The sequence below is a fragment of the Rhodopseudomonas palustris genome (assembly GCF_034479375.1).
In the GTDB taxonomy this organism is placed as follows: domain Bacteria; phylum Pseudomonadota; class Alphaproteobacteria; order Rhizobiales; family Xanthobacteraceae; genus Rhodopseudomonas; species Rhodopseudomonas palustris_M.
This window is the reverse complement of the sequence record NZ_CP140155.1, coordinates 5,094,610-5,209,952: the sequence shown is the minus strand read 5'-3', so window position 1 is coordinate 5,209,952 and position 115,343 is coordinate 5,094,610. Positions and strand designations below refer to the sequence as shown.

The window sequence follows — 115,343 nt, the reverse complement described above, 5'->3', positions numbered from 1 at the left end:
TCGCCTCCAGCGGCCGCCGCTTCATCAGCCCATGCAGATCAGGCAGCGTCGGGGCGCGGCCGAGCGCCGCCGAGACGCACAGCGCGCCCAGCATCGCCGGCGCGTAGACGCCGAGATAGAACAGCACCGCCTCAGCCGCGCGCGGCGCGCCCGAGGCCAAAATCAACGCGATATAGCCGGAATGCGCGATGGTCGAATAGCCGAGCATCCGCGGCAGTTGCGGCTGACGCAGCGCCAGCAGATTGCCGACCACCACCGAGGCGGCGCCGAGCGCGGCGAGGCCCGAACTCCACACCGGCTCCGGCAGATCCGCGGTGAGAAACAGCCGCAGCAGCACGATCGCCACCGCGGCTTTCGACACCACACCGGCCAGGGCAGCGGCGCTCGCGGGCGAGGCTTCGAACGCGTCCGGCGTCCACATGTGGAACGGCGTCAGCGAAAATTTGAACGCGAGGCCTGCGAGCAGCAGCGCGGTGCCCAGCGCGGCCAGGACTCCGTGCCCGGTCCAACCGGCGAAATCGAGCGCCCCGGTCTCGGCATAGATCAGGGCTGTGCCGAGCAGCAGCGCCGCCGAGGCGAGCCCGCTCATCACCAGAAATTTGTAGGCCGCCTCCAGCCCCTGCCGCGACAGCCGGAATGCGAACAGCGCGATCAGCGACAGGCTGACGATCTCGATGCCGAGAAACAGCGTCGCCGCATGCCCGGCCCCCGCCAGCGTCGCCGCGCCGAGCGCGACCAGCACCAGCAGCGACGGCGCTTCCTTCGCCGGGTGGCCGGTGCGCAGAAACACCAGCGCACCGAGCGAAGCGAGACAGGCATAGGCGATTCCGAACCGCGCCATGCCGTCGTCGGTGAACAACGCACCGAGCGGAGCTGCCGGTGCGCCGACGCGCAGCAGCACAAGTCCCACGGCGGCCAGCAGGCCCGCACCGGCCGCCGCCTGCGCAGCTTCGATGCGCGCCAGCGGCACCAGCATCATCGCCGCGATCGCGGCGAGTGCCAGCGCCACAAGCGGCGAGAGCGCGGCGAACTGGGCTGCGGTCATGGCTGCGGCAGCACCAGAGCGGCCTTGATCGCCGGCTCGAGCAGCGCCAGCAGGCTCTGCGGATACAGGCCGATCACCAGCGTGGCGATGCTCATCGCCAGCACCGGCGCATACTCGCGCCAGGTCAGGTCGGCGACCGGCGCGTCGAGGCGCGGCTGACCGAACACCAGCCCCTTCAACAGCCGCGTCGCGTAGATCACCGAGACCACCAGCGTCGACAGCGCCAGCAGCGCGAACACCCAATTGACCTGGAAGATGCCGACCACCACCAGCGCCTCGCCGACGAAATTCGCCGTGCCCGGCAGCGCCAGCAGCGCCGAGCAGAACAGCGCGAAGGCGGCGGCGAAGCGCGGCGCGATCTGCTGCAGGCCGCCGAGCTGGCGCAGGTCGCGGGTGTGGGTGCGCTCGTACAGCGCGCCGATCAGCAGGAACAGCGCGGAGGCGGAAAACGAATGCGCGATCATCTCGACCGCGGCGCCGGCGACCGCGTAATGCACGCCCGCGGCGATGCCCATCAGCACGATCGACATATGCGCGATCGAGGTGTAGGCGACCAGCCGCTTGGCGTCGTTCTGGCCGCAGGCGACCAACCCGCCATACAGCGCGCCGGCAGCGCCGAGCGCGATGCCGTAGGGCGCGACCGCTTCGAGCCCCTGCGGAAACAGCATCGGCGCGAACCGAAACAGGCCGTAGGCGCCGGTCTTCAGCAGCACGCCGGCGAGCAGAATCGAGCCCGCAGTCGGCGCCAGCGTGTGCGCCTCGGGCAGCCAGGCATGGAACGGCGGCACCGACAGCTTGACCAGGAAGGCGAGCGAGAAGCCGAGCAGCATCCAGACCTGCACCGGGGTGCCGAGCTTCATCTCCGCGAGTTCGAATGCGTTGAAGGTCATGTGATCGGCCATCGCCGCCAGCGCGAACGACGCCGCCAGCAGGCCGAAGCCCGCGACCGCGTTGAAGACCAGGAATTTCAGCGCCGCGCCTTCGCGATCGCCATGGCCCCACACCGCGATCAGCATGAACGCCGGCACCAGCATCGCTTCCCAGAAGAACGCGAAGATCAGCAGATCGAAGGACAGGAAGACGCCGATGGTCGCCGCCACGGTCCAGCACAAGCAGGCATGAAACAGCCCCGACTGGGTGCGGATCTCCGACCACGACGCCATCACCGAGATGATGCCGAGCCCGGCCGAGATCGCGATCAGCGCCGCCGACAATCCGTCCATCGCGAATTCGAGCGAGATGCCAAACGACGGCACCCACGGATACGAGACCTTCGCGTACCAGCGGCCTTCCGGCGCGCCGGCGACGATCGCAGTCAGCAGCACCAGCATCAGCGTGAAGGTCACGATCGTGACCCAGCGTTCGCGCTCGCCGCGTCCCGCGATGAAGAATGCGACGAAGCCGCCGATGGCCGGCAGCAGAATGAGCGCAATCAGCGCCATGACGTCCCCCAAGCATAAAGTAGAAGCGCCGCGCAGCCGAGCGCGATCCAGAGCGAGTGATCGCGGACGCGGCCGGTCTGCATCCGCCGCGCCTGCGCCCAGGCATGACCGAAGCCGCCTGCGAATCCCATCCACGCCCGATCGATCCGATCGGGACTGAACCGCGCGACGAAACTGCCGACGAACACGCGCGCGACGATGATCAAGACCCGGCCGACCGGATCTCCGGCGACGAGACGCACCACCGGCGTCTGCCCGTCGGTCGCACGCGATATGAAATCAGGCTGGGCCGCTTCTTTCCCGAATGTGCGGCCGAGCGGATCGTCCGCCATCAGTCCCGGCACGTCAACGCCTTCCCGGCGCAGCGCCGCCGCCTGCGCGACCGCTTCGGTGCCATCGGCGTTGCCGAGCACCGTGGCGAGATGCCGGAAACGCCGGACGAAGTAGTAATAATACAGGATCTCGATCCGGAAAGCGCGGACATGGCGCAGCCGGTGCGCGACGCGCTCCAGCTCGCGTGGATGCCGGACGAGTTGCCGCGCCAGCACCACGCCGAGCAGCGGAGCGGCGGCACCGAGCAGCGTCGGCAGCAGCGGGAGATGGTCCTCCGTGCCACCGGCGAAGCCGATCAGCGTGCCGACCGACAGACCGCCGATCACCGCGACCGCGGTCAGCACGACGAGCGGCACCATCACCGCGGCGCCGCCCCAGGGCGGCGCGGCGAGGTCGGCGGACTGACTGCCGGCGACGAAAACCACCCGGAAGGCGTAGGCGGCGGTCAGCATCGCGGCCGCGGCAGCCAGCAGCCACAGCGGCACACCCCACGGCCCGCTGCTCCACACCGCGGCGAGCACCGCTTCCTTGGAATACCAGCCGGCCGTGATGACCGGCAGGCCGGCGAGCGAGGCGGCGCCGATCGCAAAGCTCCAGAACGCCCAGGGCTGGCGATAGCGCGCGCCGCGCAGCGCCTCGATCGCCGTCGAACCGCCGGAGGCATGGCTCATCACGCCGGCGCTGAGGAACAGCAGCGACTTGAACGCGGCATGGATGGCGAAATGCGCCAGCGCCACCGCCGGCGCGCCGAGCCCGAGCGCCAGCACCATGAAGCCGATCTGACTCATGGTCGAGAACGCGAGCAGCTTCTTGATATCGGTCTGGATCACCGCGATCAGGGCTCCGCCCGCCGCGGTGAGGATGCCGAGCATCGCCACCATCGCGGAGATTTCGGGGGCTGCGGCGAACAGCGGCGCGAGCCGCGCCAGCAGGATCACGCCGGCCGCCACCATGGTGGCGGAATGCAGCAGCGCCGACACCGGCGTCGGGCCGGCCATCGCGCTCGGCAACCATGTGTGAAACGGAAATTGCGCCGATTTGCCGAGCGCGCCGAGCGCGATCAGGCCGGCGATCGGCGCCAGCCGCCACGGGTCCATCGCGGGCACCGCCGCCAGCATCCCGTCGAGCCGCGTGGTGCCGGCCGACAGGAACAGCATCATCAGGCCGGCGAGCAGCATGCTGTCGGCGATGCGCGTGGTGATCAGCGCCTTGCGCCCGGCCGACACCGCCTTCGGCAGTTTGGTGTAGAACGCGATCAGCATGAAGCTGCACAGGCCGATGGTTTCCCAGCCGAGAAACAGCAGGATCACATCGGCGGCGAACACCACCGCCAGCATGCCGGCGAGGAACAGGTTCATCACCGCAAAGAAACGGCGCAGATCCGGCAGCGGCTCCGAGGCCATGTAGGCGCCGGAATAGATCAGCACCAAGGCCGCGACCAAAGCGACGGTGCCGCCGGTGACCATGCTGAGCGGATCGAGCGACATCGCGATCTGGGCGACGAACACGCCGGCGTCGATCGACAGGATCGGCACCACCGCGCCGGCGACGCAGGCGCCGTCGAGGCACGACAGCGCGACCGGCGCGAACAGAATCGCCGGCAGCACCGCGGCGCCGACGCCGATCGCGATCACCACCGTACGCGACAGCGTCACCGGCAGCAGCGACAGCACCACGAAGCCGATCAGCGCCGGGACCGGGACGAAGGGAAGCAAGGACGCCATGCTCATCCCTTCATCCCGCTGATGATGTCGCTGTCATCGGTGCCGGAGGTGCGGCGGATGCGCAGGAACAGCGCGAGCCCGACCGCGACCTCCGCGGCCGCGAGCGTCAGCACCAGAATGAACATGCCTTGCCCCTGCGGATCGGCGTGATATGCGCCGGCGGCGACGAAGGCGAGCGCCGGGCCGCTCAAGGCGACTTCCAGCGCGACGAGCTGAAACAGGATGCCGCGCCGGGCCAGCACGCCGAACAGCCCGATCGCAAACAGGCCGGCGGCGAGGATCATCATCCCGATCAGATCGGAACCGGTCATGGGCGGCTCCTCGGCGTGCGGTCGCTGCGGCCGATATGGCGGACGCCGATCAGGCCAGCGAGCAGCAGCAGCGAGGCGAGTTCGATCGCCAGCGCCCACGGCCCGAACAGCAGCCGGCCGACCTGCTGGGCCGACACCGGGGCGGCGGCGCTGTTGCCGGCGATGCCGAACTCCCCGAACAGGAACGGCGCGAGGATCAGCACCGACAGCAGCAGCGGCAGCGGCCAGGCGCCGCGCAGGCTGGCCCGCTCGCGCGTGATCGATTCCGGCGAGATCGGTAGCGTCATCACCACGAACACGAACAGCACCACGATCGCGCCGGCATAGATCAGGATCAGCAGCACGGCCGCGAACGCGGCCCCGAGCGCGAAGAACGCCACCGCCAGCGCCAGCAGCATCACCACCAGATACAGCAGCGCATGCACGGCGTTCGGCCGCGTCACCGCGAGCGCCGCGGACACCAGCGCGAAAGCCCCGGCATAGATGGCGAGCAGCAGGCTCATGGCAGCAGCCCCTTCAGATCGACCGGCGGGGATTCGTTCTCGGCCTCGCCCTTGTCCTTGCCGTCGATCGCCTTGCCGGCGACCGACCAGTAGCGATAGCCGCGCACCTTGCCTTCGCCGGAAATCAGCAGATCGTGCTTCTCGTAGACCAGCGCATCGCGCCGCCATTCGCCGAGTTCGAAATCCGGCGTGAGCTGGATCGCCGAGGTCGGACACGCCTCCTCGCAGAAGCCGCAGAAGATGCAGCGCGCGAAATTGATGCGGAAATGCTCGGGATACCAGCGGCCGTCGTCGGCCACCGCCTTGGAAAGATCGATGCAGCCGACCGGGCACACCGCCGCGCACAGATTGCAGGCGACGCAGCGCTCCTGGCCATCCGGATCGCGCGTCAGCACGATGCGACCGCGACTGCGCGGAAACAGCTTCGGCGTCTCTTCCGGATAGAGCTGAGTCTCCGCCTTGACGAACAGTTTGCGGCCGACCCGCAACATCGCTTCCAGCCAGCCGATCATGACGCGCTCCTCGCGACCACGACGATGCCGGTCAGCAGCAGGTTGAGCAGCGACAGCGGCAGCGCGATCTTCCAGGCGAAGCCGAGCAACTGATCGTAGCGCGGCCGCGGCAGCGTCGCGCGCAGCCAGACGAACACGACGGCGATCACGGCGGTCTTGAGGCCGAACCAGACCGGCCCCGGCAGCCACGGCCCCTGCCAGCCGCCGAAGAACAGCGTCACCGCCAGCGCGGAGACCAGCAGCACCGCGAGATATTCGCCGAGGAAGAACAGCCCGAACGACATGCCGGTGTATTCGGTGATGAAGCCGGCGACGAGATCGTTTTCGGATTCCGGCAGATCGAACGGCAGCCGATGCGCGGCGGCGACGCCTGCGATGCAGAACAGCGCGGCGCCGAGCGGCTGCAGCACCACGAACCAGACGCCCTGCTGCGCCTCGACGATCGCATTCATCGACAGCGAGCCCGCGAGCATCACCACGCCCATCAGCGACAACCCGAGGAACACCTCATAGGCCAGCATCTGCGCCGCGGCGCGCATCCCGCCCATCAGCGAGAACCGGTTGTTCGAGGCCCAGGCGCCGAGCACGGTGGCGTAAGCGGTGAGCCCCATCATGCCGAGCAGAAACAGCACGCCGACATCGACCGGCGCCAGCGCCAGGCCGTCGCCGAAGGCGACGACGCCGAAACCGGCGAGCACCGGCGTCGCGGCGACCGCGGGCGCCAGGATGTAGGCGAGCTTGTCGGCGCCGGGCGGCGGCCGGTCTTCCTTGGTGAGAATCTTGACGGTGTCGGCGACCCATTGCAGCGAGCCGAACGGCCCGACCCGGTTCGGCCCCAGCCGCTCCTGCACGAAGCCGAGCAGCCGCCGCTCCACCCAGGTGAAAGTGCCGGCGACCACCAGCAGCACCATGATCATGACGACCGAGATCGTCGCGGTGATGATGAGGCCGATCATCGCACAGCCTCCACCCGCACCCGGCGCAGCGGCCCGCGCGGCGCGTCGACGCCGGCGCTGACCGCCACGATGCCACGCGGCAGCGAGGCGTCCAAGGAAACCGTCGCAGCGCAGGCCCGGCCGTCGATCAGCACCGCGGCGCCATGCGTGAGGCCATGCAGCGCGGCGTCGTCGGGATGCAGCAGGAGCCGCGGCGCCGGCGCGCGCGCGGCGAGCAACGCGCTGGCGCGGCTGAGTTCGAAGCCGGAAAATGCATCGTGGAGCGGCAGCAGCAGCAGCCCCTCGCCTACGATCGGCGCGCGCGGCGGCGCATCGATCAGCGCAGCCGCATTCGGCTTCAGCAGCATCGCGCCGGGATCGCCGCCGCGCAGCGGGCCGCCGATCTCTTCCATGAACCGCGTGACGTTGTTGGCGGAGTGTAGGCCGGCAGTCTTGTAGCTGGTGATCAGCGGCGGCGGCACGGCGGTGCCGCGCGCGCCCTTGATGCCGAAGGTCATCGGCCCGTCGGGATCGACCGGGATCACCGCGTCGGCGAATTGCCCGGCGCGGTCGTCGGCGGTGCGGGCGGAATACGGCCGCGGCGCGCGCGTGACCTGGCCGTCGGCCATCATGAAATCGGCGTTGGGCGCGGCATCGGCGACGCCGACCAGATCCGGCCACTCGACGATCAGATCGCCGATCAGCGCGTCGAGGCTGTGCCAATCGCCGGCGCCGAACGCATCGAGCCTGCGCCACGCCGACGGTGCGGCGTCCTGCGGCGGCACCGCTGCGAAGAAGCGTTGCGCGCGGCCCTCGTAATTGACGAAAGTGCCGGCGCAGCCGGTGAACGGCGCGACTGGCAGCGCGACCGACGCGCGCGCGGTGGTTTCTGAGGTCATCGAATCCAGCGCCACCACCGACTTCGCCGCAGCGAACAGCCGCTCGACGCTGCCGCGCGGCGCGCGTTCGAACAGATCGTTCTCGAGCACGATCGCGGTTTTCGCCGCACCGCGTTCCAGCAGCGCCGCCGCGCTGTCGAGGCCGTCGCCGCCGAGCAGCGCCAGGCCGACGCTGTTGGCCTCGGGCGGCAGCAGCACGATCCGGGCCTTGGAGCCGAGCGTGGAGGCGATCGCCGCGGCGGTCTCGATGATGTCAGCGACGCCGAGCGAGCAGCCCGCAATGATCAGCGGACGCTGCGCAACCGCGAGGATCTCGGCGACGCGCCGGGCTTCGGTATCGCTGCCCGTCTCGCCGCTGAGCGCTGCTGCCACTCCGGCGCCGAACGCCGCGATCGCCGGCGGATCGCGGCGTAGAGAAAGAGCTGCGATGTCGTCGAGCGGATCGGCGAGCGGCGTCGCCAGCACGATCGGCGAGCGGCGGCCTTCGCCGGCAGTCCGCACCGCCGGATCGAGCCAGCGCGGCACGCCCTTCTGTTCAGCAAGGTCGCGCTCGGCGCCGCGCGCGGTCTGCCGCAGCGCCAGCGCCAGCCGCGGCGACGAGTTGGTGAGATCCTCGCCGAGCACCAGCACGGCGTCCGCCTGCTCGACATCGGCCAGCGAGGCGACCTTCGCCGGGCCGGCGCGCAGGATCGCGACGATGCGACGGACCATCGCCGCTTCGGCATCGGAGACGCCGGCGAAGAACCGCTCCGGCCCCACCAGCCGCTGCAGCGCGTAGTTCGCCTCCAGCGACGCCCGCGGCGAGCCGATGCCGATGGCGCCTTCGGCGACGACGGCATGAGCGGCTGCGCAGGCGTCGTGCTCGCTGGCCGCCTCGCCATGGAGCAGCGGCGTCATCAGCCTCGCTTCCGAGACGACGTGCAGCGGGCCGTAGCGGCCACGATCGCAGATGAAATAGCCGTTCAGCGCGCCGTGATAGCGGTTCTGCACCCGCTTGACCCGGCCGTCGCGCTGATCGACCAGGATGTTGCAGCCGATCGAGCAATGCGGGCAGACCGAGGGCGTCGCCCGCATGTCCCATTTGCGCGCATAATCCTGCGACCAGCCCTTGTCGTTGAACACGCCGGTCGGACACACTTCGGCGAGATTGCCGGCGAACGGGCTCTCCAGCGGCCCGTCTTCGGCACGGCCGAAATACACGTCGTCATGCGCGCCGAACGCGTCGAGATCGCGGCCGCCGGCGTAGTCGCGATAGAACCGCGTGCAGCGATAGCAGGCGATGCAGCGGTTCATCTCGTGCGTCAGCAGCGGGCCGAGATCCTGATTGCGATGGGTGCGCTTGTCGAAGCGATAGCGGCGGATGGCGTGGCCGGTCGCGATCGTCATGTCCTGCAGATGGCAGGAGCCGGCCTCCTCGCACACCGGGCAATCGTGCGGATGATTGACCATCAGCCATTCGATCACCTGGGCGCGGAACGCCGTGGCCTCCGGATCGCTGACCGAGACGCGCTCGACGTCGGCCACCGGCGTCATGCACGACATCACGATCCGGCCTTCGGTATCGTCCGGGCCGGCATACACCTTGACGGCGCATTGCCGGCAGGCGCCGACCGAGCCGAGCGCGCCGTGCCAGCAGAAATACGGCACGTCGATGCCGTGGGTCAGGCACGCCGACAGCAGATCCTCGCCGTCGCGGGCCTCGATGATGCGGCCGTCGATCTCGATCTTCTTGGTCATGCGCGGCCCACCGGACAGGAGCCCTGCAGATGGGCAGCAAAGATATCGCCGAAGCGTTCGAGGCCGCTGCGCAGCGGCGTCAACGCGCCGGTGTTGAGGTCGCAATAGGAGCGGCCGGACGGGCCCGATAGCTGGACATGCGTATGCAGCAGATCGATGTCGGCGCGCGTGCCGTGGCCGGCCTCGATCGTGTCGAGCAGCTTCGCCACCCACGGCAGGCCGTCGCGACACGGCGTGCACAGCCCGCAGCTTTCGCGGGCATAGAACCGCATATGGCGCCCGATCGCCGCGACCGGACAGGCATGATCGTCGAGCACGATCACCGCGCCGGTGCCGAGCGAACTGCCGGCTTTCTTGGTGTGGGCGAAGTCGAGCGGAACGTCGAGATCGGCCGCCTCCAGAAACGCCGTCGCGCCGCCGCCGGGCTGAAATGCGAACAGCGCGCGCCCCTCGCGAATGCCGCCGCACAGTTCGAACAGCTCGCGCGCGGTGGTGCCCATCGGCGCCTCGATCAATTGCGGGCGTGCGACGCAACCGGACACGCCGTACAGCTTGGTGCCGCCTTCGTTAGTGTGCGACAAACCCTGATACCACTCGGCGCCGTGCTCGACGATCGACGGCACCGCCGACAGCGTCTCGACATTGTTGACGGTGGTGGGCCGGCCCCACAGCCCGCTGACCGCCGGATAAGGCGGGCGATGCCGCGGGATCGGGCGCTCGCCCTCGAGGGCTGCGATCAGCGCGGTCTCCTCGCCGACGATATAGCGGCCGGCCGAGGCGTGCACCCGCATCGTCAGATCGAAGCCCGAGCCGAGAATGTCGCGGCCGAGCAGACCAAGTTGTTCGGCCTCGACGATGGCGCGGGACAATGCGGCGGCGGCGGCGCGATATTCGTCGCGCACCAGAATGATCACCTCGGTCGCGCCCATCGCATAGGCGGCGATCGTGGCGCCCTCGATCAGCTGATGCGGCAGCGCCTCCATCAGCAGGCGGTCCTTGAACGAACCCGGCTCGGTCTCGTCGCCATTGACGCAGAGATAGCGGGGGCCCGGCCCAGCCCTCTCCGCACCGGCACGCATGAAGCGCCATTTGTTTGCGGTCGGAAATCCCGCGCCACCGCGGCCGCGCAGACCCGCGGCTTCGATCAGCGCGATGATCGCCTCGGGGCTGTGGCGTTTCAAGGCCAGCGCCAATCCAGCGCCGCCGCCGAGCCCGCGCCATGCGGCGAGGCTGTGCGGCTGGCGATCGGCACGGGCGCGACCGGTGAGCGGCTTGTCGCTCATGGCGTGCCTCCAACCGCCTTGCCGTCGATCAGGGCGTCGAGATCGTCGGGCGTCAGCGGGCCAACGAGCTTGCGCTCCGGCCCGACCAGCGCCACCGGCGCGCGATCGCAGCCGCCGACGCAGCAGATGTTGATCAGGGTGAATTTCCCATCGGCGGTGGTTTCGCCGAAGCCGATGCCGAGCTTGCTCATCACCGCGTCGCGCACGGCGTCGCCGCCGCACAGATAGCAGCTCAGCCCGTCGCACAGCAGGATCACGGTATCGCCGACCGGGCTGCGAAAGATCTGGCTGTAGAAGGTCGCGAGGCTGTCGATCTCGGCCGTCGTGACGCCGAGCGCCTCTGCTGCTTCCTTCAGATGCGCGTCCGAGACCCAGCCTTCGGCCTCCTGCACCAGTTTCAATGCTTCGAGCATCGCGGCCTTCGGCCCGCCGTGATTGGCGGCGGCCTGCGCGATCGCGGTCCTGATGGCAGGGCTGAGGCTCATCGGTCGACGTCCGACATCACGTAGTCGATGCTGCCGAGATAGGCGACGAGATCGGCCACCATCATGCCCGGCGCCACCGCCGAGATCATCTGCAGATGCGGGAACGACGGCGTGCGAATGCGGGTCCGATAGCTCGACGGCTCGCCGTCGGAGATCAGCGCGAATTGAGTCAACCCGCGCACGGTCTCGACCTGGCCGGTGGTTTCGCCGGCGGGCAGCACCGGCCCCCAGCTCGCGCCGACGAAGTGATGGATCATGGTTTCGATGTCGTGCAGCATGCGCTCGCGCGGCGGCGGCGTGGTCAGCGGATGATCGGCCTTGATCGGGCCGGACGGCATGTTGTCGACGCACTGCCGGATGATCTTCAGCGATTGGCGAATTTCCTCGACCCGCACCACGGTGCGGTCGTAGCAGTCGCCGTTGTGCCCGACCGGAATCTCGAAATCGAAATTCTCGAATCCCGAATACGGCCGCGCCTTGCGCACGTCCCAGGCGTAGCCTGTCGCACGCAGGCCCGGGCCGGTGACGCCCCAGTCGAGCGCCATCGCGGTGTCGTAGGCGGCGACCCCCTTGGTCCGCGCCTGGAAGATCTCGTTGCGCAGCACCATGCCCTCGTAGTCGGCCAGCCGCGCCGGCATCCAGTCGAGGAATTCGCGCACCAGCCTGTCCCAGCCCTGCGGCAAGTCCATCGACAGCCCGCCGATGCGGAAGTAACCGGGATGCATCCGCGCGCCGGTGATCGCCTCGATCACGCGGTAGCCGCGCTCGCGATCGACGAACATGTAGAACACCGGTGACATCGCGCCGGTGTCCTGCGCCATGGTGCCGTAGAACAAGAGGTGATTCATGATGCGGAACATTTCCGACAGCATCACCCGCACCGTCAGCGCGCGATCCGGCACGGTGATGCCGCAGGCTTTTTCCACCGCCTGCAGGTACGGCATCTCGCCCATCACGCCGCCCAGATAATCGACGCGGTCGGTGTAGGGCAGGAAGTTGTGCCAGGTCTGGCGTTCGGCCATTTTCTCGGCACCGCGGTGATGGAAGCCGATATCCGGCCGCGCCGCGACGATCTCCTCGCCGTCGAGCGCCAGCACGATGCGGAACACGCCGTGGGTCGCCATCGAGTGCGGCCCGTAGTTCAGGATCATCAGCTCGACGCCGTCGCGATGCGTCGGCAGGCCGAATTTCTCCGGATCGGCGGCGAGCGCGTGCTCCTTGGCGTCGAACAGCGCCGCGGTCATGTTGAACAGCGGCCGCTCGGTCGCGCGACCCGGCTGGGTCTTGCGCATCGGATGGCCTTCCCATCCGGGCGGCAGCAGGATGCGGAGCGAGTGCGGTTGCAGCTCGAATTCGACCCCGAACATGTCGTAGGCTTCGCGCTCGTACCACGCCGCGTTGGGGTACACGCTCGCGATCGATTTCGCACACGGATACTCGGCGTCGAGCGCAATCTTCAGCCGGATATCGGCGTTGCGCTCGTGCGACATCAGATGGCTGGCGATGGTGATGCCGGACGGCGGCTGCCCCTCGCGATGCTTGCGCGCGGTCTCGTCGATCGCCCATAGATCGACCAGCATCCTGAACGGGCGTTCGACCTCATGCTTGAGGAATCGATGCACGTCGATCGTGGAGTCCGGACGGATCCACACCGTCGGAAACCGCTCGCGCGTGGTCTGCTCCCCCAGCACCGCGTCTCCAAACCGCGCGCTGAGTTCGCTGACGAGGTCGGTTGCGCTCACAATCTCTCCGGCGGATCGAGAAGGGTCTGCGCCATGCGCGCGTCGTGGCGCTCGTCGCGCCGGCGCGGCGCGTCGAAGCCGAGGCCCGCGCTGTTGCCGACGGTGACGCCGAGAGGCCGGCGTTCGCTGCCGATCTGCTGCTGCAGCATGATCAGCGCGTCGAGCATCGCTTCCGGGCGCGGCGGGCAGCCGGGAATATATACGTCGACCGGAATAAAACGGTCGACGCCCTGCACCACCGAATAGATGTCGTACATGCCGCCCGAACAGGCGCAGGCGCCCATTGCAATCACCCAGCGCGGCGCCCGCATCTGCTCGTAGAGCCGCAGCAGCGGCGCGGCCATCTTGTGAAACACCGTGCCGGACACGACCAGCAGATCGGCCTGCCGCGGCGAAGCGCGGATCACTTCGGCGCCGAACCGCGCCTGATCATAAACCGGCGTCAACGCCGTGACCTGCTCGACGTAGCAGCACGACAGCCCGAAATTGAACGGCCACAGGCTGTGCTTGCGCGACCAGGCGGTCAGGTCCTCCAGCGTGGTGAACAGGCTCGACAGTGCCATGTGCTGTTCGACGGAGACCGGCTCGGCCGGCTGAAGCGCATTGGGCGGCAGGATCGTCATCGCTTGCGCTCCTTGTGCCAGTCGAGCGCGCCGTCGGCCCACAGATAGACCAGCGCCAGCAGCAGCACCCCGATGAAAACGGCCGCCTCGATCAACCCGAACCAGCCGGTGTCGCGCGCCGCCACCGCCCAGGCGAACAGGATCGCGGCCTCCATGTCGAAGATCACGAACAATGCGGCGATCAGGAAATACGGCGCGTTGACCGGCCCCTGCTGTGGCGCGGCCGGCAGCACGCCGCCCTCATAGGGGACGTCGGCGCGCGCGCCGGCGCGCTTCTCGCGCAGCCAGGCGGCAACGACGATGATCGCCGCGACGATGCCGGCGGACAGCGCGACATGGATGGCGAGTGCAGCATCCGGATTGATCGGGAAGATCGAATCACTCACCGACGAGGCTCCTGGCGAACGGCAAACAGCAACACGCACGATTCGAACCCGTCTGGAATCCGGATCGCCGGTGCATCATGGTGACCATGTCATCCGGGCCGTCAAGGACCGTTGACGCCGATCAAGGTCCACACCGCTGCAGAACCCGAATCCCGGTATGATATCCGCGACTTGGAACCGGGCGAGAGCGCGGAAAGCGCTCTCTCGCGGGCTTTCCCAACCGCAGCCGCATCATGACAGCGCCTGGCTCGAATGGCTGCCTTGCGCTGCGGCACGATGCCGCCCCGCTTTTTCATCACGTGTACTGATGGCCGTCAGTGACATCGTCACCGCTGCGATCGCTGCGCCATCCACCGGAGTCGGCGGCGCCCGCATTCCGCTGCTCCGCGAAATCATCTATCGATAGCGGGTTCCATCGCTCGGGGGCGACCGATGTCGCTGTTTCGTCTCTACACGCGCGTGCTCGAGCTGCTCGGCAAAGAGCGCCGGCTCGGCTGGACGCTGGCCTTCGCCAATCTGGCGCTCGCCACCGCCCAATTCGCCGAGCCCGTTCTGTTCGGACGGATCATCGACGTGATGTCCGGCAACCTCGCCACCGGCGCGCTGGTGCCGGAGGCGCGCTCGCCGTGGCCGCTGCTCGCCGCCTGGGTCGGCTTCGGCCTGTTCACGATCTTCTGCTCGGCGGCGGTCTCGCTGCACGCCGACCGGCTGGCGCATCGCCAGCGCCAGGCGGTGCTGACCAGCTATTTCGAGCACATCCTGCAACTGCCGACGACATTCCACACCGGCACGCATTCCGGGCGGCTGATCAAGGTGATGCTGCAGGGCACCGATGCGCTGTGGCGGGTGTGGCTCGGCTTCTTCCGCGAACACTTTGCCGCGCTGCTCTCGCTGCTCGTGCTGTTGCCACTGTCGCTGTACATCAACTGGCGGCTGGCGCTGCTGCTGTTCGGGCTGTGCGGGGTGTTCACGGTGCTGACCACGCTGGTGGTGCGCAAGACCTACGGCATGCAGAGCGAGGTTGAGGCGCAATACAGCGATCTGTCGGCCCGCGCCTCCGATGCGCTCGGCAACGTCGCGCTGGTGCAGAGCTATGTGCGGATCGACGCCGAAGTGCAGGGCCTGCGTTTTGTCGCCGACAAGCTGCTGGCGGCGCAGATGCCTGTGCTGTCGTGGTGGGCGCTGGTGACGGTAATCACCCGCGCCTCGACCACGATCACGGTGCTGGCGATCTTCGCGCTCGGCATCGTCCTCAATCAGCAGGGCCTCACCAGCGTCGGCGAGATCGTGATGTTCGTCTCGTTCGCGACTCTGCTGATTCAGCGGCTGGAACAGGTGGTGAGTTTCGTCAACAGCCTGATGATGGAAGCGCCGCGGCTGCAGGAGTTCGTCGACGTGCTCGACGCGGTGCCGGCGGTCCGCGACCGGCCCAATGCGATCGATCCTGGCCGGTTGTCCGGGCTGGTCGAATTCCAGGATGTGTCGTTCTCCTATGACGGCAAGCGGCCGGCGATCGAGGATTTGTCGTTCACCGCGCTGCCGGGGCAGACCATCGCGCTGGTCGGCGCCACCGGCGCCGGCAAGTCGACCGCGATCGCGCTGCTGCATCGCGCGTTCGATCCGCAGTCGGGCACGGTCAAGATCGACGGCATGGATATCCGCGGCCTGACGCTGTCGGGGCTCAGACGCAACATCGGCGTGGTGTTTCAGGAAGCACTGCTGTTCGACCGCTCGATCGCGGACAATCTGCGGGTCGGCAAGCCGGACGCCACCGACGCCGAATTGCGGCTGGCCGCCGAGCGCGCGCAGGCGCTGGATTTCATCGAGCGCAGCGGTCTCGGCTTCAATACCGCCGCAGGCGAGCGCGGCCGCATGTTGTCCGGCGGCGAACGGCAGCGGTTGTCGATCGCCCGCGCGCTGCTGAAGGATCCGCCGATCCTGATCCTCGACGAGGCGACCTCGGCGCTCGACGCCGTGACCGAAGCCAAGGTCAATCTCGCTCTCGATGAGGTGATGCGAGGTCGCACCACCTTCGTGATCGCGCACCGGCTCTCGACCATCCGCCACGCCACCCGCATCCTCGTGTTCGAGAGCGGACGCGTGATCGAAAGCGGAACATTCGACGAATTGGTGGCGCAGCGCGGACACTTCGCGGAACTCGCGCGGGCGCAGTTCATGGTCCAGGAGGACGCGCGGGCCACAGTTGCGGCTGGCGCGGATGACACCGTCAGGCTCTGAGCACGGTCGAATTTCGGCCCCTTTCCTCACCGAATACCCATGCGCGCTCTATTCGACGAGCCCAAGCCGGTATAGGGTCGGGTCTGCTGGGCCAACGCCTGAACCCGAACGTCAACCCGTAAAGACCTCGTCCGCACCGGACGGATCTCAAAGGACCGGAATCGGATCGTGCAATTTTTCACCGCGCAGCCTCGCAGCCCTTCGCTGTTCTGGATCACCCTCACCGCCCTGCTGATGCTGACGGCTCTGCCGCGGATCGCCTCGGCGGAAGCACTGCTGCTGGTCGAGGCCGATACCGGCAAGGTGCTGCAGGCGGAGAACGCCACCTATCCGTGGTATCCCGCTTCGGTCACCAAGATCATGACGGCCTACGTCACGCTGAAGGCAGTGAAGGAAGGCCGGCTGACGCTCGACTCGCTGCTGACCGTGTCGCCGGTCGCCGCAGCGCAGTCGCCGTCCAAGATGGGCTTCGCCCCCGGTACACAGATCACCGTCGACAATGCCCTAAAGATGATGATGGTGAAGTCGGCCAACGACATCGCCGTGGTGCTGGCCGAGGGCGTCGGCGGTTCGGTCGACGGCTTCTCGGAGATGATGAACGCGACCGCCCAACGGCTCGGCATGACGCAGACCCACTACGTCAATCCGAACGGACTTCCGGCCGAGGGCCAGGTCACCTCGGCGCGCGACCTGGCGATCCTGGCGCGCGCGATGTTGCGCGACCTGCCGGAATACGAGTACTTCGTACATATCCCGGCGATCCGATTCGGCAAGCGGGTGACCCACAATTTCAACAAGCTGATCGGCCGCTATCCCGGCGCCGACGGCTTCAAGACCGGCTTCATCTGCGCCTCGGGCTACAATCTGGTGGCCAGCGCCACCCGCAACGGGCGGCGCCTGATTGCGGTGGTGCTCGGCGCCAATTCCGGACAGGACCGCGCCGTCAAGGCGGCGCAACTGCTCGAGCGCGGCTTCTCGGCCAACACGCTGGCATGGCTGACGCCGTCGCTCGGCACCGTCGACAACCTCGCCCCGATCGACGCCACCCCGCCGAACCTTCGCGACGAGATGTGCGGCCCCAAGCGCAAGCGGCCGGCCAGTGACGAGGACGAACAGGTCGCCAGCGTCATCGCCAATGGCGACACGGTGCTGTCGATGTTTTCGCCGCCCGCGCTGCGCCCGGTCGACATGATCGCCGCCGCGCCCGCCCCGACCGAACCGGTCCAGGTTTACACCGGGCCGACCCGGACCGGCGCAGACCTGATCGCCGCCGCTGCCAGAGACGCCGAGCGCCAGGCAGCCGCCGGCAAGAAGACGACCGCCAGTAAGAAGAGCGCGAAGCGGAAAGACGCCCCCAAGGAAGCCGCCGCCGGGGAGAAGCAGAATGGCCGGACGACGGTAACGATCGATACCAGCAAGCCCAAGCCTGCTAACGCCAAGCCTGCTGCCGCCAATCCTGTTACCGCCAAGCCTGCTGCCGCCAAACCCGCCTCAGCCAAGCAGGCCACAACCAAGCCTGCCGGTAAGCCCGGAACGCCGGCCGCAACTGACAGGCCGGCCGCAACTGCGAAGCCCAAGGCGGCCGCCGCCAGCCCCGGGCCGAAAAGCGCGAGCGGCGAGGCCAAGCCCGGCACCTGACGGAGCCCGGTCCGTCGCGTCGACTACCCGTATTAACCCCGACCGTGCAACGGCTGCGTGCGGCGGCCCGTCAGCTTGCGTTCGGCCGCGGCTTCGCCCAATACTCGACCGGCAATCAACACGATTGAATTGCCGCACCTTTCGGCCAATTCGCCGAACCAGGGCGATGTGCGACAATCAATAACGCGGAGCGACGCGCTCCCGGCGATGTGAGGAAAAGACCATGGAGCGGATCTGGCTCAAGCACTACCCGCCGGGCGTGCCGGCGGACATCGACATGACGCAATACACGTCGCTGGTCCAGCTGCTCGAGGAGAGCTTCAGGGATTTCGGCGATCGCAAGGCGTTCATCTGCATGGACAAGGCGATCACCTATCGCGAGCTCGACGAGATGTCGGCCGCGCTCGGCGCCTATCTGCAGGGCAAGGGTCTGCAAAAGGGCGCCCGCGTCGCCCTGATGATGCCGAACGTGCTGCAATATCCGGTCGCGATCGCGGCGGTGCTGCGCGCCGGCTTCGCCGTCGTCAACGTCAACCCGCTGTACACGCCGCGCGAGCTCGAGCATCAGCTCAAGGACTCCGGCGCCGAAGCAATCATCGTGCTGGAGAACTTCGCCAGCACCGTCGAACAGGTACTCGCCCGGACCTCCGTCAAGCACGTCATCGTCGCCACCATGGGCGACATGCTCGGTTTCAAGGGCGTGATCGTCAATCTGGTGGTGCGCAAGATCAAGAAGATGGTGCCGGCCTTTTCGCTGCCCGGCGCGATCCCGTACAACGAGGCGGTCGCGGCGGGCCGTAGCCTGAAGCTCAGCAAACCGGCGCTCGGCCCCGACGATGTCGCCTTCCTGCAATACACCGGCGGCACCACCGGCGTTTCCAAGGGCGCGACGCTGCTCCATCGCAACGTCGTCGCCAACGTGCTGCAGAACGACGCCTGGCTGCAGCCGGCGCTGGCGAAGCCGCCGCATGTCGATCAGTTGTTCATCGTCTGCGCGCTGCCGCTGTACCACATCTTCGCGCTGACCGCCTGCTACCTGCTCGGCGTGCGCGCCGGCGGCGTCAATCTGCTGATTCCCAATCCGCGCGACATGCCGGGCTTCATCAAGGAACTGATGAAGTATCAGGTCAACAGCTTCCCGGCGGTCAACACGCTGTACAACGGCCTGCTGCATTCGCCCGGCTTCGACAAGGTCGACTTCTCCAAGCTGAAGATCTCCAACGGAGGCGGCATGGCGGTGCAGCGGCCCGTCGCCGAATCCTGGCTGAAGACGACCGGCTGCCCGATCGCCGAAGGCTACGGCCTGTCGGAGACCGCGCCGGTGCTGACCTGCAACCCCGCGACCGTCACCGAGTTCAACGGCACGATCGGCGTGCCGGTGCCGTCGACCTATCTGTCGATCCGCGACGACGAGGGCAAGGAAGTGCCGTTCGGCACCCCCGGCGAAATCTGCGCCATGGGACCGCAGGTGATGAGCGGCTACTGGAACCGGCCGGACGAAACCGCGCTGGTGATGACCGCCGACGGATATTTCCGCACCGGCGACGTCGGGGTGATGACCGAGGACGGTTTCACCAAGATCGTCGACCGCAAGAAGGACATGATCCTGGTGTCCGGCTTCAACGTCTACCCGAACGAAGTCGAGGAAGTGATCGCCAGCCATCCCGGCGTATTGGAATGCGCCGTGATCGGCGTGCCCGACAAACGCACCAGCGAGGCGGTCAAGGCGTTCATCGTCAAGAAGGACCCCGACCTCACCGCCGAGGACGTCATCAAGTTCTGTCACACCCAGCTCACCAACTACAAGGTGCCGCGGCAGATCGAATTCCGCACCACGCTGCCGAAGACCAATGTCGGCAAGATCCTCCGCCGCGAACTGCGCGACGAGAAGAAGAACCAGGCGGCGGCGTAAAGCCGAGCTGCTCTTCTCCGTTCACAGTCATTCCGGGGCGCGCGCAGCGCGAACCCGGAATCTCGAAGTGATTGGTGCCCATTTCAGATTCCGGGTTCGCTCGCTGCGCGAGCGCCCCGGAATGACGCGGGCACGTCTCTTCAATAACGCAGGCGTGAGGTGATCTGCGTCGGCCTTCGCCGCCGCGCCAGATTGTCAGTGCGCCGCCCGCAAGCTAGAACCGAACACCTTTTCAGGGAGAGACTGCAGATGACCATCAAGGTTGGCGACCGTTTGCCCGAGGCCACGTTCCGCGTCATGACCGCGGACGGCGTTCAGAGCAAAACCACCGACGACGTCTTCAAGGGCAAGAAGATCGCGCTGTTCGCCGTTCCCGGCGCTTACACCGGCACCTGCCACAAGATGCATCTGCCGAGCATCTTCCTCAACGCCTATGCGATCAAGGACAAGGGCGTCGACACCATCGCGATCGTCTCGGTCAACGACGCCTTCGTGATGAGCGCCTGGAAGCGCGACACCGACCAGCGCGACGAGGCGATCTTCCTCGCCGACGGCAACGCGGAATTCACCAAGGCGATCGGTATGGAAATGGACGGCTCCGGCTTCGGATTGGGCCTGCGCTCGCTGCGCTATTCGATGCTGATCGACGACGGCGTGGTGAAGACCCTCAACCTCGAGCCAAATCCCGGCAAGGTCGAAGTCTCGGGCGGCGATACGCTGCTGGGGCAGCTGTAACTCCGACTAGTCATCCTGAGGTGCGCGCGCTGTTGCGCGCGCCTCGAAGGATGGGCCGCTTGCACCCGTTTCCGCATCCTTCGAGGCTCACCCTTCGGGCTCGCACCTCAGGATGACGGCACCTTACTTCACTCGTGTCTTGAGCCTGTTCTCTGTCAGCCCGTCGCGCGCGAGTTGATCGGCGCGTTCGTTTTCGTCGTGGCCTGCGTGGCCTTTGACCCAGTGCCAGCGCACCTGATGGCTCTTCAGCGCGGCGTCGAGGCGCTGCCACAGGTCGACGTTCTTCACCGGCTTCTTGTCGGCGGTCTTCCAGCCGTTGCGCTTCCAGTTGTGAATCCAGCTGCCGATGCCGTTCTTCACGTACTGACTGTCGGTGTAGAGATCGACCGTGCACGGCCGCGTCAGCGCTTCCAGCGCCGAGATCGCCGCCAGCAGCTCCATCCGGTTGTTGGTGGTGTGGGCTTCGCCGCCTTTGAGTTCTTTTTCGGTGTCGCCGAATTTCAGGATCGCCCCCCACCCCCCGGGGCCGGGGTTGCCCGAACAGGCGCCGTCGGTGTGGATGATCACCGGCCTCGTCTCCGGCCCGCTCACGCCACCGCTCCCGCAGCTTCGACACCATAGTCGCGAATGCTGGCGACATTTTGCTGGAAGCGCAGCTTGCGGAAATATTCCAGCGGATCCTTCGGACGCACCAGCGCGCCTTCCGGCACGTCGAGGAAATCGACCAGCCGGGTCAGCAGGAAGCGCAGCGCCGCGCCGCGCGCCAGCAGCGGCAGCGCCGCCTGCTCGGCCTCGCTCAGCGGACGCGCGCGCTGATAGGCGGCGAGCAGCGCCCGCGCCTTGGTGACGTTGAAGGCGTGGTCCGGCTCGAAGCACCAGGCGTTCAGGCAGATCGCCACGTCGTAGGCGAGGATGTCGTTGCAGGAAAACGGGAAGTCGATCAGCCCCGACAATTGGTCGCCGATGAAGAAGACGTTGTCCGGAAACAGATCGGCGTGGATCACGCCGGTCGGCAGATGCCGCGGCCAGCGGCCCTCGAGGTGATCGAGCTCGGCGGCGATGAAATCGCGCAGGCCGGGCTGGATCTCGTCGGCGCGCGGCGCGGCGATCTCGAACAGCGGACGCCAGCCGCCGACCGACAGCGGATTGGCGCGGGTGTACGGAAAATCGAGGCCGGCGAGGTGCATTTTCGCCAGCGCCTCTCCGACGCCGGCGCAATGCACCGCGCTGGGACGGCGCGGCCAGACGCCTTCGAGGAAATTGATGATCACCGCCGGGCGGCCGGACAACGCGCCGCAGATCTCGCCGTCGCGGGTCTTCTCGGGCTGCGGGCAACTGACGCCGCGCGCGGCGAGATGCGCCATCAGCGCCAGGAAATACGGCAGATCCCCGGACGCGACGCGCTTCTCGTACAGCGTGAGAATGAAGCTGCCGCGCGTGGTGTGCAGCAGGAAGTTGGTATTCTCGACGCCTTCGGCGATGCCCTTGTAGGACAACAGATCGCCGATCTCGTAGGCTCTGAGGAAATCCGCGAGGTCGTCGGCGGCGACGTCGGTGTAGACCGCCATGGGGGGCGTCCCGGGTGGTGAGGAGTGATGGCGGCTTCCTAGACCAGCGCGCCCGGCAATGAAAGGGCGGCCCCCCGGGGCCGGCCCCTTCCCCACCGCTATTCGGCGGCGGCGTCCGGGCGCAGCACGCGCGGCAGCGGGAAGAACTCGTTCTCTTCCGCGGCCGAGACGGTCTCGACGCTGAGCTCGAAGCGCTCGGCGAAGGCGCCCATGATCTCCTCGACGATCACCTCCGGGGCGGAGGCCCCGGCGGTGAGGCCGAGGCTGGTGATGCCCTCGAACTGCGACCAGTCGATGTCGGCGGCGCGCTGCGCCAGCACCGACACCCGGCAGCCCTCGCGCTCGGCGACTTCGCGCAGCCGCTGCGAATTCGACGAATTCGGCGCGCCGACCACAATCATCGCGTCGACCACCGGCGCCACCTTCTTCACCGCCGCCTGGCGGTTGGTGGTGGCGTAGCAGATGTCTTCCTTGTGCGGCCCGGAGATGTTCGGGAAGCGCTGGCGCAGGATCGCCACGATGCCGGCGGTGTCGTCGATCGACAGCGTGGTCTGGGTGACGAACGCCAGATTGTCCGGATTCTTCGGGGTGAAGCTCGCGGCGTCGGCCGCGGTCTCGATCAGCGTCACCGCGCCGGCCGGGAGCTGGCCCAGCGTGCCGACCACCTCGGGATGGTGCGAATGGCCGATCAACAGGATCTCGCGGCCGCGCTTGAAATGGATCGCCGCCTCGCGGTGCACCTTGGTGACCAGCGGACAGGTGGCGTCGACCGAGAAGAAGTTCCGCGACAGCGCGTCCTCGGGTACCGATTTCGGCACGCCATGGGCGGAGAACACCACCGGGGCCCGCGTGTCGGGAATCTCACCGAGTTCCTCGACGAAAATCGCGCCCTTGGCGCGCAGGCTGTCGACGACGTATTTATTGTGGACGATCTCGTGCCGGACATAGACCGGGGCACCGTACAGCGCCAGCGCACGCTCGACGGTGTCGATCGCCCGCACCACGCCGGCGCAGAAGCCGCGCGGCGAGCAGAGGACGATCTTCAGGGGCGGTTTGGCCAGCATTTTTGAGCGATCCGGGAGGCTTGCCCGCACGCCGCGAACGGCGGCAATGGCCAACGCCCTGGGGCGTTGCGTGGGGTTCGTCTTGATCAAGGAATTGGGACGGCTTTGAGGCTCTGTCAAGGCGTCAAGCTGCTGCACTTTAGCAGGACCATTGCGCGGCAAGCCCCGAACGGCATATATATGCGGCAATTCCCCGTCATCGCCGATGACCCGCCTTGCCTCCGAAACCAGAGGGGCAAGGGACAAAGGAGATTTGCCATGAGCAACGCACCGCTGATGCCGAAGGCCACCGCCGTCTGGCTGCTCGACAACACGGCGTTGTCGTTCGACCAGGTCGCCGATTTCACCAAGATGCACCCGCTGGAGATCCAGGCGATCGCCGACGGCGACGCCGCCCAGGGCATCAAGGGGATGGACCCGATCTCGACCGGCCAGCTCACCCGCGACGAGATCGAGAAGGGCGAGAAGGACCCGGACCACCGCCTCAAGCTCGCCGAGAGCAAGGTCGTGCTGCCGCAGGCCAGCAAGAAGAAGGGCCCGCGCTACACCCCGGTGTCGCGCCGCCACGAGCGCCCGAGCGCGATCCTGTGGCTGGTGCGCAATCATCCGGAACTCAAGGACGCCCAGATCATGCGGCTGGTCGGCACCACCAAGACCACGATCGCCAGCGTGCGCGACCGCACCCATTGGAACGCCTCGACGCTGACGCCGATGGACCCGGTGACGCTCGGCCTGTGCTCGCAGATCGAGCTCGATTTCGAGGTGCAGCGCGCCGCCAAGGAGAAGCCGACCGACCAGGAATACGGCGGCGCCACGCTGCTGCCGGCCTCCGAGACCACCCGCAAGGACGCCGAATTCGAACCCGCCGGCTCCGGCCGCAGCGAAGACGACCTCAACCTCGACGCCGTGTTCGCCAAGCTCAAGACCATCGGCGGCAAGAAGGCCGAGGACGAAGACGAGGAATAAGGGACGCTCTCCTAACCTCTCCCCGCACTGCGGGGAGAGGTCGGAATTCGCGCACAGCGTGAATTCCGGGTGAGGGGCATGGCACGACGCGCGATCGCAACGCCACCCGCCGTCATCACCCGCGACACCACAACCGCCGACGCCCGCGACGCCTTCGACCGTCATCGCCCGCGAAGGCGGGCGACCCAGTATCCCAGAGCGCGCGTTGTTGAACGCGAAGCCTCTGGAATACTGGATCCTCCGCATGCGCGGAGGATGACGACTGAGTGCTCGGCCGCGGCCGTGCATCCTCATCGCTGTTCCAGGCCCGCACGCCCAACCCTGCTCAGCCATCCAACGCCGCAACGCGCCGCGCGCGCCTGATCTCCTCGTAGAGGGCGTCGATCACCGGCTGGTATCGATCATCGGCCGGGTCGCGCCAGGGCCGCACCGCGCAATCGCCGAAGGTGCGGCAGCCGCGTTCGCGGCGGCAGCGCCCCAGCTTGCAGCGCGCATACGCGCCGGCGCGATCGGCGAGCGCCCGCTGCACCGCCACCACCGCGACCGCGTAGTCCGCGTCGGACTGCGCCTCGGCGTCGTCCTCGGCCTCGTCGGCGGCAAGGAAGTCTTCGCCCCATGACAGGGGATCGTCCGGAGAAATCATGAATCGTCTCCTGCGGCTGAGCGGGACGCGCACGCGCGCAGGCGGCGGCGTTGCCCGCAAAATCATTTGCGTGAGTGGTGGGTTCAGGGGACCTCCCGGCGGCGCTCAGGCCGAGGGAGGCGGAGCGCCGAAAGGCGCAACCGTTTAGTCAGTGCCGCGACCGCTGGCACCGGCGCACCGGCGTCAGAGTCGCGGAACGCCTTTCGACGCTCCACCGTGGCGATTTTTGACCGAGGGCCGTGCTTCCGGGAACGCAGGGAGCTCGCGAGTTACCTCGCGTTCTGCTGCGCCCGTCCAGCCACGAAAGCGGCAGCCGCTCGTAGTAGCGGCGGACGGTACCCTCGGCTCCCCGGAGGCGCAGGGCAACGTCTGCCCCACGCCCGCAGGCGCCACACCCCGCCCCGCGACGACCAGCGTCCCGGCAACGCGCCCCTCGATGGGGCGGGATGGATAGGAATATATATCTATTTACTTAATTGTCAATCCTAGTCTATCGACAAAACCAATTCTCTAAATTCGATTTGGAAACAATTGACATGGAACGATCGTTCGAGCGAACGCACCTTTGGAAATGCCTGTTCGGTGATGATGCAATGTTTTCTCACCCTCAAAAAGTGGAGCAGCTCCGCGTTGCACTCCGATCTTTGAGGGACAATGCTGCGGCCCTCACCAGTCAAATTTACAAGAGCTTTCCAAACCTAACTGTGCACGACGTTACTCATCTCGATGCCCTTTGGGAGACTGCGACTCTCATTACAGGGCCCGCTTACCCATGCAATCCAATGGAGATATTTGTCCTCGGTGGAGCTATAGCACTGCATGATGCAGCGCTATGCTATGAGGCATACACTGGGGGCAGGGATGAAGTAAGGGCCTCCACTCAATGGAAAGATTCTTTCGCGGCCGAAATTCAAACAAACCCCAACAGACCGATAGCAGAAATTCAAGATTCCGCTGACTTCGCTGCAATCCGATTGCTGCACGCTGAACAGGCCAAGATACTACTAGAACGAGAATGGAAGGATCCTGACACTCTGCAATCGCGCTTTCTACTCGACGACGTCGACCTGCGAAAACAGTACGGAGCCCTGATAGGCAAAATCGCAGCAAGCCATCACTGGGACATCGATGATCTGACGGAAAGACTGCAGCAGCAAGTTTACGCTCCAGGTAATTGGCCCGCAGATTGGCGAGTTGACCCAGTAAAACTCGCCTGCATTTTACGCTGCGCAGACGCCGCACACATAGATAATCGGCGCGCTCCCGACTTTCTCTATGCACTCATCAAGCACCATGGAGTATCACGCGATCATTGGAAAGCACAAAACTGGCTAGCTCGGGCGGACATCGACCAGAGTGACCCAGCAGGTGACTCTATTGCGATCACATCTATTCGAGAGTTCAGTGAAGTCGATTTCAAGGCTTGGTGGGTCGCCTACGATGCAATCACCCTGGTCGACAAAGAGATTCGTTCCTCGAATCAGTTACTTGAATCTAGGAAGAATTCGGCTTCAAGCCCACCATTCAAGATCAAGCGCGTAAGCGGAGCCGACTCACCCAAGCTCGCGAGCAGGTACATCAGGACTAACGACTGGATCCCATGGAACGCGATCCTGCACGTTGGGAACGTTGAGAAACTTGTTCGGAGCATTGGGGGAGAAAGCCTCTACGGAACATCAGAAAAGATGCTCGTTGTCCTCCGAGAACTAATTCAGAATGCGCGAGACGCTATCTTAGCAAGAAGGAGACTTGAGGAGGGGTTCGATGCCGGGCGCATCCTCATTCGTGTGCTTAAGCAAAAGACCGGTTGGCAACTCCAAGTTGAGGACAATGGAGTTGGGATGTCAGAGCGTACAATGACTGGGCCACTTCTCGACTTCGGAACGTCATTCTGGACAACGCAATTGGTTCAGGAGGAATTTCCAGGGCTACGAGCATCTGGATTTGCGCCCGTGGGGAAGTTCGGAATTGGCTTCTATTCAACCTTCATGGTCGCCAAGGCTGTTAGAATCGCTTCCCGAAAGTGGAAGCAAGGGCTGAAAGAGGTCCTTGAATTGAAGTTTCCGGACGGATTAACTCTGAGGCCGATAGCATCCAAAGGCGAAAAATCAGACTTTAGTTCATCTGCCTCAACAATTGTGACAGCAGATCTGATCAACTCGCTCATTTCTGAGGATGGACGTATACTTATTAAATCTAACTCCACAAATGAAACCGATCTTTTCGTTACAATTAGCGATTACATAGCAGTCATCACAGCCGGACTTGACGTCAGCATAACCATTCAAACTGACAATTCACAATCGACCATCGTTCACGAGCCAATATCCGACATCGCGGCTAGTGGCGACAAACAAAGATGGCTGGAAACAATCTACTTCGCTAAGTATCGATCGAAGGTCGCCCCAAACTTCTTGAGATACTCCAATCGCTTGCGGCCAATCGGCTCAAGGGGAACTATCGTAGGCCTTGCGACGCTCAATCTCGGGACTGAAGATTCTCTCTACGTAAGTACGGTCGGAGGCTTGGCAACTTCGATCTCGGCCAGGCACTCGTCGGATATTGTCGGGTACGTTGACTACTATCCAGACTCTGCAAAGCGCCACGCCCTTAATACAGTCGCAAGTCAAGAAGAAATAGATGTCTGGGCAAATGAACAGATCAACATCCTAAAAGCCGAAAGTATAAATGAGCTTGAGTGGTGCTTTGCGAGCGTTAGCCTATCCGGCATAAATGTAGATCCATCTGCTACACTCCGTGCGATTTTCATCTCCTCCCACGGAATACAAATCATGACTCTACGTGAGATTTTTTACTATCTGAATAATCACCCTATCGTGCTGTTCAAATCCGGCCTGATGAACCATATTGACCTGCACGCTCCCAGAATTTCACACAACGGACTAGCGACATTCTTCCCGATTAAGAACAATAGATTCCTTTCTCTTGAAGGCCTTTTGCCTCCTGATCCTCGAGTCGCTGCACGTGGCGATCCGCCGCCTGCTATACACCCATTCAGTTTCGCTCTCTGTCTCAAACGTTTCTGCGAGGCGAATGGGAGGCATCTACAGATGAAAGTGGAAACTGGTGTTGTGCAATCTATCGGAGCAGCAGACGCATTGATTTTGTCCTTGTCTCCCCACTCTTAGGGCGCGCACGAAGACCAGCAAGCGTAGCCCGGGTGAGCGCAGCGATACCCGGGATCTTCATTCTGCGCTTCCCGCATGTCGCTTCGCTCATGCGGGCTACTGCGCGGCGCAAAAAACTCGCATCATCCTAGACCACAAGTCGACTTGATGCCTGCGATGTGGCTGGGCAGGATCGCCAATATTTCCTGCGAGGCAAGTCCATGTCGGTATTTCTCAAGATCGTTTCAGGCGCCTACCTCGTCTTGGTTTGGCTGGCCTTCTTCATCGGGCTGCAGGCGCCACTGTCCCGCGAATTGCAGATACCCGAGGGCGGCGCCACGATGGGGCTATTCTTGATTGCCGTCCTGCTGTCGATCCCGGGCGTCGCGCTGTTTGCGTTCGGTCAGCTTGTCGGGGACGTCCGAGCGATCCGCAACAGGACAACGAGCCCGTAGGCAGATTCGCAGCGTAGCCCGTAGGGCGGATGAGCGCAGCGTCATCCGCCGTTTCATCGACGTCACGCATCGGCGGGTTACGCCTTCGGCTAACCCGCCCTACGATGTAGGCCACACGAACTCACTGCCCTGTTCAACCGGCATGATTCCCGACACTTTAGACCGGGATGATTGTCGACAGGTCTTTGTCCGCGTGTTGCGGCGCGTAGCGCAGCCCCTCTCGGGGCGGAGCGAAGCGACGGAACACGCGGAGGCGATCGATCAGGCCGATGTCGTAGTGGCAGAACCGCACGATCTGGTCGCCGTTGTCGAGTTCGGCGATGCCGATCGGTTCTCCGATCAGCGCCTCGCTGATGAAGATGCGCTCGCCGTGCCACATGATCTCGCCGGAGCTGCGGACCCGCCGCACCTCGTGGTCGGCGTCGTACCAGGGGTCCGCGATCCGGTCCGGCATCTGCCGCGTCGAGACGGTGTAGAGTTCGGCCGGCGGTCGCTGGCCGAGCGCCTCGTGCGGGCGCTCCCGATTGTAGTGATCGCGGAAGGCATCGAAGCGGGACTGCTGCTGGGTCGCCGTGGCCGCCGGCGGGCGCGAGGTCTGTGCCTTCAGGGTCCGATGCATCCGCTCGTGACGGCCGTTCTCCTGCGGCGAGGCTGGATGCACGAAATGCGGCTCGATCCCGAGCTTGAGCCACCAGGCCGACAGCCGGGTCAGCCCGCAGGCGCCGGTCGAACCGAACGGCGAGCCGTTGTCGCAGCGGATCGCCCGCGGCAGGCCATGGCGGCGGAAGGCATCGAGAAACAACGGCATCGTGGCGTCGATGGTTTGCGGCGTGATGGCGATGTCGAACAGATAGCGGCTGAAACCGTCGGTCAGCGTCAAGGGATCGATCCGGGTGCCGTCGCGGGTCCGAAACCAGCCCTTGAAGTCGGCCGCCCATTCGTCGTTCGGCGCGCTCACCGCTGCAAACGGTCGTTGCTGAGCCAGCGCCGGCCGCCGCCGCCTGACCGGCGCGATCAGCCCGGCCTGCTTCAACAATCCGCCGATCGTCGAGGCCGAAGGCCACGCGTTCTCCGGATGCTTGCGCCGCAGGATCGCCAGAAGCTTGCGCGGACCCATGTGCGGAAACCGGCGCCGCAGATCGACGATCGTCGCAACCAGTGCGGCATCGGTCCGCTGCGGGCAATGATGCGGAGCATGCGAGCGGTCCACGAACCAGTCCTCGGCCCCGCTGTCCCGACGCCGCCGCCACTCGTAGAACGTGTCTCGACTGACCCCGTAGCGCCGGCACAGATCCGACACGCTCCAATGGCCGCTCGCATGCTCCGACAGCATCCGCACCCGCTGTTCCATCCGACAGGTCTCCACAAAAGGCATCGGCGGTCCTCCCTCCGATGCAGTGTGAACTGTCGACAATCACCCCGGTCTGAACTGTCAGGAATCTATCCGGTCCGTACCCCCGCGTCGCCCTCACCCCGACCCTCTCCCGCAAGCGGGAGAGGGGGTTGGGCTGCGACAAGCTGAAAGGCAGCGTTACAAGCATCGCGCGCTGCGGCGACGGGTCGCCCGCGGCCATGCTGCGGATTGACAGGCGCGCGGATCGCGGCGGACACTCGGGCGATGTTGTGGCTTCTCATCGTGATCGTGGTGGTCGGCGCCGTCGCGGCGATCGTCAACGACGCCGCCTATGACGGCGGCTTGTTCGACTCCGGAATGGTGGTGAGCGTCGCCGCGCTCTCCGCGCTGGCGGTGTATCTCGGGCGCGGGCTGCTCGGCGGCGCCGGCAGGGGCGCGTGGCTGCAGCATGCGCTGATCTGGGCGGCGATCGCCCTCACCGTCGCGCTCGCCTATCGGCTGCTGCCGCTGGTCACGCGCTGAACGCAGGCGCGGCGGCTGATCCTGCGGTCGCGCGCGGCGCTCAGGCGATCTTGTCCACCGCGGACGAGGTGGCGACCGGCGGGTATTTGGTCATCGGCACCGCGAACGACTTCAGGCCGACCTGGAAGATCAGCTTCCCGTTCTTGCCGTCCTCGGTCGAGATCTGCGTCTTTCCGAACATGATGACGTTCTTGTAGACGATGCCGGTGCCCTTCGTGGTGATGCCGTTGATGGTGGTGGTGACTTCGGCTTCCTTGCCGTTGACGGAGAGCACACGGAAACTCGCGGTGCCGTCGGTGTCGCTGGAATGGCCGCCCCAGCTACCGATCAGCCGGCTCTCGTCGGCCGGCGGCGCCTGCTTCTCGAGGAACGCGCTCGCCTTGCCGCCGCCGGCGGAGAACATCAGCACCGCGGATTTGCCGTCCTTGGTGCCGATCATCACATTGCCATAGGTGATGGTGGCGCCGTCGACCTTGGCGAGGCCGCGCTCGGTGCGGCCGTGATGGGTGTATTCGACCTGCGCCTGGGCGCCGCGGATGTTGATGACCTTGAAGCCGACTTCCTGGTTCTGCCCCGCCCACTTGCCCTTCCACTCGCCGAGCAGACGACTCTGGTGGAACATCCGCTCCGCCGCGGGAGAGATCTGGCTGGTGGTCTTGGAAATGACGGCCATGGGACTGCGCAATCTGCGAGGTCTGACGAACTGCCGCCGACTGGCGCGCTGGCAACATCAAGACATGATAGGACACAGATGGAAACAATGTGAACGTAGCGGCCGCATGATTAACCAATGGTTAAGAGCGGCCGTTGGGGCCCGGTCGGGCGGCCGGGCGCGCGGCGCTCAGCGCCGCGGCAGCCAGACATGGGTGCCCCACAGCCCTCTGTGCGGCGGCGGCGAGCCGCGGTAGCGCAGCGTCGCCATCTCGTCGAACAGGTGCCGCTCGCGCGCGTTCTTGTAGATGACGGTGTAGTCGGCGCGCTTCAGCTTCAACAGATTGTCGCGCACCCGCTGCATGATCGGGGTCGAGAACGGATTGAACAGATACAGCACGAACGGCTCGTCGGTGAACGCGTAGGCGCCTGCGTCGCCATGGACGATGCTGATGCTGTCGAAGCCGGAGGCGGCGACGTTGCGCTTGGCGGCGCGGGCGAGTTCGTCGGCGAATTCGACGCCGACGCAGGATTTGAAGCCGAGCTCGGCGGCGACGATCAGCATCCGGCCCTTGCCGCAGCCCAGATCGACGAAGCGATGCGCGCGCGGATCGAGCCCGATATATTTCAGCGAATCGGCCAGCACGCGCGGGTCGCTGGCTTGGTAGCGCTCGCCGTAGCGGCGGCTGTCCTGGCGGATGGTGAGCGCGTCGAGCTCGACGCTCGATCCGGTGTCGGTGCCGTATTTGGCGTCCCAATCGACGCTGCCGTGACGCTGCGCGTCACGTCCGGTCAGAAGCGTCTGCAGCCAGGAGAAGGGCATCGCCGGCCAACCCGCTGCGGGCGTTTGGTGATGAGTGCGTCGAACCGTCCGGGCGATACGCTACGGGCTAGGACGGGCGATGTCGCTTGATTTCACGCAAATGCCGGCGTCGGAGAAGATCCGTTCAGCGGCCCCATTCCTCATCCCCGCACCGATCGGTAGCACACTGTCCGGCATCAACCGGACAGCCTGTAGTGTCATGTCAAGTTGACAAGGCGATGTGTCACGATAATGTGACCAAGCGAGAGAACGCCGTGATCGGCACCCGACCAGCAGCGCTGGCGGAGGTCCGGAGGCGGAGGTCTCAGCCGGGACAAGTGCTCGGCCGACGACGCGGCAGGCCCCACGGGCAGCCGGCGTCGGGTCGGCCGCTGAACTCGAACCCGGTCGCTGTGAGCGGCACTCGCGTGCGGGTTCAGCACGAAGTTTATGAAGTCTCTGAGGAGGTTACCTATGGCAGACGATCCCAACAAGGTCTGGCCGACCGGTCTGACGATCGCGGAGTCGGAAGAGATCCACAAGCATGTGATCGACGGCACGCGCATCTTCGGCGCGATCGCGATCGTGGCGCATTTCCTGGCGTATGTTTACTCGCCCTGGCTGCACTAAGGAGTATCGAACATGAATCAAGGTCGTATTTGGACCGTCGTTAATCCGACCGTCGGCCTGCCGCTCCTGCTCGGCAGCGTCACCGTGATCGCGATCCTGGTGCACTTCGCCGTGCTCAGCAACACCGCCTGGTTCCCGAAGTACTGGCAGGGTGGCACCGTCGCCGCCGCGCCGGCTGCTCCGGCCGCGGCCCCGGCCGCCGCTCCGGCCAAGAAGTAAGCCCACTTACTTCTCAGCGATAGCCGACGCCCGTCGAGGACCCTGGGGGGACCTCGGCGGGCGTTGTGCGTTCGGCGACCCGGCGCACCGCGCGCCTGTGGCGGCCGCGTGCCCCGCACGCCACGCCGACGCGGCGCGGCGCCGATCGCGGCGCCCATTGCGCTGCCGACGGTGATCGGTCCGCATCGTCGACGCGCCGACCGTGTCCCTCGTCGCGAGCAAACATCCCGCGCGACCGCCGACGCGGTGCAACGCGGACACAGCGTTGTCATCGGACTCATCGCGATCGCGACACGCCGTCACCGCGCATCGCGACACCCGCATGCGATTTGGAATTTCTCCAGCGGCGCAATCCACGACGCGCCGGCGCGACGCCGCGAATCGCCTGTGCCGCAGGCACTTCTCCGATACATGAAGAAACCGTCACGATCGCCATCACCGAAATATCAGCGCGCGTCACCGCAACTTCATCCACGCGACCCACTTGAGCCGCATTGCATCGGCACGATGCAGACTGGACAGAAGGAGACCCACGATGACCGCCACCGACCAGCCGAAATTCGACCCCGCTTACGTCGCAACGCTGCGCGAGGTGCTCGATATCGCGGTCGCGCAGATCGCGACGGAGCATCGCACCCCGGCCACCAAGGCGATGATGGCGCAGATCATCGTGCAGAACGCCGCGCGCGGCGTCACCGATGCGAGCGCGCTGGTGCACGACGCCGTGCGCGCCGGGGCCGACGGCGCGCCGTAAAGCCGCCGCGCCACCACCACGTTTCCCGCACGCGCCGCGATTTTCGCGGCGCGTTCTGATTCGGGGGGGCACATCAGCAACATCTGACGGCATCGTCAGCACGCGACAGCGACGGCCCTCGACCATTGCTCGTCATTCCGGGGCGCGCGCAGCGCGAACCCGGAATCTCGAAGTTGTGGAAACGTCGTCGTGCAGAGCAGCTCGGGATTCCGGGTTCGCGAGCTTGCGCTAGCGCGTTTCATCGATTGATTGAAGCGATCTGGCCCTTGCCGGATGCACTGACTCCTCATCCTGAGGAGCCCGGCGAAGCCGGGCGTCTCGAAGGATGGCGAACGCGCACGGCCCGCGGCGCATGGTTCGAGAGGGCGCTGCGCGCCTCCTCACCATGCACCATGAGGTTGTGCCTGTGGTGAGCGTCCTTGAACGCCAGTGCTGATTCCACAGGAGGCAGAACGGCTCTCGCGCCCCGGAATGACGGAGGCCTACTCGCCCCAGGCGGCGAATGCCTCGGAGAAGGCGCGTTCGCCGGGCGGGCCCTTTTCGATGGCGATGATGGCGCGGCGCTGGTTGGTGTAGACGATCGGCACGTCGAACCAGGAGCGCTCCTTCAAGAGCTGCAGATTGCGGGCGCGGTCGACCTCGACATTGCTCAGGCCGACCAGGAAGAAGCCGTCGGTGACCTTGACGGCGAGCCCGGCCAGCGGCGTGCCGCGCGCCTGCTCGTTGGATTTCATCAGGATGCCGGGCACGTTGCTGACGCCGCCGCCGCTGAAATCCTGCGGCAGGATGAAGGTCAATTCCGCGGTGTGGCTCGCCGGCAGCGAGGTGTCGGTGTTGCGGCGGAACGACATCGTCATCTTGAACTTGCGCTCGGGGACCTCGATGTCGGCGCGCACCGCGAGATCGGCGCCGCCCTTGGAGCTGGCGCCCTTGATCTGCTCGGTGCGCCACACCACCGAGCCGACATATTGCTTGCCCTTCGGCTCGCTCGGATCCTCGTCGTACAGCACGACGCGCTGCGCCACCGGAGCGACCTGCTCGGCGCTCGACGGCTGGCCGACGCGATCGGTGATCTTCGGCCGCTCGGTCGACGCCGGCGGCGCGGCCGGCGTCGCCGTCTCGGTCGACGGCGCAGAGCTCATCATCGCGCGCAGCGACCCATACAGCGCCGGCCCCCACAGGATGCCGGCGCCGACCAGCACCAGCACCAGGCCGATCACCAGCGCGCTACGCAGCGGGAATTTCGACGGCGGACGGGTCGGCTTGCGCGGCGGCCCCTTGCGGTCCGGCTCGACGCGAGATCGCGCCGCCGGCTGATAGCGCGACGCCTCGTCGAGCGACTCGTCATAGGAATACGGCGCGTCCGGATCGGCGCGGTTCTCCATCGACGGCTCGAGCCGGTCGAATTCGGTCGACGGCGCCACATTGGCGTAGGTCTTGCGCGCCGAACGGTTGGCCTGGGCGGCGGCATTGCCGAGCCCGTCGAGATCTGCGGTGACGTCGCGGAAGCCGCGTAGCCCCGCATTGTCCGAGCCTGGGGCCGCGCCTTGAGCCGCGCCTTGAGCCGCGCCTTGGCCGGCGGCCGGCGGCTGGTCGGGACGGCGCGGCGCCGGGCGCTCGCGGCCGGGCAGCGGCGGCTCCGGCGGGATCGGCGGCGGCTCGACGCGAAGGCTGCGTTGCTGACGGTCGTCGCGCGGCGGCGCGGGCGGCGCCGGCGGTTGCGACCGCGGACGGATCGGCGGCGGCTCCTGCTCGGCCTGCGCCGCGGTCGGCGGCAGCGGCGCACGGCTGACCTGCGGCGGCGGATCGCCGGGACGCGGCGCCGGACGGCTCGACGCCCGCAGCGAATCGCCGGGACGCGCGGCCTCGCCGGCGGGCCGGCGGGTCTTCAGCTCGGCGCGGGCGGCGTCGCGGGCGCGCTGCGCGGCCTCGGACTCGACCTTGCGCACGGCCTCCTCGAGCGCCAGACGCTCGCGGGTGATTTCGGATTCGGTCAGCGGCGGCTGCACGCCGCGCAACTGCGTGATCAAGGCGGAGCGGGCCCGCTCGTAAATCGCACGGCGCTGCTCGCCCGGAGCACTGGGGTCCAGGCCGGATATGGCGCGCGCGATCAGCGGATAGTAATCAGCCATCTTGACTCAAGCTTCGATGCCTTTCGGTAACATCTTATTAAGCCTCGAAGGGATTCTGCACCAGAATTGTGTCCTCGCGTTCGGGACTGGTGGACAACAAAGCGATCGGGCAGCCGACCAGCTCCTCGACACGACGAACATATTTGATCGCCTGCGCCGGCAGCTCGGCCCAGGAGCGCGCATTCGCGGTCGGTTCCTTCCAGCCCTCGATGGTCTCGTAGATCGGCACGACGCGCGACTGCGCGCCTTCGCCGGCGGGCAGATGATCGATCTCCTTGCCGTCCAGCATATAGCCGACGCAGACCTCGATCGAATCGAAGCCGTCGAGAATGTCGAGCTTGGTCAGCGCCAGCCCGTGGATGCCGCAGGTCCGCACCGTCTGCCGCACCAGCACCGCGTCGAACCAGCCGCAGCGGCGAGGCCGCCCGGTGTTGGTGCCGAATTCGCGGCCGCGCTCGCCGATCTTGCGGCCGATCTCGTTGTCCAGCTCGGTCGGAAACGGCCCCTGGCCGACGCGCGTGGTGTAGGCCTTGCAGATGCCGAGCACATAGCCGACCGAGCCCGGCCCCATGCCGGTCCCGGTCGCGGCCTGCGCCGCCACCGTGTTCGACGAGGTGACGTAGGGATAGGTGCCGTGGTCGACGTCGAGCAGCGCGCCCTGCGCGCCCTCGAACAGGATGCGCTTGCCCTCGCGGCGCTTGATGTCCAGGAGCCGCCACACCGTCTCGGCGTAAGGCAGCAGCTTCGGCGCCAGCGCCGTCAGCTCTTTCAGGATCGCGCCGGCCTCGAATTCGGCGAGGCCGAGGCCGCGGCGCAGCGCGTTGTGATGGGTCAGCAACCGCTCGATCTTGTGCGGCAGCGTGTCGATGTCGGCGAGGTCCATCAGCCGGATCGCGCGGCGGCCGACCTTGTCTTCATAGGCCGGGCCGATGCCGCGCTGGGTGGTGCCGATCGAGGTCGCCTTGCTGGCGTTCTCGCGCAGCGCATCGAGCTCGCGATGCAGCGGCAGGATCAGCGTGACGTTCTCGGCGACGCGCAGATTCTCCGGCGAGATCGCGACGCCCTGCTTGGTCAGCCGCTCGACCTCGTCGAGAAACGCCTGCGGATCGAACACCACGCCGTTGCCGATCACCGCCAGCTTCGAAGGCCGCAGCACGCCCGACGGCAGCAGCGCCAGCTTGTAGGTCTCGCCGTTGATCACCAGCGTATGGCCGGCATTGTGCCCGCCCTGGAAGCGGGCGACGATGTCGGCCTGCTCCGACAGCCAATCGACGATCTTGCCTTTCCCCTCGTCGCCCCACTGGGCGCCGACCACGACGACATTGGCCATTTTCGAGCAGTTCCCCTGCAACTCAACCGGATGAAGCACGATCGTCGAGCGCCTGTCGGCGGCTGGCCGGATCGTCCTGAGCGCCAAGCCAAAACACGGCCGTGGCCGCTCGCATGCGAGGCGCCCATCCGGATAACGGATGCGCGCCTGCGACGCAAGCGATACGGCCCGTTTCCACCGCTGGTGGCCCGCTGCAAATCATTGAAATACCCACAAAATCAGCCACCACCCGGGACCGGGACAAGCCACGCGCCAAATCATCCCCAACGTGGACAGCTCTATTGGCCGAACGCGACCTGCCGGAACGCAGCGACCAGCGGCGCCTCGAGCTTGCCGCGCATGCTCAGCAACACCTCGTAGGCCTGGTCGCGCGCCATCGGCGGCTTGTAACGGCGTTCCTCGATCAGCGCCGCGAAGATGTCCGAGATCGTCAGCAGCCGGACCAGATCCGAGATGCCCGCGCCCGACAGGCCGTCGGGGTAGCCGCTGCCGTCGAGAAATTCGTGATGGTGACGGACGGCGTCGAGGACTTCGGGAGACACGCCGGGAGTCTTCATCAGGATCTGATGTCCGGCATGGGCATGAGTCTCGACCAGCATGCGCTCCGCCGGATCGAGCTTGCCAGGTTTGTCGAGCACGGCGCGCGGAATGCTCGCTTTGCCGAGATCGTGAAACATCGCTGCGACCGACAACCGGCGGATGTCCGCACTCGAGACCCCGAGGCATTGGCCGAAATCCACCGCGACGCCGGTCACCAGCAGGCAATGCTGGAAGGTGCCTTCGTGGTGGCGGCGCACGATCGACAGCCAGTTCGCCAGCCCGTGATCGATCACGCTGTCGGCGATCCGGTTCGCGACGTCGGCGATCGCCATGTCGACGGGATCGCCGCTCGCCGCGGCGACGAACATCGACGCGATCGCCGCCGCCCCCTCCGCTGCGCTGCGCGTCGCATCGGCTACGGCCGAGTTCGACGACGCGGTCAGGACGAGCTGATCGACGAGGTGGGCGGCGAGTTGCGGCCCCGAAACCGGATTGTGCAGGACGCGCGTCGCCCCCAGCGCGTAGGCCTGCGCGGACAGCAGATGCGAACTGCCGTCGATCAGGAAGACGCGCTTGCGAACGGCGCCGAGCCTGCGCATGACGTCCTTCAGCGCGGCGATATGGCCGACCACCCGGATGTCCACGGCAACGACGAGCGCGTCCGGCAGCGGGGCGAGATCAGGAGGCTCGCCGAGCAGCGTGAATCTGGCGTCGATCTGCGGCGGCAGCGTGAGGCGGAGCGTCGATATCTTCCGGGGAGTCTCGGCAATGACGTGAACCAGCATCACATACCCGACCTGCCCCGGCTCCGACCGCCCCCCGCCCCGCCGCCGGGGCCGGGTCGCATTCCGGGGATGATTCGTTTCGGAGGGAGTGATTTCACCTGATCGATCCGACGACGCGGTTCAGCCGGTGCCCGGCGGCGGGCGCCGTGGGCCGACGGTCCTCTCCGCGCCGATGAAGCGCACGCCGATCGTCAGACCATCGACTCTGACCAGCTCGCAGCGCCGATAGACCGACCCGGAGGGAGTGACGACGAGGAAGAACTCCCTGAAATTCAGTCCCGCCAGTGAGTTTTTCAGGATGAGCCTGGCGCCGCTGGCCGAGATGTCGGCGATCGCGCATTCCCGGCGCCAGGTGCCGTCGATCCCGATCAGGACCGTGGCGATGGCCTTCTCGAAATGGACGCGAGGCTGCTTTCGGTCGCCGTAAACCAATGGCCGCTCCTGCATTTCTGCAGCGACATCGGCGGTGCGTCTTGATGCGATCCGCCGGGGAAATTCGTTGAATTCAAACCAAAGCGGGAACGCGCACGCGCTGCCTGAGAGGCGGCGAACGACTACAATTCAGGAGGGTCAGCAGGCGAGGGCAACAGCCACAATAGTCGGGAACGAATCTGTATTCGTATAATTACTATGGAACCCGACTGCGCGGGAACTCGTAAAAATCCGAGGTCCGGCCCCGGACGACGCCGTGCGACCCGCCAAACTCCCCCTCCTCCGCCCTCTGGACGGGCCCGACGCGCGCTCCGAAGGCAAATCGCAGGACCAAACATGCAGACAATCCAGACTCAGGGCCTGAACGTGCCCCGGCTCGGGCTCGGCACTTTCAAGCTGCAGGGCAAGGACTGCCACGCCGCGGTGCTGAGCGCGCTTTCGATGGGCTATCGCCACATCGACACCGCCGAGATGTACGCCAACGAGGATTTCGTCGGCGACGCGCTCGAAGACACCGAGGTCCCGCGCGACCAGATCCACCTCACCACCAAAGTGTGGTGGCAGAACCTCGCGCCCGAGGCGATCCGCAAGGCGTTCGACCAGAGCCTCGCCAAGCTGAAGACCGACTATGTCGACTTCTATCTGATCCATTGGCCGGCGCCCGACATGAACCTCGCGAGCGCCCTGGAGGCGCTGATGCGGATCAAGGACGCAGGCGGCGCGCGCGCCATCGGGGTCTGCAATTTCCCGCTCGCGCTGCTGAAACAGGCCATCGAGGAGATCGGGGCGCCGATCGCCTGCAACCAGGTCGAGTATCACGTGCTGCTCGGCCAGAAGACGCTGCTGCCCTATATGCAGAGCAAAGGCGTGCCGCTGACCGCCTATGCGCCGCTGGCGCAGGGCCGGCTCGCCGCCATGCCGGAGTTGCAGCAAATCGCCGACAAGCACGACGCCACCGCCGCCCAGATCGCGCTGGCCTGGCTGCTCGAACAGGACGGCGTGATGGCGATTCCGAAGGCGCGCAGCGAAGCCAGCCAGAGGAGCAATCTCGACGCGCTGAAGATCAAGCTCGACCAGGACGATCGCGCGCTGATCGCCAAGCTCCCGAAGGACCAGCGCTTCGTCAAGCCGGCGTTCTCGCCGGAATGGGACAAGGAGTAGCACGCCCGCTGCGACGGTAGGCCCCGCCACGCCACCGTCATTCCGGGGCGCTCGCGCGAGCGAGCGAACCCGGAATCCCGACATGGGGGCGGCGTAGCATCGCAGAACAGCGCGGGATTCCGGGTTCACGCGCTACCGCGCGTGCCCCGGAATGACGGGCTCGTGGCTGATACGGCCGGCGATTGCCTGCCGAGCGCTGCATCTGCTACGTCAACGCCGCGGCGCGAGAGCCGCATACCGATCGGTCGACCACCATGTCCAAATCCACCCGCGCCACGCAGACGCTCGACAAGCTCGGCGTCGTCTTCAAATTGCATAGTTACGATTACGATCCCGACGCGGAGTCGATCGGGCTGGCGGCCGCCGCCGCGCTCGGCGTCGAGCCGCGGCGGATGCTGAAATCGCTGATGGCCGAACTCGACGGCAGGCCGGTCTGCGCGGTGATCGCCTCCGATCGCGAGGTCAGCATGAAGAAGCTCGCCAGCGCGCTCGGCGGCAAGAGCGCCAGGATGATGAAGCCGGCCGACGCCGAGCGGCTGACCGGCTATCATGTCGGCGGCATCTCGCCGTTCGGCCAGAAGAAGCGGGTGCCGGTGGCGATCGACGAGGCGGCGCTCACTGAAGTCACCGTGTATCTCAATGGCGGCCAGCGCGGACTGCAGATCGAGATCGATCCGCGCGAGGCGGTGAAGGCGCTCGGTGCGGTGGCGAAGCCGATCGCCGCGGACTGACATTGCGACCGCGCATCCACCGGTAAATTGCTACTTGTCACTTGCGCGTTCTCGGCCGCGACCGCGCGTTACCAGGTTTGCATCGCGCCGCCCGGGGTCTATGATTCCGGCTGCTTCGCCAGAGGACCTCATCATGACGGCAACGGTCGCCCCGCGCGGGCAGGTTCGCGCACTCGCACCTGCCGACACCGACCGCTATTGCAATCATCTGGTGCGGCTCGATCCGGCGGCGCGGCGGATGCGGTTCTTCGAGGAGGTCTCCGACTTCCACGTGCTGTTTCACGCCGGCGCGGCCCTGTCCGACGGCCGCGCGGTGGTCGGCTATGTCGAGGACGACGAGGTGCGCGGCGCCTGCGAATTGCTCGAAACCGACCGCGCGCAGCACGGCGCCGAAGCCGCCTTCAGCGTCGAAGACGACTGGCGCTGCCGGGGCATCGGCGGGCTACTGATGGCGGCGATGATCGAGGAGGCGCGCCGGCGCGGCGTGCTGCGGATCGAGATGCAGTGCCTGAAATCCAACGCCCCGATGCAGGCGCTGGCGGCGCGCTTCACCAGCGATCTGCGCCAGATCGGCGACACCACCCTCGCGGTGCTCGACAACAGCCCGCAGATCACCGCGGCGTAGCGCCGACGGCGGCCAGAGCCGACCCAAGATCAGGACATCCCGGATCAAATCCGGGCGCCGCGGATGCGTGGCGCCCGATTGCTGCGATGCGCGCCCGGCACGCATCGAAATAAAGGTTGCGGCTTCGGTAATATCTGACATAATTCGAATATACGAATGTATGAAGATAATACGCGACGCGCCCCCGATGCGACGCCGCGATCGAACGAACAGCGGCGACAACACGCCGGACCTGAGGAAACCACATCGCCTCGGCATCCTGCTGCCGGCGGCCGGAAGGAGACGGTTCGATGGCACATGTTCTGATTCTGGGCGCCGGCCTCGGCGGCGTCGTGATGGCCTACGAGATGAAGGACCTGCTCGGCCGCGACGACACCATCACCGTCGTCACCAAGGATCCGATCTATCACTTCGTGCCGTCGAACCCGTGGGTCGCGGTGAAATGGCGGACGCGCGACGCCATCGAGGTCGATCTCGCGCCGGTGTTCCAGCGCCGCGGCATCGACTACCGGCCGGTGCCGGCCACCAAGGTCGATCCCGACAACAACCGCGTCGAGCTCGCCGACGGCAGCGTCGTCGACTACGATTTCCTGGTGATCGCCACCGGCCCCGAACTCGCCTTCGACGAGATCGAAGGGCTCGGCCCCGACGGCTACACGTCGTCGGTCTGCCACGTCGATCACGCCATCGAGGCATCCGAGAAATTCGAGCAGTTCTGCAAGAATCCCGGCCCGATCATCACCGGCGCGGTGCAGGGCGCGTCCTGCTTCGGCCCGGCCTACGAATACACTTTCATCCTCGACACCGAACTGCGCCGCCGCAAGATCCGCGACCGGGTGCCGATGACCTTCATCACGCCGGAGCCCTATATCGGCCATCTCGGCCTCGACGGCGTCGGCGACACCAAGACGCTGCTCGAAAGCGAGATGCGCCAGCACCACATCAAGTTCATGACCAACAGCCGCGTCGCCAGGATCGAGCCCGGCAAGATGACGGTGGAAGAGATCGCCGACGACGGCTCGGTGAAGAAGACCACGGAACTGCCGTTCGGCTATTCGATGCTGATCCCCGGCTTCCGCGGCATCGCGCCGCTGCGCGGCATCGACGGGCTGGTCAATCCGCGCGGCTTCGTGCTGATCGACGACCACCAGCGCAATCCGAAATATCGCAACGTGTTCGCGATCGGCGTCTGCGTCGCGATCCCGCCGATGGGCCCGACGCCGGTGGCGTGCGGCGTGCCGAAGACCGGCTTCATGATCGAATCCATGGTGACCGCGACGGCGCACAACATCCGCCAGCTGCTCGACGGCCAGGAGCCGACCCATCAGGCGACCTGGAACGCGGTCTGTCTCGCCGATTTCGGCGATTCCGGCGTCGCCTTCGTGGCGCAGCCGCAACTGCCGCCGCGCAACGTCAACTGGTCGTCGTCCGGCGCCTGGGTGCACAACGCCAAGATCGCGTTCGAGAAGTATTTTCTGCGCAAGATGAGCCGCGGCGAGAGCGACACCTTCTACGAGAAGGCGATGCTCGACATCCTCGGCATCGGCAAGCTGAAGAAGACCGAACAGGTCTGATCGCACGGTTCCGGCCGGGCTGCGCGGCTGCGTCGGGCGCGACGCGGCCGGCGGGAAACGCGCCCGCATGGCATCCATCCGGCGGGCGGACTTGCGGCGGAGGAAATTTTAGGCAGAAGTCGCCTCCCGTTTCAGCAGAACAGAGATCGTGCCCTCCGCTCCCCGCCTCTTCGCGCGCCTCGCCGACCAGCCTTATCTCCTGCTCAGCCTGACGTCGCTGTTCTGGGCCGGCAACGCCATCGTCGGCCGCGCCGCCGCCGGGCATTTTCCGCCGGTGACGCTGTCGTTCCTGCGCTGGGCCTGCGCGTTCCTGATCGTGCTGCCGTTCGCCGCCCGGCATCTGATTGCGGACTGGGGCGTGATCCGCCGGCATCTCGGGCTGATGATCGCGATCTCGATCATCGGCATCTCGACCTTCAACACGCTGCAATACACCGCGCTGCAATACACCACCGCGATCAACATCCTGCTGCTGCAGTCGACCGGACCTTTGTTCGTGGCGGTCTGGGCGCTGATCGTGCTCGGCATCCGGCTGACGCTGACGCAGGCGCTCGGCATCATGACGTCGATGGTCGGCGTCGTGGTGATCATCCTGCACGGCGACATCGCCCAGCTCGCGGCGATCGATCTCAATCGCGGCGACCTGATGTTCGTCGCCGCGATGGCGGTGTTCGGGCTGTACACCGCGCTGACGCAGCGCCGTCCGTCGATGCACGCGCTGTCGTTCCTCGCCTTCAGCTTCGGCTGCGGCGCGCTGTTCCTGATCCCGCTGGTCGGCTGGGAGCTGACGGTGCGGTCCGGCCCGGAGCTCAGCCTCGCCAATCTGGGATCGCTCGGCTACGTCGTGCTGTTCCCGTCGATCCTCGCCTATCTGTGCTACAATCGCGGCGTCAGGCTGATCGGCGCCAACCGCTCGGCGCCGTTCTTCCATCTGATCCCGGTGTTCGGCTCGGCGATGGCGATCCTGTTCCTCGGCGAACGGCCCCACCTCTACCACGCCGCCGGCTACGCGCTGGTGCTCACCGGCGTGATCGTCGCGGCGCGGAAGCCGAAAACGGCTGCGTGAGGACGCGCCGATTCGATCACAGATTCTCCTGCCGCGGCGCCGCGATGCCGAACTTGCTGTAGGCTTCGCGCGTGCAGATGATCAAATGATCGGCGCAGGCGGCGTGGCGAAGCGGGGCGCACTGCAGTTCGTATTCGGGCGAGTTCATCATCCCGAGGAACGCGTCGATCGACGGGTAGTAGACCAGCGCCAGATAGTCCCAATGCCGGCCGTCGTCGTGGCCGAACGCGACCGCCTTGGCGTTGCCGGTCCACAGCAGCGTGCCGCCGCGCGCCTTGATCATCGGCACCGTCAGCACGCTGTAGCGCAGATAGGCATCCCAGCCGGAGCCGCTGCCGTCGGCCGCGCTCTCGTTGAACCGCATCAGATTGACCATCACCACAGGCCCGCGGTCCTCGCGATCCAGCTCCTTCAGACCCTCGATGTTCAATTGCTCGATGCCCATTGTCACTCCCTTGCAATCGACCGGCTGCCGGCCGTCATTGCCGACCAGCATGCCGCCGCCGGCGGCGAGACGGTAGCGATTTCTGACGCCGCACGCGACTGCGGCATCGCTGCGATTGCCGCCCCCCGGCGTTTCGTGGAACAATGCGACGGTTGCATTGGACGACCATCATGATCACGGTTCCGACACTGGCCGCAGACGCGCTCGGCGACTTCCTCGGCAAATACATGCGCCAGCGCTACGGCGCGTCCGAGGCGCATCTCGCCGAGATCGTGCCGTCGGTGGCGCGAATGGCGCTGGAGTGCATCGGCAACAGCGACGCGCTGTATCACAATGTCGAGCACACCATGCTGGTGACGCTGGCCGGCCATCACATCCTGCGCGGCCGCGCGCTGTACACCCATGTCCCGGCGCAGGACTACGCGCATCTGATCATCGGTTGCCTCACCCACGACATCGGCTATGTCCGCGGCCTGTTCGAAGACGACGGCGAGGACGGCTATGTGATCGATGCCGGCGGGCGCCGGACGACGCTGCCGCGCGGCGCCTCCGACGCCTCGATGCTGCCGTGGCACGTCGACCGCTCGAAGCTGTTCGTGAAGCAGCGGATCGGCGGCATCGCGGAGCTCGACGCCGGGCGGATCGCCTGCGCGATCGAAGGCACGCGGTTTCCGCCGCAGATGCCGGCCGATGGCGAACAATGCGGCGAGGACGCGGCGCTGCTGCGCGCCGCCGATCTGATCGGCCAGCTCGGCGACCCCGCCTATATCCGCAAGGCCAACGCGCTGTACCACGAATTCGAGGAAGCGGGCCTCAACCGCCAGCTCGGCTACGGCTCGCCGGCCGACCTGATCAATCTGTACCCGCAGTTCTATTGGAACAGCGTCGCGCCGCACGTGCAGACCGCGATCCGCTACCTCAACGCCACCGCCGGCGGCCAGCAATGGATCGCCAGCCTCTACAGCAACGTGTTCCGCGCCGAACGCGACATCCGGTTGTCGGGCCCGCAGAAGTAACGGTGGCCGCGCTCGCCCCAAGCGCGTCATTCCGGGGCACGCGCGTCGGCGCGTGAACCCGGAATCCAGAGGTGATCCGCGCTGCCGAGGATGAACTGCGCGGGATTCCGGGTTCGCGCTGCGCGCGCCCCGGAATGACGGAGCGTGGAGGGGGCCCATGCATGCCCTGCATTCCGCGGTGGCTCTTTGCCGGGGCTCGGTTTTCGGGCATGGCTGCGCCTCACTCGACGTGGCTGCGCCTCACTCGAACAGATCGCCCCGCTTGATCCCCCTGTTCCGCACGGCCTTCGGCTGGCTCGCCAACCAGCCCTATCTGCTGCTCAGCCTGACCTCGCTGTTCTGGGCGGGCAATATCGTGCTGGCGCGCGCCGTCGCCGGGCATGTGCCGCCGGTGACGCTGTCCTGCGTGCGATGGGTCGGCGCGATGTTGTTGCTGCTGCCGTTCGCCTGGCCGCATCTGAAGCGCGACTGGCGCAGGCTCCGCGCGCATTGGGTCCTGATGATCGTGCTGTCGGCGACCGGCTTTGCGATCAACAACGCGCTGGCCTATTGGGGCCTGCAATTCACCCAGGCGCTCAACGCGCTGCTGATGCAATCGTCGGGGCCGCTGTTCGTGGCGCTGTGGTCGCTGCTGCTGTTCGGGGTGCGGCTGAGCTGGATGCAGACGCTCGGCATCGCGCTGTCGCTGCTCGGCGTGCTCACCATCATCCTGCGCGGCGACCTGATGGCTTTGGCCGGCATCGACCTCAACCGCGGCGACCTGATGGTGGCGGGCGCGCTGTGCGCGTTCGGGCTGTATTCGGCGATGATGCCGAAGCGGCCGGTGACGCATCCGCTGTCGCTGCTCGTGGTCACCACCGGCGGTGGCGCGCTGCTGCTGTTGCCGTTCGCCGTGGCGGAGTTCGCCGCCGGCGTCCGGCCGAGCGCCGACTGGATCACCGCGTCGGCGCTGGCCTATGTCGTCATCTTCCCGTCGGCGCTGGCCTATCTGTGCTTCAACCGCGGCGTCGAGCTGATCGGGCCGAACCGCTCCGCGCCGTTCCTGCATCTGATGCCGGTGTTCGGCTCGGTGATGGCGATCGTGCTGCTCGGCGAGAAGCCGGAGCTGTTTCACCTCGCCGGCTACGCGATGGTGGTCGCCGGCGTGTTCATCGCGGCAAGGCGATGAGCGGGGCAAGAAGACGCCGCGACACGGCCGAGCGGCTGCGACTCGCGTCGCCCCTCACCCGAACCCTCTCCCCGCAAGAGCGGGGCGAGGGAGCTCGCCGTGCTTGGGGCGAGGGAATGCACTTTCAATAGCGCTGGTGGCGCTGACTTCGCCCGCCTCCTACGCGCCACCGATCAATATTCCCACCGCCAGCACGATGACGCCGCCGAGCACGATCTGGAACACCGCCTGCAGGAACGGCGTGTCCATGTACCTGGCGCGGATGTAGGCGATCGCCCAGAGTTCGACGAACACCACGACGCCGGCGATCGCGGTGGCGATCCAGAAGGCGTTGGCCCAGGAGTCGGGAACCAGATAAGGCAGCGTGTGGCCGAGGCCGCCGATCGTGGTCATCAGCCCGCAGATGCCGCCGCGCAGCCAGGGCGAGCCGCGGCCGGTCATCGAGCCGTCGTCGGATAGAGCCTCCGCAAAGCCCATCGAGATGCCGGCGCCGATCGAGGCGGCGAGGCCGACCAGGAAGGTCGGCCAGTTCTGATGCGTCGCGAAGGCGGCGGCGAACAGCGGCGCCAGCGTCGACACCGAGCCGTCCATCAGCCCGGCGAGGCCCGGCTGGACGTATTGCAGCACGAACATCCGCCGCGCAGTGTGGTCCTCGGCGCTGCGGGCGTCGGGGGTGAGAATCTTGTCGGTGAGCTGCGCCGCGCGCTGCTCGTGGCGCTTCTCGAATTCGGCGAGGTCGGTGAGCAGCCTGCGGATGTGCACGTCGGTGGCGCGTTCGGCGGCGCGCTCGTAGAAGCGCTGCGCCTCGAACTCCATGGTCTCGGCTTCCTTGCGGATGCGCTCGAGCGGCAGGTTTCGCGTCAGCCAGATCGGCCGGCGCCTGATGAATCCCTTGACGTCGCCGCGCCGGACCGGCGGCAGATCGGAACCGAAGCGCTCCTCGTAAAGCCGCAGCAGCATGTGGCGATGGCCCTTCTCCTGCTGCGCCATCTCGGTGAACACGCGCGCGGAATCCGGATAGCGCTCGGCGAGATCCTCGGCGAAGGCGAGATAGATCCGGCTGTCCTCCTCCTCACCGGCGATCGCCACCGCGAGGATTTCGCGTTCGGTCAGGTCGGAAAACGCCTTCATCTGCTGTCTCTACAAATTTTAGAATGATTCTAATCTGTAGTCCTGGTCCGCCCGGCTGTCAAAGCGGCCCTCTCGGCCGGCAATGCGCCGCATCGGCCGTCACCGCGGTTTCACCGAACCGTCAGCGGCCTGTGATCCGGCCCCGCCACAAGTCCGGCTCAAACACAGGAGGCTCCCCATGCGAAAACTGCTGCTTGGTTCCGTGGCGATTCTGGCGCTGGCGTCGTCTGCCGCGCTGGCGCAATCCGAAGGCGAATTCCCGGCGACCCTCGCCGGCCACGCCGTGCTGCCGGCGGAATCCTTCATCGACGCGCCGGCGGATGCGCCCACCGATCTCAAGAACGCCGGCAAGTACACCACCGGCAAGCGGGTCGACGCCGTCGGCACCGTGATGGGCAAATCCAAGGAGCGCCCGACCGGCGTGTCGCTGCCGTTCAAGGGCCAGCCGCTGCAGGGCCATTCCGGCATCAAGACCATGCCCGATGGCAGCTTCTGGGTGCTGACCGACAACGGCTTCGGCTCGCGCTACAATTCGGCCGACGCCATGCTGTTTCTCAGCCACCTCAAGATGGACTGGGCCGGCAACAAGGTCGACCGCGTCGCCACCGTGTTCCTGCACGACCCCGACAAGAAGGTGCCGTTCCGCATCGTTCACGAGAACACCGACAAGCGCTATCTGACCGGCGCCGATCTCGACACCGAAGGCTTCCAGATCATCGGCGACCGCATCTGGATCGGCGAGGAATTCGGCCCCTACCTGATCGAAACCGACATGACCGGCAAGGTGCTCGGCGTCCACGAGACCACCGCCGACGGCAAGCCGGTGAAGTCGCCCGATCATTGGTCGGTGCAGTCGCCCGGCGCGCCCGGCGCCAGCTACAACGCCGCCGTCAACCTGAAGCGCTCCAAGGGCTACGAGGGCTTCGCCGCGTCGAAGGACGGCAAATATCTCTACGGCCTGCTCGAAGGCCCGCTGTGGGACGCCGAGAAGAAGGACTGGGAGAAGGTCGACGGCAAGGAAGCCGCGCGGATTCTCGAATTCGACGTCGCGCAGAAGAAGTTCACCGGCCGCTCCTGGAAATACGTCTTCGAGCAGAACGGCCACGCCATCGGCGACTTCAACATGATCGACGCCACCCACGGCCTGATCATCGAGCGCGACGACGGCGAAGGCACGCCCGACAAGGCCTGCGCCGCCGGCACCCGCGGCACCGACTGCTTCCCGGACCTGCCGAAATTCAAGCGGATCGTGAAGATCGAGCTGACCGACGCCAGCGCCGGCATGCCGGTGCGCAAGGTCGGCTATATCGACCTGCTGAAGATCCGCGATCCGGACAAGAAGGCGAAGAAGCCGCTGACCGACGGCGCGCTGGCGTTCCCGTTCTTCACCATCGAGAACGTCGACAAGGTCGACGACCGCCACATCATCGTCGGCAACGACAACAACCTGCCGTTCTCGTCGAGCCGCGATCCCAACAAGGCCGACGACAACGAATTCGTGCTGCTCGAAGTCGCCGATTTCCTGAAGGCGAAGTAACACGCGACCAACGACGTCGGGCGAGGGGTTGCGACTCCTGGGACGCAACCCCTCCCCCGCCTTTCGCCGGACAGGTCCGTCGAAAGGCCCCCTCTCTTGCGAGAAGAGAGCTTCATTGCCGCGTCGTTCCCACGGCGACAATATCTGCGACGTTCAGATCTGCGGCGACATCCACCGCGTCAGCCGCGAGAACACGCCGCCTTCGACCAGCGGCGGCGCGGCCTCGTCGGCATCGCCGATGTAGCGCAGAAACGCCTCGAGGAAGCGCGCGTCGCCGGCTTCGGTCACGACGAACCGGGTCTCGCCCGTGTCCACCGCGTAGTCGTAGGCGACCGGGCCGACGAACGGCAGCGTCGGTGCGCGCGTGATATCCTTGGCGATCACAAAACAATCAGGATCGAGCCCGCGCGCGATCAGCGTCCGGGTCAAGAGGGTCAGATTGCCGACGAACTCGGGTTCGAAGGCGACGGTGCCTTGCAACAAGATGGGCATACAGTCGCTTCTCGTTTCGCCTCGCGGACGCACGCCCCAGCAGAAGGTAGTCGCGCAGCGAGAGCCGGAGGTTCAAGACGGAGCGTGAGCGCGTCCGAACGACGCGCGCCGCAGCCGGACGGCACCCTGTTTCGAAACGACGGGCCGCGGGGCGTGCGCGACGACGCCTCGGCTCAGGCCGCGCGGACCTTCTGCAGGAAGTCTTCGACCGCCGATTGCAGCGCATCGGACTGGTCGTCCAGTTCGCCCGCATGGGCGAGCACCTGCGACGCGGCTTCGCCGGTCGCGGATGCCGCGTCGCTGACGCCGCTGATATGACCGCTGATCTCGCTCGACCCCGCCGCGACCGACTGGATGTTGCGGGCGATGTCGCGCGTCGCCGCACCCTGCTGCTCGACGGCGCTCGAGATCGCCATGGTGATCTCGCTCATCTGACCGATGGTGGAGGTGATGCCGCTGATCGACTGCACCGCGTTGGCGGTCGACGACTGCATCGCCGACACCTGCGCCGAAATCTCCTCGGTGGCCTTCGCGGTCTGGCTCGCCAGCGCCTTCACTTCGGACGCCACGACGGCGAAGCCCCGGCCGGATTCGCCGGCGCGCGCCGCCTCGATGGTGGCGTTGAGCGCCAGCAGATTGGTCTGCGACGCGATCGAATGGATCAGCTGCACGACTTCGCCGATCTTCTCGGCGCTGACCGAGAGCTGCATCACCGTCTCGTTGGTGTGCTCGGCGTCGCTGACCGCCTTGCCGGCGATCTCGCGCGACTGCTGCACCTGCCGGGAAATCTCGTGCACCGATGCGGAGAGCTGTTCGGACGCCGAGGCGACGGTGCCGACCATCCCGGCGGAAGCGTCCGACGCGGCACCGACAGCCCCGGCGCGCGAACTCGCATCGGATGCCGTCGTCGTCATCGATCGTGCCGTCGCCTGCATTTCCTTGGTCGCGTCGGCGACGCTGCGCACCACGCCGTTGACGCTGCGTTCGAAATCGTCAGCGATGTTCTCCATCAGCGTCCGTCGCTCGGCGGCGGCGCGCTGTTGCGCTTCCTGTTCCTGCTGTTCGAGGCCGCGGATGCGGATGGCGTTGTCCTGAAACACCTGCACCGTCTTGGCCATCTCGCCGACCTCGTCGCCACGCTCGACGCCGGGGATCGGCGCCTCGAGCCGGCCTTCGGCGAGCGATTGCATGCGCGCGCCGAGTGCGCCGAGCGGTCTGGTGATGCTGCGGCTGATCAACCAGGCGACCAGAGACGCGATCGCGCCGATGCCGAGAATGGCGGCGCCGAGCCACATCATGATCGGTCTCAGCTTGGCGTTGATGTCCTGGAGATAGACGCCGGTGCCGACGAACATGTCCCAGCCGGGAATGGCGGCCGCATACGACACTTTGCTGAGCAGTTCGTCGCCGCCCGGCTTCTTGAATTCGTAGACCAGCGTGACGTTGCCCTTGGCGGCGACGCCGTCGCGCAGTTCGCGGACGATCTTGCGGCCGGAGGTCTCGATGTCGAGCCGGTTGGTGCCGATCATCTTGGGATCGGCCATCAGCATCGTGGTGCCGTCCATCTTGTAGGCGAAGAAGTAACCATTGGCGCCGTCATAGGTCATCGCCTGGGCGCGCTGCTGGAATTCGGCGATCGCCTGATCCTTCGTCATCTTGCCGGCCTCGACCTGCTTCTGCAGCCCGATCGCCATGTTGAGCGCGGTCTCGACCAGGGCCTTGGTCTGCTCGAACCGGTCGTTCTGCATCTCGCGCTGAAGAATGGAGGCCGCGAAGGCACCGGCGGCGAGCAGCCCGAGCATCGCGACAGCGACGAGAATGCCCAGCTTTGGCGTGATGCGAAGATTGCTCAATTGCACAGGATGACTCCGTAGACGGCGCGGATCGCGCCGTCATCCCATGCGTATCGATGTCAGGTATCCAACTCGTTTAAATGGAACCGCGTAGAAATACCGAGCACTCGTCCGACATGTCCTCTCCGGAATTGTCGGGATCGACGGTGACGGCGCTCCGGGCGGATGGCTTTCGGCCCGGAGCGTGGGATGGCTTGGGTCGGCGGACTACGCCGCGCGGACCTTGCCCAGGAAGTCGTCGACCGCCGATTGCAGCGCGCCGGACTGGCCGTCGAGGCCGCGGGCGTGAGACAGCACCTGCGCGGCGGCCCTTCCGGTGGCCGAGGCCGCAGCGTTGACGCCGCCGATGTGATCGCTGATCTCGCTCGACCCGGCCGCGACCGACTGGATGTTGCGGGCGATCTCGCGCGTCGCCGAGCCCTGCTGCTCCACGGCGGAGGAGATCGCCATGGTGATGTTGTTCATCTCGCCGATCGTCGAGGTGATGTGATTGATCGACTCCACCGCGGTCGCGGTCGAGGACTGCATCGCGGAGACCTGGGACGAAATCTCCTCGGTCGCCTTCGCGGTCTGGCTCGCCAGCGCCTTCACCTCGGAAGCGACCACCGCGAAGCCGCGGCCGGATTCGCCGGCGCGCGCCGCCTCGATGGTGGCGTTGAGCGCCAAGAGGTTGGTCTGCGAGGCGATCGAGTGAATCAGTTGCACCACCTCGCCGATCTTCTCGGCGCCGATCGACAGCAGCTTGACGGTCTCGTTGGTGCGCTCGGCGTCGCCGACCGCCTTGCTGGCGATCTCGCGCGACTGCTGCACCTGACGAGAGATTTCGGCCACCGACGCCGACAGCTCTTCGGAGGCGGACGCGACGGTGCCGACCATGCTCGACGCCGTATCCGATGCGGAGCCGACCGCGGCGGCGCGCGAGCTGGCGTCCGACGCCGTCGTGGTCATCGACTGCGCCGTCGTCTGCAACTCGGCGGTCGCTCCCGCCACGCTGCGCACCACGCCATTGACGCTGCGCTCGAAGTCGTCGGCGATCTGCTGCATCAGCGTCGCGCGCTCGGCAGCGGCGCGCTGCTTGACTTCGGCCTCCTGCTGTTCGAGCCCGCGAATCCGCAGCGCATTGTCCTTGAACACCTGAACGGTGTTCGCCATCTCGCCGACCTCGTCGCCGCGCGCGATCCCGGGGATCGGCGCTTCGAGTTCGCCGGAGGCGAGCGACTTCATCCGCGCACCGAGTTCGCCGAGCGGTTTGGTGATGCTGCGGCCGATCAGCCAGGCGATCAGCGACGAGACCGCGCCGATGCACAGGATGCCGAGCCCGAGCATCCACACCACCGGCTTCACCTTGGCGTCGATGTCGTCGACATAGGCACCGGTGCCGACGAAGGCGTTCCAGCCGGGGATCTCGACCGCATAGGACATCTTGCGGATCAGCTCCTCGGAGCCCGGCTTGCGGAATTCGTAGTTGAGCAGCACGTGGCCCTTCGCCAGCACGCCGTCGCGCAGTTCGCGAACCAGATAGCGGTCACCGGTCGGCGTCCCGATGCGATTGGTGCCGAGCGCCTTCTTGTCCGGCGACGCCAGAGTCACACCTTCATTGGTGTAGGCGAACAGATAGCCGTTGCCGTTGTCGTAGGTGAGGGTGTTGGCCCGGCGGGTGAATTCGGCGAGCGCGGCATCGCGGGTGAGTTCGCCGGCGTCGATCTGCTTCTGCAGCCCGATCGCCATGCTGCGCGCCGATTCGGCGATCGACTTCGCCTGTTCGATCCGCGCGTCGAGCAATTCCTTGCGCATCATCACGCCGGCATAGGCACCGGCCGCGCACAGGCCGAGCAGAGCGACACCCACCAGAATGCCGATCTTGGGCGTAATACGAAGGTTGCTGAGTTTCACCGAACCGTCTCCACACACCAAATTTCACCGCGCGGGCGCGCGGCTCAGGTTGTCGGACGGTAGCAGCAGATACTTTTAATAGTGTTACTTTGGACAGTTTGTGGCTTCCACCACACAGTCCCAAACGGAAAATCCCTCCCGCGAGGGAGGGATTTCGTCGTGTCTCGCCGATCGATGCGGCGGAAGTCTCAGAACGCCAGCGCCTTCGCCTGCTTCACCTGCGGCAGCGCCTGCACCTTGGCGATGACGTCGGCCGGGGCCGGTCCGTCGATCTCGACCAGCGCGATGGCGTCGCCGCCCTGGCTGTGGCGGCCGAGGTTGAAGGTGGCGATGTTGATCTTGGCGTCGCCCAAGAGGCTCGCGAACTTGCCGATGAAGCCCGGCTTGTCCTCGTTGGTGACGTAGATCATCGACTTGCCGAACTCGGCGTCGACCCGGATGCCCTTGATGTCGACCAGCCGCGGCTTGCCGTCGGCATAGACGGTGCCGGACACCGAGCGCTCCTGCTGTTCGGTGGTGACGGTCAGGGTGATCAGGCTCTCATAGTCGCTCTCGGCGGCGCGGACGACTTCGTCCACCACCATGCCGCGCTCCTTGGCGATCACCGGCGCGGAGACGACGTTGATGTCGCCCAGCATCGGCCGCAGCAGGCCGCTCAGCACCGCCGAGGTCAGCGCCTTGATCTTCATCTCGGCGACCTCACCCTCGTAGGTGATGGTGACCTTGGTGATGCCGGTTTCGGTCAATTGGCCGGCGAACGAGCCGAGCTTTTCGGCCAGTTCGATGAACGGCTTCAGCTTCGGCGCTTCCTCGGCGGTGATCGACGGGAAGTTGACGGCGTTGGTGATCGCGCCGTTGAGCAGATAGTCGCTCATCTGTTCGGCGACCTGCAGCGCGACGTTCTCCTGCGCTTCGGTGGTCGAGGCGCCGAGATGCGGGGTGCAGATCACGTTGGGCAGGCCGAACAGCACGTTGCTGGTCGCCGGCTCTTCGGAGAACACGTCGAAGGCGGCGCCGGCGACCTGGCCGGACTTCAGTGCCTCGGCGAGCGCCTGCTCGTCGACCAGACCGCCGCGGGCGCAATTGATGATGCGGACGCCCTTCTTCATCTTGGCGATGGCGGCGGCGTCGATGATGTTCTTGGTCTTGTCGGTGAGCGGGGTGTGCAGCGTGATGAAATCGGCGCGCTTGAACAGCTCTTCGAGCTCGACCTTCTCGACGCCGATGTCCTTGGCGCGCTCCGGCGACAGGAACGGATCGAACGCGATCACCTTCATCTTCAGGCCGAGCGCGCGGTCGGCGGCGATCGAGCCGATGTTGCCGCAACCGATCACGCCGAGCGTCTTGGCGGTGATCTCGACGCCCATGAAGCGGTTCTTCTCCCACTTGCCGGCCTGGGTCGAGGCGTCGGCGGCGGGGATCTCGCGGGCCAGCGCCAACATCATGGTGATGGCGTGCTCGGCGGTGGTGATCGAATTGCCGAACGGGGTGTTCATCACGATCACGCCCTTGGCGGTCGCGGCCGGGATCTCGACATTGTCGACGCCGATGCCGGCGCGTCCGATCACCTTCAGCCGGGTCGCCTTTTCGAGGATCTTCGCGGTCGCCTTGGTGGCCGAGCGGATCGCCAGGCCGTCGTAATTGCCGATGATCTCGGCGAGCTTGTCTTTGTCCTTGCCGAGAGCCGGCTGGAAATCGACGTCGATGCCGCGATCCTTGAAGATCTGCACGGCGGCTTCCGACAGCGCGTCGGAGATGAGGACTTTGGGTGCGGTCATGGGATTTCTCCTTACCCTCCCCTTGAGGGGGAGGGTCGGCGCGTAGCGCCGGGGTGGGGTGAAAGCGTCGAGAATGGAAATTGGAATCCGAGGGCGGGGAGAGGCTGTCACCCCACCCCGCCGCACCTACGGTGCGTCGACCCTCCCCCTCCAGGGGAGGGTGACCAACTACGCCGCCTGAGTCAGACCGGCCTTGGTGGTCTCGAACGCGTAGTCGAGCCACTGCGTCAGCGTCGCGACGTCGGCGGTTTCCACCGTGGCGCCGCACCAGATGCGCAGGCCGGGGGGCGCATCACGGTAGGCGCCGAGATCGTAACCGGCGCCTTCTTTCTCGACGACTGCGACCAGCTTCTTGGCGAAGTCCGCCTGGGCCTCTGGCGACAGAGCGGTGATCGCGGGATCGACGACCTTGAGGCAGACCGAAGTGTTGGAGCGGATCGCCGGATCGGCAGCGAGGAAGTCGACCCACGGGGTCTTCGCCTGCCAGTCGGTGATCGCCTTGGTGTTGGCGTCGGCGCGGCCGATCAGGCCCTTCAATCCACCCACCGACTTCGCCCAGTTCAGCGCGTCGATGTAGTCCTCGACGCACAGCATCGACGGGGTGTTGATGGTCTCACCTTCGAAGATGCCTTCGTTGAGCTTGCCGCCCTTGGTGAGGCGGAAGATCTTCGGCAGCGGCCAGGCCGGCGTGTAGCTCTCCAGACGCGCCACGGCGCGCGGCGACAGGATCAGCATGCCGTGCGCGGCCTCGCCGCCGAGCGCCTTCTGCCAGGAGAAGGTGACGACATCGAGCTTGGCCCAGTCCAGGGCTTGCGCGAACGCGGCCGAGGTGGCGTCGCAGATCGTCAGGCCTTCACGGTCGGCGGCGATCCAGTCGGCATTCGGGACGCGGACGCCGGAGGTGGTGCCGTTCCAGGTGAAGACGATATCGGTGTTGCAATCGACCTTGGTGAGGTCGGGAATTTCGCCGTAGCCCGCCTTGAGCTTGGTGACGTCCTTGAGCTTGAGCTCCTTGGTGACGTCGGAGACCCAGCCGTCGCCGAACGATTCCCAGGCGATGGTGGTGACGGGACGCGGGCCGAGCAGCGACCACAACGCCATCTCGACGGCGCCGGTGTCGGACGCCGGCACGATGCCGATCTTGTAGTCCGCCGGCACTTCGAGCACTTCGCGGGTCAGATCGATCGCGAGCTTGAGCTTGGCCTTGCCGACCTTCGCGCGATGCGAGCGGCCGAGCGGGGCGTCCTTGAGATTTTCGGGGGTCCATCCGGGGCGCTTGGCGCAGGGGCCGGAGGAGAAATTAGGCGTGGTGGGCCGCAATGCGGGCTTCGCAACAGTCATCGTCTATCCTTCCAGATAGCTGCCTCTCGGTGGGGAGAGGTTTCCCGCCGCTGGGGATAGTCGGTTGGCTCAGAAAGTCAAGGAACTTCGCGGAACGGCCGCATAGGACTTTCGTCGCCGGACTCGGCGACCTGCGTGGCGGTCTACCCGTATCGCGAGAGAGCGAGCCCATTGCCGATCTCACGCGGAGTTCGGCCCTGCGCACAGCGAAGCGAGCGGCGACACTGTCACCGCTCGCCTGCCGGTCGATGGAACTGTTACTTGCCTTGCGACGGCGGAGACCGGGTTTCCGCGGCCCCCGAGCCCGTCGTCGTACCGGCGGCCGCTGCGCCGCTCGCCGACGATTCCGGGGGCGCCGTGACCGAACCGGCATTGGACGCGCCGCCCGGCGTGGATCCCTGCGAGGCGGACTCGCCGCCCGCCTTGCTGGGTGAGTCCAACGTCGTCGTGCCGCTGCTGGTCTGCGCCGATGCGATCGCCGTCGACGTCAACAACGCCGCTGCGACGACAGCCGAGATTCCGAACTTCGCTTGCATGCTTTCCTCCCTGTGTGGATCGATTAGTGGTGACTCAACGGACGAAGGGGGCAGCACGTTCCTTTGGAGGATGCAGCAATGTGGCGCAGCCCGACGCCGTGCGTCCACACGCTCATCAATCAGTCGCCGGAGTGGCAACCGGTGGAGTCGGCCGTCGCCGCGCAGCCGCCCGGCGAAGCGCCTGTGCCAATGCGCCGGCCCTCGAGCTATGCGTCGCGCCGGGCTGATCGTCGGGAGTTCCGAAGCTGGACTCGGTGGCTGTCCGGTCACGCGGTTCCGGTCGTACTGGCGGCGGCTGCGCGTGCCGGCGGGATGCCGGCGCGGCCGATCGGCATTCCCGTCAGGCGACCTTGGCGAGGAATCGCTCGACCTCTGCGCGCAGTTTGTCCACCTGACCGGAGATCTCGCCCGAGACGCCGTTGACCCGGACCGCGATCTCGCCGGTGTCCGCAGCGGCGTGACTGATGCCGATCACATTGGACGACACCGACGCGGTGCCCGCCGACGCCTGCTGCACATTGCCGGCGATCTCCCGGGTGGCGGCGCCCTGCTGCTCCACCGCCGCGGCGATGGTGCCGGCGATCGTGTTGATCTCGCCGATCCGCCGGCTGATCGCATCCACCGCCTCGACCGATTGATCGGTGATCGCCTGCATCTCCGCGATGCTGGCGGTGATCTCCTCGGTCGCTTTCGCGGTCTGGCTGGCGAGCGCCTTCACTTCGGAGGCGACCACGGCGAAGCCCTTGCCGGATTCGCCGGCGCGCGCCGCCTCGATGGTCGCGTTCAGCGCCAGCAGGTTGGTCTGCGCAGCGACCGCGGTGATCAGCTTGACCACGTCGCCGATCCGCTGCGCCGCGTCCGCCAGATTCTTGATCTTGAGCGTGGTCTGCGCCGACTCTTCGACGGCCTGCTGCGTGCTGGTACTCGACATCTGGATTTGCCGGGAGATCTCGGCGATCGATGCGGTCAATTGCTCCGCCGCACTCGCCACCGCCTGCACGTTCGCGGACGCCTCTTCCGCACCGGAGGCGACACCGACCGACTGCCGGCTGGTCTCCTCCGCCGCGGTCGACATCGCACCGGCATCGGCTCTCAGGCCGCTGGAAGCGGTCGCCAGCATGCCGGCGACGTTGTCCATGCCGGCTGCGAAGCACTGCGCTTCCCGCGCGACTTCCTGGACCTTCTTGTCCAGCAGGTCGGAAGCGTTGTTGATGGTGATCGAGGCGGTCCTGAACGAGCCCGGCAATCCGCGGGTCAGCACCTTTCGGAACGTCTTGCCGTGACTGACATAGTCCATCGACGCCGAGGCCTCGCGCACGAACGCGTCGATGATGTCGAGCGCGTCGTTGATGCCGGCCTGCGCCCGGCCGATTTCGCCGCCGTCGCGCCGGCCCATCACACGGACCTCCAGATCGCCGTGCTTGGCGCTCTCGCACACCGTCGCGACCTCGCGAACCGAAGCCGTCGCGCGGCTGGTCAGCCACAGGGCAACGCCCATCAGGCCGAGGACGAGCGCGGTTCCGAGCGCTTCCCACAACGGCCCGAGCGAACCGTCGAAGAATCGCAAGCCGCCGAGCGCGACCGTCAGGACGATCGCGCCGATCAGAACCAGCGTCGCCTTAGACAGCGAAGATGAATTCGTCATATCCCACACCCTGCTTCTTCAGCATGTCCGTCAGCATTGCATAACCGCTCATCATGCCGTCCTTGGCATTGCGGTGGCGATTTTCCTCCTCGCGCAATTGCGCGTAGAGCGGCTCGATCTTGGCGAGCTGGGCGCGGTCCGGCTTGCGGCGGTTGGAGTGAAAGCCGATGACGTTGTGCTGGGCGTCCAGCGTCGGCGTGACGTGCGCGAACACCCAGTAGTGATCGCCGTCGCGCGCCATGTTCACCACATAGGCGAAGATCTCCTTCTTCTCCTGGATGGTGTCCCACAGCAGCTTGAAGATCGTGCGCGGCATGTCGGGGTGACGGATCATGCTGTGCGGCGCGCCGATCACCTGGTCGCGTGGATATTTCGACAACCGCATGAAGACGTCGTTGGCGTAGGTGATGTGACCCTTGAGGTTGGTCTTCGAGACGATCAATTCGTCTTCGTCGAACGGGCATTCGATGCCCGTCGGCTTGATCGGCGGTCTGGCCATTGTTTGTGTCCTCCCGGCGGACGAAACGATTCTGGGTGATCGTCGCGCCGCAATCCTTACAATCGGGACTTCCTAATTCATCAGGGGTAAACAATGGATGGCAGGCGATTACCCTCCGGTTAAACCGCAGATTGGTATCAATACGAGGGATGCAACCGGGCTCTCGGTGTAAGCCGGATCAGACGGGCACCGCCGGCAGGCCGAGCGCACGTTCGGCTGCGGCGATCCAGCGCCGCACCGCGGGATAGTCGTCCAGCGCGAAGCCACCCTCCGGCGCGACGCGCGTATAGGCCAGCAGCGCGACGTCGGCGAGCGAGCACCGATCGCCGACCAGAAACGGCGAGGCCGCGAGATGGCTGTCCATCAGCGCCAGCGCGGCATGGCCGCGTTCGACGCGAGCCGGATCGCGCGCGGAGGCCGGCTTGCCGAGATACAGCATCTGATAGCGGCACACCGCGATGTAGGGCTCGTGGCTGTACTGCTCCCAGAACAGCCACTCGTCCATCTTGGCGGCGAGATAGGGGTCGCGCGGTGCAAAATCGCTGTCGCGGCCGAGATAGCGGATGATGGCGTTGGACTGCGCCAGCGGCCGGCCGTCGTCGAGAACCACCACAGGCACCTGCCCGGCCGGATTGAGCGCGAGGAATTCCGGCGTCCGTGTCTCGGCCTTCCGCGTGTCGACGGCGATCCATTCGTAGGGCAACGCCAGCGCATCGCACACCCACTTCACCTTCAGGCAATTGCCGGAATTGAGGTCGCCGTAGATCCTGATCGCCACCGCCGCGCTCCTGTTTGCGGGCGCAGTCGATCAGTGCCGGACGGCTTCGTCAATCCGCGCGGAGATCAGAACTTGTAGCCGACGCCGGCGCGAACGGTGGAGACCGACGTGTTGATCGGCGCGGCGAACTTCTGGTACTCCCACTCCGCGCGCATGAACAGGCCGCGATACAGCATCATGTCGACGCCGAGGCCGGCCGAATAGCCGTAGATGAAGTGGCTGTTCTGAATCTGGCTCGAAGTGAGCGGCGTGAAAGCGGCCCCACCCTGGGTCCCCGAGATGGTCGCGGTGCGGATGATGTCGGCCTGGCCGAGCGCGACGCCGCCGAACGCATAAGGCAGGAAGCTGCCGATCACCCAGCCGGCGCGCAGCCGGGCCGAGCCGACGTCGTTGACCTTGATCGAGGCCGCGGAGTTGTAGTCGACGTCGTAGGTCACGCCGCCGGTCGAGAAGATCCGCCCCATGTATCCGGAGGTGGAGCCGCCGAAGCTTCCGTGCATGTAGTTGGCTTCGATGCCGAGCACGACGTCGTCCCACTGCGCGTTGTAGCCGACGAAGCCGCCCCAACCCTGGCCGCGCGACGACGACTTGCCGAGCACCGGCCAGCTCGAGACGCCCATGGTGTTTTCGATCACCGTGTTGGTCAGCAGGTTCGCCACGGCTCCCTGGGTCGAATTGGTGAAGTCCATGTCGGAGGCGCCGTAGCCGGCCTGTCCGCCGACATAGAAGCCCTGCCAGTCGACCACGCCGCGGGGCGTATCGACCATCGCGCCGCGGAGCGCGCCGAACTCCGGCATGTCGGCCGCCTGTGCGCCGTGCGCCGCCGCCGTCATCGCAATCGCCGCAATCAGAACTCGACGCATCACCACGCTCCTTGAACTCTCGATCACGCGACGATCATCGCCTGTTAACCTTAATCAATCGTTGTTTTCGTCGTCTCTACGCAAAACAAAACGGCGCGGGAAGCTCCCGCGCCGTTAAGACATCTTAAGACAGGTACTTGGTTCAGCCCTTGCGCATCAGCGGCGGCGGGTAGTAGGCCGGGGCGGAGTCGAGATTCCAGCGGACGCCCACCTTGACGTCGTGCGAGGTGATGTCCTTGAACTTGAAGCTGTTGTTCGTGGTCCTGCCGGTGAAATCCGAGAGCGCACCGGTGTAGCCGTCGCCGAGATTGAGATAGCTGTAGGCGAGTTCGAGCGTCAGGTTCGGATTGACCTTGTAGGCGAGACCGGTGTGGAGCGCCCAGGCCAGGTTCCACTTCGACGCCGTCGGCGCACTCGCGAAGCTGGTGGTCGAGAACGGCAGATTGTTGATGCCGGTGTCGGTGAAGTTCGCCATGGTGACGCGGGCGGCGCCGACGCCGGCGCCGATGAACGGCGTCACGCACCACCAGGTGCCGAGATCGACATAGCCGTTCGCCATCACCAGCCATTCGGATTTGCTGGCGCCGTAATTGTCGATGCCGTTATACGCGACGCCGCCGGAGGTGCCGGTGAAGCGATCGGTGCCCTTGAAGTTGGAATTACCGCGATACTGACCGACGACATCGGCGCGGAACCAGTTGTTGAACTGATAGCCGACGCCGACGCCGTAGATGCCGGCCGCATCGAAAGACGTCTGCTGATCGAACGAGGTCAACTGCGAATAGGCCGACTCGCGCCCGTAGCGCAGATCCTTGACCTGCTGGTTGCTGAATCCGATATCGCCGCGCAGATACCAGCCGCCGAAATCCTCGACCGGCGGCGGCGCGTAGGCCGGCGGGGGGGCGATCGGCATATCCGCGGCCACGGCCGCCGAGCAAACCATCGAAGCCGCTCCGGCGGCCAGAATCATTTTCACGCTACGCATTGGCTTCGTCCTCTGGTCCAATGATGAGTTACGGAGGCCCCACACCCGGAAACCTATGGTTGAACGATGCCAGCAATTCCTTAAGCACGACTTAACCCTAATTCTTAAGGTTGATATTTGGTGACGACGATCGTTTTTGGAACTACGCATTCGCCGCGCGGCGTGCTCGCGCGTTCATAGTCACTAACAAATCCTTGACGATGATCAGCGGTCGGGCCGCGCCGGGCCAACGTGGACCATTCGGTGAGCGGAGCTGTTTTCACCCTCCCCTTGAGGGGGAGGGTCGGCACGCAGCCCGCTCAGCGGGCTGGGGGCCGGGGTGGGGTGAGCCGCGGGCACGGCGGATAAGCCGCGGCACGGCGGATGAACTCTTCGCCACCCCACCCCGCTCGCTCACGCGAGCGACCCTCCCCCTCCAGGGGAGGGTGATCGATGCAGCGGCCGCGAACTTTCATCTACGATGGCCCGCCACGCGGCGAGGAGACGTGATGGCGGGCGTCTCTACCGCACCTCAATGGGCGTGGCGCGGCATCTTCGGCAGCAGCACGGCGAGCAGGCCCAGCACCGGCAGGAACGAGCAGACCTGATAGACGAAATCGATGCCGTGACGATCGGCGACCTCGCCCAGCGCCGCGGCGCCGAGACCGCCGATGCCGAAGGCGAAGCCGAAGAACAGGCCCGAGATCATGCCGAAGCGGTGCGGCATCAGTTCCTGCGCGAACACGATGATCGCCGGCGTCGCCGACGCCAGGATGAAGCCGATGAACACCGTCAGCACCGCGCTGCCGGTGAGCCCGACATAGGGCAGCGCCAGCGTGAACGGCAGCGTGCCAAGGATCGAGAACCAGATCACGTAGCGGCGGCCGAAGCGATCGCCGAGCGGGCCGCCGAAGAACACCCCGGCCGCGGTGGCGGCGAGGAAGATGAACAAGAACATCTGCGCGGTCTGGGTCGAGACCTGGAACTTCTCGATCAGGTAGAAGGTGTAGTAGCTCGACAGGCTGGACATATAAAGCTGCTTGGAAAACAGCAGCGCCACCAGCACGACGAGCGCGACCATCACCCGCCGCCGGCCGGGCGCATCGGGGTGCGCCTTCACCACCATCTTCTTCTTGGCGGCGACCTGCGGCTTGTACCACAGGCCGATCCGCCACAGCACGATAATGGCGACGAAGGCGATCGACGAGAACCAGCCGATCGAGCCCTGCCCGAACGGCACCACGATCAGCGCCGCCAGCACCGGGCCGAGCGCGGTGCCGACATTGCCGCCGACCTGGAACACCGACTGCGCCATGCCGTAGCGCCCGCCGGAGGCGAGCCGCGCGATCCGCGCCGATTCAGGATGAAACACCGCCGAGCCGAGCCCGATCATCGCCGCGGCGATCAGGATCACCGCATAGGAATGGGCGACGCTGAGCAGCAGCAGGCCGAAGAAGGTCGAGCCCATGCCGATCGCCAGCGAGAACGGCTGCGCCTTCTTGTCGGTCATGTGGCCGACCACCGGCTGCAGCAGCGAGGCGGTGAACTGGAACGCCAGCGTGATCAGTCCGATCTGGCCGAAGTCGAGCGCGTAGTTCGCCTTCAGGATCGGATACACCGACGGGATCAGCGACTGCATGGTGTCGTTGAGGAAATGCGAGAAGCTGATGCCGCCGAGCACGACATAGGCCGGCCCGGCGGGCGGCGGCGCGGGCGCGGTGGTCTTCGGCAACGCCAGATCCGGCGTGGTGACCGGAGCGGCGATATCCACATCGACGGCGACAGGCTTGTTCACGGAGGCGTTCCCGGGGTGTTTTGCGGCGCCGGGGAGGAGCCGGGCGGCCGACAACGAAAGACGGCCGGCAATCGTGCCGGCCGTGATGAAACTAGAACGCTGGAGACGCCGGCGGAAGCCGCAATTCGCGATGGCTGCGTTGCGGCCCGATGCGCCGGACTACGCGTCCCGCACTGCAATCACTACGCGGCTGCGGCCGAGGCATTGCCGAGAGCGTCGACGATGGTGTCGACCACTTCCTCGACCATGATGCGATCCTCGCCCTCGCCCATCACCCGGATCACCGGCTCGGTGCCGGACGGGCGGATCAGCAGGCGGCCGTGGCCGTTGAGCCGCTTCTCGGCGTCGATGATCGCCGCCTGGACATGGGCGTCGTCGAGCGGCCGGCCATTGCGATAGCGCACGTTCTTGAGGATCTGCGGCAGCGGATCGAAGCGGTGGCAGACCTCCGACACCGGGCGGCGCAGCTTCTGCACCACGGCGAGCACCTGCAGCGCGGCAACGAATCCGTCGCCCGTCGTCGCGTAGTCCGATAGGATGATGTGGCCCGACGCTTCGCCGCCGACATTGTAGCCGTCCCGCAGCATCGCCTCGAGCACGTAGCGGTCGCCGACCGAGGTGCGCACCAGTTCGATGCCTTCGGAGGCGAGGAAGCGCTCCAGCCCGAGATTCGACATCACGGTGGCGACGATGCCGGGCTTGGCGAGCCGGCCGTCTTCCTTCCAGCTCTGCGCGATCACCGCCAGCAACTGATCGCCGTCGACGACGTGGCCACGCTCGTCGACCATGATGACGCGGTCGGCGTCGCCGTCGAGCGCGATGCCGATGTCGGCGCGCATCTCGCGGACCTTGCGGCACAGCGCTTCCGGCGAGGTCGAGCCGCATTCCTTGTTGATGTTGAAGCCGTCCGGCTCGACTCCGATCGAGATCACGTCGGCGCCGAGTTCCCACAGCGCCTCAGGCACCACCTTGTAGGCGGCGCCGTTGGCGCAATCGACCACCACCCGCAGCCCGTCGAGCGAGAGGTCGCGCGGCAGCGTGCGCTTGGCGAATTCGATGTAGCGATCGTGGACTCCGTCGATGCGGCGGGCGCGGCCGAGGCTGGCGCTCTCCGACAGCTTCTTGTCCATCGGCTCGTCGAGCAGTTGCTCGATCTGCTTCTCGACGTCGTCCGAGAGCTTGAAGCCGAGCGGGCCGAACAGCTTGATGCCGTTGTCCTCGAACATATTGTGCGACGCGGAAATCATCACCCCGAGGTCGGCGCGCATCGACTTGGTCAGCATCGCCACCGCCGGCGTCGGCATCGGGCCGACCAGCAGCACGTCCATGCCGACCGAGGTGAAGCCGGCCACCATCGCATTCTCGATCATGTAGCCTGACAGTCGCGTGTCCTTGCCGATCACCACCCGATGACGATGATCGCCGCGCTGAAACACCAGACCAGCCGCCTGCCCGACCTTCAGCGCCAGTTCCGGCGTGATCAGCCCGTTGGCGCGGCCACGGATCCCGTCGGTCCCGAAATATCTGCGGCTCATGAAATTTTCCCCCGCCTCGCCACGGCTCGTGCGTGCAGCCGATCGAAATCCCAGCCCACGCCGCCATGGCCAGACCGCTTATACGGCCATTCTATTGGGGCCCCCTTCAAAAAATATAAAGAAAGATTACGCGCCGCGGACCTCGAGCCGCGGCACAAGTTGTTGAAAACGTGCGATAAAGCACTAAACCGGGCGCAATCGGCCGGGTTCGTCAGCTCTTTCGCTTGCTGTCGCCATCCGGCTTGGAAGGCGCCGGCTGGGTCACGCTGAGCGGGTCCGAGCCCGGAAACGACTCCTCCAGCGCCTCGTTGAGCTCGTCGTCGCGCTCGGCCTTCTCCTCCTTGGTGTGCTTGACGGGAGTGCCGGCGGTCTTCTCTTCGACGGTCTTCTCGACGGTTTTTTCGACGGTCTTGGTGGCGGCCATGATGTTGCTCCTGCTCCATTCGGTGGTTGTCTGCAAAAGAACGCGCGGGAACCAGCGCTGTTCCCCCGGCGGGCCGGCACCGCGTTCCGAGCCATGTTGCGCGCCGCTGCGGCGTGCTAGAGGACGCGACGCCAGAAACGTACCAGGGGGCGGCGACGTTCATGAAAACCATCACCTGCATCGAGGACCTTCGCCAGATCCACAGGCGGCGGGTGCCGAAGATGTTCTTCGACTATGTCGACCACGGCTCCTACGCCGAGGAAACGCTCCGCGCCAATGTCGACGACCTGAAGCGGATCAAGTTCCGCCAGCGCATCCTGGTCGACATCTCGAAGCGCGATCTGTCCACCACCATCATCGGCGAAAAGGCGGCGATGCCGCTGATCCTGGCGCCGGTCGGCTCCACCGGCATGCAATTTGGCGACGGCGAGATCCACGCCTGCCGCGCCGCCCAGGCCGCCGGCATCCCCTACACGCTGTCGACGATGTCGATCTGCTCGATCGAGGACGTCGCCGCCAATGTCGACAAGCCGTTCTGGTTTCAGCTTTACGTCATGAAGGACCGCGGCTTCGTCAAGGCGTTGATCGAACGCGCGATCGCGGCCAAGTGCAGCGCGCTGGTGCTGACCGTCGACCTGCAGGTGATCGGCCAGCGGCATCAGGACATCAAGAACGGCATGTCGGTGCCGCCCGAGCTGTTCAAGCTGAAGAACGTGCTCGACATCGCGACCAAGCCGAACTGGGTCAAGGGCATCATGCGCGGCAAGAGCCGCAACTTCGGCAATATCGCCGGCCATCTGCCCGGCTCCAAGGATCTCGGCTCGGTGTCGGCCTGGGTGGCGTCGCAATTCGACCCTGCGCTGAGCTGGAAGGACATCGACTGGATCCGTTCGATCTGGCCCGGCAAGCTGATCATCAAGGGCATCCTCGACGTCGAGGACGCCCGCGAGGCGGTGAAGGTCGGCGCCGAGGCGCTGGTGGTGTCGAACCATGGCGGCCGCCAGCTCGACGGCGCGCCGTCGTCGATCGAAGTGCTGCCGGAGATCGTCCACACCGTCGGCTCGCATATCGAGGTGATGTTCGACGGCGGCATCCGCTCCGGCCAGGACGTGATGCGGGCGCTGGCGCTCGGCGCGCGTAGCTGCATGATCGGCCGCGCCTACATCTACGGCCTCGGCGCGTTCGGCGGACCGGGCGTCGCCAAGGCGATCGACATCATCCGCGCCGAACTGTCGACCACGATGGGCCTGTGCGGCGTCAATTCGATCAACCAGATCGACGAGAAGGTGCTGGCGGACTGAGCGGCCAGCAAACACAGCTCGCCACTCGTCATTGCGAGCCGAAGGCGAAGCAATCCAGGAACCCCGTGCAAGGAGCTGGATTGCTTCGTCGGCTTCGCCTCCTCGCAATGACGAGGCGGCAGAAAACTAACAATCAACAACAAATAACAACAAGGAGGACGTCATGACCGACACCAAGCGCCAGCCACAGACCGCGTCCAGCGAAGTGCTCTATGCGGTCGAGGATCACATCGCCACCATCACGCTGAATGCGCCGGACCGGATGAACACCATCTCCGGGCCGATGCTCAACGCACTGGCGGCGCTGCTGATCAAGGCCAATGAAGACGCCGACGTGCGCTGCGTGATCCTCACCGGCAATGGCCGCGCGTTCTGCGCCGGGCTCGATCTGCGCAAGGAGCGCGGCGACGAAGGGCTCAGCGCGGCGTCGTCGCCGACCACGCTCGACCTGCGCAGCACACCGCCGACCGTGCTGCAGGCGATGGACAAGCCCACGATCTGCGCCGTCAACGGCGGCGCCGCCGGCTACGGCATGGACACCGCGCTCGGCTGCGACATCCGCATCATGGCGGAGTCGGCCAAGCTCGCCGCCGCTTTCGTCAAGCGCGGCGTGGTGCCGGAGAGCGGCGGCACCTGGTTTCTGCCGCGGATGATCGGCTGGGCGAAGGCGGCGGAGCTGATCTTCACCGGCCGCACATTGAGCGCACGCGAAAGCCTCGAATGGGGCCTCGCCAACGAAGTGGTGCCCGATGCCGAGCTGATGGGCCGCGCCCGCGCGGTCGCCAAGGAGATCGCCGGCAACGCGCCGCTCGCGGTGCAGGCCGCCAAGCGGATGATGCGGATCGGCCTCAACGAGACCTTCCCCGACCACGTCCATCACGTGTATTTGCAACTGCTGCCGCTGTTCAAGACGCAGGACATGAAGGAAGGCATCGCGGCCTTCATGGAGAAGCGCGAGGCCCGCTTCGAAGGCCGCTAGATTTTCGAAACGTCATGGCCGGCCTCGTGCCGGCCATCCACGCCTTGAGCGGACGTCGCGAGAAAGACGTGGATGGCCGGGACAAGCCCGGCCATGACGAAGAATGGCTCGACAGACGTTGCCGAGGAGAGCTCCTGATGTTCGAGACGGTCACGACGATGCTGGACTGGCTCGGCGTGGTCGCCTTCACGGTCTCGGGGGCGCTGGTGGCGTCGCGCAAGGAGATGGACATCGTCGGCTTCGCGCTGCTCGGCACGGCGACCGGGATCGGCGGCGGCACGTTGCGCGACGTGCTGCTCGGTCTGCCGGTGTTCTGGGTGCAGGAGCCGGCCTATCTGGTGACCTGCGTGGCGGTCTCCGCCGTGGTGTTCTTCACCGCCCACATTCCTCATTCCCGCTACAAGGCGCTGCTCTGGCTGGACGCGATCGGTCTCGCGCTGTTCGCCGTCACCGGCGCGGAGAAGGCGGCGCTGGCCGGCGCCAACGGAATCGTGGCCGTCGCCATGGGCGTGGTGACGGCCACGTTCGGCGGCATCATCCGCGATCTGCTCGGCGGCGAAGTGCCGGTGATCCTCAGGCGCGAGATCTATGTTTCGGCGGCGTTGGTCGGCGCGTCCGCATTCGTCGTCCTGATGATGGTCGGAGCCCCGCGCGAAATCAGCACGGGCGTGGGATTTGCGATCGGCTTCCTTGTGCGGGCCGCCGCACTCCAGCGCGGCTGGTCGCTGCCGCGCTACCGACCGCGACCCGGCGTCAATGACAACTGATGAGCCTCGCGACCTCACGAGCGCTTCGGCGCGCCGAGGCGATGCAGGTTACATCGGCGGCGTGATGCCGTCGCGGCCGACCGAGATGCGGCTGGTCTGGAACGAGCCGTCGGGCAGCGTCTTGCCGAAGGCGATGATCTTGGCGCCGGGCTTGAGGTCGGATCTGTCGGCCGGGCCATAGGTCACGACCTGGGTCTTCGGCGTCACGGTGATGACCTTCTCGCCGCCCTTGTACTTCACCCGCACCGTGCTGCCGTCGTTACTTGTGACCGACTGATCGACGGTGGCGTTGGTCATGGTGCTGTTCGGCCCGAGATCCCATGCGCGCGAGCCCTCGCCGGTGCCGCGCATCGCCTCGGGGAAGACGTGGATCTCGACCGCGTTGTGCGCGCCGTTGGGACCCGGCACGGTGGTGGCGCCGATGAATGCGCCGGGCTTGACGTCGCTCAGCTTGGTCGGCGCGATGCCGGCGACCTTGATGTCTGGCGCGAGCTGCAGCTTGACGTCCTGACCGCTGCGCGACTTCACCGCGAGACTATCGCCGGAGACACTCTCGATCTCGCCGCGAACCTTGGTGGGTGTCGGTGGTTGCTGCGCGTTGGCTGCGGAAAGGGAAAAGGCGACGAGCGCAGCCGCAGCGAGCGGGCGGCACAGCGAGGAAGATAACGGCATCGGCGGGTTCTCCAATTTGGCCCCACCAAGGACTACGTCGGGAACACCGATCCATTACCTTCACGTATGCGCGAGCAGGTCCGCCTCGACCAATGCGCGCAGCTCGGCGGTGACGTGCGGCCGCGCGCCAAACCACAGTTCGAACCCACGCACCGCCTGATGCAGCAGCATGCCGAGGCCGTCGGCGGTGCGCAGCCCGCGGCCGCGCGCCTCGGCCAGTAGTTCGGTCTCCAGCGGCACGTAGACCAGATCGGCCACCGTGGCGTCCGCCGGCAACGGCGCGAGATCGAGATCGAGCGAGGGCTGCCCCTTCATCCCGAGCGAGGTGGTGTTGACCAGCAGCCCGGCGCCCGGCAGCGCCGCCGGCGCGTCGGTCCAGGCGATCGGCACCACGCGCTCGCCGAACAGATCGGCCAGCGCTCGCGCGCGCTCGATCGAGCGGTTGGCCAGCGCGATGCGCTGGATGCCGCGCTCCAGCAGGCCGAACAGCACCGCGCGCGACGAACCGCCGGCGCCGAGCACCACGGCATGCGGGGTGCGGTCCCAGCCCGGCGCGGAGGCGTCGAGATTGTCGATGAAGCCTTCGACGTCGGTATTGGTCGAGCGCAGCACGTCGCCGTCGTAATACAGCGTGTTGGCGGCGCCGACCGCGCGGGCGCGCTCGTCCGGCGCAGTGAGCAGCAGCGCGCGCTCCTTGTGCGGGATGGTGACGTTGGCGCCGCTGTAGCCGTGCGTCTTCAGATTCAGCACGAATTCGGCGAAGCCTTCCGGCGGCACCGATTCGATCGAATAGCCGCCGGGGATGCCGAGCGTGCGCAGCCAGTAGTGATGGATCAGCGGCGAGCGCGAATGCGCCGCCGGCCAGCCGATCAGGCAGGCGGCGATGTGAGTATCGCCCTTCGGCACCGGATGCGTCACGGCTCGCCCCTCTCGCTCTGCTGCGGCGTCGCCTGCTTCAGCCGCACCCCACGTCCGCCGTCGTCGCTGCGAGCGTGCTCGCCGATCAGTTCGACGCCGGCGCGGTTCAACGCATCGACCACCCGCGTCAGCGACTCGACGATGCCGCGGACGTTACCGTCGCTGGCCTCCATCCGCTGGATGGTCGGCACCGAGACGCCGGCGAGCTTCGCCAGCGTGCGCTGGTCGATGCCGAGCAGCGCGCGTGCCGCGCGCATCTGGGACGAGGTGATCAAGCGAGCATTCCGGTTTGAGGTCCGCCCTATCGGCTACCGCAAATATAAAACGGCTTCAATGATGCTTGGAACATCATCTCGCTCGGCTGTGAACGCGCGATGGGAAAGCAAGCGGCCGCAACGCTCCCTCTCCCCGCCGTTTTGCGGCGAGAGGGTCGGGGTGAGGGGCGTGGCACGGCTTTCGCGCCCAGCGACAGGGAAATCGGTGCTCGGCAGAATCAGCACGGCCCGGGTGGCCGCGGATGAGGCGGTGCAGTGCCATGCCCCTCACCCGGAATTCGCGCAAATGCGCGATTTCCGACCTCTCCCCGCATTGCGGGGAGAGGTTAGCAAACGCTTTCCTAGATCACGCCGCGACTTGCCGGTGCGCCGCGATGATCTGGTCGGCGGTGCGGCCGCTGACTTCGGCCATGTGGTCGAAGCTGCGGGTGAAGCTGCCGGCGCCGGCGGTGGCCGAGCGCAGTTCGACGATCAGATCGCCGATCTCAGCTTCCGGCATGGTGGCGCGCACCACGTCCCAGCCCGGCCAGCCCTCGCGGGTGTCGAAGCCGAGGATCTGCCCCCGCCGCCCCGACAGGATGGCGTTGACCTTGGCGGTGGCGTCGTTCGGGCAGACGATCTCGACGCTGTGGATCGGCTCCAGCAGCACCGGCTGGCACTGCGGCAGCGCTTCGGTAATCCCGATCCGGGCCGCGGTGCGGAACGCCTGATCGGAAGAATCGACGCTGTGATACGAGCCGTCGGTCAGGGTGACGTGGACATCGACCACCGGGAATCCCAGCGGCCCCGCACGCAGACCATCGACCGCGCCTTCTTCGACCGCGCCGATGTAGTTGCGCGGCACCGCGCCGCCGACCACGGTCTCGGCGAAGGCGAAGCCCTCGCCGCGCGGCAGCGGCTTCACTTCCAGCACCACGTCGCCGAACTGGCCGTGGCCGCCGGACTGCTTCTTGTGCCGGCCGCGCTGAGTGACCGCCTTGCGGATGGTCTCGCGATAGCCGATCGCCGGCGGATGCGACTTCACGCTCACGCCGTAGCGGTCGTGCAGCCGCTCCAGCGCGACGCGCAGATGCATCTCGCCCTGGCCCCACAACACGATGTCGTGGGTCTGCGGATCGTGGATCACGGTGAGCGACGGGTCCTCCTCGGACAGTCTTTGCAGAGATTGACCGAGCTTGACGTCGTCCTTGCGGTCGGCGGCGGCCAGCGCCATCGCCAGCACCGGCGGCGCAGCGGTGATTTCGACCAGCGCCGACGGGGCCGCCTTGCCATTGCCGAACGTGTCGCCGGTCTTGATCGCGTCGAGCTTGCCGAGCGCGACGACATCGCCGGCCACCGCCGACGAGCGCTTGCTGTCCGGTCCGCCATTGGCGGTGTGGATGCCCGACACCCGCGCGGACTCGCCCGACGATGCCTGCACGGTGTCGCCGTCGGCCAGCGTGCCGGCGAACACCCGCGCCAGCGACAGCTTGCCGCCATGCTGCAGATGCGTCGTTTTCAGCACATAGCCGACCGCGTCCTTGGACGCCGCGACGCCGAGCCGCGACGCGGTTTCGGTGACGTCGGGGGCCTCGTGGCGCAGCGCCTTCAACAGCCGCATCACGCCGTTTTCGCGCAAGGCAGAACCAAGCAGCACCGGGCAGATCACGCCTTCGCGCAATTCGCGCGCGAGATCGTCGAACACCGCGTCGCGCGGCGGCGGGATGTCTTCGAGCAATTGCTCCATCAGCGCGTCGTCGTGATCGGCGAGCTTTTCGAGCATCGAGAAGCGGGCTTCCTTCTCGCGGTCGAGGTCGCTGCCTTCGAGCGCGATCACTTCGGACGGCTTGTGCTCGCGATAGACGAAGGCGCGCTCCAGTGCGAGATCGACATAGCCGGCGATCAGTTCGCCGTTCCAGATCGGAATCTGGCGCAGCACCAGCGGAATCCGCGAGGCCGGCTGCAGGCTGTCCAGCACTTCGCGGATGCGCTTGCTGGCGCGGTCGATCTTGTTGAGGAACAGGAAGCGGGGAATTCCGAGGTCTTCGAGTTCGCGCAGGATGAGCTGCAACTGCGGCAGCTTGCGCTCGTCGGCTTCGCACACCACCACGGCCGCATCGACGGCGGGAAGCGCGGCGCGCATGTCGTGCGCGAATTCGACCGAGCCGGGGCAATCGAGGAAGGTGTAGGTCTCACCCATGAACTGCGTGGTCGCCGCGGTGAGGCTGAGCCCCATCTTGTGCTGGCGCGCCTCGGGGCTGGAGTCGCCATATGAGGTGCCTGCGTCGACGGACCCTGTGCGTGGCACGGCGCCGGTGCGCGCGAGGATCGCCTCGAGCAGTGTGGTTTTTCCGCTTTGGAATGGGCCCACCAGTGCGATGCACCGGGGACCGCGGGGATCTTGTCCCATCGCCGCCTCCTTCTCTGGAGCTCGGCCCGTGATTGGGTCGGCGAGGCAATGCTTTCAGCAGCCTCGCCGCTTGGCAAGCGCGAAAAATTACGAAGCTTGCAGGGTGCCCTTGAGCAGGATCAAGGACAGCGCAATTCAATGCTGCGAGGCGCGCATTGCGCCGCAGCGCGGTTAGTTAGCGGCCGGGCCGCAGCTCCAGCTCCTGCAGGCCGACCGCCACGTTGAGGCCGGTCTGGCCCTGCAGGCTGAGCGGCTGCAGCGCGATCGAATTCGCCGAGCCTCCGACCAGGACATTGGCCCCGAGGCCGACGCCGACCGATGCGGAACCCTGCGCGCCGGCGTAGTTGCCGGCGAGATCGCCCGGGCCGAACCGCTCGACCGGCGCGAACACGCCCCAGGCCAGCGCGGTTTCCTGCGTGATACCAAGATCGAGACCGACCTTGCGGATGACGGCGACATAGGGCGTGTCGGGGCGGCCCTCGGCGCGCAGCACGCAGCCCAGATTGGTCACCGAACCGACGATGAAGCCGGTGCTGGCGCCGCCGCGGCATTCGAGCACGCCGATACGCACGCGCCCCTGCTGCGCATGGGCAGCGCTGACGACCAGCGAAGCGACGATACCGAGCAGAAGCGAAAAGCGGCGCATGAGAATTCTCCGTTTCAACGATGTGATGCAGGCAGGGCGATGATGCAGACGATTTGATTCAGATGATCGTGATGTCGATGGTCGTGATGCCGCCGGCGCGGATCAGCCCCGCATGTAGCGCAACCGAACGGCCTCGCCATCTAGTCACAGCATCGACGAATCTTCAATGACACCTGCGGCGTCGCGGCGGGCCGCGGCGCAAAACAAAAGGGCCCGCAACGCGGGCCCTTCCGTCACGGCGATGATGCGCTGGCGCGATCAGCGGTGGTTGCGATGGTGACGCTTGTGCTTGCGGTACTTCCGCTGGGGCCGCAGATCGGCCGGGCGGAGCTGCACGTCGACGATGCCGGCGGTGGCGTTCAGACCGGTCTGGCCCTGCAGGCTGAGCGGCTGCAGCGCGTAGGCGTTCGACGAACCGCCGACCAGCAGATTGCCGCCGACGCCGACGCCGAACGACGCGTTGGCGCCGACGCCGCCGTAGCTGCCGGCGAGGTCACCGCGGCCGAGCTGACGGGTCGGCGCATAGACCGCCCAGGCGAATCCGGTGTTCTGGGTGAAGCCGAGATCGAGGCCGATCCGCTGCAGGCGCGCCACATAGGGCTCGGGGCGGCGGCCGCCGCTCTTGAACACGCATTCGAGCTCGGTGGTCGAGCCGACGACATAGCCGACGTTCGGGCCACCGGCGCATTCGAGCACGCCGACCTGCAGCCGCTCCTGCGCGCTCGCGCTGGCAAAAGAAGCAACCAGCGCGACCGCAGTGACACCGAACAGTCTAGAGATGGACATTGAAACAAACTCCGCATTTCAGGATTGGGATTGCGGAGGCGACAAGAAGGAAGCGTCTTGTTCAAAAAAAGGCGCTTCCGCGACGCGAGAATAAATCTAGTGAACGTTGCCGATCTTTAATGAACGGCCGGCCGGGTCTTCAGCGCAGATTCCCGCAGAAGCGCTGGATGCGCTTGCAGGCGTCTTCGAGGTCGGAGGTTTTGGTCGCATAGGAGATCCGGAACGCCGGGCCGAGTCCGAACGCCGAGCCCTGCACCACGGCGACGCCTTCGGCCTCCAACAACTCCGTGACGAAGTCCTGGTCGGTCTCGATCTTCTTGCCCGACGGCGCGGTCTTGCCGATGGTGCCGGCGCAGGACGGATAGACGTAGAACGCGCCTTCCGGCCGCGGGCAATCGATGCCGCTGGCCTGGTTCAGCATCGACACCACGAGATCGCGGCGTTCCTTGAACACCTTGTTGTGGGCGGCGATGAATTCCTGCGGACCGTTGAGCGCTTCCACGGCCGCCCATTGGGCGATCGACGACGGGTTCGAGGTCGATTGCGACTGGATCGTCGCCATCGCCTTGATCAGCTCGGCGGGACCGCCCGCATAGCCGATCCGCCATCCGGTCATGCAATAGGACTTCGACACGCCGTTCACCGTCAGCGTGCGATCGAACAGAAGCGGCTCGATCTGCGCCGGCGTGGTGAAGTCGAAATCGTCGTAGACGAGGTGCTCGTACATGTCGTCGGTCATCACCCAGACATGAGGATGCTTGACCAGCACGTCGGTCAGCGCCTTCAGCTCCTCGCGGGTGTAGGCGGCGCCGGTCGGGTTCGACGGCGAGTTGAGGATGATCCACTTGGTCTTCGGCGTGATCGCCGCTTCCAGCGCCGCGGGCTGCAGCTTGAAGCCGGACTCCGCCGGACACACCACCGGCACCGACTCGCCGCCGGCGAGCGCGACCATCTCCGGATAGCTGACCCAGTACGGCGCCGGGATGATCACCTCGTCGCCGGGATTGATGGTCGCCATCAGCGCGTTGTACAGCACCTGCTTGCCGCCGGTGCCGACGATGATCTGGTTCGGCTTGTAGGTCAGGCCGTTCTCGCGCTGAAACTTGTCGATGATCGCCTGCTTCAGCTCCGGGATGCCGTCGACCGCGGTGTACTTGGTCTTGCCCGCCTCGATGGCGTGGATCGCCGCCAGCTTGATGTTGGCCGGGGTGTCGAAATCCGGCTCGCCGGAGCCCAGTCCGATGACGTTGCGGCCCGCCGCTTTCAGCTCACGTGCCTTGTCCGTGACCGCGATGGTCGCGGACGGCTTCACACGATCGAGCGAGGCGGACAGGAACGACATCGTCTTCTCCTTGCAGCCGTCGTGTCGGCGGAAAGCGCGACTCTTCGGTTTGTGACGGGGATGCCCCACACTAAGCGCCGTCACGCTGCATCGCAAGATCATTGCTGAAAACAGCGCGGTTTTTCGGATCAAATCTCCGCCGCGAGGGGCTCGACGCGCGGCGCGCGAGGACCAGCCCCGCTCGTTCTGTTGCGAGTCATGCGCGGAGGAGCCGCACGCGCGCTGATTCCGCATGGGCAGTCCGCAGGACGGCGTCCGCCGTGATCGCGATCGCGCGATATAGAAACGACTGCAGATCATTTTTCTGCGCCGTTGCACTGCGGCGAAGGATTTCGACCCTTTCCAGTGGTTGGGGCTTGCGACGCCTGCCGGTCGGCATCATTGTTTAGCCGCGTTCGGGTCGGCAGATGCCCGGACCACGAGGCGAGCGAAACGACCGAGATGTACAAGCTCTATTCGATGCAGCGATCCGGCAACAGCTACAAGGCGCGGCTTGCGCTGGCGTTTCTGGGTGCGCCCTATCGGGCTATCGAAGTCGATATCCTGCGCGGCGAGAGTCGTACGCCGGAATTCCTCGCCAAGAATCCGAGCGGCCAGGTGCCGCTGCTGGAAGTCGCGCAGGGCCGCTATCTGGCCGAGTCCAATGCGATTCTGTGGTACCTCGCGGTCGGCACCTCGCTGGCGCCGGATACGCGGATGGACCGCGCCGAAGCGCTGCAATGGATGTTCTTCGAGCAGCATGCGCTGGAGCCGAATATCGGCTCGGCTTACTTCTGGCTTTGCCTGGTGAAGGGCGGCCGCGACCTGCAGACCCACGCCCTCGAGGACTGGCTGGAGCGCGGCTACGCCGCGCTGCAGGTGATGGAAAATCACCTCAGGACCCACGACTTCGTCGCGGCGGGCCAACTCACCATCGCGGACATCGCCCTGTACGGCTACACCCACGTCGCCGACCAGTGCGATTTCGACCTCTCGACCTTCCCGGCGGTCAACGCCTGGCTGCGACGGGTCGAGCAGACGCCCGGCTTCATCACCATGGACTGGACCCCGAATTCGGCGCCGCACGACCACGTCGATTTCGTCGCCGAGGCCTGAATAGCTGGTACTTTTGTGCCGATTTCGCCGTCATTTCGCCACGATCGGCCTTTGAACGCCCCATAAATGCCTGCGATTGCAGGGAGATTCCGCTCGCGCCGCGATTCGCCGACGCATGCGAGGAATTGGTCATGACTTGGTCGCCCGGCCATGAGGCCGGCTTCTTCCAGCGGCACACGCCGGATGGTTCAACCCGGCTGATCCGCGGTGTGGCGGCATCGCTGGCAGTCGCATTGATTTTGCTCAGCGTCATTCTGACGCTCGCGGTCGGATCGACGCAATCGAGCATGGCGATGCCGTTTGCGAACTGAACTCCCATATCGATGGAACGCTCCGCCGACGCAGCCGCGCCGGCGCTGATTGCATTTTGCTCCGGCAGAAGCTTGGAGGCATCGCGATGAAGACGCTCCTGGTCTGGGTTTCCGGCACGCTGACCGCGGCGACGGTGATCATCGCCTCGTTCCTGATCGCGACCAAAAGCAACGGCGAGCCGAGCTCGTTCAACTCCTCGGCGGGTCCGCTGGCAGTCGAGACCTTCGCGCAGAACCTCGATCGTCCGTGGGCGCTGGCGTTCCTGCCCGAGGGGCGCGTGCTGGTGACAGAGCGGCCGGGGCGGATGCGGGTGGTGTCGGCGCAGGGCGCGCTGTCGCCGCCGCTGCAGGGCGTGCCCGAGGTTTGGGCCGCCGGCCAGGGCGGGCTGCTCGACGTCGTCACCGACAAGGATTTCGCCGCCAACCGGACGATCTATTTCTGCTACGCCGAACGCACGAACCAGGGTGGCCGGAGCGGCGGTCGCACCGCGGTCGCGCGCGCGGCGCTGACCGACGGCGATGCGCCGCGGCTCGACGGCGTGAAAGTGATCTTCCGTCAGGACGGCCCGTTGTCCTCAGGCAACCACTATGGCTGCCGGATCGCGCAAGGCGGCGACGGGCATCTGTTCGTCACGCTGGGCGATCATTTCAGCTTCCGCGACCAGGCCCAGACTCTCGACAACCACCTCGGCAAGATCGTCCGCATCGCGACCGACGGCGCCGTGCCGAAGGACAACCCGTTCGTCGGCCGCGCCGGCGCCAAGCCGGAGATCTGGAGCTACGGCCACCGCAACGCGCAATCGCTCGCCGTCAACCCGGCCGACGGCGCCCTGTGGGAGATCGAGCACGGCCCGCGCGGTGGCGACGAGGTCAACATCATTCAGCTCGGCAAGAATTACGGCTGGCCGGTGATCGGCTACGGTATCGACTACAGCGGCGCCAAGATCCACGAGGCAACCACCAAGCCCGGCATGGAGCAGCCGGTCAAATATTGGGTGCCGTCGATCGCGCCCTCCGGCATGGCGTTCTACACCGCCAAGCTGTTTCCGAAATGGGCCGGCAGCCTGTTCACCGGCGCGCTCTCCGGCAAGATGCTGGTGCGGCTGTCGCTCGCCGGTGACAAGGTGATCGGCGAAGAACGCCTGCTGCAGGCGCTGAACGAACGCATCCGCGACGTCCGCCAGGGCCCCGACGGCGCGCTGTGGCTGCTGACCGACAGCGCCGCGGGCCGCATCCTGCGCATCACGCCGGCGGGCGATTGAGCAACGGCCTTGCCGCTAGCGCGTTTCATCGAGTGAATGAAGCGATATGACCTTTGCCAGATGCACTGACTCCTCATCCTGAGGAGCCCGGCGAAGCCGGGCGTCTCGAAGGATGGGGCGACGCAGGGCCGGCGGCGCATGGTTCGAGACGGCGCTACGCGCCTCCTCACCATGAGGTTGTGCCTGCGGCGAGGATCCCTGAGCGCCAGTGCTGATTCCATCGGAGAGAGAACACCACTAGCGCGGAACGCCGAAGAACAGGTTCGGGAAGAACAGCGCGATCTGCGGGAAGACGATCAGGATCAGCACGCCCAACAGCGTCACCAGCACATAGGGCACGACCGACCAGTAGATGTCGGCCATGGTGACCTCGGGCGGCGCCACCGCCTTCAGGTAGAACAGGTTGAAGCCGAACGGCGGCGTCATGTAGCCGATCTCCATCATGATGATGAAGACGACGCCGAACCACACCGGATCCCAGTTGTAGAGCTGCACCACGGGCATGAACACCGGCAGCGTGATCAGCATGATGCCGACCGGATCCAGCACCATGCCGAGCAGCAGCAGCACGAGCAGGATGAAGGCCAGCGCGCCCCACTCGCCGCCCGGAATCAGCGTCATCAGATGGTTCATCAACTCGTTGGCGCCGAGCGTGGTGTAGGCCGTCGAGAAGGCGTGCGCGGCGAACAGAATCCACATGATCAGCGCGGTGAGGCGCAGCGTCTGCATCGCGGCGTCGGTCAGCACCTCCAGCGTCAGCTTGCGATGCACCGCGGAGGCCAGCAACGCGCCGAACACGCCGAGCGCCGCGGCTTCGGTCGGCGTCGCGAAGCCGCCGAAGATCGCGCCCAGCACCATCACCACGATCAGCAGCGGCAGCACGACGGCCTTCAGCGATGCGAATTTAAGCCCCCAGTCGCCGCGCTCCTCGACCGGCAGCGCCGGCGCCAGCGACGGCTGCAGCCAGGCGCGGACGGTGATGTAGATGGTCACCAGAACCACGAGCAGAATCCCGGGGCCGATGCCGGATGCGAACAGGCGGCCGACCGAGACCTCGGTCAGCAGCGCGTAGAGCACCATCAGGATCGACGGCGGAATCAGCACGCCCCAGCCGCCTCCCGCGTTGATCGCGCCGATCGCGAGCCGCTTGTCGTAGCCGCGCTCGAGCATCCGCGGCAGCGCGATGGCGCCCATGGTGACGACCGCAGCGCCGCTGATCCCGCTCATCGCCGCGAAGATCGCGCAGATCAGCACGGTACCGATCGCCAGCCCGCCGCGCATCGCGCCGAACCAGACGTGCATCATCCGGTACAGATCCTGCGCCACGCCCGATTTCTCGAGCAGCATCGCCATGTACACGTACATCGGGATCGCGATCAGCGTGAAGCTGGTCATCGAATCCCAGAATTTGGACGCGACGATGTAGAAGCCGACCGGCCCCATGGTGAAATACAGGAATACGACGGAGATGCCGCCGAGCGTGAACGCCAGCGGCGTGCCGATGAACAGGAAGAACAGCAACGAACCGAAGAACAGCAGGGTCAGGAGTTCGACAGACACGAGAACGTCCGTTCAGTGAGAGGGATCGCCGCCGGCCTGCTTGCCGAACGTTTCGGGGTCGTTCTCGTAGCCGGCCGCGGTGCGGATATCGGAGAAGACGCGCACCAGGCCCTGCAGCAGCAGCAGCACACCCGCGACGGGAATCGCGAGCTTGACCGGCCAGATGTACGGATTCCAGATGCTGTAGCTGGACTCCATCTTGGCGATGGACTCCCACGCCATGTCGGAGCTCTGCCAGATCAGCACGCCGACGAACAGGAAGAACAGAACCGAGGTCGCGAGATCGACCTTCGCCTTCCGCACCCGGGAGAACTTGCCGTAGAAGATGTCGACGCTGACATGTGCCCGCTCCGAGAGCAGGTAGCCGCCGGCGATCACCGCATAGGCGCCGAAGATCAGTTGCGCGAATTCCGCGGTCCAGATCGCGGCGCTGCCGACCAGGTAGCGCATGATCACGTCGGCCATCAGCAGCAGAAAGATCGGGACGATCAGCCACGCGGAGACTCTGGCGACCCAGAAATTGAGGCGGGTGATCGCCCTGGCGAGTTTCAGCATTCCTTCACTTTCCGTCTCGACGCGGCCGGCCGGGCGGACCGCCGGAGACGATCCGCCGCGTCGGACCGAACGCAGGCACGTCGGATCGCGGCACCGGCACTTCGCGGGATTGGTTCGGCGACTTCATCGGCGCGATAGCGGCGCGCCCTCAGCCGTAACCGAGATCCGACATCAGCTTCGACACGGCCGCGCCGCCCTTGGCGGCGATGGCGCCCTTCGCCGTTTCCTTCTCCAGGATCGTCTTGGACGCCTGGGTGAATTTGGCGAGCACGTCGTCGGAAAACCGCACCACCTCGACGTTCATCTTGGCTTTGCCGGTGTTGAGCGCGACCGCTTCCTGATGCAGATACTCCACCGAGCGCAGGAAATAGCGCTCCTCGATCAACGACAGCAGCTGCAGCCGCAGGTCCGCAGGCAGCTTGTCCAGCGCCGCCGTGTTGATGATGTAGGCGTCGTTGGTGAAGCCGAGAGCCGGCTTCATGTGGAACGGCGCGACCTCCCAGAATTTCATCGACAGCGCGCCGACCGCCGCGCCCCAATGCGCGCCATCCACGACGCCGGTCGAGATCGCCTGATAGATCTCCGGGCCGGCGATCTGCTGCGGCGACGCTCCAGCCGCGGCGAGATATTCCAGCATCGAGCCGGCGGAGCGGATCTTCAGCGAGCCGAGTTCGGCCGCCGATCCGATCTTTCGTTTGAGAACCACCTCGGTCGGGTAGGCCTTCTCGGCCAGGATCACGACGCCCTTGGGTCGCAATTCCTCGTTGACCATCTTTTCGATACCGAGATTCTTGGTGAGATGCATCATCTCCCACGAGTCACGCAGCGTACCAGGCACGCCGTAGAGCAGCCCCATCGCCTGCGCTTCGCCGAGAATATACGCCGGCGAAATCGTGCCCATCTGCACGACGCCGCGCCGCACAACGTTGTAGATTTCGCGATCCTTGGCGATCTCGCCGGCGCCGTACAGCTCCAGGTTGAGGCGCCCATCGGTGCGCGCCGCAATCTCTTTGGCGAGCACCGCGAGACTGTCGTTGAACGACCCTGAAGCTTTCGGCCAGTGCGCCTGGACCTTCCAGGTGACTTTCTCCTGCGCGAGCGCCTGCCCGATCACCGCCGGAGCCGCCGCGACGGCCAGCGCGCCCTTCAAAATGCTTCGACGATTCGATTTGGTGATCGAGCCCGGCACGCGCTTCTCCCTCGGAATGTTGTTTTGCCGGTATCAGACCACGTCGCAAACCGGCTCGTCAACGTCCAAAGCCACGAGATCGCGGTGATAATGTCGCAGAGCCATCGCTCGCAACGCGCCGCAAGCCGGCGTCGGCGCGAACCGGACGCGACCTCCTGAAACGAAATCGGACGGGAGGAATGATGAACTACCTCAATTCCATTTGTGGAAGATGAAGTATGCGCCGAGCGCGATGAAGGCGAAGCCGAGCGCATGATTCCACGACAGCGGCTCCTTCAGATACAGCGCCGAAAAGCCGGCGAACACCACCAGCGTGATCACTTCCTGCATGGTCTTGAGCTGCGCCGCCGAATACACCGCGCTGCCCCAGCGATTGGCCGGCACCGCCAGCCAGTATTCGAACAGCGCGATGCCCCAGCTCACCATGATCACCAATGGCAGCGCGACGGTCTTGTGCTTGAGATGCCCGTACCAGGCGAAGGTCATGAAGATGTTGGAGCCGATCAGCAGCAAGATCGGCAGCAGATAGGGCGAGATGAAGCTGGGGGGCATGGGAAGCCTTTCGAAAGCCGAGTGGTAACAACATGGGCGCGACGCGGTTCCCGCGGCTTCACGCAAACGCGATGACGCGAGATCGCACGATGGCATTCACGAGCCCCACCGGCGGCGGACGATGCCGGCGGCGACTCGGGATTGTCCCTGATACGTCACCTCTATGTAATAATGTACCGATAGTTTGACCTCGCGTTTGATCGAGGCCCCCCGTCGCCGATCAGCGTCCCAGCGGTCCCTGTCAGTCGCCGCGTCTGACCGGGGCCGCACCTTTTTTGAACGGGTGATATTGCCATGATCCGAGTCGCTGTTGTGATTGCCTGCGTGGTGCCCCTGACGCTGGCGCTGCTGCCGCTGCAGCTTCTGGCGCTCCGCAACGGGTGGCGGATCCAGCGCACCATCCCACGGTTGTATCACCGGATTTTGTGCAGGCTGATCGGCGTCCGGATCCGCGAAGCCGGCCGCCGGCACGGCCAAGGCCCGGTGCTGATTCTGTCCAACCACGTCTCCTGGCTCGACATCTGCGTGATCTCGGCGCTGACGCCGGTGACCTTCGTCGCAAAGAGCGAAGTCGCGGGCTGGCCGCTGTTCGGCTTTCTGGCGAAGCTCCAGCGCACCATTTTCATCGACCGTCAGGCGCGGCATCGCACCGGCGACGCCACCGCCGAGATCGGCGCGCGGCTCGCCGATGGCGACGCCGTGGTGTTGTTCGCCGAGGGCACCTCGAGCGACGGCAGCCGCGTGCTGCCATTCCGCTCGGCGCTGGTCGGCGCGGTGCATCATGCGCTCGCCGACGAGGCGCGGGCCGCGATCGGCGTGCAGCCGATGGCGGTGACCTATACGGGATTCGGCGGCCTGCCGATCGGCCGCGAGCTGCGCGAGCGCGTGGCGTGGTACGGCGACGCCGATCTGATCCCGCATTTCATCGGCCTGCTCTCGACCGGCGCGATCGACGTCACCGTGAGCTGGGGCGAGCCGATCGCGGCCTCCGCGACCGATCGCAAGGCGATCACGCGCGACGCCGAGCAATCGGTGCGGCGGATGTGCGAGGCCGCGCGCCGCGCCGGCATCCGCGATCCGATCGCGCCGCGTCCGAATGCTGCGCCTGTCGCGCAGCCGGCAGCGCAGCTCGAGCCGGCCTGACGCCGCATCGCCGATGTGAACGCCGCCGCCTTGCCGCCGCGCGGCGCGCGCGCCACAATGCGCGCTTCGGCGTTTCGCACAGGACACATCATGCAACTTCGTAATCTCGGCGGCAGCGGGCTGCGCGTCTCCGTCGTCGGCCTCGGCTGCAACAATTTCGGCCAGCGCACCGATCCCGACACCTCGCGCAAGGTGATTCACAAGGCGATCGATCTCGGGGTCACGCTGTTCGACACCGCCGACATCTATGCCGGCCAGGGCGGCTCCGAGACCGTGCTCGGCGACGTGCTCGGCGACCGCCGCAAGGACATCGTGCTGGCGACCAAATTCTCCAAGCCGATGGCGGCCGACGGCACCAAGCAGGGCGCGTCGCGGCGCTACATCATCGCGGCCGTCGAGGCCAGCCTGACGCGGCTGAAGACCGACTGGATCGACCTGTATCAGCAGCACGATTACGACGAGCTGACGCCGATCGACGAGACGCTGCGCGCGCTCGACGACCTGATCCGCGCCGGCAAGGTTCGCTATATCGGCAATTCCAACTTCCCGGCCTGGCGCATCGCCGAAGCCGAATACGTCGCCCGCGCGCTCGGCACGCATCGCTTCGTGTCGTGCCAGGACGAATACAGCCTCGTGGTGCGCGACATCGAAAAGGACCTGCTGCCGGCCGCGCAACAATACAATCTCGGCCTGTTGCCGTTCTTCCCGCTGGCCAGCGGCCTGCTCACCGGCAAGTATCAGCGCGGCGCCGAGATCGCATCGGACACCCGCTTCGCCAAAATGCCGGCGATCCGCGACCGCTATTTCACCGACCGCAATATCGACATCGTCGACCGGCTCAAGGCGTTCGCGGACGCGCGCGGCAAGTCACTGCTCGACCTCGCCTTCTCCTGGCTCGCCTGCCGCCCGCAAGTCTCCAGCGTCATCGCCGGCGCCACCACGCCGGAACAGATCGAGCAGAACGTCAAGGCGGCAGGTTGGCAGCTCGGCGCCGATGAGATGGCGGAGATCGACGGAATCACCAAGGGGTAGCATTGCCTCAGAGTTCGTCATTCCGGGGCGCTCGCGGAGCGAGCGAACCCGGAATCCCGAGCTGTTCATCCGCGCAGAGCACATCTCCGCGAGATTCCGGGCTCGCGCCTGACGGCGCGCCCCGGAATGACGGTGTGAGGCGCACGCCCGAAAGGCGTGGATGGCCGGGACGAGCCCGGCCATGACGAAGGCAGTGCGTTGTCTAAGTAACCAAAGCTCTCAGTTCACCTGAGCGAATTCGATTTCGCCGTCGTGGAGGAAGCACGCCTTCGAGAACAGTCTCAGATCGAGATCGTTGATCAGGCGGACGTCCGCGAGATCCGGGCAGCTCTTGGCCTTCGGATCGAACGAGCGGTGGATCTGCGAGATGACGATGAACACCAGCCCGCGCTCCCGGGCGAAGGACTGCAGCGTGCGAACCTGCGTGGCGAGGTCGGGGGTGTCGCGCCGGCGGTCGAGCAACTGGAGATAATCGATCACCGCCAGCGTCCCGCGCGGCGCCGTCGCCAGACGCGCCACGATGTGATCGGCGCAGATCGCCTCCGACGTGTCGAGGTCGAGCAAACCGGCAAATCCTGCCGGGTCGACGCCGGACGCCTTGAAGCGACCTTCGACCTCGGCCTCGGTGTATTCGAGCGTGAAGAACGCGGCGCGCTGCCCCGCTTGCATCGCCTGCGCGGCGAGTTCGACGCTGAGCAGCGTCTTGCCCTGCCCGGGCCGCGCGCCGATCAACACCATGTCGCCGGGCTGCAATTGCGCGAACAGACGCGCGGCCAGGCCGCGCGCATGCGTGCTCGCCAACAGACTCCAGCGGGCGAAGCCCTGCTGCGCAGCGACGCGGTCGAGCGCCGCGTGCAGCGGAATGTGCTGGTCGCGCGACAGCAGTTTCGCCTCGCGCTTCAGCCGATAGAGAGGAGCAGACAGTCGCATCTCGAGAACCTCCTGGTGCGGGCCATGCCTGCAATCCCTCCTTATGCTTGCGCCCGAACAGTCGGTTCGATGATCATCCGGCCCGGTATGAAGGATACTTTCCCGATGGAGGGGGGAGGCGTGGGCCGCGCCGGAGCGAAATCATAGCCTGAGTCTGCCGCCGGGAAAATCGGCTTCGCAGATCCGATTGCCCCGTCATTCCGGGGCGCTCGCGAAGCGAGCGAACCCGGAATCACGAGCTGTTCATCCGCGCAGACCACATCACCGCGAGATTCCGGGTTCGCGCCTGACGGCGCGCCCCGGAATGACCTTGGCGAACTGAGGTCGGCCGTGCCCTAACCTCGTCATGCCCGGCCTTGTGCCGGGCATCCACGTCTTGCAGCCAAAGCCAAAGGAAGAGCGTGGATGGCCGGGACGAGCCCGGCCACGACGAAGACAGTGCGTTGTCTAAGTAACTGAAGCGCTCAGAAAGCCCTTACCCTGCCGCATCCCCCGCGCTAAACTGGCACGATGAACCCGCTGCCATCGCCCCCTCCCCAGCCCCGCCGCTTGATCTGCGCCGGCTGCGGCGTCGAGTTCGCGTGCACGATGGACGGCGGTTGCTGGTGCGCGGCGGAGCCGGTGGCGCTGCCGATGCCGTCGGATGCGGTGGACTGTCTTTGCCCGGAGTGCCTGCGCGAGGCCGCCGAGGCGAGCCGGCCGGCTGGAGACAGGGCGTGAGCGCGTGACCGACTGGCTCATCGAGGCGGTGCTGCTCGACATGGACGGCACGCTGGTCGACACCGAGCGCGTCTATATCGAGAGCCTGACCGAGGTGCTGACCGAGCTGGGCCTGCCCGACGCGCTCGCCACCTGCCACAGCATGATCGGCCTGCCCGGGGCGGAATGCCAGGCGCTGCTGGTCGCGCGCTATGGCGAGGCGCTGCCGCTCGCCGATATCAACCGGGCCTTCGCCGCCAAGCGCGACGCCCGGTTCGCGCGCGGCCTGCCGGTGAAGGCCGGCACGCTGGAGCTGCTCGACACGCTGCACGACGCCAGCTGCAAGGTGGCGGTGGTGACGTCGTCGTCGCGCAAGACTGCCGACCTGCATCTGACGCTGGCCGGCATCCGCGCCCGGTTCGACACCATCTTCACCCGCGACGACGTCGATCGCGGCAAGCCGGCGCCCGACCTGTATCTGCTCGCCGCGGAGCGGATCGGCAGCGCGCCGAGGAACTGCGTCGCGGTGGAGGATTCCAGCGTCGGCGTCGCCGCCGCCTTCACCGCCGGCACGATCACCCTGATGGTGCCCGATCTGCTGCAGCCGGACGAGGGCACGCGGGAGAAATGCGCCGCGGTGCTGCCCGATCTGCACGCCGTGCTGACGACGCTGCGCCAGCGCGGGCGGTTCGTGCCGTCGGCGCTCGGCTGAGGCGGCTCCCCTTCGCGCCGCCGCGTGCGGCGACATCACAACCACCTTCGGCGTCCGCCCCCTCTGGCATCCCGCTCGCGACTTTGGTATGATGCTTATCATCTCAAAGTGGAGAGCGGCATGAATGCGCGGACCGGAGAACAGACCGACTACGGCGTGACGCCGGTCGAAACGATGGCGTCGATGGCGGGGCTGGATTTCGTCCGCGCGATCTTCGACGGCCGGCTGCCGCAGCCGCCGATCATGCAGACCATCGCGCCGTTCGACTGCACGGCCGAGCCCGGACTGATCGTGATGCATTCGGTGCCGGCGCTGCGGCACTACAATCCGATCGGGTCGGTGCACGGCGGCTATGCGGCGACGCTGCTGGATTCGGCGATGGGCCTCGCCGTGCAGAGCATGCTGCAGCCGGGCCAGGGCTACACCACGCTGGAATTCAAGATCAGCTTCATCCGCGGCATGAACGCCGACACCGGAACGATCCGCACCGAAGGCCGCATCTTCAATGTCGGTCGCCGCGCCGCGACCGCGGAGGCGAAGATCACCGACGGCAAGGGAAGGTTGCTGTCGCACGCCACCACCACCTGCCTGGTGTTCGATCTGCCGACAGGAACCGGCCCGGCCGTGTAGCGTTGTTTCCGGCGTACCAACAAAGCCGGAGACCGCATGTCGCTCGCCCGCGACCAGATCAAGCCGCAGTCCTATCATTTCGACGATGACGGACTGATCCCGAACAATCCGATGCCGCTGCTGATCTACAAGCGCGCGATCGATATCACCCGCGACGACCCCGCGGAGGCGATCGAGGAGCTGTTCGGCCGCAACGGCTGGGGCCAGATGTGGCGCAACGGCATTTTCGACTACGCGCATTATCACGCGACGGTGCACGAGGCGCTCGGCGTCGCGCGCGGGCATGCGCTGGTGCTGTTCGGCGGCGACCAGGGCGAGGCGATCGAGCTGAATCCCGGCGACGTCGCGGTGCTACCGGCCGGCACCGGCCACAAGCGGCTGTTCGCGACGCATGATTTCCGGGTCGTCGGCGCCTACCCGCCCGGCCCGGCGATGCAGATCATGCGGCCGACCCCTGACAATTATCGCCGCGCGCTGAACACCATCCCGCAGGTGCCGCTGCCGGAGACCGATCCGGTCGCCGGCCGGGACGGACCGCTGAAGAGGCTGTGGGGGAAGTAGGCGGCTGAGGAAGACGCAGGCGTTGCCGCTTGGTCTTGGCCGCGAGCGCGGCCTGACCTCTCCCCGCGTGCGGGGAGAGGTCGGATCGCGGCAGCGATCCGGGTGAGGGGGCGTCTCCGCGAGGCCGAGCGTCAGTGAAGTTCACCACGACTGATGACTCAGCGACTCGCGGCCTCCCCTCACCCCAACCCTCTCCCCGCAAGAGCGGGGCGAGGGAGCGCGCTGTGCGTGGGGCGGAGTCTAAACTGCATCAAAGACGCACATGGCCGGGACGAGCCGGCCATGATGTCGTTGCGAAATGAACAGCTCGGTTTCGGCTCACTCTTCGTTGGCGCCTTCCTGGCGGCTGGCTTCGAACAGGAACCAGGTGCGCTTTTCGGTCTCGTCGATGAAATTCTCGAGCAGGCCGGCGCTGGCGGCGTCCTCGCAATCGTCGACGATCTTGTGCGCCTTGCGCATCGCGGCCGCCATCTTCTTGTTGTCGTTCATCAGCTCACGCAGCATCTCGCGCGGCGGGACGTAGTCCTCGTTATTGTCCTCGATGGTCTGCAGCTTGGCGATGTGGCCGATCGAGCGCAGCGTGACGCCGCCGACCTTGCGCACCCGCTCGGCGAGCGCATCGGTGGTGGCGAAGATCTGGTCGGACTGCTCGTCGAGCATCAGATGATAGTCGCGGAAATGCCGGCCGCTGATGTGCCAGTGGAAATTCTTGGTCTTCAGATACAGCGCGAAGGCGTCGGCCAGCAGCGTGTTCAGCGCGGCGGAGATCTTCTCGACCGACTGCTGCGGCAGGTCGGTCGGGGTGTCGAGGTCGGGGGCGATGGAGGCGGATTTGGCTTTGGTCACGGCGGTTGTCCTGTCGTGGGGGATGTGCCCGGAGGGCGAAAGATCGGTCAGGCTGGACGACCGGGTCGATGCCGGAATCCGGACTCATCCAAGCAGATCGTAACGACGATTTCTTGAACGTCCGGGCCGTATTCGTTGGTCAGCCACGCGAAACGCGATAGACCTCGGCTCAACGCACCAAATTCCGCCAAGTTCCAGGTATGGAACAAATTCGAGACGCGAGCGCCCGCGCTGGCGGATTCAGCACCCCCGGCCGGATGTTCGCCCTTCCGGCCGATTTTCGAGGCATCGATGGACGACTGGATCGACTATTACGACTCGACGCATACGATCTATGTCAGCAAGCTCCATCGCGACGTGCATTTCGACGAGATCGCGAAGGACATTGTCGGCTATATCGGCGCCCCGGACGCGGTCGTGCTGGATTATTCCTGCGGCGAGGCGCTGTCCGCGCCCAAGGTCGCGGAAAAATGCGGCACCCTGATCCTCGCCGAGCCGGCGCCCGGCGTGCGCGGCCGGCTGAGCGCGCGGTTCGCCCACCACCGCAACATCAAGGTCCGCTCGCTGGACGACCTCGAGGCGATGCCGAACGGCTCGCTCGACCTCGTGGTGATCAATTCGGTGGCGCAATACATGACGCCCGCCGCCCTCGACCACGCACTGGCGCTGATCCGCCGGCTGTTGCGGCGCTCGGGCAGACTGGTGCTCGGCGACATCCTGCGGCCGGAGGTCGGGATGGGCCGCGACGTCACCGCGCTGCTGAAATTCGCGGCCCGGCACGGCTTCCTGCAGGATGCGCTGTGGGGTCTGGCGCGCACCGCCCTGTCCGACTACCGCGAACTCCGCACCAAGATCGGCCTGCAGCGCTACCGCGAGGCCGAGATGCTCGGCAAGCTCACCGCCGCGGGCTTCTCAGCGATCCGAGCCGACGTCAATATCGGCCACAACCCCTGGCGCATGACCTTCGTGGCGCGGCCGGCGGGGTAGCTTTCGGGCACCGTCATTCCGGGGCGCGCATAGCGCGAGCCCGGAATCCAGAGGTTGTCTGCGTATCAGATTCCGGGTTCGCGCCTGACGGCGCGCCCCGGAATGACGGCTTTTGAGATTCTGGGAGCTACACCACCACGCTCAGCCGCTTCGCGGCCCGGGTGATGCCGGTGTAGAGCCAGCGGGCGCGCGAGTCCTGGAACGCGAAGCTCTCGTCGAACAGCACGACGTCGTCCCATTGCGAGCCTTGCGACTTGTGCACGGTCAGCACGTAGCCGTAGTCGAACTCGTCGTAGGGCTTGCGCTGGTCCCACGAGATGTCCTCGATGCCGCCGGCGAAGCATTCGTTGCGGACCGAGACCTTGGTGAGCCGGCCGCCGAAATCCTCGTCGGGCGTCACCCGCATGGTGATGATCTTGGTCTTGGTCGGGGAGCGCGACTTCACCCGCCACAGGCCGCCGTTGAACAGCGCCTTCTTGCGGTTGTTGCGCAGGCACACCAGCTTGTCGCCGCCGACCGGCAGCGGGTCCTCGATATTCAGGCGCTGACGGAAGCGGGCGTTGTAGGCGCGCCGCGTGTTGTTGCGGCCGACCAGCACCTGGTCGGCGTCCATCACCCGTTGCGGATCGAGCCCGTCGCGCGCCACCACTTCCGTCTCGCCATAGCGGCCGAGTTCGAGCCTGCGGCCCTCGCGCACGTCCATCGACAGCCGCACGATCGGATCGTCCTGGGCCTGGCGATGCACCTCGGTCAGCATCACGTCGGGCTCGCAATCGGTGAAATAGCCGCCGCCCTGGATCGGCGGCAATTGCGCCGGATCGCCGAGCACCAGCAGCGGGCAATCGAACGACATCAGGTCGCGGCCGAGTTCCTCGTCGACCATGGAACATTCGTCGATCACGATCAGCTTGGCCTTGGAGGCCGGCGCATCGTCCCACAGCTCGAAGCTCGGCTGCTCGACGCCGCTTTCCTTGGTGCGATAGATCAGCGAATGGATGGTCTGGGCATCGTCGCAGCCCTTGTTGCGCATCACCAGCGCGGCCTTGCCGGTGAAGGCTGCGAACTTCACCTCGCCCGACACGCCCTCGGCGATTTCGCGCGCCAGCGTGGTCTTGCCGGTGCCGGCGTAGCCGAACAGCCGGAACACCAGCGGCGTACCGTTGCGGCCGGGCTTCGCTTTCAGCCAGGCGCCGACGGCTTTCAGCGCGTCGTCCTGATGCGGGGTGAAGGTGGTCATGCGGTCTCGCGGCGACTCGATGCCGGCAAGCTAGCGTTTTGCACGCTCAGTGCAACCCGCGTGGGCTACTCGACGATCTCGTCGGTCCAGACCTTGAAACTGACCAGCGTATTGGGGCCGAACGTCTGGGTGATCGGCACGTCGGCGGCGTCGCGGCCCTGCGCGATCAGCACGCGGCCGAGCCGCGGCTCGTTGTTGCGCGGGTCGAAAGTGTGCCAATGGCCGCCGAGATAGGCCTCGAACCAGCCGGCGAAATCACCGGCCGCCCAGGGCTTGGGGGTGCCCATGTCGCCGAGATAGCCGGTGCAATAGCGCGCCGGGATATTCATGCAGCGGCACAGCGCGATCGCCAGATGCGCGTAGTCGCGGCAGACGCCACGGCCTTCGTCGAACGCCTGATGCGCGGTGCGGGTGGCGCGGGCGTGCTGATAATCGAACTTGATGTGGTTGTGGACGAAGTCGCAGATCGCCTGCACGCGCGGCCAGCCCGGCGGCGTGGTCTCGAACATCTTCCAGGCGGTGTCCGACAACAGATCGGTCTCGCAATAGCGGCTGCCGAGCAGATAGACGATGGTCTCGGCGGGCAGATCCTCGACCGCGTGCTGCATCGCCGACGGCACCACCGGATCGGGCACGCCGAGATCGCGCACGACGCCGTCGGCGGCGAGCCGCACCCGGCCCGCGGGCGCCACGAGGCGGCTGCACCAGTTGCCGAACATGTCGCGATACGGCGTGATCGCGACCGGCGGATCGACGGTGAGATAGTCAGGCACGATGACGTCGGAGGCGCGCGTGAAATGCGTCCCCAGCACGATCAGCATCGGCGTCGGCTGCGGAAAGTCGTAGATCATTTCGTAGCCGACGCGCAGCTTCATGAGGTGGATTCTCCGCAATCGCGCCGTAGGGCTTGATCGGAAGTGATCGCCGGCCGCTCGGTGATAGGTGGCGATCGCGGCCTCGAAAAACAAGATGTCGTGAGGCGGCGATGAAGCCGCGGTTGAATTGGGTGGCAATCGCAAGGGAAAAGGCGCAACATCCGTAATGATCGCGCCGCAAGTACGGTGACGCAGGTCAGGAGGAACTCATCCATGACCACGCGCACGCGCCGCGAAACCATCGTGTTTCATCAGCCGTTCCGGCTCCGCGGCATCGATCGGGAACTGCCGGCTGGTTCCTACGACATCGTCACCGACGAAGAACTGATCGAAGGCCTGTCGTTCCCGGTATTTCGCCGGCTCGCGACCCTGATCACCCTGCCCTGCGCGCCGCCGCACCAGACCGCGATTGAAATGGTCGCGATCGACCCCGAAGCGGTGCGCAACGCCCAAGATGCCGACGCCAGCGCCAGCCTGCCGTAACCCACGGCGCAGCGCCGGCCCAACCCGAGGATCAACCGCAATGACCTTCTCAAGCGGCGAATATCGCGGCTACGACACCGACCGTTCGGTGGTGCTGTTCTCGATGATCAACGGGTACACCGAAGTGCCCTGCGCGATCAGTTCCGACGCGATGGATTTTCTCGACGGCGCGAAGCGGACGTCGCCGGCGCAGCGCGAACAGCAATTCCTGCGGCTGCGCGCCAGCATCGAGCAGCGCGCCGAGCGCAAATTCGCGGACGCGGAACTCGAAGGCAAACCGGCCGGGATCATCCTGCGCAGCATCGATTTTCGCTAGCCCTCGATTTCCGCTATGAGTCGCCATCTGTCGCGGATGAAGGACCGGCGGAATGCGGCGCGTGGCGACCTGGCTGTTCTATGCGATCGGCGCGCTCGCCTGCGCGTATCTGGCGCTTTACGCCTATACGACGCTGACTACGCCGAAGCTCACCCCCGGCGAGCCGATCAAGATCTTCCGCAATCCGGACGCGCCGAAATATTCGTGAACTTTCTGCACCGTCATTCCGGGGCGCTCACGCAGTGAGCGAACCCGGAATCTCGACGTTGGTTTGCGCGGCAGATTCCGGGTTCGCGAGCTTCGCTCGCGCCCCGGAATGACGGAGGAGGGTCGCCAAGCTCATCCTTGCCAGCCGAAGGCGAAGAAATCCAGCTTCATGCACCGAGCTGGATTGCTTCGTCGCTTCGCTCCTCGCAATGACGCCGATCTGGTGACTTACCCCATCGATGCGAACGCCCTGGTCTCGCCGCCGCCGACCGCCGGAATCGGCAGGCCGCCGTCGGCGTATTCGTTGAGCTTGTTGCGCAGCGTGCGGATCGAGATGCCCAGAATATTCGCGGCGTGGGTGCGGTTGCCGAGGCAGTGCTTCAGCGTTTCCAAGATCAGGTCGCGCTCGACGTCGGCGACGGTGCGGCCGACCAGCGCGCGGGTCACCTGTTCGGCCGCGAAGGTGGCGTGCGCCACCGCCGGCGGCGTCTTCGACTGATCGAGCCGGTCGCCCTCCGGCGTCAGAATCGCATCGGCGCCGATCTCGTCGCCCTGCGCCATCAGCACCGAACGATGAATCGTGTTCTCCAACTCGCGGACGTTGCCCTGCCAGCGGTTGGTCGTCAGCACGCGCCGCGCCTCGGCCGAGATCGGCCGCACCGGCACGCCGTTGGCGTCGGCATATTTGCGGGCGAAATGCTGCGCCAGTTCGAGGATGTCGGCGGGGCGTTCGCGTAAGGGAGGAATCTTCAGGTTCACGACGTTGAGCCGGAACAGTAGATCCTCGCGGAAAGTGCCGGCGCGCACCGCGTCCGCCAGATTGCGGTTCGAGGTGGCGAGGATCCGGATGTCGACCGGCACAGGGCGGCTGCCGCCGACGCGGTCGATCACCCGCTCCTGGATCGCGCGCAGCAGCTTCGATTGCAGCCGCACGTCCATCTCGGAGATTTCGTCGAGCAGCAGCGTGCCGCCGGTGGCCTCCTCGAACTTGCCGATGCGGCGCGCCACCGCGCCGGTGAAGGCGCCCTTCTCGTGGCCGAACAATTCGGATTCCAGCAGATGCTCGGGGATCGCCGCGCAATTGATGCTGATGAACGGTTTCTTCGCCCGATGCGAACGGGTGTGGACGTAGCGCGCCAGCACTTCCTTGCCGGTGCCGCTCTCGCCGGTGATCATCACCGAGGCGTCGGAGCCGGCGATCTGCTGCGCCAGCTTCACCACTTTGGCCATCGCCTCGTCGCGATACACCAGTTCGCGGGAATCGTTGGCGACCGCCGCCAGCACCGCCGCGATCAGCTCCGGATCCGGCGGCAGTGGGATGTACTCCTTGGCGCCGGCGTGGATCGCGGCGACCGCGGCGCGGGCGTCGTTGGCGATGCCGCAGGCGACGATCGGCACGTGGATGTGTTCGGCCTCGAGCCGCATCACCAGGTCGCGGATGTCGATCGCCACATCGACCAGCAGCAGGTCGGCGCCCTTGCCGCCGCGCAGCACCCGCATCGCCTGTTCGTTGTCGTCGGCGTGGGTGACCGCGGCGCCGTTGTCGATCGCGATCTTGGTCGCGGTAGTGAGCTGGCCCTTCAGGGTGCCGACGATGAGAAGCCGCATGGTTCGCTCCTGTGATCCCGTATCTGCCGCGCCGCGCGCGGGCTGTCGAATTAGCTGCGTTCCGCCTTGATGATTTCGGTCATGGTGACGCCGAGCTTGTCCTCGACCAGCACCACTTCGCCGCGCGCCACCAGGCGATTGTTCACGTAAATGTCGATCGCTTCGCCGACCCGGCGGTCGAGCTCCAGCACCGCGCCGGGCCCGAGCTTGAGCAATTCGCCGACGTCCATCTTGGAGCGGCCGAGCACGGCCGAGACCTGCACCGGCACGTCGAACACCGCTTCGAGATCGGCGGCGACGCGCGAGGTCTGTTCTTCCTCGTGGTAGCCGACATCCGCCAGCGGCGGCGCATCGGCGCCGTTCAGATCGGGAAGCGGCACTTGGCCGTCATTGTCGCCCATTTTCAGTCCTCGACCCCGTTAGCGGCGCGACGCCATGTAGCGCCCGACCAATTCACCGATCTTGGCTTCGATCGCGGCGCGCTCCAGCACCACGCCGCCGTCGGCCCATTCGATTCTGCAGTCGCCGCCGGCGATCTCCGGATCGGACAACAGCACCAGCCGCCCGGCGAAGCCGCTCTGCTTGGCGAGCAGTTCGATGCGTTCGCGCGCCGCCTCGTAGAGCGAGTCGCTGATGCGCACCACCAGATGCGGCGTCGAGACCAGTTGATGGAAACATTCGCCGACCAGCGAGGTGATCTCCGCCAGCGGCTCGGCGGCGACCAGCTCGGCGCACAGTTTGCGCGCCACGGCCACCGCGACTTCGACCGCCTCGGTCTCCATCCGCGTCTCGACCGCGCCGATGCCGACGGCGATGGTCCGGACCGCCTCGGAGATCTGCTCCAGCGCCGCGGCGGTGCGGCGTTCGGCCTCGGCCTGGATCTCGCGCTGGGCCTGGGCGAAACCCGTCTGATAGCCGCGCTGCTCGGCGGCGGCGACCTCGCGCGCGAGTTCGGCGGCGGCGGCGGCTTTTTCGCGGGCCTTGTCGGGCGCCCCGAAATCGTTGTCGAACAGGAATTTCTGCGCGGGAGAAGCCATCAATACACCAGTTCGTCGTCGGCGCGGTTTTTGGTGAGAACGATCTCGCCCTTGGCGGCGAGATCCTTGGCGAGGTTGACGAGCAGCGCCTGCGCCTCGTCGACATCGCGCAGCCGCACCGGCCCGAGCGCGCCCATGTCGTCGAGCAGCATCTTGCCGGCGCGCGACGACATGTTGCCGAGGAAGAAGCCGCGGACGTCCTCGTTGGCGCTCTTCAGCGCGATCGCCAGCTTGTCGCGGTCGATGTTGCGCATCAGCGTCTGCGCCGAACCCGCATCGAGCTTGACCAGGTCGTCGAAGGTGAACATCAGCGCCTTGATGCGCTCGGCCGCCTCGCGGTTGTCCTCTTCCAGCGACGTGATGAAGCGGGTTTCGGTCTGGCGGTCGAAATTGTTGAAGATTTCCGCCATCACCTCGTGGGCGTCACGGCGGCGGGTCTGCGACAGGTTCGACATGAATTCCGAGCGCAGCGTCCGCTCCAGGCTTTCGACCACTTCCTTCTGCACCGATTCCATCCGCAGCATGCGGTTGATGACGTCGAGCGCCATGTCCTCGGGCAGGATCGCCAGCACCTTGGCGGCGTGTTCGGGCTTGAGCTTCGACAGCACCACCGCGGTGGTTTGCGGATATTCGTTCTTGAGGTAGTTGGCGAGCACCTCCTCCTGGACGTTGGAGAGCTTCTCCCACATGTTGCGGCCGGCGGGGCCGCGGATCTCCTCCATGATGCCGGAGACGCGATCGGCCGGCAGATAGCGCTGCAGCAGCCGCTCGGTGGCGTCGTAATTGCCCATCAGCGCACCGGACGCCGACATCCGCGACACGAATTCGAGCAGCAGATCCTCGACCGTTTCCGGCTCGATGGTGCCTAGCGTCGACATCACCGAGGACAGTTCGCGCACCTCGTCGTCGTCGAGCAGGCTCCAGATCTTGCCGCCATATTGTTCGCCGAGCGCCAGCATCAGGATCGCCGCGCGCTTCGGGCCCGGCAGCGGCTTCGAGGCGGGGCGGCCGTTCTGACGCTGCGCGAGCGTCGCGACGACGCTGGCGATATCTTCGGTGCCGCTGGTTGTGGCGGGAGCTTCGGCCATGGATTACGCCGGCTCGGCCAGCCATTGACGGACAATGGCTGCGGTTTCGTTGGGATTGCGCTCGGCGAGTTCGCCGACGCGATGGACCGACTGGGCGTGGACCTGACCCTGCACCTGGGCGATGTCGATCATGCTGGTCCCGGCCGGCTGCCCGTCGGTGCCGATCTGCGGCAGGCTGCCGTCGGTCAGCGCCGGCAGGCCGGCCGCCTCGGACGCCGGGTCGGAAGCGAGCACGCGCTTCACCAGCGGCCGGATCACCATGAACAGCACCACCAGGCCGAGCACGAACATCACGCCGAGCTGAATCATGTTCATAATGTCGTCCTTGGTGAATTGCAGCATCCCGAGCAGCCCTGCCGGCTCCGGCAGCTTCTCGACCTGCGGCGCCTCGGCGAATTTCAGATTGACGACCTCGATCTGGTCGCCGCGCTTCTGGTCGAAGCCGATCGCCGAGCGCACCAGCGCCGCGATGCGGTCGAGCTGCTCCTTGGGCCGCTCGGCATAGACCAGCTCGCCCTTCTCGTTCTTGGTGTAGCTGCCGTCGACCAGCACCGCGACCGACAGCCGGTTGACCCGGCCGGCCTCGGTCACCTCGGTCTTGGTGACGCGGGAGATCTCGTAATTGTTGGTTTCCTCGGACTTCTTGCTCTGGTCCCGCGCGCCGGCGCCGCCCGGGGCCTGATTGCCCGGCAGCTCGTTGTTGACGGTGACCTGACCGTCGGCCGCCGAGGTCTGGGACTGCTCCTCCCGGGTCTGGCTGGAGCGCAGCACCCGGCCTTCGGGGTCGAACTTATCCGAGGTCTGGGTGATCTTGTTGTAATCGAAATCGGCGGTGACCTGGACGCGAGCGCGGCCGGAGCCGACCACCGACGACACGATCGCCTCGATCTCGTTGCGCATCCGCTTCTCGAAGCTGGTGCGGCGTTCGTCGCCGGCGGCGCTGTCGGCGGAATTGGCGCTGGCCGATCCGTCGGCGAGCAATTGGCCGCCTTCGTCGACGATCGACACCCGCTGCGGCTTCAGGCCGTTCACCGCCGAGGCGACCAGATGGCGGATGGCGCGAACCTGCTGCGGCTCCAGCGCGCCGCGCACCCGCAGCACGATCGAGGCCGAGGGCTCCGGCGTTTCGCGCGAGAACAGCGGCCGCTCCGGCAGCACCAGATGCACCCGCGCCGCCTGGACGCGATCGATCGCCCGGATGGTGCGGGACAGTTCGCCCTCCAGCGCGCGCAGATGATTGATGTTCTGGACGAAGCTGGTGGTGCCGAGAGCGTCGGATTTGTCGAAGATCTCGTAGCCGACGCCGCCGCCCTTCGGCAGGCCGCCTTCGGCCAGCTTCATCCGCAGCCGCGTGACCTTGTCCTTCGGCACCATCAGAATGGCGCCGTCATTGCGCATTTCGAACGGGATCGCCTGGCGCTCCAGCTCCTTGATGATGCTGGAGGAGTCCTCGACGCTGAGGTCGGTATAGAGGGTGGTCATCTGCGGCTGCGAGACGCGCATGATGACGAAGGCAAAAAACCCGAGCAGCGCCACGGTGACGGCAATCATGGCCATCACCCGGGCGGCGCCCAAGCCTTTCAGGAAACCCATCAAACTCTGCAAGACCAGCCCCTCGGATTCGGCACGACAAAGCCGACTAGGCAAATCTTGCCTATGGGATGGTTTCCATAAGGTTAACGAATCTTAACCGGAGGCGAATTGCTGCAGATGTGCTGAAAGCCGGCTTCCCGAAACGGGGCCGGCTTTCGCGAGTTCGTTAAGGTTTCGGTAACGAAGATTACTGGCGATATTGCTGGATTCGGGTGGTCCGGAGCCCTGCCAGCCCGTGCTGGTCGATGGAGAACTGCCAGGACAGGAACTCGTCCACGGTCAGCGTGTAGCGGCTGCAGGCCTCTTCCAGCGAGAGAAGGCCGCCGCGGACCGCCGCGACCACCTCGGCCTTGCGGCGGATCACCCAGCGCTTGGTCCCCGGGGCGGGCAGGTCCGCAATCGTTAACGGACTCCCGTCGGGCCCGATGACGTATTTGACCCGCGGACGGTGGGGCTCTGTCATGGCGTACTCACAACTCTCAAGCACTCAACATACTGTGTGATGTGAACGTAGGCCGGCCGGCTTAAAATTTGACTAAGCCAAGCGAGGCAATGTGATGGACGAAATTAGTAAAGTCGTAAGATTGGTAACCGGGATCCTGCGCTCCCCCCTCGGGGGCCGCATACACGGCCGCGAACGCCGGGATTCGAGCGCTTCGCGCACGCTCGCCGACGGGGCGGTCTTCACTGGTGAACGGAGTTGATCGCGCGTGATCGGCGCGACGACGCTACATCGACTGATTGAAGCACTGCCGCCTTCTCGCGTGCAGAGTCGTCATCCTGAGAGCCTGCCCCGGACTTGATCCGGGGTGTGCGCGTAGCGCGCCTCGAAGGATGACGGCGGCAGCCGGATCGGGAGCTCTGATTCCATCAAAAGCAGAACCGCTCTACGGATCGATCAGCACGCCGGGATTGAGCATGGCCTGCGGGTCGAGTTCGCGCTTGGCGGCGCGTAGCGCGGCGGCGAACAGTTCGGGGCGCTGGCGGTCGTACCACTTGCGGTGATCGCGGCCGACGGCGTGGTGATGCGTGATGGTGCCGCCGGCGTCGATCAGCGCGTCGCTCGCGGCGTCCTTGATCGCCTGCCATTGTTCGAGCAGCGCGCCGTGGCGGCCGAGCGCGTGAAACGAGAAGTACGGCGCCGGCCCGTCCGGATAGACATGGGTGAAGCGGCAGGTGACTTCGCCCTTGATACCAGTCGCCTCGAGGATCGCGCGTTCGGTCGCGGCCTTCACGCTGTCGTGGAACGATTCGAAGCGATCCCAGGTGATCGCGGTTTCGAACGTGTCGTTGATCAACGCCGCCGGCGTCAGGAATTCGCGCGCATAGGGCATCCGGATGAAGGCGTTGCGCCACAGGCCGGCGGCGCCTTCGAGATGTCCCTCGGCGGCATCGGCCGTCTCCGGCGTGCCGCCGTGATCGGCGCAGCATTCGAGCGCCCGCGCCATCCATGCGTCCACCGGATGGTCACCCGATTCGAACGCCAGCACCATGATGGCGACGCTGCCGCCGGCGGCGCCGGTGTTGAACGCTTCCCGGGGATCGAGGATGCGGCAGTTCGACGGATACAGACCGGCCTGGGCCACCGCGCGCACGGCACGCGCTGCAGAAAAGAAATCCGCGAAGCGCACCGACGCGCCGGCGCGGAACGTCGGCCGCGCCTGCAGCCGCATCCAGGCCCGCGAGATCACGCCGAGAATGCCTTCGGAGCCGATGAACATCCGGTCCGGGCTGGGGCCCGCGCCCGATCCCGGCAGCCGCCGCGTCTCCATCACGCCGCGCGGCGTCACCACGCGCAGGCTTTCGACGAAATCGTCGATGTGCGTGTAGAGGCTGGCGAAGTGACCGCCGGAGCGGGTCGCGATCCAGCCGCCGAGCGTGGAATATTCGAAGCTCTGCGGAAAATGCCGCAGCGTCACGCCGTGCGGCTTGAGCTGCGCTTCCAGCGCCGGACCATAGGCGCCGCCTTCGATCAACGCGGCGCGCGAGGTGGCGTCGACTTCGATCACCCGGCCGAGATGGCGCATGTCGAGCGACACCGCGGCCTTGTAACGACCGCCGTCGACGCGGCACTCGACGCCGCCGCACACCGAGGAGCCGCCGCCGAACGGCGTCAGCGCCGCACCTGCGCCGCCGGCCCAGTCCATCACCGCGGCGATCTCGGCCTCGTTGCGCGGATAGGCGACGATATCGGGGGCGGCCTCGTAGTCGCCGATCATGCCGCGGACGTAGTCGGGATAGGACTTGCCGTAGGCGTGAGCGGCGCGATTGTAGACGTCGATCGAACAGATCTCAGCGAGCGAGCGCGGCGGCACGATCCGCGGCTCGTGCAGCTTCAATTCGTCGAGCTTCGGCACCGCGATGGTGTCGAAGCTGTCACGGCCGAACTTCTCCCGATAGCGGCCGAGCACGAAGGCCTGCTCGGCCTCGCTCATGCCCTCGCCTTCCCGTCCCCAGCCGTAATGCTTCAGCCGCGCGCTGCCCATCGTGACCTCCCGTTCGGTTCGGCGACGATTGACGGCGCGCCGATTGCGACGCTCAGTCTGAAACGGGACGGCGACGCCCGCAAGCGCGTTCGCGTGCTGCAGCGCAGCTCGTTATGCGTCGCGCACCGGAACGACCAGAATGTCCTGACGCAGCCGCCGCAACAGCTCCTCGGTGACGCTGCCGAGCAGCATCCTGATCGTGCCCTGCCGACCGTGGGTGCCGATCACCACCAGATCGGGCCGCATCTCGGTCGCGACATCGACGATCGTCGAGGGGGCGAGCCCCTCCTTGACCAGGGTGGTGTAGTCGATATCACCGAGATCGAGCGGCTCCAGGAAACGCACCAGATCCCGCACCGCTTCGACGCGCGACTGGGCCAGATAGTCGTCGACATTGCCCTTGTGGACGCCCGCATAGCTCAGCATGCCCGCTGCAGCGGCGTCGTAGACGTGCAGGATCGCGAACCGCGTGCGGGGCATCAGGCCGAGACTGCGGGCGACGGTGAGGGCGCGCCCCGAGCAGTCCGACAATTCGACTGGCGCTAGGCACGACGTGTAGCGCAGCGCCGGATCGATGTTGGCCATCAGCACCGGGATCGAACTATTGCGAATCACCCGCTCGGCGGTGGTGCCGACGAAAATATCCCTCAGGAAGGCGCGACGATGGCTGCCGATCACGCACAGATCCGCGCCCATCTGCTGCGCGGCCCTGACGATGCCGTCGAACGGCGTGCCGCGCACCACCAGCGGGCTGCAGCGCAGGTCGGAGAGATAAGCGTGCTCGCGGATCGCGTCGGCGAGCGCGGTCTCGGCGAGGTCGCATTCCGCAGCGACGATGCGCTCCGGCTGATCGTCGTCGACGACATGAACCAGCACCAGGCGCGCGCCCGCGTCTCTGGCGATCAGCGCGGCGCGGCGCACGGCACGATCCGAACGCGCCGAGAAGTCCGTGGCGACGGCGACCAGTTGCAAACCGGATTTCGTTGACTGGCGCGGCATCTGATCCATGATCACCCTCTGCATGCTTGCTTGTCGTCGTTAACGCGGCTGTATCGCTCGGCGCGGCGGCCGGAAGCGGCCGCGCCGAGCATTGTTCGCTACGGTTCGAGGCTGCGCAGCGCGCCGATGCGGCGCATCAGCAGCTTTTCCGTTTCGAGCACGATCATCAGCACGACGCCGGCGCCGATGATGACCAGGCCGTCGGCCAGCGCGATCGGCGTGGTCTCGAACAGCGCGTGCATCACCGGTGCGTAGGTGAAGGCGAGCTGCGCCGCGATCACGGCGATCAGCGCCAGCAGCACCGCCGGGGTGCCGAGCGCGCCGCGGAAGGAGAACGAGGACATGTGCAGATAGCGGACGTTGAACAGATAGAAGATCTCGAACACCACCAGCGCATTGACCACCATCGTCCGCGCCGTCTCCAACGGCAGCCCCTTCCCGAGCGCGTAGAAGAAGATCCCCAGCGTGCCGGCGGTGAACAGCACCGACACGAAGAAGATGCGCCAGACCAGGAACGGCGACAGCAGCGGCTCGTGCGCCGGGCGCGGCGGCCGCTTCATCACTCCGGGCTCCGGCGGCTCGAACGCCAGCACCAGGCCGAGCGTGACGGTGAGAATCAGATTGATCCACAGGATCTGCACCGGCGTCATCGGCAGGGTGAAGCCGAACAGAATGGCGAGGATGACGGCGAGCACCTCGCCGCCATTGGTCGGAATCGTCCAGGCGATCACCTTGCGGATGTTGTCGTAGACGGTGCGGCCTTCCTGCACCGCCGCCACGATCGAGACGAAATTGTCGTCGAGCAGCACGACCTCGGAGGCTTCCTTCGCGGTCTCGGTGCCCTTGTGCCCCATCGCGATGCCGACATCGGCCTGCTTCAGCGCCGGCGCGTCGTTGACGCCGTCGCCGGTCATCGCCACCACCGCGCCGGTCGATTGCAGCGCCTGGACGATGCGCAGCTTGTGCTCGGGATTGGTGCGCGCAAACACGTCGGTATGCGTGGCGATGCCTGTGAAGGCCGCATCGGGGGTGCGGTCGAGATCGGCGCCGCTGACGACGTCGGGACTGTCGGTCAGCTTCAATTGCCGCGCGATCGCGTCGGCGGTGGCGGCGTGGTCGCCGGTGATCATCTTGACCACGATGCCGGCCGAGCGGCATTCGGCGATCGCCTGGATCACCTCCGCGCGCGGCGGATCGATGAACCCGACCAGCCCCATGAAGGCCAGGCCCTCGTCGAGATCGGCGAGGACCAGTCGATCGCTCGCACGCGCCGGCGATCGCACCGCAAAGCCGAGCACCCGTTCGCCCTCCGCCGCCGCCCGCGAAATCTGCTCGGTCCAGAATGCCGCGTCGAGCGGCTGCAAGCCGTCGCGGCCCAGTTGCGTCTGGCACATCGCCAGCAGCCGCTCGGGCGCGCCCTTGACGAAGATCACCTGCCCGCCCGAGGCTGCCGCGTGTCGCGTCGCCATGAAGCGATGCTGGGCGTCGAATGGAATTTCATCCGAGCGCTTCCACTCCGAACGTTCCCTGGCGGGGTCGAGGCCGGCCTTGATCGCGAGCGCGACCAGGGCGCCCTCCATCGGATCGCCATCGACGACATAGTGCCCCTTGACCTCGCGCAATTGCGCGTCGTTGCACAGCAGCGCCGAGCGGATCAGCTTGATCGCCGCAGCGTCGGCCTCGGCATCCTTGCGGCCGTCGACGGTCAGTTCGCCCTGCGGGATGTAGCCCGAGCCGCTGACCAGAATGGTGTGATCGGCGGTCATGATGCGCCGTGCGGTCATCTCGTTGCGGGTGAGCGTGCCGGTCTTGTCGGAGCAGATCACCGAGGTGGCGCCGAGCGTCTCGACCGCAGGAAGGCTGCGGATGATGGCGTTGCGCTTGGCCATGCGCTGCACGCCGATCGCCAACGTGATGGTGATCACCGCGGGCAGGCCTTCCGGCACGACGCCGACCGCCATCGCCACCACCACGATCAGCGCGTCCGGCCACTCATAGCCGCGCACCAGCGTGGCGAACGCGAAGATCGCGGCGGCCGCCGAGATCGCCACCCAGGTGAAGCGCTGGCCGAACCGGTTGATCTGCCCGAGCAGCGGCGTGGTGAGCTGTTCGACGCCCTGGATCAGCGTGCTGATGCGGCCGATCTCGGTGCCCTCGCCGGTCGCGACCACGACGCCGAAGCCCTGCCCGGCGGACACCAGCGTCCCCGAGAACGCCATGCACAGCCGGTCGCCCAGCGGCGCATCCGCCGCGGCGGGCTGGTCGTGCTTTTCGGAAGCGACCGATTCACCGGTCAGCATCGCCTCGTCGATCAGAAGACCGCGGGCGCGGGTAAGCCGCAGGTCGGCGGGGACCCGATCGCCGGCCTCGATCATCACCACGTCGCCGGGCACGAGATCGGCGGCCGGAATGCTGATGCGGTGGCCGTCGCGCCAGGCATGGGCGCGCGGCGAGATCATCTTGCGGATCGCGCTCAGCGCCTTCTCGGCCTTGTCTTCCTGAATGAAGCCGACGATCGCATTGATGGTCACCACGGCCACGATCACCGCGGCATCGATATGATGGCCGAGGATGGCGGCCGCGACCGCCGCGGCCAACAGGAAGTAGATCAGCGTGTTGTTGAACTGCGCGAGGAAGCGCAACAGCGGATTCCGCCGGGACGCTTCGGGAAGCGCATTCGGCCCATAGGTTGCCAAACGCTTCGCCGCCTCGGCGCTGCTCAAGCCGCCGCGGTCGGTCGACAGATTCGCGAGAACCCGCTCGGCATCGACCGCGTGCCACATCTCGTCCGACGCCTGGTCGTTCGGGCCCTTGATCGCGGCGTCCATCGGCATGCTCATGCGTTGTCTCGACATGTTGAGAATGAATATCGCGCGCCTGGCGGGGTGGGATGCGAGCTGTCCGTAACGGCATTGCATCCGCTCGATCCCGACGGATCGACCGCAAGGCGCTGTGAAGCGTCAAGGAGCCCTCACCCGACGCGCGCGCCGGTCCCGCGCTACGGGACGCCGGCTTCCGCCGTCACGAAACGGCGGAATTGATCGACCTGATGGGGCGGCAGCGGATGGGGGCTAGGACGCGATCGGCGGACGCAGCAGCGGGCGCTCGCTGCGATCGAGCATCACCCCGGCCAATGGCAGGCGCAGCCGGGTCGATCGATCGCGGACGCCACTCCTCAACGCGGCAGGAGCGAGAAGGTGAGCCCCCGCTTCGGGCGCAAACACTTCGGGTTCGTCGCCACCATGCGGAGTTGGACAAGGAGGTGGCGTCTTGACGAATTCGAGCAGGCCGCGCGGCGCGTCATGCGCCGATGCGACGGGGCCGGTGGCGACGATGACGACGGCCAGCGCACACAGACAAATCGCCGCTTTGAGCCAGAGGCGCAATGCAGCAGGAACTATCCGGAACTCGCCGTCTCGATCAGATCGCATCGTCTCCCGACATCATTCGCTTTTGACAGGGCCCGACAAGGGCCGACTGAACCTAAGCCGTACGCCGATCGTCCAACCTTGATCTTGCTCAACGCGGGTAAGCGAGCAACTGCGGCCACTCGTCGCAATACGCGATGGATGTCACATCATCGTCGATCATCACGCCGCGCCCGCACGAGTGATCGGAACAATTCGATCGAAATGTCAGCGTCGCGTGGTCGTCGCGCCAGCCTCGCTAGAATGAGAGCCTGACACCTCCGGTGACGCCGGCGTCGTTACCGCCTCGGCGGGCGAAGCTGGTGGTGCCCGTCAGGGTGGCGGCGACATTGCTTGCCACCAGCGCCGAAATGCCGCCAGCGACCCTGCCATAGGTGCCGCCATCAGCCGACACCGGCGTCAGAATCGGCAGCAGCGGCGCCGACACCAGCGTAGTGGTGACGGTGTGGCCGGAGCCCAGGAAATCATGCGCGGCGGTCAGATTGAGGAACGGCGTGTAGCTGCCGTCGCCGAGTTGCAAGGGATAGCGGAGCTGCACGCCCGCATCGCCGGTGAGCGTGTCCAGCGTCTGGCGGTCCACCATCATGGCGAGCAGGACATCGCCGGTCTCGGTGTAGCCCCGGATCGTGGCGTTGGTGTAGTTCAACGCCGCGATCGGCCCGACGCGCAGCCGGCCGGCGTCGAACAGATAGCCACCGCGGGCGGCGACCGTGACCACGTCGGCCTTGGTGCTGGCGCGGATGATGTCGATGACGCCGCGGCGCTCCAGCGCGAAATTCTGGCGGCCATAAGCGACCAACCCGTCGGCGAACCAATGCGCATCCGTGTAGGAGCCGTAGCCCGCGAACTGGAACGCATCGATGCGATTCCGCGCATCCTGCACCGCGAGCTTCACGTCCGGCTGCGAATAGCCGAACACGCCGCCGACGCGCCAATTGGCATCGAGCCGATATTCCAGCCCGAGATAGCCGCCCGCCGCATCGTAATCGTAGCCGGTGGCGTAGAATTGCCGGTCGCGGCTGCCGCCGGCGTAGCTGGCCGCGCCGTAGACCGACCAGCGATCCACCGGTGCCGGCGGCGCAAGCGCCTTACCGGGGATCGCGGCCATCGCTGCATGGACGCCGGAGGGCTGGAAGCGTCGGCCAGCCTCGAGGCGATCGAACACCGAATTCGAGAAACCGCCGAGCAGGCTGGTCGCGACGCCGGCCTGCGGCGTCACTGTGCTCGGCGCATCGATCTGGTTGGCCATGTAGCTGGCGATCAGCGCCATCGCGGCGCCGGTCGGATGCACCGAATTCTCATAGAAGCAACCTGCGACATTCACCGCGACTGTCCCCGGCGTCGATCCGGTGCCGGGCCCCGCCTCGCAACCGGTGAAGCCCGCGGGAATGCCGGCAAACCCGTACATCGCCGGATTCTCGGCGACGCGCTGCTGCAGGATGCCGAAATTGAGCAGGAAGATGCGCACGCCGGCCTGCGCGAGCGGCGCCAGCAATTGCTGGGTCTGCAAGTAATAGGTGTCGGCCCAGAGGTCACGCTGCGGGGCGCTGAAATTGTAGGGATTGGTTCCGTCCTTGCCGAGCGTCGCCTCCGGAAACCACTTCGAACTTCCGGTGCCGAGCCAAGCGATATTGCGCGCACCGGCGGCGACCAACTGCTGCACGCCTGCGACGGCGTTGACGGCGGAGACGGTCGCGCTGGTCGAAATCACCGCATTGACGTCGGCCGCACCCGAGACGTTGATGCCGGACAGGTCGTTGCCGCCGATCGACAGCGCGATCAGGTCACTGTCGGTGAAACGGGTTCCGCTGGCGACGAATTGCTGCAGCTCGTAAGGCAATCCGTAGCTGCTGGATAGAAACGGCATGGTGTTGGTATTGTCGGTCCGCGCACCGCCGATCGAGTAGTTCGTCAGCCCCGACAGTCCGTAGATCGACTGCAGCGAGTCGACAAAATTGGTGCTGCCGGTAAAGCGGCAGCTCGTGTAAGTCGGGCTGGGACACGGCCAGAAGTCGGATGGAGTCAGCGTGAACGGAAAATACGGGATGCTGACCGTGCCGGTCCCGTTCGCGCCGATCAGCCGGTATGCGCCGCCGGGCGCCGAACCGGTATCCGCATAGCTGTCGCCGAAGCCGAACAACCTTGTGAACTGCGCCTGCGCCGGAGTCGGCATGATGCCGGAAGCGGCCGCTATCACGGCGATCGAGAAGATCGCCCGGCGGGCACGTGAGAACAACATCGGTGCGCGACTCCGCGCGCCGTCGCCTGAAATACCGAACATCACGAATCACCCCTTGCCCGCCGATCATCATCGGTGCGGCGGTCCAGGGGCGGCAGCAACTGATAGAAATACGAAACGCACGGGTCATTAGTCGTGTGCCGCAGACACTGCGCCGAGCGACGGCTGCGTCGCGGTATCAGTTTATGTCAACGCGGCGTTTCGCGCGTGGCAACGCGATCAAGAAGCGCCAGCAGACCGCGCAGGATCTCCACCGGCTTCGGCGGACAGCCGGGGATGTGCAGATCGACCGGGATCACTGCGGAGACGCCGCCGGCGACCGCGTAGCTGCCGGCGAAGCAGCCGCCGTCCTTGGCGCAATCGCCGACCGCGACCACCCATTTCGGCCCCGGCACCGCGTCGTAAGTGAGCCGCAGCGCCTCGCGCATATTGTGCGTCACCGGCCCGGTGACCATCAGCACATCGGCGTGGCGCGGCGAAGCGACGAAACGCAGGCCGAAGCGTTCGACGTCGTAATACGCGTTGCTCAGCGCGTGGATTTCCAGCTCGCAGCCGTTGCAGGAGCCGGCGTCGACCTCGCGGATCGCAAGGCTGCGGCCGAGCGTGCGCCGCGCGGTGGCCTCGACCAGCGCCGCGAGTTCGGCGACGCCGGCCTCGCCCGGCGCCGGGGCAGGTTCGGTCAGCGGTCTGGCGAACAGGCTCTCGAACAGCAGCTTGCGCATCGCTACAGATCCACGCCGGAGTAGGAGCAGTTGAACGATTTGTTGCACAGCGGGAAGTCGGCGACGATGTTGCCTTCGATCACGGCTTCCAGCAGCGGCCATTGAAACCACGACGGGTCGCGCAGATGGCAGCGCTCGACGACACCATTGTGTAGCCGCAGCCAGACGAGGATATCGCCGCGAAACCCTTCGACCAGCGCCAGCCCTTCGCAGACCTCCTCCGGCAGATTCGGCGCGACGCGGATCTCGCCGCGCGGCAGCCGGTCGAGGATCTGGTCGACCAGCGACAGACTCTGCTCGACCTCGCGAATCCGGATCCAGACCCGCGCGTCGACGTCGCCCTCGGTCAGCACCGGGACGTCGAAGCGCAGCTCGTCATAGGGCGCGTAAGCCAGCGTGCGCCGGGCATCGAAGCCGCGGCCGGAGGCGCGGCCGACATAGCCGCCGGCGGCGTATTGATCGGCGAGCGCGGGCTTGAGGATGCCGGTCGACACGGTGCGGTCCTGCAGCGACGCCGTGCTGTCGTACAGCTCGATCAGCGCCGGCAGCTTGGCGCGCACGGCGGCCAGCGCGGCGCGGATCGCGGCCTTGCCGGCGTCGTCGAGATCGCGCGCCACTCCGCCGGGCGTCACTACGTCGCGCATCAGGCGATGGCCGAACGCGGTGTCGGCGGCACGCAGCACGTTTTCGCGTAGCACGCCGAACTGAGCCAGCATGATGGCGAACGCCGCGTCGTTGCAGATCGCGCCGATGTCGCCGAGATGATTGGCGAGACGCTCCAGCTCGGCGACGAGCGCCCGCAGCCACACCGCGCGCGCCGGCACCGCGATCTCCGCCGCGGTCTCGACCGCGCGCGAAAACGCCAGCGCATAGGCCACCGTGCTGTCGCCGGAGACGCGGCCGGCCAGCCGCGCGGCACGCGGCAAATCCGCGCCGGCGATCAGCCCGTCGATGCCCTTGTGGACGTAGCCGAGCCGCTGCTCCAGCCGCACCACGGTCTCGCCGCTGACGGTGAAGCGGAAGTGCCCTGGCTCGATGATGCCGGCATGCACCGGGCCGACCGCGACCTGATGGGTCCCGTCGCCCTCGACCGGCAGGAAGCGATAGGCCGGCGTCGGCGTGAGCGCTTCGCTCCGCGCGCCGAGCGGCGCGTGGACGCCCCATTGGCCGTGATCGAGCCAGGGCCGATCGTCGATCGCTCCCTCGGGCTTCAGGCCGAACAGATCGGTGATCGTGCGTTCCAGCCGCAGCGCCGGCAGATGCCTGGCGGCGACCGAGGGAAACGAGCCGTGCGGACAGTCGAGGCTGACGATTCCGATCTCCGCGGTGCGCGGATCGAACAGCGCCATGTGCACGCTCATTGGCTCGCCCCACAGCGACAGCAATTGCCACTGCCGCTCGGCGAGCATGCGCACCGCGAAACTCCACACCGCGCTGTCGACCACTGTGCGGGTCCACGGCCGATGCCGCGCCACCTGCAGGCCTTCGAGGTTGAGATCGATCAGCGACGGCATCGGATCTGTTGCTCCCTAGCCCAGCAGCTTGGCGACGTGCTGGAACCACGCCACCACCGGCGCCGGCAGATACACGCCGGCGATCAGCACCAGCGCCAGATGCGCGAACATCGGCACGTAGGACGCCTGCACCGGCTCGCGGCTGCCGCGCGGCCGACCGAAGGCGATGCCGGTCAGCCGCAGCATCAGCGCGCCGAACGCCACCAGAATGCCGAACACCAGCAGCAGCGCCAGCCACGGCGCGCGCGCGAAGGTCGACGACACCAGCAGGAATTCGCTCATGAAGATGCCGAGCGGCGGCAGCCCGGCGATCGCCGCCACGCCGACGACGAGGCCCCAGCCGAGCACCGGGTGGGTCTCGGTGATGCCGCGGATCTTCGCCAGCGACTGCGTGCCCTTGACCTGGGTGATGTGGCCGACCGCAAAGAAGATCGCCGATTTGGTCAGGCTGTGCATCACCATGTGCAGCAGCCCGGCGAAATTCGCCAGCGGGCCGCCCATGCCGAAGGCGAACACGATGATGCCCATGTGCTCGATCGACGAATAGGCGAACAGCCGTTTGATGTCGCGCCGCCGATACAGCATGAAGGCGGCGAACAACAGCGACGCCAGCCCCATCACGATCATCAGCACGCCGGGCGGCATCGCCTCGCCATTGGCGGCGAGCAGCATCTTGAAGCGCAGCAGCGCATACAGCGCGACGTTGAGCAGCAGGCCGGACAGCACCGCCGAGATCGGCGTCGGGCCTTCGGCGTGGGCGTCGGGCAGCCAGGCGTGCAGCGGCGCGAGGCCGACCTTGGTGCCGTAGCCGAGGAACAGGAACACGAAGGCGACGTTCAGCAGCGGCGCGTCGAAGCCGGCGGCGCGCGCCACCAGCACGGTCCAGATCATGCCGTCCTGGCCCTCGCCGACCACCGGCCGCGCCGCCATGTAGACGAGGATTGTGCCGAACAGCGCCAGCGCGATGCCGACGCTGCCGAGGATGAAATACTTCCACGCCGCTTCCAGCGCCGCCGGCGTCCGATAGATGCCGACCATCAGCACCGTGGTCAGCGTCGCCAATTCCACCGCCACCCACATCAGGCCGATATTGTTCGACACGAACGCCAGATTCATGCCGAACATCATGATCTGGTACATCGCGTGGTAGAATCGCAGATAGGTCGGCGTCAGCTTGCCGGTCTCGAGTTCGTGGGCGATGTAGCTGGCGCTGAACAGGCTGGTGGTGAAGCCGACGAAGGTGTTCAGCACGATGAAGACGATGTTGAGATCGTCGACCAAAATGTACGGCCCAGGCTGCGGGCGCGGCAGCACCAGCAGCGAGGCCGCGCAGAGAAAGCTGCCCAGACTCGCGACGACGTTGAGCCGCGCGGTCAATTTGTAGCCCGGCAGCAGCGCCAGCACGATGGCGGCGCAGACCGGGATCAGCAGCACGCCCACCACCGGATCGAGGCCGGACAAACTCATCGCTGCTCTCCGCGCGAGACGTCGAGCTGCGAGACGTCGACCGAGTCGAAGCGTTCGCGGATCCGGAACAGCACGATGCCGATGACGATGAAGGCGATCAGCACCGAGAACGCGACGCTGATCTCGACCACCAGCGGCATCCCCTTGGCGCCGGCCGCGGCGAGGATCAGCCCGTTCTCCAGCGACATGAAGCCTATCACCTGGCTGACCGCGTTACGCCGCGTCACCATGAACAGCAGCCCGAGCAGCACCACCGACAGCGCAAACGCGAGGTCCTCGCGCGCCAGCGCGTCGGCATCCGCGGTGACGCGCAGCATCAGGGCCAGCGACAGCGCTACCAGCCCCATCCCGGCGAGCATGGTCGGGCCGATCCCGACCACGGTTTCGATGTCGCGGTGGATGCCGAGCTTGTAGACGATCCGGCGCAGCGCCACCGGAATGATGATCGCCTTGAACAGCAGCGCGATCAGGGCGGTGACGTAGAGATGCGGCGCGTCCTGGATCAGCGCCTGCCATCCCACCGCCAGCGACAGCATGATCGCGTGCAGCGCGAACACGTTGAGCAGCGAGGTCAGCCGGTCCTGATACAGCATCATGAACGACACCAGCACCAGGCCGCCGGCCAGCGAATGCGAGATGTCGAAGGCGAGCCCGTGCATCGCTACAGCCCCTTCGAGACAAAGAGAAGAAGCGTGCCGAGCAGACCGAGCATCAGGGCGGCGCCGAGGAATTGCGGCACGCGGAACACCCGCATCTTGGCGGTGGCGGTCTCGAACACCGCGAGCAGGAAACCGGCGACGGTGATCTTGAACAGATACAGCGCCGCGCCGGCCAGATAGGCCACGGGGCCGGCGCCGAACACGCCGATGCCCCAGGGATAGAACAGGCAGACGATCAGCGAGACGTAGAGCAGCAGCTTGAGCTGCGCGCCGTATTCGATCAGCGCCAGATGCCGGCCGGAATATTCCAGGATCATCGCCTCGTGCACCATGGTGAGTTCGAGGTGGGTCGAGGGATTGTCGATCGGAATGCGGGCGTTCTCGGCGAGCGCCACCATCACCAGCGCGATCATGGCGAGGCCGAGCGAGACGCGCAGGCCGACCGCGGTCGAGGCGATGTAATTGGCAACGGTCGACAGATGCGTGGTGCCCGCGACCAGCGCAACGCAGAACACGATCATCAGCATCGCCGGCTCGGCCAATGCGGCGATCATCACCTCGCGCGACGAGCCGATGCCGCCGAACGAGGTGCCGACATCCATGCCGGCGAGCGCGAGGAAGAACCGCGCGGTGCCGAGCAGCGCGACGATCACGATCAGATCCGCGGTCCAGTTGAACAACAGCCCGGTGGCGAAGGTCGGCACCAGCGCGGCGGCGACCCAGATCGCCGCGAAGGTGACGTAGGGCACGGCGCGGAACAGCCAGGAGGCGTTGTCGGCGAGCACGACTTCCTTGCGCAGCAGCCGGACCAGATCGCGATAGGGCTGCAGCAGCGACGGGCCGCGGCGGCGCTGCAGCCGCGCCTTGACCTTGCGGATGAAGCCGGTGAGCAGCGGCGCCAGCAGGAACACCAGCAGCATCTGCACGCCCTGCACGGCGATGTCGGCGATCAGGTCCATATCGCGAGCACCAGCAGCAGCGTGACGAGGGTGGCGAACACCAGGCTGAGATAGCCGCGGATGGTGAGGAGCTGCATCCTGTCGAGACGCACCGACGCCGCCATGATGCCGCCGGCGAGCGGCGCATAGATCCGCTCCCAGATCTGGTCGTGCAGTTCGATCCGCAGCCGCGCCGGGGCGGTGTCGCCGGGCGGCGGCATGGTGACGTGATCGCGGGCGCGGAAGATCAGCGTGCCGAACACCCGGCGGATCGGCTGCGCGAAGCCGGCCGCCGAATATTGCGCCAGCGGCGCCGGATCGGTGAAGCCGCAGCCCCAGGCCGGCCCGCGCCGCACCGCGCCGGAGGAGAACAGCCGGATCGCCACGAACGACAGCGACGCCGACACCGCGATGAACACCGCGACCAGGAGGCCGTTATAGGAGCTGTGGCTCTGCGCGATCGGCACGATCGACAGCCACGCCATTCCGCTCTGCGGCGCGAGCCGGCTGCCGAGGATCTCGGTAGCGATCGGCGCCAAAGCGTCCATCACCATGCCGGGCAGCACGCCGGCGAGCAGGCACAACGCGGCGAGGATCGCCATCGCGGCGAGCGAGAAGCGATCGACCTCTTTCGCAGCCAGCGTCGCCGGGCCGCGCGGCCGGCCGAGGAACGTCACGCCATAGGCCTTGACGAAACACGCCGCCGCCAGAGCCGCGGCCAGCGCCATCAAGCCGCCGACCGCCGGCACCAGAATTTTCAGGCCCCATTGCGGCAGTTGCGGGCTCTGCAGCACCGCCTGGAAGATCAGCCATTCGGAGACGAAGCCGTTGAACGGCGGCAGCGCCGAGATCGCGATCGAGCCGATCAGGAACACCACGCTGGTGAACGGCATGCGGTGGATCAGTCCGCCGAGCTTGTCCATGTCGCGCTCGCCGGTGGCACTCAGCACCGCGCCGGCGCCGAAGAACAGCAGGCTCTTGAACAGCGAATGGTTGAGCACGTGGAACAGCGCCGCGGTGAAGGCCAGCGCCGCCGGCAGCGGCTGATGATTGGCCTGGAACGCCAGCGCCAGGCCGAGGCTGACGAAGATGATGCCGACATTCTCGATCGTCGAATAGGCCAGCAGCCGCTTCAGGTCCTTCTCCATCAGCGCATAAAGAATGCCGAGCGCCGCCGTGATGCCGCCGAGCGCCAGCACGATCCCGGAGGTCGACCAGTCCGGCGTGCCGAGCAGATCGAACACCACGCGGATGAAGCCGTAGACCGCGACCTTGGTCATCACGCCGCTCATCAGCGCCGAGACGTGGCTCGGCGCCGCCGGATGCGCCAGCGGCAGCCAGACGTGCAACGGCACCAGTCCGGCCTTGGAGCCGGCGCCGAACAGCAGCAGGATCAGCACCAGCGTCGCGATCCACGGCGCGTGCTGCGCGGCGCGGATCGCGGCGAAATCGTAGTTTCCGGCGGCGCCCGCGAGCAGGCCGAAGGCGAGCAGCAGCGCCAGCGTGCCGAAGCTCGCCATCAGCAGATAGACATAGCCGGCGCGGCGATTGGCGGGATCGCGATGATGCGTCATCACCAGCGCCCACGACGCCAGCGACATGAACTCCCAGCTCAGCAGATAGGAGAACGCGTCGGCGGCAAGCACCACCATGTTCATGCCGGCGAGAAACGCCGGATAGAACGGCAGCACCCGATGCGGCGCGTGTTCGTGGCGGCCATAGCCGAGCGCATACAGGCTCGCCAGCGTGCCGCCGAGATTGACCACGACGAGAAAGAACGCCGCCAGCGCATCGAGCCGCAGATGCGCGCCGAGCCAGGGCAGCCCGATCGGCAGCGTGCGCTCGGCGGCGGCGTCCGCATGCAGCAGCAGCCAGGTCAGCGCGCTGGCGGTGGCGATCGCGCAGGCGACCAGCGTCGCCGAATAGATGATCGCGGTGGCGAGGCGGGGCTTGCGGCTCAGCGGCACGGCGGCGACCGCGATCGCGAGCAGCGCAGCGACGCACCAGAGCTGGACGGCGAGCTCGACCATCAGCCGCGCACCCGCACCGCGCGCGCAAGGCGACGCGCGACCGAAGTCGGCACGCGATTGGGCGCCGGAGACATCATCCGCGATCGTGCCCCATTCGCATCGGGTTCGACCTCATTTCATCATGGCCGCTGCGCCGACGCGATAGGCGAAGCGAAGCACCGCCTCGCGCGTTCGGCAAGTCGTGGGTTCGCCGCGGTCCGGAGCGGCCGCAGCGCATGACGATCTAGTTACCCGAACTGCAGCAGGTCTATCAATCATCTATTTTTGATATGCATAAATGATGTTTCAAACATCATATCTGCATGACCCATTCGGGTCTCGCCGACTCCGCCACCTGCCTCGATCCGGGTTTATCCCGGCTCGAGTTCCCTCGCATGGCGTGGCCTCGCGCCGCTCGGCACCGCCTGAGCGCCCATGGCCCGAAGACAATGGCCCGAAGACAATGGCCAAGGTCGCGGTTGACCACGGCGGGTTGCGGCGCGCAGTAAAGCTCTCCCCGCAAAGGACCGCCATGTCCGACGATTCCCAGCCCGCCCGGCGAACGCCGACCCTCGCGCAACTGCTCGACGCGATTCGCTTCCTGACCATCCTGCCGGTGCCGGATTCCGACCGCGCACCGGAACCGGACTGGCTGACGCGCGCGATGACGTTCTTTCCGATCACCGGCGTCGGCATCGGTGTGATCTCCGCGCTGGTGTTCCTGATCGGCAATTCGCTGTTCGGCCCCGGACTCGCCGCGCTGCTGGCGGTCGCCGCCTCGGTCATCGTCACCGGCGCGATGCACGAGGACGGCCTCGCCGACACCTTCGACAGTTTCGGCGGCGGCTGGTCGGTGGCGAAGCGGCTGGAGATCATGAAGGACTCGAGGCTCGGCACCTATGGCGGCCTGGCGCTCGGCCTCGACGTCGCGCTGCGCGCCATGGCGCTGGCGCAACTGCCGCTGTGGGCCGCGCTCGCCACCCTGGTCGCC

108 protein-coding genes (2 of these 108 only partly in view) are annotated in these 115,343 nt (G+C 66.3%); 35 read left to right on the top strand and 73 right to left on the bottom strand.

From position 1 onward, the window contains the following. The 13 genes in view from SR870_RS23695 to SR870_RS23635 are tightly spaced (at most 2 nt apart) and all read right to left on the bottom strand, a layout consistent with a single transcriptional unit that may run on beyond the window. Positions 1-1,045, bottom strand: partial view of an NADH-quinone oxidoreductase subunit N gene (locus tag SR870_RS23695; protein ID WP_322515936.1) — the 5' portion only. It extends 317 nt beyond the left edge of the window; the window shows 1,045 of its 1,362 coding nt (coding positions 1-1,045); the start codon lies at positions 1,043-1,045; its stop codon lies off the left edge, out of view. Next, on the bottom strand, positions 1,042-2,487 hold the full coding sequence (locus SR870_RS23690; RefSeq protein WP_322515935.1) for an NADH-quinone oxidoreductase subunit M: 1,446 nt from the start codon (positions 2,485-2,487) through the stop codon (positions 1,042-1,044). The genes SR870_RS23695 and SR870_RS23690 overlap by 4 nt, the downstream gene beginning before the upstream one ends. Then, positions 2,478-4,544, bottom strand: a complete 2,067-nt coding sequence (locus tag SR870_RS23685) for an NADH-quinone oxidoreductase subunit L (RefSeq protein WP_322518357.1) — start codon at positions 4,542-4,544, stop codon at positions 2,478-2,480. The genes SR870_RS23690 and SR870_RS23685 overlap by 10 nt, the downstream gene beginning before the upstream one ends. A gap of 2 nt (positions 4,545-4,546) precedes the next feature. Then, positions 4,547-4,855 carry an NADH-quinone oxidoreductase subunit NuoK gene (gene nuoK / locus SR870_RS23680; RefSeq protein WP_322515934.1) on the bottom strand — a complete coding sequence of 103 codons (309 nt, stop codon included), beginning with the start codon at positions 4,853-4,855 and terminating at the stop codon, positions 4,547-4,549. After that, the gene (locus SR870_RS23675) at positions 4,852-5,358 is read right to left on the bottom strand and encodes an NADH-quinone oxidoreductase subunit J (protein WP_322515933.1); all 507 of its coding nucleotides are present in this window, start codon (positions 5,356-5,358) and stop codon (positions 4,852-4,854) included. The genes nuoK and SR870_RS23675 overlap by 4 nt, the downstream gene beginning before the upstream one ends. Next, positions 5,355-5,870, bottom strand: coding sequence for an NADH-quinone oxidoreductase subunit NuoI (gene nuoI / locus SR870_RS23670; RefSeq protein WP_322515932.1), 516 nt, complete (start codon positions 5,868-5,870; stop codon positions 5,355-5,357). Before nuoI ends, SR870_RS23675 begins: the two co-directional genes overlap by 4 nt. Continuing rightward, positions 5,867-6,826 carry an NADH-quinone oxidoreductase subunit NuoH gene (gene nuoH / locus SR870_RS23665; RefSeq protein WP_322515931.1) on the bottom strand — a complete coding sequence of 320 codons (960 nt, stop codon included), beginning with the start codon at positions 6,824-6,826 and terminating at the stop codon, positions 5,867-5,869. Before nuoH ends, nuoI begins: the two co-directional genes overlap by 4 nt. Beyond that, positions 6,823-9,441 (bottom strand): NADH-quinone oxidoreductase subunit NuoG, encoded by a 2,619-nt coding sequence (gene nuoG / locus SR870_RS23660; protein ID WP_322515930.1) that lies wholly within the window; start codon positions 9,439-9,441, stop codon positions 6,823-6,825. The genes nuoH and nuoG overlap by 4 nt, the downstream gene beginning before the upstream one ends. After that, a complete protein-coding gene (locus SR870_RS23655; RefSeq protein WP_322515929.1) occupies positions 9,438-10,724 on the bottom strand; it encodes a complex I 51 kDa subunit family protein in 1,287 nt (428 codons plus the stop codon). Before SR870_RS23655 ends, nuoG begins: the two co-directional genes overlap by 4 nt. Next, complete coding sequence (nuoE, locus tag SR870_RS23650) at positions 10,721-11,209, bottom strand: NADH-quinone oxidoreductase subunit NuoE (RefSeq protein WP_322515928.1); 489 nt, start codon at positions 11,207-11,209, stop codon at positions 10,721-10,723. Before nuoE ends, SR870_RS23655 begins: the two co-directional genes overlap by 4 nt. Beyond that, a complete protein-coding gene (gene nuoC, locus SR870_RS23645) occupies positions 11,206-12,951 on the bottom strand; it encodes an NADH-quinone oxidoreductase subunit C/D (RefSeq protein ID WP_322515927.1) in 1,746 nt (581 codons plus the stop codon). The genes nuoE and nuoC overlap by 4 nt, the downstream gene beginning before the upstream one ends. Then, on the bottom strand, positions 12,948-13,574 hold the full coding sequence (locus SR870_RS23640; protein WP_322515926.1) for an NADH-quinone oxidoreductase subunit B family protein: 627 nt from the start codon (positions 13,572-13,574) through the stop codon (positions 12,948-12,950). The genes nuoC and SR870_RS23640 overlap by 4 nt, the downstream gene beginning before the upstream one ends. Beyond that, a complete protein-coding gene (locus SR870_RS23635) occupies positions 13,571-13,960 on the bottom strand; it encodes an NADH-quinone oxidoreductase subunit A (RefSeq protein WP_322515925.1) in 390 nt (129 codons plus the stop codon). The genes SR870_RS23640 and SR870_RS23635 overlap by 4 nt, the downstream gene beginning before the upstream one ends. A 432-nt stretch (positions 13,961-14,392) precedes the next feature. On the opposite strand from SR870_RS23635, the gene SR870_RS23630 reads away from it, so the two are divergent. The 4 genes from SR870_RS23630 (at position 14,393) to SR870_RS23615 (ending at position 20,483) form a co-directional block, all read left to right on the top strand. Further along, positions 14,393-16,198, top strand: coding sequence for a glucan ABC transporter ATP-binding protein/ permease (locus tag SR870_RS23630; RefSeq protein ID WP_322515924.1), 1,806 nt, complete (start codon positions 14,393-14,395; stop codon positions 16,196-16,198). Between the two features lie 168 nt (positions 16,199-16,366). Further along, complete coding sequence (locus SR870_RS23625) at positions 16,367-17,836, top strand: D-alanyl-D-alanine carboxypeptidase family protein (RefSeq protein WP_322515923.1); 1,470 nt, start codon at positions 16,367-16,369, stop codon at positions 17,834-17,836. Positions 17,837-18,059: 223 nt separating this feature from the next. Beyond that, entirely contained in the window at positions 18,060-19,748 is a 1,689-nt protein-coding gene (locus tag SR870_RS23620; RefSeq protein WP_322515922.1) for a long-chain fatty acid--CoA ligase, read from the top strand. A 249-nt stretch (positions 19,749-19,997) separates the two neighbouring features. Next, complete coding sequence (locus SR870_RS23615) at positions 19,998-20,483, top strand: peroxiredoxin (protein ID WP_322515921.1); 486 nt, start codon at positions 19,998-20,000, stop codon at positions 20,481-20,483. A gap of 123 nt (positions 20,484-20,606) precedes the next feature. Here SR870_RS23615 and rnhA read toward each other — a convergent pair whose 3' ends face one another. The 3 genes from rnhA to ispH all read right to left on the bottom strand — a co-directional run bounded on the left by rnhA (position 20,607) and on the right by ispH (position 23,115). Further along, on the bottom strand, positions 20,607-21,074 hold the full coding sequence (gene rnhA / locus SR870_RS23610) for a ribonuclease HI (protein WP_322515920.1): 468 nt from the start codon (positions 21,072-21,074) through the stop codon (positions 20,607-20,609). Next, a complete protein-coding gene (locus SR870_RS23605) occupies positions 21,071-22,051 on the bottom strand; it encodes a homoserine kinase (protein WP_322515919.1) in 981 nt (326 codons plus the stop codon). Before SR870_RS23605 ends, rnhA begins: the two co-directional genes overlap by 4 nt. A gap of 98 nt (positions 22,052-22,149) precedes the next feature. Then, positions 22,150-23,115 (bottom strand): 4-hydroxy-3-methylbut-2-enyl diphosphate reductase, encoded by a 966-nt coding sequence (gene ispH, locus SR870_RS23600; protein WP_322515918.1) that lies wholly within the window; start codon positions 23,113-23,115, stop codon positions 22,150-22,152. Between the two features lie 258 nt (positions 23,116-23,373). On the opposite strand from ispH, the gene SR870_RS23595 reads away from it, so the two are divergent. Then, complete coding sequence (locus SR870_RS23595) at positions 23,374-24,081, top strand: DUF1013 domain-containing protein (RefSeq protein ID WP_322515917.1); 708 nt, start codon at positions 23,374-23,376, stop codon at positions 24,079-24,081. Positions 24,082-24,406: 325 nt separating this feature from the next. Here the strand turns inward: SR870_RS23595 and SR870_RS23590 are convergent, their stop codons facing one another. Beyond that, positions 24,407-24,724 (bottom strand): hypothetical protein, encoded by a 318-nt coding sequence (locus SR870_RS23590; RefSeq protein ID WP_322515916.1) that lies wholly within the window; start codon positions 24,722-24,724, stop codon positions 24,407-24,409. A gap of 536 nt (positions 24,725-25,260) precedes the next feature. On the opposite strand from SR870_RS23590, the gene SR870_RS23585 reads away from it, so the two are divergent. Beyond that, complete coding sequence (locus SR870_RS23585) at positions 25,261-27,873, top strand: ATP-binding protein (protein ID WP_322515915.1); 2,613 nt, start codon at positions 25,261-25,263, stop codon at positions 27,871-27,873. A 200-nt stretch (positions 27,874-28,073) separates the two neighbouring features. Then, positions 28,074-28,307, top strand: coding sequence for a hypothetical protein (locus SR870_RS23580; RefSeq protein WP_322515914.1), 234 nt, complete (start codon positions 28,074-28,076; stop codon positions 28,305-28,307). Between the two features lie 157 nt (positions 28,308-28,464). Here the strand turns inward: SR870_RS23580 and SR870_RS23575 are convergent, their stop codons facing one another. Then, positions 28,465-29,658 carry an IS481 family transposase gene (locus SR870_RS23575; protein ID WP_322514220.1) on the bottom strand — a complete coding sequence of 398 codons (1,194 nt, stop codon included), beginning with the start codon at positions 29,656-29,658 and terminating at the stop codon, positions 28,465-28,467. Between the two features lie 267 nt (positions 29,659-29,925). Between SR870_RS23575 and SR870_RS23570 the strand changes: the two genes are divergently transcribed. Continuing rightward, entirely contained in the window at positions 29,926-30,183 is a 258-nt protein-coding gene (locus SR870_RS23570) for a hypothetical protein (RefSeq protein ID WP_322515913.1), read from the top strand. Between the two features lie 40 nt (positions 30,184-30,223). Here SR870_RS23570 and SR870_RS23565 read toward each other — a convergent pair whose 3' ends face one another. After that, a complete protein-coding gene (locus SR870_RS23565; protein WP_322515912.1) occupies positions 30,224-30,856 on the bottom strand; it encodes a hypothetical protein in 633 nt (210 codons plus the stop codon). 168 nt (positions 30,857-31,024) lie between these two features. Continuing rightward, the gene (locus SR870_RS23560; protein WP_322515911.1) at positions 31,025-31,657 is read right to left on the bottom strand and encodes a class I SAM-dependent methyltransferase; all 633 of its coding nucleotides are present in this window, start codon (positions 31,655-31,657) and stop codon (positions 31,025-31,027) included. Between the two features lie 453 nt (positions 31,658-32,110). Here SR870_RS23560 and pufB point away from each other — a divergent pair, with 453 nt between their 5' ends. Together pufB and pufA are read left to right on the top strand one after the other, a co-directional pair. After that, positions 32,111-32,266 carry a light-harvesting antenna LH1, beta subunit gene (gene pufB / locus SR870_RS23555; protein ID WP_011440233.1) on the top strand — a complete coding sequence of 52 codons (156 nt, stop codon included), beginning with the start codon at positions 32,111-32,113 and terminating at the stop codon, positions 32,264-32,266. A gap of 12 nt (positions 32,267-32,278) precedes the next feature. Continuing rightward, entirely contained in the window at positions 32,279-32,485 is a 207-nt protein-coding gene (gene pufA, locus SR870_RS23550) for a light-harvesting antenna LH1, alpha subunit (RefSeq protein ID WP_322515910.1), read from the top strand. 277 nt (positions 32,486-32,762) lie between these two features. Here the strand turns inward: pufA and SR870_RS23545 are convergent, their stop codons facing one another. Further along, positions 32,763-32,960 (bottom strand): hypothetical protein, encoded by a 198-nt coding sequence (locus SR870_RS23545; RefSeq protein WP_322515909.1) that lies wholly within the window; start codon positions 32,958-32,960, stop codon positions 32,763-32,765. 60 nt (positions 32,961-33,020) lie between these two features. On the opposite strand from SR870_RS23545, the gene SR870_RS23540 reads away from it, so the two are divergent. Further along, a complete protein-coding gene (locus tag SR870_RS23540; RefSeq protein ID WP_322515908.1) occupies positions 33,021-33,239 on the top strand; it encodes a hypothetical protein in 219 nt (72 codons plus the stop codon). 482 nt (positions 33,240-33,721) lie between these two features. Here SR870_RS23540 and SR870_RS23535 read toward each other — a convergent pair whose 3' ends face one another. From SR870_RS23535 to SR870_RS23520, 4 genes are all read right to left on the bottom strand, one after another. Further along, positions 33,722-35,371: a hypothetical protein gene (locus SR870_RS23535; RefSeq protein WP_322515907.1), complete on the bottom strand. Its 1,650-nt coding sequence runs from the start codon at positions 35,369-35,371 to the stop codon at positions 33,722-33,724. A 37-nt stretch (positions 35,372-35,408) separates the two neighbouring features. Next, complete coding sequence (locus SR870_RS23530; protein ID WP_322515906.1) at positions 35,409-36,701, bottom strand: adenylosuccinate synthase; 1,293 nt, start codon at positions 36,699-36,701, stop codon at positions 35,409-35,411. 278 nt (positions 36,702-36,979) lie between these two features. Then, positions 36,980-38,026, bottom strand: a complete 1,047-nt coding sequence (locus tag SR870_RS23525; protein ID WP_322515905.1) for an HD-GYP domain-containing protein — start codon at positions 38,024-38,026, stop codon at positions 36,980-36,982. 120 nt (positions 38,027-38,146) lie between these two features. Beyond that, the gene (locus SR870_RS23520; protein WP_322515904.1) at positions 38,147-38,458 is read right to left on the bottom strand and encodes a PilZ domain-containing protein; all 312 of its coding nucleotides are present in this window, start codon (positions 38,456-38,458) and stop codon (positions 38,147-38,149) included. Positions 38,459-38,794: 336 nt separating this feature from the next. On the opposite strand from SR870_RS23520, the gene SR870_RS23515 reads away from it, so the two are divergent. From SR870_RS23515 to SR870_RS23495, 5 genes are all read left to right on the top strand, one after another. Then, on the top strand, positions 38,795-39,619 hold the full coding sequence (locus SR870_RS23515; protein ID WP_322515903.1) for an aldo/keto reductase: 825 nt from the start codon (positions 38,795-38,797) through the stop codon (positions 39,617-39,619). Between the two features lie 254 nt (positions 39,620-39,873). Then, positions 39,874-40,350 (top strand): Cys-tRNA(Pro) deacylase, encoded by a 477-nt coding sequence (ybaK, locus tag SR870_RS23510; protein WP_322515902.1) that lies wholly within the window; start codon positions 39,874-39,876, stop codon positions 40,348-40,350. A 133-nt stretch (positions 40,351-40,483) separates the two neighbouring features. Next, positions 40,484-40,975 carry a GNAT family N-acetyltransferase gene (locus SR870_RS23505; RefSeq protein ID WP_322515901.1) on the top strand — a complete coding sequence of 164 codons (492 nt, stop codon included), beginning with the start codon at positions 40,484-40,486 and terminating at the stop codon, positions 40,973-40,975. 290 nt (positions 40,976-41,265) lie between these two features. Further along, the gene (locus SR870_RS23500) at positions 41,266-42,549 is read left to right on the top strand and encodes an FAD/NAD(P)-binding oxidoreductase (RefSeq protein WP_322515900.1); all 1,284 of its coding nucleotides are present in this window, start codon (positions 41,266-41,268) and stop codon (positions 42,547-42,549) included. A gap of 148 nt (positions 42,550-42,697) precedes the next feature. Then, positions 42,698-43,615 carry a DMT family transporter gene (locus SR870_RS23495; protein WP_322515899.1) on the top strand — a complete coding sequence of 306 codons (918 nt, stop codon included), beginning with the start codon at positions 42,698-42,700 and terminating at the stop codon, positions 43,613-43,615. A gap of 16 nt (positions 43,616-43,631) precedes the next feature. Here the strand turns inward: SR870_RS23495 and SR870_RS23490 are convergent, their stop codons facing one another. Next, a complete protein-coding gene (locus tag SR870_RS23490) occupies positions 43,632-44,060 on the bottom strand; it encodes a DUF1330 domain-containing protein (protein WP_322518356.1) in 429 nt (142 codons plus the stop codon). Positions 44,061-44,230: 170 nt separating this feature from the next. Here SR870_RS23490 and SR870_RS23485 point away from each other — a divergent pair, with 170 nt between their 5' ends. Both SR870_RS23485 and SR870_RS23480 read left to right on the top strand, forming a co-directional pair. Continuing rightward, a complete protein-coding gene (locus SR870_RS23485; protein WP_322515898.1) occupies positions 44,231-45,076 on the top strand; it encodes a metal-dependent phosphohydrolase in 846 nt (281 codons plus the stop codon). Positions 45,077-45,338: 262 nt separating this feature from the next. Beyond that, positions 45,339-46,244 carry a DMT family transporter gene (locus SR870_RS23480; protein WP_322515897.1) on the top strand — a complete coding sequence of 302 codons (906 nt, stop codon included), beginning with the start codon at positions 45,339-45,341 and terminating at the stop codon, positions 46,242-46,244. A gap of 159 nt (positions 46,245-46,403) precedes the next feature. Here the strand turns inward: SR870_RS23480 and mbfA are convergent, their stop codons facing one another. Continuing rightward, positions 46,404-47,375 carry an iron exporter MbfA gene (gene mbfA, locus SR870_RS23475; protein WP_322515896.1) on the bottom strand — a complete coding sequence of 324 codons (972 nt, stop codon included), beginning with the start codon at positions 47,373-47,375 and terminating at the stop codon, positions 46,404-46,406. Between the two features lie 178 nt (positions 47,376-47,553). Between mbfA and SR870_RS23470 the strand changes: the two genes are divergently transcribed. Further along, complete coding sequence (locus tag SR870_RS23470) at positions 47,554-48,912, top strand: esterase-like activity of phytase family protein (RefSeq protein ID WP_322515895.1); 1,359 nt, start codon at positions 47,554-47,556, stop codon at positions 48,910-48,912. A 153-nt stretch (positions 48,913-49,065) separates the two neighbouring features. Here the strand turns inward: SR870_RS23470 and SR870_RS23465 are convergent, their stop codons facing one another. The 14 genes from SR870_RS23465 to SR870_RS23400 form a co-directional block, all read right to left on the bottom strand. Next, entirely contained in the window at positions 49,066-49,404 is a 339-nt protein-coding gene (locus SR870_RS23465; RefSeq protein WP_322515894.1) for a hypothetical protein, read from the bottom strand. 173 nt (positions 49,405-49,577) lie between these two features. Further along, entirely contained in the window at positions 49,578-51,263 is a 1,686-nt protein-coding gene (locus SR870_RS23460; RefSeq protein ID WP_322515893.1) for a methyl-accepting chemotaxis protein, read from the bottom strand. A 201-nt stretch (positions 51,264-51,464) separates the two neighbouring features. Then, entirely contained in the window at positions 51,465-53,150 is a 1,686-nt protein-coding gene (locus SR870_RS23455; RefSeq protein ID WP_322515892.1) for a methyl-accepting chemotaxis protein, read from the bottom strand. A 188-nt stretch (positions 53,151-53,338) separates the two neighbouring features. Next, complete coding sequence (gene serA, locus SR870_RS23450) at positions 53,339-54,928, bottom strand: phosphoglycerate dehydrogenase (RefSeq protein ID WP_322515891.1); 1,590 nt, start codon at positions 54,926-54,928, stop codon at positions 53,339-53,341. 168 nt (positions 54,929-55,096) lie between these two features. Beyond that, positions 55,097-56,269 (bottom strand): phosphoserine transaminase, encoded by a 1,173-nt coding sequence (locus SR870_RS23445; protein ID WP_322515890.1) that lies wholly within the window; start codon positions 56,267-56,269, stop codon positions 55,097-55,099. Positions 56,270-56,526: 257 nt separating this feature from the next. Next, the gene (locus tag SR870_RS23440) at positions 56,527-56,805 is read right to left on the bottom strand and encodes a hypothetical protein (protein ID WP_322515889.1); all 279 of its coding nucleotides are present in this window, start codon (positions 56,803-56,805) and stop codon (positions 56,527-56,529) included. A 340-nt stretch (positions 56,806-57,145) separates the two neighbouring features. Then, positions 57,146-58,450: a methyl-accepting chemotaxis protein gene (locus SR870_RS23435; protein WP_322515888.1), complete on the bottom strand. Its 1,305-nt coding sequence runs from the start codon at positions 58,448-58,450 to the stop codon at positions 57,146-57,148. Then, positions 58,425-58,949, bottom strand: a complete 525-nt coding sequence (locus SR870_RS23430; RefSeq protein WP_322515887.1) for a PAS domain-containing protein — start codon at positions 58,947-58,949, stop codon at positions 58,425-58,427. The genes SR870_RS23435 and SR870_RS23430 overlap by 26 nt, the downstream gene beginning before the upstream one ends. A 178-nt stretch (positions 58,950-59,127) precedes the next feature. Beyond that, complete coding sequence (locus SR870_RS23425; protein ID WP_322518355.1) at positions 59,128-59,721, bottom strand: glutathione S-transferase family protein; 594 nt, start codon at positions 59,719-59,721, stop codon at positions 59,128-59,130. Between the two features lie 71 nt (positions 59,722-59,792). Continuing rightward, a complete protein-coding gene (locus SR870_RS23420; protein ID WP_322515886.1) occupies positions 59,793-60,590 on the bottom strand; it encodes an outer membrane protein in 798 nt (265 codons plus the stop codon). A 142-nt stretch (positions 60,591-60,732) separates the two neighbouring features. Further along, entirely contained in the window at positions 60,733-61,575 is an 843-nt protein-coding gene (locus SR870_RS23415) for an outer membrane protein (RefSeq protein ID WP_322515885.1), read from the bottom strand. 511 nt (positions 61,576-62,086) lie between these two features. Further along, positions 62,087-63,349: an MFS transporter gene (locus tag SR870_RS23410; RefSeq protein WP_322515884.1), complete on the bottom strand. Its 1,263-nt coding sequence runs from the start codon at positions 63,347-63,349 to the stop codon at positions 62,087-62,089. A gap of 182 nt (positions 63,350-63,531) precedes the next feature. Continuing rightward, entirely contained in the window at positions 63,532-64,884 is a 1,353-nt protein-coding gene (gene glmM, locus SR870_RS23405) for a phosphoglucosamine mutase (RefSeq protein WP_322515883.1), read from the bottom strand. Positions 64,885-65,095: 211 nt separating this feature from the next. Next, entirely contained in the window at positions 65,096-65,308 is a 213-nt protein-coding gene (locus SR870_RS23400) for a hypothetical protein (RefSeq protein WP_322515882.1), read from the bottom strand. A gap of 161 nt (positions 65,309-65,469) precedes the next feature. Between SR870_RS23400 and SR870_RS23395 the strand changes: the two genes are divergently transcribed. The 3 genes from SR870_RS23395 (at position 65,470) to SR870_RS23385 (ending at position 68,355) form a co-directional block, all read left to right on the top strand. Beyond that, a complete protein-coding gene (locus SR870_RS23395; protein ID WP_322515881.1) occupies positions 65,470-66,609 on the top strand; it encodes an alpha-hydroxy acid oxidase in 1,140 nt (379 codons plus the stop codon). Between the two features lie 163 nt (positions 66,610-66,772). After that, complete coding sequence (locus tag SR870_RS23390; RefSeq protein ID WP_322515880.1) at positions 66,773-67,588, top strand: enoyl-CoA hydratase/isomerase family protein; 816 nt, start codon at positions 66,773-66,775, stop codon at positions 67,586-67,588. A 137-nt stretch (positions 67,589-67,725) separates the two neighbouring features. Next, a complete protein-coding gene (locus SR870_RS23385; protein WP_322515879.1) occupies positions 67,726-68,355 on the top strand; it encodes a trimeric intracellular cation channel family protein in 630 nt (209 codons plus the stop codon). Positions 68,356-68,403: 48 nt separating this feature from the next. Here SR870_RS23385 and SR870_RS23380 read toward each other — a convergent pair whose 3' ends face one another. The 7 genes from SR870_RS23380 to SR870_RS23350 all read right to left on the bottom strand — a co-directional run bounded on the left by SR870_RS23380 (position 68,404) and on the right by SR870_RS23350 (position 75,383). Next, complete coding sequence (locus SR870_RS23380) at positions 68,404-69,027, bottom strand: hypothetical protein (protein ID WP_322515878.1); 624 nt, start codon at positions 69,025-69,027, stop codon at positions 68,404-68,406. Between the two features lie 60 nt (positions 69,028-69,087). Beyond that, the gene (locus tag SR870_RS23375; protein WP_416221180.1) at positions 69,088-69,933 is read right to left on the bottom strand and encodes a shikimate dehydrogenase; all 846 of its coding nucleotides are present in this window, start codon (positions 69,931-69,933) and stop codon (positions 69,088-69,090) included. An 8-nt stretch (positions 69,934-69,941) separates the two neighbouring features. Beyond that, complete coding sequence (locus tag SR870_RS23370) at positions 69,942-70,220, bottom strand: helix-turn-helix domain-containing protein (RefSeq protein ID WP_322515877.1); 279 nt, start codon at positions 70,218-70,220, stop codon at positions 69,942-69,944. A 346-nt stretch (positions 70,221-70,566) separates the two neighbouring features. After that, positions 70,567-72,609: an elongation factor G gene (locus tag SR870_RS23365; RefSeq protein ID WP_322515876.1), complete on the bottom strand. Its 2,043-nt coding sequence runs from the start codon at positions 72,607-72,609 to the stop codon at positions 70,567-70,569. A 175-nt stretch (positions 72,610-72,784) separates the two neighbouring features. Further along, complete coding sequence (locus SR870_RS23360; RefSeq protein WP_322515875.1) at positions 72,785-73,255, bottom strand: DUF992 domain-containing protein; 471 nt, start codon at positions 73,253-73,255, stop codon at positions 72,785-72,787. Positions 73,256-73,513: 258 nt separating this feature from the next. Beyond that, on the bottom strand, positions 73,514-74,041 hold the full coding sequence (locus SR870_RS23355; RefSeq protein WP_322515874.1) for a DUF992 domain-containing protein: 528 nt from the start codon (positions 74,039-74,041) through the stop codon (positions 73,514-73,516). A 139-nt stretch (positions 74,042-74,180) separates the two neighbouring features. Continuing rightward, a complete protein-coding gene (locus SR870_RS23350) occupies positions 74,181-75,383 on the bottom strand; it encodes a pyridoxal phosphate-dependent aminotransferase (protein ID WP_322515873.1) in 1,203 nt (400 codons plus the stop codon). A 441-nt stretch (positions 75,384-75,824) separates the two neighbouring features. On the opposite strand from SR870_RS23350, the gene SR870_RS23345 reads away from it, so the two are divergent. The 3 genes from SR870_RS23345 (at position 75,825) to SR870_RS23335 (ending at position 78,051) form a co-directional block, all read left to right on the top strand. Further along, entirely contained in the window at positions 75,825-76,478 is a 654-nt protein-coding gene (locus SR870_RS23345) for a glutathione S-transferase family protein (RefSeq protein WP_322515872.1), read from the top strand. A gap of 131 nt (positions 76,479-76,609) precedes the next feature. Beyond that, complete coding sequence (locus SR870_RS23340) at positions 76,610-76,789, top strand: hypothetical protein (RefSeq protein ID WP_322515871.1); 180 nt, start codon at positions 76,610-76,612, stop codon at positions 76,787-76,789. An 86-nt stretch (positions 76,790-76,875) separates the two neighbouring features. Then, positions 76,876-78,051, top strand: coding sequence for a PQQ-dependent sugar dehydrogenase (locus tag SR870_RS23335; protein ID WP_322515870.1), 1,176 nt, complete (start codon positions 76,876-76,878; stop codon positions 78,049-78,051). A gap of 237 nt (positions 78,052-78,288) precedes the next feature. Here SR870_RS23335 and SR870_RS23330 read toward each other — a convergent pair whose 3' ends face one another. From SR870_RS23330 to SR870_RS23315, 4 genes are all read right to left on the bottom strand, one after another. After that, a complete protein-coding gene (locus tag SR870_RS23330) occupies positions 78,289-79,611 on the bottom strand; it encodes a TRAP transporter large permease subunit (RefSeq protein ID WP_322515869.1) in 1,323 nt (440 codons plus the stop codon). Positions 79,612-79,623: 12 nt separating this feature from the next. Continuing rightward, complete coding sequence (locus tag SR870_RS23325) at positions 79,624-80,166, bottom strand: TRAP transporter small permease subunit (RefSeq protein ID WP_322515868.1); 543 nt, start codon at positions 80,164-80,166, stop codon at positions 79,624-79,626. 148 nt (positions 80,167-80,314) lie between these two features. Further along, positions 80,315-81,355 carry a TRAP transporter substrate-binding protein DctP gene (gene dctP, locus SR870_RS23320; protein WP_322515867.1) on the bottom strand — a complete coding sequence of 347 codons (1,041 nt, stop codon included), beginning with the start codon at positions 81,353-81,355 and terminating at the stop codon, positions 80,315-80,317. Positions 81,356-81,547: 192 nt separating this feature from the next. Next, positions 81,548-81,907: a DMT family protein gene (locus SR870_RS23315; protein ID WP_322515866.1), complete on the bottom strand. Its 360-nt coding sequence runs from the start codon at positions 81,905-81,907 to the stop codon at positions 81,548-81,550. A 294-nt stretch (positions 81,908-82,201) separates the two neighbouring features. Between SR870_RS23315 and SR870_RS23310 the strand changes: the two genes are divergently transcribed. Then, positions 82,202-83,050, top strand: coding sequence for a lysophospholipid acyltransferase family protein (locus SR870_RS23310; RefSeq protein ID WP_322515865.1), 849 nt, complete (start codon positions 82,202-82,204; stop codon positions 83,048-83,050). A gap of 90 nt (positions 83,051-83,140) precedes the next feature. Continuing rightward, positions 83,141-84,082 (top strand): aldo/keto reductase, encoded by a 942-nt coding sequence (locus SR870_RS23305; protein ID WP_322515864.1) that lies wholly within the window; start codon positions 83,141-83,143, stop codon positions 84,080-84,082. A 219-nt stretch (positions 84,083-84,301) separates the two neighbouring features. Here the strand turns inward: SR870_RS23305 and SR870_RS23300 are convergent, their stop codons facing one another. Continuing rightward, entirely contained in the window at positions 84,302-85,012 is a 711-nt protein-coding gene (locus SR870_RS23300) for a DNA helicase (protein WP_322515863.1), read from the bottom strand. 724 nt (positions 85,013-85,736) lie between these two features. Between SR870_RS23300 and SR870_RS23290 the strand changes: the two genes are divergently transcribed. The 3 genes from SR870_RS23290 (at position 85,737) to SR870_RS23280 (ending at position 87,614) form a co-directional block, all read left to right on the top strand. Continuing rightward, on the top strand, positions 85,737-86,423 hold the full coding sequence (locus tag SR870_RS23290) for an HAD family phosphatase (RefSeq protein ID WP_322515861.1): 687 nt from the start codon (positions 85,737-85,739) through the stop codon (positions 86,421-86,423). A gap of 120 nt (positions 86,424-86,543) precedes the next feature. Beyond that, positions 86,544-87,053 carry a PaaI family thioesterase gene (locus tag SR870_RS23285; protein WP_322515860.1) on the top strand — a complete coding sequence of 170 codons (510 nt, stop codon included), beginning with the start codon at positions 86,544-86,546 and terminating at the stop codon, positions 87,051-87,053. A gap of 36 nt (positions 87,054-87,089) precedes the next feature. Then, complete coding sequence (locus SR870_RS23280) at positions 87,090-87,614, top strand: hypothetical protein (protein WP_322515859.1); 525 nt, start codon at positions 87,090-87,092, stop codon at positions 87,612-87,614. Between the two features lie 318 nt (positions 87,615-87,932). Here SR870_RS23280 and SR870_RS23275 read toward each other — a convergent pair whose 3' ends face one another. Continuing rightward, positions 87,933-88,460, bottom strand: coding sequence for a DNA starvation/stationary phase protection protein (locus SR870_RS23275; protein ID WP_322515858.1), 528 nt, complete (start codon positions 88,458-88,460; stop codon positions 87,933-87,935). A gap of 291 nt (positions 88,461-88,751) precedes the next feature. Here SR870_RS23275 and SR870_RS23270 point away from each other — a divergent pair, with 291 nt between their 5' ends. Next, positions 88,752-89,447 (top strand): methyltransferase domain-containing protein, encoded by a 696-nt coding sequence (locus SR870_RS23270; RefSeq protein WP_322515857.1) that lies wholly within the window; start codon positions 88,752-88,754, stop codon positions 89,445-89,447. Positions 89,448-89,574: 127 nt separating this feature from the next. Here SR870_RS23270 and SR870_RS23265 read toward each other — a convergent pair whose 3' ends face one another. Beyond that, on the bottom strand, positions 89,575-90,684 hold the full coding sequence (locus SR870_RS23265; RefSeq protein WP_322515856.1) for an ATP-dependent RecD-like DNA helicase: 1,110 nt from the start codon (positions 90,682-90,684) through the stop codon (positions 89,575-89,577). 65 nt (positions 90,685-90,749) lie between these two features. Beyond that, positions 90,750-91,559, bottom strand: coding sequence for a transglutaminase family protein (locus SR870_RS23260; RefSeq protein ID WP_322515855.1), 810 nt, complete (start codon positions 91,557-91,559; stop codon positions 90,750-90,752). 213 nt (positions 91,560-91,772) lie between these two features. Here SR870_RS23260 and SR870_RS23255 point away from each other — a divergent pair, with 213 nt between their 5' ends. The 3 genes from SR870_RS23255 (at position 91,773) to SR870_RS23245 (ending at position 92,566) form a co-directional block, all read left to right on the top strand. Beyond that, positions 91,773-92,042 carry a hypothetical protein gene (locus tag SR870_RS23255; protein ID WP_322515854.1) on the top strand — a complete coding sequence of 90 codons (270 nt, stop codon included), beginning with the start codon at positions 91,773-91,775 and terminating at the stop codon, positions 92,040-92,042. Positions 92,043-92,082: 40 nt separating this feature from the next. Next, positions 92,083-92,358 carry a DUF1488 domain-containing protein gene (locus SR870_RS23250; RefSeq protein WP_322515853.1) on the top strand — a complete coding sequence of 92 codons (276 nt, stop codon included), beginning with the start codon at positions 92,083-92,085 and terminating at the stop codon, positions 92,356-92,358. Between the two features lie 61 nt (positions 92,359-92,419). Continuing rightward, on the top strand, positions 92,420-92,566 hold the full coding sequence (locus tag SR870_RS23245; RefSeq protein WP_322518398.1) for a hypothetical protein: 147 nt from the start codon (positions 92,420-92,422) through the stop codon (positions 92,564-92,566). A 227-nt stretch (positions 92,567-92,793) separates the two neighbouring features. On the opposite strand, the gene SR870_RS23240 is transcribed toward SR870_RS23245, so the two are convergent. The 17 genes from SR870_RS23240 to hyfB form a co-directional block, all read right to left on the bottom strand. Beyond that, positions 92,794-94,173, bottom strand: a complete 1,380-nt coding sequence (locus SR870_RS23240) for a sigma-54 dependent transcriptional regulator (RefSeq protein ID WP_322515852.1) — start codon at positions 94,171-94,173, stop codon at positions 92,794-92,796. Positions 94,174-94,223: 50 nt separating this feature from the next. Beyond that, entirely contained in the window at positions 94,224-94,574 is a 351-nt protein-coding gene (gene fliN / locus SR870_RS23235) for a flagellar motor switch protein FliN (RefSeq protein WP_011440173.1), read from the bottom strand. 18 nt (positions 94,575-94,592) lie between these two features. Continuing rightward, positions 94,593-95,210, bottom strand: coding sequence for a FliH/SctL family protein (locus SR870_RS23230; RefSeq protein ID WP_322515851.1), 618 nt, complete (start codon positions 95,208-95,210; stop codon positions 94,593-94,595). After that, entirely contained in the window at positions 95,210-96,298 is a 1,089-nt protein-coding gene (fliG, locus tag SR870_RS23225) for a flagellar motor switch protein FliG (RefSeq protein WP_322515850.1), read from the bottom strand. Before fliG ends, SR870_RS23230 begins: the two co-directional genes overlap by 1 nt. Positions 96,299-96,301: 3 nt before the next feature. Continuing rightward, positions 96,302-97,903: a flagellar basal-body MS-ring/collar protein FliF gene (gene fliF / locus SR870_RS23220; RefSeq protein WP_322515849.1), complete on the bottom strand. Its 1,602-nt coding sequence runs from the start codon at positions 97,901-97,903 to the stop codon at positions 96,302-96,304. Positions 97,904-98,078: 175 nt separating this feature from the next. Then, positions 98,079-98,354 carry a DUF1153 domain-containing protein gene (locus SR870_RS23215; RefSeq protein WP_002714638.1) on the bottom strand — a complete coding sequence of 92 codons (276 nt, stop codon included), beginning with the start codon at positions 98,352-98,354 and terminating at the stop codon, positions 98,079-98,081. Positions 98,355-98,778: 424 nt separating this feature from the next. Further along, complete coding sequence (locus SR870_RS23210; RefSeq protein WP_322515848.1) at positions 98,779-100,377, bottom strand: FAD-binding oxidoreductase; 1,599 nt, start codon at positions 100,375-100,377, stop codon at positions 98,779-98,781. Positions 100,378-100,488: 111 nt separating this feature from the next. Next, entirely contained in the window at positions 100,489-101,349 is an 861-nt protein-coding gene (locus SR870_RS23205) for a universal stress protein (protein ID WP_322515847.1), read from the bottom strand. 125 nt (positions 101,350-101,474) lie between these two features. Next, positions 101,475-104,216: a cation-transporting P-type ATPase gene (locus SR870_RS23200; protein ID WP_322515846.1), complete on the bottom strand. Its 2,742-nt coding sequence runs from the start codon at positions 104,214-104,216 to the stop codon at positions 101,475-101,477. Positions 104,217-104,447: 231 nt separating this feature from the next. Further along, a complete protein-coding gene (locus SR870_RS23195) occupies positions 104,448-104,762 on the bottom strand; it encodes a hypothetical protein (RefSeq protein WP_322515845.1) in 315 nt (104 codons plus the stop codon). A gap of 280 nt (positions 104,763-105,042) precedes the next feature. Continuing rightward, complete coding sequence (locus SR870_RS23190; protein WP_322515844.1) at positions 105,043-107,043, bottom strand: autotransporter outer membrane beta-barrel domain-containing protein; 2,001 nt, start codon at positions 107,041-107,043, stop codon at positions 105,043-105,045. Between the two features lie 188 nt (positions 107,044-107,231). Further along, positions 107,232-107,765 carry an NADH-quinone oxidoreductase subunit B family protein gene (locus SR870_RS23185; RefSeq protein ID WP_322515843.1) on the bottom strand — a complete coding sequence of 178 codons (534 nt, stop codon included), beginning with the start codon at positions 107,763-107,765 and terminating at the stop codon, positions 107,232-107,234. Between the two features lie 2 nt (positions 107,766-107,767). Beyond that, entirely contained in the window at positions 107,768-109,279 is a 1,512-nt protein-coding gene (locus SR870_RS23180) for a hydrogenase expression protein HypE (protein ID WP_322515842.1), read from the bottom strand. Between the two features lie 15 nt (positions 109,280-109,294). Beyond that, a complete protein-coding gene (locus SR870_RS23175) occupies positions 109,295-110,746 on the bottom strand; it encodes a hydrogenase 4 subunit F (RefSeq protein ID WP_322515841.1) in 1,452 nt (483 codons plus the stop codon). Then, positions 110,743-111,405 (bottom strand): hydrogenase-4 component E, encoded by a 663-nt coding sequence (locus SR870_RS23170; RefSeq protein ID WP_322515840.1) that lies wholly within the window; start codon positions 111,403-111,405, stop codon positions 110,743-110,745. The genes SR870_RS23175 and SR870_RS23170 overlap by 4 nt, the downstream gene beginning before the upstream one ends. 2 nt (positions 111,406-111,407) lie before the next feature. Continuing rightward, positions 111,408-112,364 (bottom strand): respiratory chain complex I subunit 1 family protein, encoded by a 957-nt coding sequence (locus SR870_RS23165; protein ID WP_322515839.1) that lies wholly within the window; start codon positions 112,362-112,364, stop codon positions 111,408-111,410. After that, complete coding sequence (gene hyfB / locus SR870_RS23160) at positions 112,355-114,373, bottom strand: hydrogenase 4 subunit B (protein WP_322515838.1); 2,019 nt, start codon at positions 114,371-114,373, stop codon at positions 112,355-112,357. The genes SR870_RS23165 and hyfB overlap by 10 nt, the downstream gene beginning before the upstream one ends. A gap of 511 nt (positions 114,374-114,884) precedes the next feature. Here hyfB and cobS point away from each other — a divergent pair. Then, positions 114,885-115,343 carry the 5' portion of an adenosylcobinamide-GDP ribazoletransferase gene (gene cobS, locus SR870_RS23155; protein WP_322515837.1) on the top strand. It continues 342 nt past the right edge of the window, so only the first 459 of its 801 coding nucleotides appear in the window; it begins with the start codon at positions 114,885-114,887; its stop codon lies off the right edge, out of view.

Coding starts and splice junctions, on each gene's coding strand:
- SR870_RS23690 (WP_322515935.1), bottom strand. CDS start 2,487: ATGGCGCTGATTGCGCTCATTCTGCTGCCGGCCATCGGCGGCTTCGTC.
- SR870_RS23685 (WP_322518357.1), bottom strand. CDS start 4,544: ATGGCGTCCTTGCTTCCCTTCGTCCCGGTCCCGGCGCTGATCGGCTTC.
- nuoK (WP_322515934.1), bottom strand. CDS start 4,855: ATGACCGGTTCCGATCTGATCGGGATGATGATCCTCGCCGCCGGCCTG.
- SR870_RS23675 (WP_322515933.1), bottom strand. CDS start 5,358: ATGAGCCTGCTGCTCGCCATCTATGCCGGGGCTTTCGCGCTGGTGTCC.
- nuoI (WP_322515932.1), bottom strand. CDS start 5,870: ATGATCGGCTGGCTGGAAGCGATGTTGCGGGTCGGCCGCAAACTGTTC.
- nuoH (WP_322515931.1), bottom strand. CDS start 6,826: ATGATCGGCCTCATCATCACCGCGACGATCTCGGTCGTCATGATCATG.
- nuoG (WP_322515930.1), bottom strand. CDS start 9,441: ATGACCAAGAAGATCGAGATCGACGGCCGCATCATCGAGGCCCGCGAC.
- SR870_RS23655 (WP_322515929.1), bottom strand. CDS start 10,724: ATGAGCGACAAGCCGCTCACCGGTCGCGCCCGTGCCGATCGCCAGCCG.
- nuoE (WP_322515928.1), bottom strand. CDS start 11,209: ATGAGCCTCAGCCCTGCCATCAGGACCGCGATCGCGCAGGCCGCCGCC.
- SR870_RS23640 (WP_322515926.1), bottom strand. CDS start 13,574: ATGACGATCCTGCCGCCCAATGCGCTTCAGCCGGCCGAGCCGGTCTCC.
- SR870_RS23630 (WP_322515924.1), top strand. CDS start 14,393: ATGTCGCTGTTTCGTCTCTACACGCGCGTGCTCGAGCTGCTCGGCAAA.
- SR870_RS23620 (WP_322515922.1), top strand. CDS start 18,060: ATGGAGCGGATCTGGCTCAAGCACTACCCGCCGGGCGTGCCGGCGGAC.
- SR870_RS23615 (WP_322515921.1), top strand. CDS start 19,998: ATGACCATCAAGGTTGGCGACCGTTTGCCCGAGGCCACGTTCCGCGTC.
- SR870_RS23605 (WP_322515919.1), bottom strand. CDS start 22,051: ATGGCGGTCTACACCGACGTCGCCGCCGACGACCTCGCGGATTTCCTC.
- ispH (WP_322515918.1), bottom strand. CDS start 23,115: ATGCTGGCCAAACCGCCCCTGAAGATCGTCCTCTGCTCGCCGCGCGGC.
- SR870_RS23595 (WP_322515917.1), top strand. CDS start 23,374: ATGAGCAACGCACCGCTGATGCCGAAGGCCACCGCCGTCTGGCTGCTC.
- SR870_RS23590 (WP_322515916.1), bottom strand. CDS start 24,724: ATGATTTCTCCGGACGATCCCCTGTCATGGGGCGAAGACTTCCTTGCC.
- SR870_RS23585 (WP_322515915.1), top strand. CDS start 25,261: ATGGAACGATCGTTCGAGCGAACGCACCTTTGGAAATGCCTGTTCGGT.
- SR870_RS23580 (WP_322515914.1), top strand. CDS start 28,074: ATGTCGGTATTTCTCAAGATCGTTTCAGGCGCCTACCTCGTCTTGGTT.
- SR870_RS23575 (WP_322514220.1), bottom strand. CDS start 29,658: ATGGAACAGCGGGTGCGGATGCTGTCGGAGCATGCGAGCGGCCATTGG.
- SR870_RS23570 (WP_322515913.1), top strand. CDS start 29,926: ATGTTGTGGCTTCTCATCGTGATCGTGGTGGTCGGCGCCGTCGCGGCG.
- SR870_RS23565 (WP_322515912.1), bottom strand. CDS start 30,856: ATGGCCGTCATTTCCAAGACCACCAGCCAGATCTCTCCCGCGGCGGAG.
- SR870_RS23560 (WP_322515911.1), bottom strand. CDS start 31,657: ATGCCCTTCTCCTGGCTGCAGACGCTTCTGACCGGACGTGACGCGCAG.
- pufB (WP_011440233.1), top strand. CDS start 32,111: ATGGCAGACGATCCCAACAAGGTCTGGCCGACCGGTCTGACGATCGCG.
- pufA (WP_322515910.1), top strand. CDS start 32,279: ATGAATCAAGGTCGTATTTGGACCGTCGTTAATCCGACCGTCGGCCTG.
- SR870_RS23540 (WP_322515908.1), top strand. CDS start 33,021: ATGACCGCCACCGACCAGCCGAAATTCGACCCCGCTTACGTCGCAACG.
- SR870_RS23535 (WP_322515907.1), bottom strand. CDS start 35,371: ATGGCTGATTACTATCCGCTGATCGCGCGCGCCATATCCGGCCTGGAC.
- SR870_RS23530 (WP_322515906.1), bottom strand. CDS start 36,701: ATGGCCAATGTCGTCGTGGTCGGCGCCCAGTGGGGCGACGAGGGGAAA.
- SR870_RS23525 (WP_322515905.1), bottom strand. CDS start 38,026: ATGCTGGTTCACGTCATTGCCGAGACTCCCCGGAAGATATCGACGCTC.
- SR870_RS23515 (WP_322515903.1), top strand. CDS start 38,795: ATGCAGACAATCCAGACTCAGGGCCTGAACGTGCCCCGGCTCGGGCTC.
- ybaK (WP_322515902.1), top strand. CDS start 39,874: ATGTCCAAATCCACCCGCGCCACGCAGACGCTCGACAAGCTCGGCGTC.
- SR870_RS23505 (WP_322515901.1), top strand. CDS start 40,484: ATGACGGCAACGGTCGCCCCGCGCGGGCAGGTTCGCGCACTCGCACCT.
- SR870_RS23500 (WP_322515900.1), top strand. CDS start 41,266: ATGGCACATGTTCTGATTCTGGGCGCCGGCCTCGGCGGCGTCGTGATG.
- SR870_RS23490 (WP_322518356.1), bottom strand. CDS start 44,060: ATGGGCATCGAGCAATTGAACATCGAGGGTCTGAAGGAGCTGGATCGC.
- SR870_RS23485 (WP_322515898.1), top strand. CDS start 44,231: ATGATCACGGTTCCGACACTGGCCGCAGACGCGCTCGGCGACTTCCTC.
- mbfA (WP_322515896.1), bottom strand. CDS start 47,375: ATGAAGGCGTTTTCCGACCTGACCGAACGCGAAATCCTCGCGGTGGCG.
- SR870_RS23470 (WP_322515895.1), top strand. CDS start 47,554: ATGCGAAAACTGCTGCTTGGTTCCGTGGCGATTCTGGCGCTGGCGTCG.
- SR870_RS23465 (WP_322515894.1), bottom strand. CDS start 49,404: ATGCCCATCTTGTTGCAAGGCACCGTCGCCTTCGAACCCGAGTTCGTC.
- serA (WP_322515891.1), bottom strand. CDS start 54,928: ATGACCGCACCCAAAGTCCTCATCTCCGACGCGCTGTCGGAAGCCGCC.
- SR870_RS23445 (WP_322515890.1), bottom strand. CDS start 56,269: ATGACTGTTGCGAAGCCCGCATTGCGGCCCACCACGCCTAATTTCTCC.
- SR870_RS23440 (WP_322515889.1), bottom strand. CDS start 56,805: ATGCAAGCGAAGTTCGGAATCTCGGCTGTCGTCGCAGCGGCGTTGTTG.
- SR870_RS23435 (WP_322515888.1), bottom strand. CDS start 58,450: ATGACGAATTCATCTTCGCTGTCTAAGGCGACGCTGGTTCTGATCGGC.
- SR870_RS23430 (WP_322515887.1), bottom strand. CDS start 58,949: ATGGCCAGACCGCCGATCAAGCCGACGGGCATCGAATGCCCGTTCGAC.
- SR870_RS23420 (WP_322515886.1), bottom strand. CDS start 60,590: ATGCGTCGAGTTCTGATTGCGGCGATTGCGATGACGGCGGCGGCGCAC.
- SR870_RS23415 (WP_322515885.1), bottom strand. CDS start 61,575: ATGCGTAGCGTGAAAATGATTCTGGCCGCCGGAGCGGCTTCGATGGTT.
- glmM (WP_322515883.1), bottom strand. CDS start 64,884: ATGAGCCGCAGATATTTCGGGACCGACGGGATCCGTGGCCGCGCCAAC.
- SR870_RS23400 (WP_322515882.1), bottom strand. CDS start 65,308: ATGGCCGCCACCAAGACCGTCGAAAAAACCGTCGAGAAGACCGTCGAA.
- SR870_RS23395 (WP_322515881.1), top strand. CDS start 65,470: ATGAAAACCATCACCTGCATCGAGGACCTTCGCCAGATCCACAGGCGG.
- SR870_RS23390 (WP_322515880.1), top strand. CDS start 66,773: ATGACCGACACCAAGCGCCAGCCACAGACCGCGTCCAGCGAAGTGCTC.
- SR870_RS23385 (WP_322515879.1), top strand. CDS start 67,726: ATGTTCGAGACGGTCACGACGATGCTGGACTGGCTCGGCGTGGTCGCC.
- SR870_RS23380 (WP_322515878.1), bottom strand. CDS start 69,027: ATGCCGTTATCTTCCTCGCTGTGCCGCCCGCTCGCTGCGGCTGCGCTC.
- SR870_RS23365 (WP_322515876.1), bottom strand. CDS start 72,609: ATGGGACAAGATCCCCGCGGTCCCCGGTGCATCGCACTGGTGGGCCCA.
- SR870_RS23360 (WP_322515875.1), bottom strand. CDS start 73,255: ATGCGCCGCTTTTCGCTTCTGCTCGGTATCGTCGCTTCGCTGGTCGTC.
- SR870_RS23355 (WP_322515874.1), bottom strand. CDS start 74,041: ATGTCCATCTCTAGACTGTTCGGTGTCACTGCGGTCGCGCTGGTTGCT.
- SR870_RS23350 (WP_322515873.1), bottom strand. CDS start 75,383: ATGTCGTTCCTGTCCGCCTCGCTCGATCGTGTGAAGCCGTCCGCGACC.
- SR870_RS23345 (WP_322515872.1), top strand. CDS start 75,825: ATGTACAAGCTCTATTCGATGCAGCGATCCGGCAACAGCTACAAGGCG.
- SR870_RS23340 (WP_322515871.1), top strand. CDS start 76,610: ATGACTTGGTCGCCCGGCCATGAGGCCGGCTTCTTCCAGCGGCACACG.
- SR870_RS23335 (WP_322515870.1), top strand. CDS start 76,876: ATGAAGACGCTCCTGGTCTGGGTTTCCGGCACGCTGACCGCGGCGACG.
- SR870_RS23325 (WP_322515868.1), bottom strand. CDS start 80,166: ATGCTGAAACTCGCCAGGGCGATCACCCGCCTCAATTTCTGGGTCGCC.
- SR870_RS23315 (WP_322515866.1), bottom strand. CDS start 81,907: ATGCCCCCCAGCTTCATCTCGCCCTATCTGCTGCCGATCTTGCTGCTG.
- SR870_RS23310 (WP_322515865.1), top strand. CDS start 82,202: ATGATCCGAGTCGCTGTTGTGATTGCCTGCGTGGTGCCCCTGACGCTG.
- SR870_RS23305 (WP_322515864.1), top strand. CDS start 83,141: ATGCAACTTCGTAATCTCGGCGGCAGCGGGCTGCGCGTCTCCGTCGTC.
- SR870_RS23300 (WP_322515863.1), bottom strand. CDS start 85,012: ATGCGACTGTCTGCTCCTCTCTATCGGCTGAAGCGCGAGGCGAAACTG.
- SR870_RS23285 (WP_322515860.1), top strand. CDS start 86,544: ATGAATGCGCGGACCGGAGAACAGACCGACTACGGCGTGACGCCGGTC.
- SR870_RS23280 (WP_322515859.1), top strand. CDS start 87,090: ATGTCGCTCGCCCGCGACCAGATCAAGCCGCAGTCCTATCATTTCGAC.
- SR870_RS23270 (WP_322515857.1), top strand. CDS start 88,752: ATGGACGACTGGATCGACTATTACGACTCGACGCATACGATCTATGTC.
- SR870_RS23265 (WP_322515856.1), bottom strand. CDS start 90,684: ATGACCACCTTCACCCCGCATCAGGACGACGCGCTGAAAGCCGTCGGC.
- SR870_RS23260 (WP_322515855.1), bottom strand. CDS start 91,559: ATGAAGCTGCGCGTCGGCTACGAAATGATCTACGACTTTCCGCAGCCG.
- SR870_RS23255 (WP_322515854.1), top strand. CDS start 91,773: ATGACCACGCGCACGCGCCGCGAAACCATCGTGTTTCATCAGCCGTTC.
- SR870_RS23250 (WP_322515853.1), top strand. CDS start 92,083: ATGACCTTCTCAAGCGGCGAATATCGCGGCTACGACACCGACCGTTCG.
- SR870_RS23240 (WP_322515852.1), bottom strand. CDS start 94,173: ATGCGGCTTCTCATCGTCGGCACCCTGAAGGGCCAGCTCACTACCGCG.
- fliN (WP_011440173.1), bottom strand. CDS start 94,574: ATGGGCGACAATGACGGCCAAGTGCCGCTTCCCGATCTGAACGGCGCC.
- SR870_RS23230 (WP_322515851.1), bottom strand. CDS start 95,210: ATGGCTTCTCCCGCGCAGAAATTCCTGTTCGACAACGATTTCGGGGCG.
- fliG (WP_322515850.1), bottom strand. CDS start 96,298: ATGGCCGAAGCTCCCGCCACAACCAGCGGCACCGAAGATATCGCCAGC.
- SR870_RS23215 (WP_002714638.1), bottom strand. CDS start 98,354: ATGACAGAGCCCCACCGTCCGCGGGTCAAATACGTCATCGGGCCCGAC.
- SR870_RS23210 (WP_322515848.1), bottom strand. CDS start 100,377: ATGGGCAGCGCGCGGCTGAAGCATTACGGCTGGGGACGGGAAGGCGAG.
- SR870_RS23200 (WP_322515846.1), bottom strand. CDS start 104,216: ATGAGCATGCCGATGGACGCCGCGATCAAGGGCCCGAACGACCAGGCG.
- SR870_RS23190 (WP_322515844.1), bottom strand. CDS start 107,043: ATGTTGTTCTCACGTGCCCGCCGGGCGATCTTCTCGATCGCCGTGATA.
- SR870_RS23185 (WP_322515843.1), bottom strand. CDS start 107,765: ATGCGCAAGCTGCTGTTCGAGAGCCTGTTCGCCAGACCGCTGACCGAA.
- SR870_RS23180 (WP_322515842.1), bottom strand. CDS start 109,279: ATGCCGTCGCTGATCGATCTCAACCTCGAAGGCCTGCAGGTGGCGCGG.
- SR870_RS23175 (WP_322515841.1), bottom strand. CDS start 110,746: ATGAGTTTGTCCGGCCTCGATCCGGTGGTGGGCGTGCTGCTGATCCCG.
- SR870_RS23170 (WP_322515840.1), bottom strand. CDS start 111,405: ATGCACGGGCTCGCCTTCGACATCTCGCATTCGCTGGCCGGCGGCCTG.
- SR870_RS23165 (WP_322515839.1), bottom strand. CDS start 112,364: ATGGACCTGATCGCCGACATCGCCGTGCAGGGCGTGCAGATGCTGCTG.
- hyfB (WP_322515838.1), bottom strand. CDS start 114,373: ATGGTCGAGCTCGCCGTCCAGCTCTGGTGCGTCGCTGCGCTGCTCGCG.